Genomic DNA, 115,343 nt, shown 5'->3' on the forward strand with positions numbered 1-115,343 from the left:
CTGGTGTTTTACGCCTTTATAGCACTCTCCGTACTCTTTTACATTCTGCGCCAGTACCAGTTACGTAAGCAGGGTCAGCGAGCCATTCAGGAGTCGGAAGAAAGGCTGAAACTTACCCTGTGGAGCTCTGGTGATGAACTCTGGGACTGGGACGTTTACCGTGGTCAGGTTTACCGTGCCAACACATGGGGCACACTGGATTTCCCTCAGGACAACATCCGCACGTCCAGTGCTTATGATGCCAATATTCATCCCAATGACGTCATGCGTGTTCAGGAAGCCTTAAAAGCCCATCTGGAAGGTAAATCTGAATTTTATGAGCTGGCCTACCGGGCGAAAACGTTTTCTAACTCGTGGATTTGGGTACTCGACCGCGGCAAGGTGGTACAGCGTGATCATAATCAGCAACCCATGCGGATGACGGGTACGCTGAAAAACATTCATCATCTGAAAGAAGCAGAAGAACAGTTAAACCTGTTCAAACGATCTATTGAGAATATCTCCGAAGGGGTATTCATTACCGACACCAATTTCCGTTACATCTCGGTCAATAACGCCTATTGCGGTTATACCGGAGAAAGCCGTGATCAGGCACTGGCTTCGTACATGTACTTTAACCAATATCCGGATGCCTTTACCGAAGAAATTAAGAAAACATTGCGCACTAAAGGTAACTGGTTTGGCGAAGTCGAATCAGCCCGGGTGAACGGTGAGCGCTACGAGATGGAACTGAATATCGATGCCGTACATGATGACGATGGCCGTATCAGTCATTTTGTGGGTGTATTCTCTGACATCACATCCCGTAAAAGCACAGAAAAAGAATTGCTGAAGCTGGCGAATACCGACCCGCTGACAGAGCTCCCCAACCGCTCTTTCTTCCAGGCCAGCCATCAAAACCTGGTCCGTAAAGCAGCGTCTCATACCCTGCTCTGTCTGGACATGGACAACTTTAAGAAGATTAATGATTCCCTTGGCCACCAGACCGGTGACGTGCTGATTAAGCAAATCGCCAAGCGCCTACAGCGTATTACCGGCACTACGGCAACCTGTTACCGTCTTGGCGGTGATGAATTCAGTGTTCTGATGGAAGATCAGGCAGACATCCACACTATTACCCATTATGCACAGGACATTCTGGATAACCTGTCACGGCCTTTCATTATTAATAAGCAGGAATTTGTACTTGGTGCCAGTATCGGTATCGCCTTTTATCCTGATGACGGTAAAACACCTCAGGAAATGCTGAAAAACGCAGATACCGCTATGTACTTTGCGAAAAACAATGGTGGTAATACGTATAAGTTCTTCAGTGGTGAAATGAACCAGAACGCCGTGCGCCAGTTGCAGATAGAAAACCTCATCCGTCAGGGCATTAAAGACGATCTGTTCACGGTTTATTACCAGCCTAAAGTTGATATTGCCTCGGGTAAGCTGGTGAGTATGGAAGCCCTGGTGCGCTTTGAACACCCGCAAAAAGGGATTGTCAGTCCGGGGCAGTTTATTCCGCTGGCAGAACAAACAGGGCAAATTGTTGAAATTGGTGAACAGGTACTGCGTAAGGCCTGTGCAGATACCAAACGCTGGGTCAACGCCGGCTTGTTCTCCGGCCGTGTAGCGGTGAATATTTCTGCCAAGCAGTTTGAGTTGCCAAACCTGGACGACCGGATTGAACAAATCCTGAAGGAAGTAGGATTATCCCCGCTCCATCTGGAGTGTGAAATTACCGAAGGCACGCTGATGGAGAATCCGGATCAGGGTCTGGAAATGATGAAGCGTCTGCGGGACCGGGGCATTCACCTGGCACTGGATGACTTCGGAACAGGCTATTCTTCTTTGGCGTATCTTAAGCGCTTCCCGCTGAATACACTGAAAATCGATAAAGCGTTCATTGACGACATTGCAGAAAGCAGCACAGACCGGCATATGGCTGCCGCTATCATCAATATTGCCCATAATCTGGGGCTAAAAGTGGTCGCTGAAGGTGTGGAACAGGAAAAACAACTGACGATTTTACGTCGCTACGAATGTGAAATGTTACAGGGTTATTTGTACTCAAAACCACTGAATGCTGAACGATTTGAGAAATTACTTCAGGAAAATCAAAAGCTTTACAACCTCATCGGTCAGAATTCTTACTGATCTCCCCTGCGTCAAAAATAAGGCGTAGTACACATCTTAATTTATAGCAAATCTTTTTTCTGCCACCATCAAAATTCAGTTTAAAAATAACACATTTAACTTACTGAAAAATAAGAGTTTTAAAACTTTAATACTACTAAAGGTTTAGATTGGCACGCATATAGCTATATCTCTGGTGCACCGGCGAGAACGGTGTTGTTTGTTCAAATAAAAAATCAGAGGATATTTATAATGTTAAAAGCAGCCGCTGTAGCACTAGCACTTTCCACAACTGCACCTGCAACTGTAGAAGAAGGCGCCAAGCCTGTTGAGAAACAACAGGAAGCCACGACTCAGTTTCAGAAGATGAAGCCTTGCGCTCACCTGAATGCTTGTGATTTAGACTAATTTGGGTCTCAACACAAAAAAAGTCAGAACAATCTGACTTTTTTTATGCCTGAAATTCGCCACGGAAGGCGATACAGAGCCATTTAAGGCTAAGCGGCAAATACTGGTCCACGATACCCTGTAATTTCACGCCACAGTAAGTACCGCTTCATATTAAACAGCGGGAAAAGTGCCGGCCCCAGTAATAAACCACCTACTGCCCAGCGTTTCGCATTCATTCCGGCTTTCATTGCTGCAACGTAATATCCCGCAGCACAACACCCAAACACCATTAAAGCCAGAAAAACCATCATAGGAAAAATAACCTCTTGATTAACTACGCCAAAAAATTGACTACAAAATAACCAAACCGGTTGCAGTGTACTTATTTTGACCACGAAAGCCAGTTAAAACACCGCTTAAAACAAAAAAGTCGGGCAAAGCCCGACTTTTTAACACTATTAAAACATTAGTAAAACGTTTTGTTTTCTTTTGCCATTTCCTGTAAACATTCAGCCGGGGTGAATTTCGGATCAACACTGCCCGCAAGTTGCGTCAGCTTGTTGACTACGGTATCCAGTCCCAATGTGTCCATGTAGCGGAAAGGCCCTCCAAGGAATGGCGGAAAGCCGATACCAAAGATTGCCCCGATATCGCCGTCGCGGGCACTGCGTATCACACCTTCGTCCAGACAACGTGCAGCTTCATTCAGCATCATCAGTACACAGCGTTCCGCGATGGCCCTTTCGCTGAGTTTCTTCGACGGGGTCACACCAAGCACGGCGTAAATGGAATCATCCACTTCCTTACCGGGTTTCTTACCTTCGTACAAATAAAAGCCTTTACCATTCTTTTTCCCTTTACGGTCATCAGCCAGCACTTTGTCAAATGCCGCAGGCGCCTCGAAGCGGCTGCCAAACTGTTCAACCAGAAACGGGATAATCTTGGTCCCGACATCAATGCCGACTTCATCCAGTAACTTAACCGGCCCCACAGGAAAGCCAAATTTCACCAGTGACTTGTCGATATACTCCACCGGCTCACCAGCCAGCAGTAAACAGGCCGCTTCATTCATATAAGGAGCAAGAATACGGTTCACATAGAACCCTGCCCCGTCCTTCACCACTACCGGGGTTTTCCCCTGCTTGCGGGCAAACTCTACGGTGGTTGAAATAGTCTCGTCTGACGTTTTGTCATGAGCGATAACTTCCGCCAGCGGCATTTTGTCTACCGGAGAGAAGTAATGCAGGCCAATAACATTCTCCGGCCGTTGTGCCTTCGCAGCAATGTCGGTGATCGGAATGGAGGATGTATTTGAAGCGAAAATCGTTTCAACTTTGCAGTTGGCTTCAACATCAGCCACCATCTGTTGCTTCAGAGCAAGATCTTCAAATACCGCTTCAATCACAATGTCAGCGTCCTGAAAACCACGGTAGTCAAGACTTCCGGTGAGTAAGGAAAGCTGTTTTTGCATCTCACTTTTCAGCATGAAGCGCTTTTTCACTTTCTTGTTAAGAATGTCGTAGCTGTACTTCATCGCATTGGCGATACCTTCCTCACGAACATCTTTGATCCGTGCAGGGACACCGGCTTTGGTTGCCGTTACATAAGCAATACCACCGCCCATCAGGCCACCGCCGAGTACACCGGTTTTATGCACTTTGGCAGGCTTTACGCCTTCCACACCATGTTCTTTCTTCATCTCTGTGGTGGCAAAGAAAATTTGACGTAACTGGAATGACTCCGGAGTCATCACCAGCTTACCGAAGGCATCAGCTTCTGCATTAAGCCCGGCTTTCATACCGTCATTCAGACCGGTTTCAATGACATCAATGATCATCGCCGGTGCCGGATAGTTGCCTTTTGTTTTCGCAAAAGTTTGCTCTCTGGCTTTCTTAAACAAAAGATTACGGCCGAAACGATTTTGCTCCAGGGCTTTATTCACCAGGCCTTTTTGCGGGGCATCACGGTGTGGCTTTGCTTTAAGCGCAAATTGTTCAGCCACATCAAGCAGCACACTTTGCGGTACCATGTCATCAACAATCCCATACTTCTTCGCTTGCTTAGCACGGGCCGGAGCGCCGGTTAGCATCATTTTCATTGCCTGTTGTACACCAATCAGGCGCGGTAACCGCTGGGTTCCGCCACTGCCGGGCAGCAAGCCTAACTGAACTTCTGGCAAGCCCAACTGTGTTTTTGGTGAATCAGTACAAATACGGTAATGACAAGCCAGCGCCAGCTCCAGACCACCACCCAGCGCAGGGCCATGAATAGCGGCAACGAAGGTGGCTTTCATATTCTCAATGCGATCAAACACAGCCTGACCACCAGCCGCCAGTGCTCTGGCATCAGCCTCGGTTTCACAGGCTGCAAGCATAGTGATGTCAGCACCGGCAACGAAGGAAGAAGGCTTTCCGCTTGTCAGCACAACACCTTTAATGCTGCTGTCGCTCTCGATTTCATCCAGTACCGCAGAAATCTCGTCTCCGAAAGCCGCTTTCAGCGTATTCATTGACTCGCCCGGGACATCCATCGTCAGAATGGCAACACCATTGTCCTGTCTTTTGAGGGTAAATGCTTTGGCAGATGAATCACTCATAACCACGTCCTGATTTTCCTGTTCGCTCATTATTCTGTCTCCACAATCATGGCTGCGCCTAAACCACCGGCAGCACATGCGGTCAGCAATCCGCTTCCGCCGCCACGGCGCTGTAATTCATTCAGCATCTGGGTGATCATCCGGGTGCCGGTAGCAGCAAAGGGGTGACCATAGGCGATAGAGCTGCCCATCACGTTAAATTTGTCCATGTCGATTTCACCGGTAGCTTTATCACGACCCAGTTTTTCTTTTGCAAATTTGTCGCTGGCAAACATTTTCACATTGGCCAGTGTCTGGGCTGCAAATGCCTCGTGCATTTCAATCAGAGTGAGGTCGTTCAGCGTCATACCGGCTCTGTCCAGCGCCATTGGCGTGGCATAAGACGGTCCCATCAGCATGTCCTCCCACACATCTATAGCTGCGAAGGCATAGCTGCGGATGTAGCCTAACGGGGTATAACCCAGTGCTTTAGCTTTGCTTTCCGTCATCATCAGTACTGCAGATGCACCATCAGTCAGCGGCGTTGCGTTAGCGGCCGTCACAGAGCCGTATTTCTTATCAAATACAGGGCGCAGTTTGGCGTAGCCTTCCACCTTTGAGTCAAAACGAACATTGTTATCTTTACCCAGCGCGCCTTTGAACGGCTCTGCATAGGCCGTCATTACCTCATTATCCAGCTTACCTTCATTCCAGCTTGCTGCCGCCAGAGAATGAGAGCGGTGTGCCAGTTCATCCTGAGACTGTCGTGAGATACAGTGAGTCTTGGCCATCTGCTCTGCTGTCTGCCCCATGGACAAGCCTGTGGAATATTCTGCAACTGCAGGCGGCACAGGCATTAAATCTTTTAATCCCAGCTTTTTAACAATCGCCCACTTCTGACCGACTGTCTTTGCCTTTTGCAGATCCACCAGTGCACGGGCAAGTTTTTTCGACACGCCAATTGGTGATACAGATGTTGAATCGGCACCACCGGCAATACCAACTTCTACGGTACCGGCCATCATGCTCTCGGCAATGTTAACCGTGCTTTGAAAGCTGGTAGCGCAGGCGCGCGACACGCTGTAAGCGTCAGTGTGCACACTCATGCCTGTACCCAGAACGATCTCGCGGGCAATGTTGGGCGCTTCCGGCATTTGCACAACTTGTCCATACACCACCTGATCCACCAGCTCCGGTGATACGCCATTACGGATGAGCAGTTCATTGACCACCATCTTGCCCAGATCAACGGCGGGCACACCGTGGAAATACGTTGCCATTTTCGCGAATGGCGTACGTAATCCTGCGACTATCGCGATTCTGTCACCGTTACGGGTTGTGACTGATTGTTTAGCTGTCATGTTGCACCTGAATTAAATGACCCTAAGTGGTCAGACCTGTAAAGAGTTAGATTTTTACAAACAATGAACAAAATAGCAAATTTCCCCTGCAGGCAGTTCATCCTGAAAAATTGCCAGCTTATCCAAGAGCCTGAAACTAATGTAGTTTAAGAACATCACAAAGCCCATTAACGGCTATACAATAAATTTACGCCGGTGGCTTGAAGCGCAGGATTCGGGCCTTATTATGTATAGGTACTCATCCGGCTATGTAAAAGATTGCATTGCGTTGTCTGTCCTGACGGTTCATTTGCAAGGTTGCACAGAACACAGGTACGACTGAGTGCCCAGTTATCCGGTCGACGTAAATGTGCGCTGGTTTCAAAAAATAAAAGTGGATTAAATCACTATGTCTGCAGAGCAGTTTCAACAACTTCATACTTATTTAGACTCCCAGATTATTGGTCAGAGTGAACTGACGAAAAGCCTGTTGATTGCGCTTTTAGCCGATGGACATATGCTGGTTGAAGGCCCGCCGGGGCTGGCAAAAACCCGGGCGATTAATGCACTCGCTCATGGTATTGACGGCGATTTTCACCGTGTTCAGTTTACCCCTGATCTGTTACCGGCAGATTTAACCGGAACAGACATTTATCGTCCTGAGACCGGTGAGTTTGTATTTCAGCAGGGCCCCCTTTTCCATAACCTGGTACTGGCTGACGAAATTAACCGGGCGCCTGCCAAAGTGCAGTCTGCGCTGTTAGAAGCCATGGCTGAACGTCAAATTACAGTGGGAAATAAAACTTATGCGTTACCGCCTCTGTTCCTTGTCATGGCCACGCAAAATCCCCTTGAACAGGAAGGGACGTACCCGTTGCCGGAAGCTCAACTTGACCGCTTCCTGATGCACGTGAGTATTGATTACCCGGGCGCTGACACTGAGCTGTCGATTCTGCGCCTTACCCGCGATGAAGAGCTGAAAAAAGCCACCGTTGCACCACCTTCTCTGAGCCAGCAGGATATATTCACTGCCAGAAATGCTGCCTTGTCTTTGCATATGGCACCGGAACTGGAGCAATACCTGGTTCAGATCGTTATGGCGACCCGGACGCCTGAAGCGTTTGATGCAAAAATGGCGAACTGGATAGAATTTGGTGTAAGCCCGCGGGCCACCATTGCCCTTGACCGCTGTGCCCGTGCCCACGCGTGGCTGGCCGGACGTGATTTCGTCGGGCCGGATGACATTCAGGCTGTGGCACATAATGTGTTACGTCACCGGATTATTTTGTCCTACGAAGCCGAAGCGGAAGGCATTACTGTGGATCAGGTACTGGACAACATTTTAAACCTGGTGGCAGTACCTTAAGCTGATGAACGCCGTACATGATACGCTGGCGGCACTGAAAAGCGACGGAGTAAACCTGTCGCTGAGTGAGTTGATCCGTTACCAGCAACTAACCAAACTGCTAAATCTGAAACCGGCTACACCGCCCAGGGCGCTGATGTCCGGTGGTTACCTGAGCCGGCACAAAGGCAGAGGCATGGAGTTTGATGAAGCCAGGCACTACCAGCCGGGCGACGATATCCGTGCAATCGACTGGCGGGTCACCGCCCGCACAGGCAAAACCCACACGAAAATATACCGTGAAGAGCGGGAACGGCCGGTGTTTATTTTATGCGATTTAACCGCCGGCATGCAGTTTGGTAGTCAGTTGCTGCTGAAATCTGTTCAGGCTGCCCATATCGCCGCCCTGCTGAGCTGGTCTGCCGCCGCAAGGGGCGATAAAGTCGGTGCATTTATTTTTAACGACACCATGCACCGGGAATGTAAGCCGCTTTCCCGTCAGCGTGCTGTGTTATCTCTGTGTCACGAATTGATCCGCGTGCAACAGGGGGCCGCTCAAAAAGACGCACAGACGTCACAGGCATTTTCAGATGCCTGCCTCAGGCTACGCCGTTTAGCCAGACCGGGTAGCCTGGTTTATTTAATTTCCGATTTTGAAAACCTGCAGCAAGGCGCAGAACAGCCCCTCAGTCATCTCGCCAGACATTGCGACGTACATGCTATCCGCGTAGGCGATCCCATGGATTCCCATCTGCCCGACGTAGCGGTATCTCAGCAAGTCAGCGTGACCAATGGCGCAGATGAACAAAGCTGGCTGCTGGGCGATAAGTCCTTGGGTAAGAAATACAGTCAGTGGCGGGGAGAAGTAAGAACGGGTATTGAGAGCTTCTTCCAGTCGAAGATGATCAAATTCAGCCAGGTTTCCGCCGGTTTACCCCTGGAGCAACAGCTTGAAATGCTGGGGAGGCAGCCACGATGACACCTCCTGCCGGACAAAATCCGTTAGATCAGTTAAAAGCTATTCACACACCGGCTGAAGTCAGCGCGTGGCCGCTTGCCTGGGGTTGGTGGGCGCTGATTGCTGTTGTACTTATTATTCTTATCAGTGCCGTCATCATGTGGCGGAAACACCGCAGGTTTACCGGTGCGAAACGGGAAGCTCTCACCCTCCTTGCCAGCACAGATACGCAAGTAAGCACTGCCCCGGCAAATATCAATGCCATCCTGAAGCGGGTCAGCCGTCATTATGATGAAAAGGCAATGGCTTCATCCGGGTCGGGAGAAGAATGGCTAAATTACTTAACGTCAGCCCTGCCCGAAAAAGAACGCGGCTCATTTACCGCAGGATTTTCACCGGCGAACAGTAACATGTACCGTCCGCAAGGCGTCACACCGGAACAGGCAGAAGCGATGAAATCCGCTGCCCTGTTATGGGTGCGAAAAGCGCGTATTTATACCTTTTCTTTACGCAGTTCTGTAAAGGAGTCAGCCCGCAATGTTTGAATTTGCATGGTGGTGGGCATGGTTCGCCCTTCCGTTACCTTTATTATTTATGTTGCTTCCGGCACAGCCACGCTCTCAGGGCGCGGCACTTAAGGTGCCCGCATTAATTCCGGGTAGCGAAAGCGCTGTGAATAAACCCGGCCGCTCCCGGTGGCTGACGCTTATTGCCATCATAAGCTGGACTTTACTGGTCTGCGCCGCTGCCCGCCCCCAATGGCTCGGCGAACCGGTGAGTATCCCGAATGAAGGCAGGGAATTAATGCTCGCGGTGGACTTGTCCGGCAGTATGAAAATTGATGATATGGAAGTTAACGGCCGTCAGGTGAACCGCCTGGTCATGATAAAATCTGTCCTCCACGATTTTATTGAACGCCGTGTCGGCGACCGTCTCGGTTTAATTCTGTTTGCAGACACCGCTTACCTTCAGGCACCGCTTACCTACGACCGTCAGACCGTTGCTACCCTGCTGGATGAATCTGTCATTGGTCTGGTCGGGGAGCAAACGGCTATCGGCGATGCTATTGGCCTTGCTGTAAAACGTTTTAAAAAACGTGAAGACTCCAACAAAGTGGTTATTCTGCTGACCGATGGTCAGAATACGGCAGGAAATATCACACCGGAGCAGGCTAAAGAACTGGCAATTGAAAGTGGCGCGACAGTGTATACCATTGGCGTAGGGGCAGATAAAATGCTCATCCGCAGCTTTTTTGGTAGCCGTCAGGTCAACCCTTCTCAGGAACTGGATGAAGATATGCTCACTGATCTTGCGGAATCTACCGGTGGTCAGTATTTCCGTGCCCGCAATGTACAGGAACTGAACAGTATTTATGAGACGCTGGACAAACTTGAGCCCGTCGAAGGGGAAGCAAGAAAACTCCGTCCACGCACTGCCCTGTTCTTTTATCCCTTATCACTGGCCTTACTGTTAACAGTATTACCGGCGCTGCTATATTGCTTTAAAAATATCTGGTACCGGATAAGCGGCCGTACACGCGCAGGAGGACAAGCATGAATTTTCCTGTTCACGATTTTCATTTTCTCCGCCCGGAATGGTTTGCCGCCCTGCTCCCCCTGTGTCTGCTGATAATGCTTATCAGGCAATATCGCCGCAGTCAGTCAGGCTGGCAAAGTGTTATTCCATCTCACCTGTACAAGCATCTGATTGCCGGCAAAGCCGTTGCAGGAAAGCAGGCTCCGCTCAGTCTTCTTGCTTTGTGCTGGTTTATCTGTGTGGTTGCCCTTGCAGGACCGGTTTGGGAGCGTTTGCCCCAGCCTGTTTTTCAGGTGCAGGAAGGCCATGTGGTGGTCATTGATATGTCGCTGTCGATGCGCGCAACCGATGTGTCGCCGGACAGATTAACCCGTGCCAAATATAAAGCGATTGATCTGATAAACAGCATTGATGAAGGCGAAACGGGACTGGTCGCCTACGCCGGTGATGCATTCACTATCAGTCCGCTGACTGCGGATGCCGGCAACCTGGTTGCCCTGTTACCCGGTTTAAGCCCTGAGATTATGCCTGTCGCCGGCAGTGATCCTTACCGGGGCATTCAGGAAGCGGCAGACTTGCTGCAAAACGCCGGCTATCAGCAAGGGAATATTTACTGGCTGACCGACGGTATTACCTTGCCACAGGCTCAGGATCTGCGCTCTCTTATCAGTGAACTGCCTTATACGGTCAATATTTTAGGCGTAGGCACGGAAGAAGGTGCGCCAATCCGTCAGCTTGACGGGCAGTTATTAAAAGATCAGCGCGGTCAGATTGTTATCCCCAAACTACGGGGTCAGCAACTGCAAAATCTCGCCAGTGCATCAGGCGGTGCGTACAGCAAGCTGTCTGCAGGCGACGGTGATATTAAACGTCTTACAGGCCGGAATTTACTGCACAACAACGCAGAAGAAACCGGAGAACAAACGTCTCAGGATGGCGATCAGTGGGCAGAGCTGGGCCCCTGGCTGTTGTTGATGATTTTACCCGTTGCCGCTTACGCTTTCCGTCGCGGAGTTGTACTCACCCTATTACTGGTTCCATTGCTTGCAGCCACGCCGCAACCGGTCTTTGCACAGGCCAGCGGGCCGGCCACAGACGGGGAACCGGAAGCAGAAACTCCTGTAATCACCTGGTATGAAACGCCGTTTCTGAATGCCGACCAGCAGGGAGAAAAGGAATACGACGCTGGCAATTTTAGTACCGCTGCTGATACCTTCAAATCTGCGGAATGGCAAGGTGCAGCAGCTTATGAGTCCGGTAATTATGAGCAGGCACTGGATGCATTTTCCCGCTCAGACAGTACAGATGCCGTGTACAACCAGGGCAATGCGCTGGCGCAACTGGGGAAGCTGGATGACGCCATTGCCCGTTACGATGAAGTATTAAAGCGGGATCCGGAGCATGCTGATGCGAAAGCCAATAAAGCCCTGCTTGAGCAAATGAAACAGGAGCAGGAAAAGCAACAGCAGGAGCAGCAAAACCAGCAACAAAATCAGGACCAGCAGGATCAGAACGGGGATAACCAGCAGCCTCAGGACGGCCAGCAGGGTCAGAATGATGAGAATAACGGCAGCGACGAACAGCAACAGAACGATCAGTCACAATCTTCCGGTGACCAGCAACAGCAAGGCGGTGAAGGAGAAGATCAACAGAGCGAAAATCGCGATGAAGAGTCTCAGTCGCCCGGCCAGGAACAGCAGAATGAACAAGCTGACGGTCAGGAAGAGGAAAGCAAAGAAAGTGAGTCACAGTCTCCTGCACAGGCAGAAGAAGGTGAACAGCAGCAAAATCAGTCAGCGCAGGCTCAGACCGGCGAACTGACAGACGAAGAAAAAGAAAAAATGCAACGTTTGGATAATTTGATGAAGAAAATCCCTGATGATCCTGCATTTCTGCTTAAACGCAAAATGCAACTTGAAGCACAACAACGACGTCGTCAGGGACCGCCATCAAACCGGAGCGAGTGGTAATGAAACAATCTCTCTTTTCAATCTTTCTCTTTCTGTGCCTGGCACATCCGGCCCTGGCTGACGTCACCCGGGTTGAAGCAACCATTGATAAAAACCCGGTGATGGTGGACGAAGCGATACAATTAACTGTCACCGCTCAGGGCGATCCTGCCAGAGAAGCATTCGACAGCTCCCCCTTACTGAAAGACTTTGTGGTTGGCCGCACATCGGTGAGTACACAAACACGTATTATCAATTTTGATAAAGAAGAAACCGTTACCTGGACGACTACTCTGTTTCCCCGTGGTGAAGGTAACTTTACGATTCCTGCGCTGACTGTAGAAGGAAAACAAACAAAACCTTTGACGGTAAACGTGATTCCGGTACAAGCCGGTCAGGATGAACCCGCCAGAGATTATTATCTGACGACGGATGTGGACACCAGTGAGGTCTATCTTCACCAGCAGTTACTTTACACTGCCAAATTATATCTGGCGTCCAATATTGAACGTGGCAGCCTGCAGGCACCGGAACTTAAAGATGCGCAAATTCAGCAATTAGGTGACGACAAGCAATATTCTGATATTGTGAACGGTAAGCGGTATCAGGTTATTGAGCGTACGTTTGCAATTGTGCCGCAAAGCTCAGGCGAATTTACTATTAAGGGACCGGTATTCGCCGGTGAAGTTCTGGCTCAGGATCCGAATACCCGCTTTGGTTTCTTCAACCGCACAAAGCAAATCAACCGCCTCGGTCCGGATATTACTATTCACGTTAAGCCCGTGCCTGCTGATATTGATTACCACTGGTTACCCAGCGAATATGTGTCACTGAACGAAGAGTGGCCGCAACAATCGTCTTTTACTGTAGGTGAACCGGTTACCCGCACTATCACCCTGACAGCAATGGGTGTAGTGGAAGAGCAGTTACCTGAACTACCTCAGATGTATCCGCCCGGATTCAAGCTCTACCCTGACCAGGCCAGTACGGCTACCGTAAACAAAAACAATACGCTCATCGCCCAGCGGGTCGAGACACTGGCGATGATCCCCACTCAGGCCGGCGACTTCATTCTACCTGAGGTAACTGTGCCCTGGTTTAATGTGCTGACCGGTAAAACGGAAACTGCCCGGTTACCGGCGAAGAAAATTACCGTAGCGCCGGCTTCAGCAACGGCAACGCCAGTTCAGTCTGCACCGCTTACTCAGGCGCAATCTGATAATACAGCCCTGCCCGCCCCCGCTACACAGCCGGATATACCGCAAGGTGCTCAAGGAACGGTGCCGCAATCTGCACCGGCAGAAAGTAACGATACCCTGCTGTGGATTGTCTGTGCATTATGGATAGTGACGCTTGCCGGCTGGATTTTTACTGTTATTTACTTCAGACGTCGTCCGGTGATGCAAGGTGAAAAGCCATCAGATGGGCGCGGCTCTGCAGGCAATGACGAAAAGCAGGCGTTTAATACGCTGCAAAAAGTCATTCAGTCCGGTGCACCGGGAGAGGTACAAAAAGCGCTCAGACAGTGGGCATTTCTGGCTGGCAAACAACATAGTCCCGCCGTGCCGGCAGACATTTATCTCAGAAAATCCGGTCTTCAACCGCAAATTGATGCCATGTTATCGAGTCAATATAGCGATAAACCACAACAATGGGATAGAAAGGCACTGTTACAGAGTATTCAGGCCATCAGGCAACAGAACACGAAGCAGAGCAATTCAGCGCTGCCACCTCTGTATCCGGAAGGCCAGTCATCCTGATCTCTGCGTCTTCCGTACAAGCACAATATTTACCGGGAGACTCAGTTTGAAAACACTTTCATCATTTAAATTTACGCCGCTGGCGCTGATTGTTGCAGCGTTGACGGCCTGTTCACCGGCACCGGAAACTGCTGCACCAGCACAACCGGAGCCACCAGCCGGCACCCTGGCCAATCAAAGCGAATCTGAGCGTTTAAACGCGTTTTTTGAACGGACGTTTGAAGAAGATTTGAAGCGCTCACCGGAATTTCAAAGCCGGCTCGGGAAAAAATGGAATTACGGCGAATGGAATGATCTAAGCGAAGAGCATAAAGAGCAGACCATCGCCATTAAGAAAAATCGTCTTGAAGAACTGGACAGCTTTAACCCTGAAACACTCACTGAGCAGGAAAAGCTCAGTTTACGTCTTTACCGTACGGGCATAGAGCGTGAACTCGCTAACGATGAATTCAGACACCATACTTATGTTGTTCATCAGTTCCGTGCGGCGCACACCAGCGTACCAAGTTTTTTGATCAATATTCATCGCGTCAGTGATGTGTCTGACGCTAAAGCCTACATTTCCCGTCTGGATAAGGTAGATGAATATTTCGATCAGGTTATAGAGCAAATGGCACTGCGGGAAAAAGCCGGCGTGTATCCACCGAAATGGGCCTACGACCAGATGATTGCCGCCGCGCAAAACGTCATTACCGGCGCGCCTTTCGATACTTCAGAGACACCTTCGACCATTTGGGAAGATTTTCAGAACAAGGTAAACGCGCTGCCCATTGATGATGTTGAAAAACAGACCCTGCTGGGCGAAGCCAAAGCTGCTCTGGTTACCTCTGTTAAGCCGGCTTATGAAGCGATTATGGCCGCTTTCGCTCACCAGAAAACCCTTTCACCGGAAGGTGACGGCGTGTGGCGCCTGCCCGACGGTGACAAATGGTATGCAAACCGCCTCGCCTGGTTCACGACGACAGATCTTAACGCTGAAGAAATACATCAGATCGGGCTGGATAATGTAGAACGAATCCACAAAGCTATGGAAGCCATTAAAGACAAGGTCGGTTTCGACGGGTCGTTACAGGAATTTTTCGAATTCATGCGCACCGATCCTCAGTTTTATTACCCGGATACGGATGAGGGCCGTGAAGAATACTTGCAGGCAGCAACGCAGGCAGTTGAAGAAATGCGAAAAGCGCTGCCGGATTATTTCGGCTTAATTCCGAAAGCAGACATGATAGTAAAACGTGTTGAACCCTTCCGCGAGCAATCTGCCGGTAAGGCGTTCTATCAAAGTCCTTCTCAGGATGGCAGCCGCCCCGGTACCTATTACGCCAACCTTTACACCATGGACGCCATGCCCACCTATCAGCTTGAAGCACTGGCCTACCATGAAGGGATCCCGGGTCACCACATGCAGCGGGCTATTGCTCAGGAGCTTGATGGTATTCCTGAATTTCAAAAGTATCTGAGTGCCACAGCCTATACCGAGGGCTGGGGCCTTTATACGGAAGAGCTGGCGAAAGATATGGGCTTTTATGAAGATCCCTATTCAGATTTCGGCCGCCTTGCTATGGAGCTCTGGCGCGCATGCCGTCTGGTGGTAGACACGGGCATGCATGCTAAACAGTGGTCACGGGAAGAAGCGATTCAGTACTTACTGGAAAACACCCCCAACCCTGAACCTGACGTGGTTAAAGCAATTGAGAGATACATCGCCATGCCGGGCCAGGCCACAGCCTATATGATTGGCAAACTGAAAATCATGGAACTGCGTAGTAAGGCGCAAGAGGCGCTGGGTGATAAATTCACTTATGCGGGCTTCCACGATGAAGTGTTAAAAGACGGTCCGGTGCCCTTGTCAGTACTGGAAGAAAAGATTAACCGCTGGATTGAACAGCAACAATCTTTGTAAAAGGCCACCACCTCAGACAGGCAACCATTTAGGGTTGCCTGCTTCTCTCTATCCTGCCAGGCTAAAAATATTCTCTCATACTGAAAGTTTTCTGACATGCGGCAGGTCTTAACTGTCATGAAAGAAAAACAACAACGTTACGAAGCACTGGTTCATGCATTTCATGGCGATATTTATCGCTATGCGTACTGGCTCACCCGCGACCCGGCGGTGGCTGAAGATATTGTTCAGGAAACTTTTCTGCGGGCATGGCGCTCACTGGACAGTTTAAAGGATGAGAAGTCAGCTAAATCCTGGCTTATCACCATTGTCAGGCGGGAGAATGCCAGACGATTTGAACGTAAACAGCTCGAGACGGTGGACATTGATGATGTGCCGGTGGCTGACGAAGCATTTCATGCCGGAAACGGGGATGACACAGAAGAACTCCGGATACTCATCGCCAGATTACCGGCAGATTACCGGGAGCCATTGATCCTGCAGCTTATCTTCGGCTATTCCGGTGAGGAAATAGCAGAACAACTGTCGCTGAATAAAAATACCGTGATGACGCGGTTATTCCGCGCCCGTAATCAACTCAGAGACATGCTGGATAGTGATTCAGCAAACCAGAGAGGTCGCCATAATGGATGATTTAGAATTCCGCCGTCGTATTTATGCCGATCCCAATACGACAGACAAAGACATGCTGGATGCCATTAAAGGCGACAGCGACAAAGCCGCTTTGAAATCGTCACTTCAGCAACTTGACGGTAAATTGCTGCAGGCAGCCAAAGTGCCTGTACCCGACGATCTGGCGCATAAGCTCATATGGCAACAGGCTACCGGCGAATTCAACCGTCATAAGCGCCGCAGCCGGTGGTTTATTGCCATGGCCGCTTCCGTGGCATTTATGGCCGGTGTTACCGGCACCATGGTATTCAATCAGGCCCCAGCAGATATCGGCACAGAAGCTCTGGCACACATGCGCTACGCTGAAATTGAAACACCCCATTCCGGCATTGAGGTTGGCATGCAGCAGGTCAATGCGAAACTGGCCGGTTTCGGCGGTACATTTTTACAGTCTATCGGTGATGTGGCTGTGGCCAACTACTGCCATCTTAACCGCCAGCAAACCTTGCATCTGATTTTAAACACAGAGCAGGGGAAAATGTCGGTGTTTGTTATGCCCCATAATGACAGCAATCCGGTGCCGCCTGCCTTCGCCGATGAAAAGTATCACGGCGAAAGCTGGTCCCTGCAAAACGCCAGCATTATGGTGGTAGGCGATAAAGGTGCTGATCTGAATCCGCTGGTGAAAAAAGTAAAAAGCAGCATCAGCTTTTCTGCATAATCTGCCGGCTTGTGTGAATTTCATGCAAACCGGTCAGGTGCAAAGTTAAATGCCCGATTGAAAAGACAGATAAACCAGACTGCCATAGAGACTGTATCTACTTCCTGTTAGCATAAGAGAAAAAACAGGAAGGAATAATATGGAAACAGGTACGCTGATCTCTCTGGGCATTTATTTTGCGGCCATGCTCGGCATCGGACTTTTCTCTTACCGCCAGACTAATAGTGACGTGGAAGGTTACATGCTGGGCGGAAGACAATTGGGCCCGGCGGTAACCGCACTGTCTGCCGGTGCGTCTGATATGAGCGGATGGATGCTGATGGGCCTGCCGGGTGCCATGTATGTTTCCGGGATCTCCGCAGGCTGGATTGCACTTGGTCTCACCATTGGTGCTTTCGCAAACTATATACTTGTTGCCCCGCGCCTGCGCTTATACACAGAAATTGCTAACAACGCTGTTACCCTCCCCGACTATTTCGAAAACCGTTTCGCAGACAACTCCCGGTTGCTGCGTGTTATTGCCTCGGTGGTGATTGTCATATTCTTTACCCTTTATACGTCATCCGGCGTGGTTGCAGGGGGTAAACTGTTCGAATCATCCTTTGGTCTGAGCTATGAAACCGGACTGTATGTCACCACCGGTGTGGTTGTGGCTTATACCCTGTTCGGCGGCTTTATGGCAGTGAGTATCACTGACTTCGTCCAGGGCTGTATTATGTTTGTGTCTCTGGTGATGGTACCGGTAGTCGTCGTGATGCAGTTAGGCGGTCCGGGCGAAGCGGTAGATGCAGTTAAATCCATCGACCCGGCGTTATTTGACGCCTTTACCGACGCCAAAAGTGGTGAAGCACTTTCACTGATAGGTATTCTGTCACTGATGGCATGGGGTGTTGGTTACTTCGGACAGCCTCACATCATTGTGCGTTTCATGGCTATCCGTTCAGTCAAAGATGTGCCCACTGCCCGTAACATTGGTATGAGCTGGATGATCGTTTCTATTATCGGTGCGTTAATGACTGGCCTGTTCGGACTGGCTTACGTGACGCAAAACGGTAATAGCATCGATCCTGAAACCATATTCATCTATTTATCTCAGTTACTGTTCCATCCACTTGTGGGTGGTTTCCTGCTGGCAGCTATTCTTGCCGCCATCATGAGTACCATCTCATCACAGTTACTGGTGACATCCAGTTCCCTCACCAGCGATTTTTACAAAGCGTTCCTGAGACGTGATGCGTCAGATAAAGAGCTGGTACTTGCCGGGCGGATTTCCGTTGTTATTGTCGCATTAGTGGCTATTTACCTGGCCTACGACCGTGACAGCACGATTCTCTCGCTGGTCAGTAATGCCTGGGCAGGTTTCGGCGCAGCATTCGGCCCGCTGGTACTGTTCAGCCTGTTTAAGCGTGATATGACCCGCCGTGCAGCACTGGGCGGAATGATTGTGGGCGCCGTAACTGTATTGCTCTGGATTTACCTGCCTTTCACCATTGACGGACAAAGTTTAAGCAGTTGGATGTATGAAATCGTACCGGGCTTTATTTTATCCAGCTTAACAATCATTGTGCTCAGTAAAAGCGGTTCCCCCCGGGAAGGTGTTACTGAGGTTTTCGACAGCTTTAATGAAAAGCTTCAGGCCTCAAAGCACGTCTAGCTTAAGCACGAATTACACCGTTAATACGCAACCAGAAAGCCGCTTTTTATAAGCGGCTTTTTGTTATGACAAATTCGTTTCAAGGTAATAAAACGGCTATTTCGTATAGCAAATCGGAATTACTACTTTGTGATCTAAATATGTTAGGGTTCTATATATATAATCGTTTAGCATATAACCTTAACTATCGGACTCGAAAATGACACTTGATATACCGTCTATTACCCATTTGAAACAACTCGAAGCCGAGAGCATCCACATTTTCCGCGAAGTTGCTGCGGAATTTGATAATCCGGTCATGTTATATTCTGTCGGAAAGGATTCCTCAGTGCTGTTACACCTTGCCCGCAAAGCCTTTGCGCCAGGTAAAATCCCCTTCCCTTTGCTACACGTTGATACCACGTGGAAATTCCACGAAATGATAGAGTTCCGTGACCAGCAAGCAGAAAAACATGGCTTTGATCTGTTAGTGCATATCAACCAGGAAGGTGTTGATGCCGGTGTTGGTCCGTTCAGCCACGGTAGTGCAAAGCACACAGACATCATGAAAACCGCTTCTTTGAAGCAGGCACTGAACAAGTATAAGTTTGATGCTGCATTCGGTGGTGCCCGCCGTGATGAAGAAAAATCCCGTGCGAAAGAGCGTGTGTACTCATTCCGTGACAGCAACCACCGCTGGGATCCGAAAAACCAGCGTCCTGAGCTGTGGAACATCTACAACTCATCAGTAAACAAAGGCGAAAGCATCCGTGTATTCCCTATGTCTAACTGGACTGAGCTGGATATCTGGCAGTACATCTACCTGGAAAACATCGACATTCCTTCACTGTACCTGGCGAAACCTCGTCCGGTTGTTGAGCGCGATGGCGTACTTATCATGGTTGATGACGACCGTATGCCGCTGGAAGAAGGTGAAACACCTGAAATGCGTTCCGTACGCTTCCGTACGCTGGGCTGTTACCCACTGACCGGTGCGGTTGAGTCTGAGGCGGCGACCCTGCCTGAAGTTATCCAGGAAATGCTGCTGACCAAGACCTCAGAGCGTCAGGGCCGCGTTATCGACCACGATAGCTCTGGTTCTATGGAGAAGAAGAAAATGGAAGGATACTTCTGATGTCGACGGATATCGTATGGCACAAGTACGAGGTCAATAAAAAGACCCGTGCGGAAAGCCTTGGTCAGACGCCACGTGTACTGTGGCTGACAGGCTTCAGCGGTTCCGGTAAATCCACCATTTCGAACCTGCTGGAACAAAAATTCCAGGAACAGGGCAAACACACTTATCTGCTCGACGGCGATAACGTTCGTCACGGTTTATGTGGCGACCTGGGCTTCAGCGATGAAGACCGCGTTGAAAATATTCGTCGCGTAAGTGAAGTGGCCAAATTGTTTGTCGATTCTGGTGTGATTGTACTGACTGCATTTATCTCTCCGTTTCAGGCTGACCGCGATTACTGCCGCAATCTGCTTGAAGAAGGTGAGTTTGTGGAAGTGTTCATTGATACCCCGCTGGACGTGTGTGAATCCCGCGATCCCAAAGGGCTTTATAAGAAAGCCCGCGCAGGTGAAATCAAGCATTTCACCGGTATCTCCTCCACTTATGAAGCCCCGGTTAACCCGGAGATCCATCTGGAGTACAAAGACGAGCCTGCAGAACAAACTGCAGAACGTCTGTACGCCATGCTTGAAGAAAAAGGACTTGTGTAATGGCATTACCTGATCCATTAGCAGAAAAGATTCTTGCCATCAGCAAAGAAGCTGGTGACAGAATTATGGAAATCTACGAGAAAGATTTCGCCATTTACGAAAAAGAAGATACCAGCCCACTGACGGAAGCTGACCTTGCCGCACACAACGTTATTGTTGCCGGTTTGGAAGCGGTATCTCACCTGCCTATCCTGTCTGAAGAATCTGCAGATATCCCCTGGGACGAACGTCGTGGCTGGGATAAATACTGGCTGGTCGATCCGCTGGATGGCACCAAGGAATTCATCAAGAAGAATGGTGAATTTACCGTCAATATCGCCCTTATCGAAAACGGTAAGCCTGTGATGGGTGTGGTTTACGCCCCGGCCCTGAAACGTTCTTACATTGGTATCGACGGGCAAGGCGCGTGGATTGAAGACGAAGGCGGTTTTGCTCCGATTTCTGCGAAGAAACACACAGACGGTGAAGTCTGGAAAGTGGTAGGCAGTCGCTCTCATCAGAGCCCTGAAATCCAGAAGTTACTGGAAGATTTGGGCGGTGAAGCGGAACTGGTTGCTATGGGCAGTTCGTTAAAACTGTGTCTGGTCGCTTCTGGCGAAGCCCACCTCTATCCCCGGTTAGGTCCGACATCTGAATGGGATACCGGCGCAGCCCACGCGGTTGCCACTGCAGCGGGAGCAAAAGTCACCGTGCTGGATGGCTCAAATCCGCTGGCAAAAGACGCCCCTGACCTGACTTATAACCAGAAAGAATCTGTGTTGAACCCCTATTTCTTAGTGAGCGCATAAGCAATGAATGTAGATAACGAATTATTGAAAGAAGACGTCCTGGGCTACCTTGAACAGCACGAACAGAAAGACCTGCTGCGCTTTCTTACCTGCGGTAGCGTAGACGACGGTAAAAGTACCCTGATCGGCCGCCTGCTGCATGACTCAAAAATGATTTATGAAGATCAGCTGGCAGCAATTACTAAAGACAGTAAGAAAAGCGGTACCACCGGTGACAAGGTTGACCTGGCACTGCTGGTAGACGGTCTGCAGTCTGAGCGTGAGCAAGGTATCACCATCGACGTAGCCTACCGCTACTTCTCCACCGACAAGCGTAAGTTCATCATCGCGGATACGCCGGGACACGAACAGTACACCCGTAACATGGTTACCGGTGCGTCTACCTGTGATCTGGCCATCCTGATGGTTGACGCCCGCGCCGGGGTAAAAACTCAGACCCGTCGTCACTCGTTCCTGGCCAGCCTGTTAGGTATCAAGCACGTTATCGTTGCTGTGAACAAAATGGACCTGATGGACTTCAGTGAAAAAGTATTTGAAGACATCAAAGCTGACTTCCTGAAGTTCTCGGAAAATCTGAATATCCCTGACATCCAGTTTATTCCGCTGTCAGCCCTTGAGGGTGACAACGTGGTAAACCGCAGCGAACAGTCGCCCTGGTATACTGGCAAACCTCTCATGGAAATGCTGGAAACCATTGAAATCGGTAACGATGACAACAAAGACGACTTCCGCTTCCCGGTTCAGTATGTAAACCGTCCTAACCTGGACTTTCGTGGCTTCGCGGGTACCGTGGTATCTGGTCAGGTTGCGCCTGGCGATGAAATCACTGCACTGCCTTCAATGAAAACGTCTAAGGTTAAGTCAGTAGTGACTTTCGAGGGCGATCAGGAACGTGCTTACGTACCGCAGGCGGTTACCCTGACACTGGAAGATGAGATCGATATCTCACGCGGCGATATGATTGTTAAGTCTGACAACCTGCCACTGCTGTCGAGCCAGTTTAAATCTCACCTGGTATGGATGGCTGAAGAGCCGATGATGCCGCATAAGCAGTATCTGTTTAAGTTTGCGACCAAGTCGACTTCAGGTTCTGTGTCAGAAGTAGAATACCAGATTGATGTAAACACCATGGAACACAAGCCTGGTGCCCATCTCAACCTGAACGAAATTGGCGTTGTTGATCTGAAATTCACTCAGCCAGTGGCCTGTGACAATTACGATCGCAACCGTGCAACCGGTGCATTTATCGTTATTGACCGGCTGACCAATGGCACCGTGGGTGCAGGTATGATCATCGACCAGTTGGCCGAAGACAAGCAACACAAAGCGCCTGAGTTCTCAGCATTCGAGCTGGAATTCAACGAATTGGTTCGCAAGCACTTCCCACACTGGAACGCGATCGACATCAGTAAACTGTAACGAGCCGGAACGGTTTATATGGATGTCAACCAATTGATGGTGCTGGGGGTTTTCTTCAGCACCATTTTTGCACTAGTTGCGTCGAATATGCGTCCTTCCACCATTTTCGCGGTGGCGATGCTTATTTTACTTGTATCCCAACAAATCACCTTCGATGAGATCCTCAATAACTTAACCAATAAAGGCCTGATCACACTGGTCCTTTTACTGCTGGTCAGCAGTGCTATTGATAAAACAGCATTGATTAAGCAAATAGGACGTAAGCTCATCACGCCCAGTTTTACTGTTTCCTACTGGCGGTTGTTCGGTCTGTCGTTTTTCTCGTCAGCCCTGCTTAACAACACCGCGATCGTGGCCAGCCTGATCGGGCCGGTAAAACAAAACCAGTATCACCCGGCATCGCGCCTGCTAATTCCGTTGTCTTACTCGGCCATTTTAGGTGGCACAGTCACGCTGATTGGTACGTCAACGAACCTGATCGTAGACTCATTTTTGCAGGAACACGGCCATCCGGGTTTCGCATTCTGGGATTTTACACTCTATGGTCTGGCTGCCGGATTAAGCTGTGGCTTCCTGATGTTTGTGTTGTCGACCTTATTGCCGGACATTGCCAATAAGAAAACCGACTACCGCGCTTACATTGTGGAAGCAGAAGTGGAGCCGGGCTCTGAGTTGATTGGCAAAACCGTCGAGGAAAACCATCTGCGGAACCTGCCTGAGCTTTTTCTGGTGGAAATTGTGCGGGACGGACAACTTATCAGCCCTGTTTCACCGGAACTTATTATCCATCAGGGTGATAAGCTGATTTTTTCCGGCAATGTACAGAAGCTGGACAGCTTAAGCCATATTAAAGGCTTAACCATGTTCGCTGAAGCTGACGGCATACTGCGGGAAAACCTCACGGAAGTGATCATCTCTAACCGTGCGCAGATTATCGGACAAACGATTAAAGCACTGGGTTTCAGGGCCTTGTTTGATGCCGCCGTTGTGGCTATTCGCCGTGATGGTGAGCAGCTTTCCGGTAAACTGGGGGAAATTAAGCTGCAAGCCGGTGATTTCCTGTTACTGGCAACCGGTCCGGATTTCCAGACCAGACAGAACCTGTCGAAGAATTTCTTCATACTGTCTGAGCAGAAAATCTCCAGACCACTGACCAACTGGCAGGAATGGATCACTATGGGTGGTTTCTTACTGGTGGTGGCCTTGTCAGCAACGGATACGTTAAACCTTGGCATCGGATTGCTGTTCTTTGCGGCCATACTGGTAGGTGCGAAAGTCACCAGTAACGGAGAGATAAAACGTAATCTGCCACTGAATCTGATTGTGGTCATTGTCGGTGCCCTCAGTCTGGCCAGTGCGTTGGAAAATGCCGGGGTTATCAGTTTGAGTACTGATTTTCTGATGCCGTATCTTTCTGATACAAACTGGTTCGTCGCCCTGTGTACAGTTTATCTGGCTACCCTGGTGTTAACAGAGTTTGTGACCAACAATGCTGCGGCAGCCCTGATGTTCCCCTTCGCCTATGGCGTTGCCGGACTTATCGGTGCCCCGTTGATGCCATTCGCCCTTGCTGTTGCATTTGCTGCCAGTGCGAGCTTTATTTCGCCCTACGGTTACCAGACTAACCTGCTGGTATTTAATGCGGCGAATTATCGTTTCTCACATTTCATCAAAATCGGACTACCCATTTCCATCACATACAGCACCATTGTGCTGGTGTTATTGAACATGACGTATTTCTGATAACGGTTGAATAGCAAAAAGCCCCGTTCACCATGGTAAACGGGGCTTTTTAATGCCGGTAACAATTTACCTGATTATCTGAACAACACTTTTTCTTTGTTGAACCAGTAAACACAAAAACCGATAAGCGCCGCTGCAATGAGTGCGGTGGAACCGAAAATGGCTATCAGCTGCACATAATCCATTGTGCCTTTAATAAGCTCTTTTATCGCCAGCGCCACATTCGTTAGCGGAACCCATGCCCAGCCACCTTTCAACTCGACACCGGGTAACATTGCCATGATCACCGGCACGATGGTAAACATCACCAGCGGTGTCATATAGCCCTGCGCTTCTTTGAAGCTTCTGGCATAAATAGACAAACTTAAAAGAATGGATGAGAAAATTGCCACCACCGGTATGAGCATGAAGAAAATCAGTAAAAAATCTGTGCCGCTGATGGCCCCCATAAATTCAGCCACCAGTTGTATGGCCATGCCCTGACTCAGCACAATGCCCCATACAGCCATACTTGCTACCGTGACCATGGCTGAGGTCACCCCGGCAAGGGCAATGGCAAAAAATTTCCCCATCACCAGATGATGGCGGGGTACAGGCGATATGAGCAGTGTTTCCAGGGTACCTCTTTCTTTTTCCCCGGCGCCTAAATCTGTTGCCGGTATCATGGCGCCTTGCAGGCACAACATAAAAATAATATAGGGAATAAAACCACCAATCTTCTCACCCCAGTTTTCCCGCTGGTCAGCCACATCTACTTTTTCAATGACCATGGGCTCAATGAGCGCTGTCTGCTGACTTTCGATGAGACCCAGTTGCGCAAAAGCAGCCTGCTGATTGCGTTCTGAAATTTCGTTTACGATAGCCTGCAGGCGTGAGAGGACTAAATTGAGACCTGCATCATTTAAGTAAACCTTAAGGGTAATCTGTCCGCCGGAGAGAATATCGTCATTATAGTTTTCCGGGATCACAAGCACGAAATCAGCCTGTTCATTCTTAACCCAGCTTTCTATGTTTTCGTTTTCCGGTAACGCTACCAGATTATAGTCTTTTGACTCCGCAATTTTTGATACCAGTTCGGGCGCGTATTCTGCACCACTGATGGCATAGTCAAGCACTTCAGACTGAGCATCTGATATAGCCTTTGAAGAAACAAATGTTACCACCCCGAAAATAGCAGGAAACACCAGCAGAGGCAGAGCAATCATGAAAAACAGTGTTTTTCTGTCCCGTACTAACTCTTTAATTTCTTTTAAAAATACCAACCACATATTACGCCTCCGTCCCTAAAGCTGATAAGAATGCACTGCTCATTGAACCCGGCGACAGCGCTCTGAAAGTGGCAATATCATCGTTAAATACCGTGCGTCCATGATTGATGATGGTCACCCGGTCGCACAATTCAGAGACTTCCTCTAAGTGATGAGTGGAGAAAATCACCGGGATCCCCTGCTCTTTCAAACCGCGGATAAAATTCAGCACTGTCTGCGCGGCCATGATATCCAGTCCCGTGGTGGGTTCATCCAGAATGACCACTTCCGGACTGTGGATCACCGCCCGGGCAATTGCCGTTTTTTGTTTCATACCGGTAGAAAAATTCTCACACCGTCTGTCCAGGAAACTGTGCAAATCCAGCAAATCGGCCAGCGACTGAATTCTTTCTTCAATACGGGTTTTCGACATATTGTGAAGCTGGCCGAAATAGGCAATATTCTCTCTGCCGGTAAGACGACCATACAGGCCGGTTGAGCCGGATAAAAAACCGATTTTCTGGCGTGCCAGCACCGGCTTTTTAAGTACATCAACACCATTAATGGTGATGCTTCCTGTATCGGGCTTCAGCGCTGTCGATAGCATACGTAATGTGGTGGTTTTTCCGGCACCGTTAGGCCCGAGTAGCCCGAGTACTTCACCGGAAGCACAATTTAGCGAAACATCCTGCACAGAATGGAAAAATTTCCCTTTCAGCCGGGGATCCTTTTTCTCCTGTTCACTCAATTTTTTCGGGTTTTCGATGGTGAATTTTTTCGCCAGCTGACTGATTTCAATCATCGCGTTTCCTTTGTTGATATTATTAATTCCGTTATCTGTTTACCGGAAGAGAAGTAAACCTAGTCTACTTTGAATCAACTTTATTACACTCTTCAAGTAAAAAAATGCGACAGAATATTTCTGTACAGGGTCAGTATACAAAGGCAGCATTTTTCTCTATGGTTACAAAGAAAGTTCCCTGTGCCAGCATTGTTAATTAAGGAAAAAGTGGCATCTGTAAGCAAATAAAGGAGTAATTATGCAGGAAATATCTAATCCCTTTCAGGCCATCAGCGAGACCTTCTTTCGCCCGAACGGCGTTTTCAGAAAGCTGGCTACCACAGACAACTGGTCATGGGTTCCGTTTTTTATCTTAATGAGTATGAGCCTTGTTCCGGTTTATCTGTATTTCCAGACCATTGATTTCGACTGGTACAGAAACTTTATTGCAGACATTCAACTGGGTGACGTGAGTCCGGCAGAAAAAGAGGCATTTACAGAACGGATGACTCAGGGATTCGTGATGTGGAGCACGATTGTCAGCGTATTTCTTGGCGTCATAATCCTGAATGCCATCTATGCCGGATACCTCACATTTATGGCCCGCAATGATGAAAAATCAGTACAGGGTTTTACTGACTGGTACGGAATGACATGGTGGACCGCACTTCCCTCTCTGCTTACCAGTTTTGCGGCACTGCTGGTACTGGTGATGGCCAGCACCCACGAAATAGACCCGGCCAGTCTCAGCCCGCTTACCTTTACATGGATATTTGGACTGACACCGGACTCAGCGTTTTACAATATCGGTCAGTTCCGGCTCGATATGCTATGGTCAATTTATCTCACCGCGGTGGCAATTGGTCAGTGGACAAGTTTCAGCAACAAAAAAGCCTGGATGGTTGCAGCCGCCCCTGTCACCATCATTTACGGTATCTGGCTGGTTTTCGTATTGCTGTAACCTTGTACTGGCGGGTTGAAAGCACATCAGTAAGTTTTTTAACCCGCCGGACAGTACTAAATCAGTGGCATCTGCAGCTGCTTTTTAGACGATACAGCCCGAAAATAGTCCGTGTTAGCGTAGAACTGCCGGTCCTGCACAGGATGCCAGCCGGGCACGCCCAGTAACGGTAAAGGATGAAGCATGCCTTTATTCTGAAAGACATCACAGGAAGCGATTTTCTGCTCCATTGCGCAATCCGTCTCCCTGCATTGTTGTTCGGATGACATAGAAGCAAATCCCGGGGGCACTGTGACCGCCATCCATTTACCCGTCAGGCCGGTAAACGGGTTCAATAACATTTCAAGATTGGCATGGCCGAATATCAACGGAAACAATAACTGACCCCATTTGTCTCTGTGTTCAACCAGAACCTGTTGCCAGTTATGCATCGCCAGTGCATTGAGTAAAGGTTCTGCCTGAGCCTTCATATCTTCCGGTACAGCAATCACAACACCACATTCATCAAAATGGGTAATACGATTTCTTGCCGGTGTACGGGGGCTTACGCCAAAACGACTGATATCCTGCATATGCAGATTATTCAGACATCGCTTCGTACGTGGAAACTGCAACCAGATCAATGCATTGAATAAGTCATGCCAGCTGTTTTCCCTGGTGGGCACAACATTATCTTCAAAGATGATCTGTTCATAATAGCGTTGTTCAGAAAGCACAAAAGAAGACTGCCCTTTAAATTCAGGACCCGGCCAGTTCACAGGGTGATGCCGGCGGACAACGTCATTCAAAACAGCCGCTGACGGAAATTCTGTTTCACCGTCGAGGCCGGTGCGGGTTAACAGCTCACGGACAGAAAAAGCAAGATTGGAACGATTTATGGCAGATGACCAACTCTCTGCGGTGGAATTCATAAGCGATGTATTGGTTCGGTGTGATTGATTCTCTATACTGGGAGGTTATTGTAGAGCAAACAGAGACTAACAATGAAAAAAATTCTTTTGCCATTTATGGTGCCGGCGCTGATCGGACTCTCTGCAGCAGGACTTTCTGCCTGCAGCAGCGATCAACCCGCACCGGCGGATACCGCGCAGGCTGGCAGCACAGCCAATTTTGACAGCGTATACGCAGGGATCACTGCTGAAGACATCAGCGGACCGTTGCAAACACTGGCTTCTGATGAGTTTGAAGGCCGCCTTCCCACCACATCGGGTGAACAGAAAACACTGGACTTTCTGGTTTCAGAATTCAAAGCCGCCGGGCTAGCACCGGGTAACGGTGACAGCTATTTGCAACCTGTGGATTTAATGGAAATCACTGCCGATCCCGACATGACGATGACCATTGGTGATAACACGTTCCGTTATAAAGAAGACATGGTTGCCGGTTCTAAACGGGAACAATCAGTTATCGATCTGAAAGACTCCGATCTCGTCTTCGTCGGCTATGGTGTCAATGCACCGGAATATGACTGGAATGACTATGAAGGTCTGGATGTAGAAGGCAAAACTGTGGTGATTCTGGTGAATGACCCGGGTTTTGAAAATCCTCAGTCCGGTAAGTTCCAGGGCACGACCATGACCTACTACGGCCGCTGGAGTTACAAATATGAAGAAGCCAGCCGTCAGGGTGCTGCCGGTGCGATTATTGTGCATGAAACAGCACCAGCTTCTTACGGCTGGTCAGTTGTTGCCAATAGCTGGAGTGGCCCTCAATACGGCCTGGTATCTCAGGATGGCGGCGCCAGCCGGGTTGCTGTAGAAGGCTGGCTCACACTGGATGCGGCAAAGAAAGTCTTTGCCGACGCAGGCCTGGATTTCGATGCTGAGAAAAAGGCAGCATTGCAGGGGCCCTATCACAAAGACATGGGCTTAACCGCCTCTGTGACAGTGAAGAACACCTTTCAAAAATCTGTCAGCCATAACGTGATTGCCACCCTTCCGGGTGCAAAAAAGCCTGATGAACACGTCATTTACACTGCTCACTGGGATCACCTGGGTAAAGATGAAAGCCTGAAAGGTGATCAGATTTACAATGGTGCCCATGACAATGCCACCGGTTCAGCAGCCGCCATTGTGATGGCAAAAGCATTCGGTGAACTGACGCCCCGCCCTGCCCGCTCAGTAACGTTTCTGATCGTGACGGCTGAAGAGCAAGGACTGCTGGGTTCAAAATACTATGCTGATCATCCTGTTATCCCGCTGGAGAAAACCGTTGCAAACATCAACATGGACGCCATGAACGTGTTGGGTAAAACGAAAAATGTCAGTGTTGTCGGTATGGGTAAATCAGAAATGGAAACCTATCTGGAAAAAGCAGCAACCCGTCAGGGCCGTTATCTGACACAGGAAGACCGTCCGGAAGCCGGCTCTTACTACCGTTCTGATCACTTCAGCTTCGCCAAGAAAGGCGTACCGGCTCTGTACGCAGAAGGCGGAGACGAACCTTGGGATGCTGAAACGGCTACCTACCGCAAACGCATGAATGTCATCGTAACCGGTTGTTATCACCAGGTTTGTGATGAATTCCGCAAGGAGTGGGATTTATCAGGCATCGCCCAGGATACGCAAATGCTGTTTGAAGTGGGTACAGATGTGGCCAATGCTGACAGCTGGCCGAAATGGAATGCTGCCAGCGAATTCCAGCGCTAAGCACTTACGCAAACAGGCTGCCTCCGGGCAGCCTGTTGCTTTTTTAGTCATCCGTTTTGCAACATCTCTTTCAATATTCCGCGAAAACCGCCACTACCCGCCCTGAATAACGGATAATTTGAGTTTCCGGCAAGTTATTCCTTGCTTTTTTCTCTCATACTGGCACATTCAACAGACGCGGAGTTTGCACCCTTCAAAAACAATAAAGTCTCACCCGCGGCCGCGTTAAGCGACCCGACAGAATAAACAATCCTTTTTTTCAACAAGTGACAAGAGAGAACCCGTTTTATGTGTGGTATTTTCGGTATCCTTGATATCAAAACCGATGTGTCTGAACTCAGAACCCAAGCGCTGGATTATACAAAGTTGCTGCGTCACCGCGGCCCTGACTGGTCGGGTATCTGGAATAATGACAATACCATCCTGTGCCATGAACGGTTGGCCATCGTCGATGTAGACACTGGTGCACAGCCGCTCATCAGCCAGGATAATAATAAGATCCTGGCCGTTAACGGTGAGATCTATAACCACAAGCAACTAGCCAAAGATCTGGCAACGCCTTATGATTTCAAAACCCGCTCGGACTGCGAAGTAATCCTTCCTTTGTACGAGCAGAAAGGCATTGAGTTTATCGATGAGCTTGAAGGCATGTTTGCTTTTATCCTGTACGACGAGTCTCAGGATGCGTATCTGATTGCCCGTGACCACATCGGCATTATCCCGCTGTATACCGGTTACGACGAACATGGCAACTTCTATGTTGCGTCAGAAATGAAAGCGCTGGCGCCTATCTGTAAAACCATCAGTGAATTCCCTCCGGGTCATTACTTGTGGAGCAAAACCGGCGAGCTGACTAAGTACTACAAGCGCGACTGGATGAGCTACGATGCAGTAAAAGATAACGAAACGAATCTGGACGACCTGAAAGTGGCTTTTGAAAAAGCCGTTAAGTCGCACATGATGTCTGACGTACCTTACGCAGTGCTGCTGTCCGGTGGTCTGGATTCATCGCTGGTTTCTGCCGTTGCAGCCCAGTATGTTGCCAAGCGTGTTGAAGACGAAGACAAGTCTGACGCCTGGTGGCCACGCCTGCACAGCTTCGCCGTTGGCCTTGAAGGTGCACCGGACTTAAAAGCAGCTAAACAGGTTGCTGATATGATTGGGACTGTTCACCACGAAATCCACTTCACGATTCAGGAAGGTCTGGATGCGATTCGTGACGTTATCTATCATCTTGAAACCTACGATACCACCACCATCCGTGCGGCAACGCCGATGTACCTGATGACCCGTAAGATCAAAGCCATGGGTATCAAAATGGTATTGTCCGGTGAAGGCTCTGACGAAATTTTCGGTGGTTACCTGTACTTCCATAAAGCGCCGAACGCAAAAGAACTGCACGAAGAAACGGTACGTAAACTGGATCGTCTGCACATGTTCGATTGTGCCCGCGCCAACAAAGCGACCAGCGCCTGGGGTGTTGAAGCCCGTGTACCGTTCCTCGACAAGAACTTCATGGACGTAGCAATGCGCCTGAACCCGCAGGACAAAATGTGTGTTGATGGCCGTATGGAGAAATGGATCCTGCGTAAAGCTTTCGACGACGGTAAAACACTGCCACCAGAAGTACTGTGGCGTCAGAAAGAACAGTTCGGTGACGGTGTAGGTTACTCCTGGATAGACTCTATCCGTGACTTCGTAGAAACAGAAGTGTCTGATCAGCAACTGGCGACAGCAGAATTTCGCTTCCCGGTGAACACACCTGATACCAAAGAAGGTTATTACTACCGCACTATCTTTGAAGGCTACTTCCCGCAGGAAAGCGCTGCACGCTGTGTTCCGGGTGGTAAGTCCATCGCCTGTAGTACCGTAGAGGCACTTGAGTGGGATGCAAGCTTCAAGAATAATGCTGACCCTTCAGGTCGTTCGATGAAAGACGTGCACTCAGGCAAAAGCCACTGATTCATGAGTTAAAAAGACAAAAGCCCGGTGAATCCGGGCTTTTTTGTATCAGCTTGATAACAGACTCTGTTTAAAGCCGGCGCGTTGACCGCCAGCTTCACCAGATTTCAGGGGTTCTCTTCCGTAGCATCGATGGTGGCGTCAATACTGGCGGGCTTATACCACAGGGCATCGTTTTGCACAGGTGTCAGAGGTGGTAAAAGCGGATTATCCAGCTCTATCGTGGTGCGCTTTTCGAGCTCCAGTGCGTTCAACGTATCTTCATAGGTAGACAAAAACAAAGCGTCGAAAGAACCATCTTCAATAGCCATCTGCAGACCCGTCTCGATAAGCCGTGCCAGTGTGGTATTGCCTTTATTCACGAAAAAATACAACGCCGTGGGATAGTAAATCGCCGTATTGTTTTCCAGTACGATGTCTGAAGACAAATTCCCCTTCTCAAGCTCATTCAGCGCTTCCATTACCGACCGGGGGAAGAAGTCAGCCTTGTTCGTTTCCAGTACTTCCGCTGCATCACCATATGCCGGCACAGTGAACACGTTAAACCCGTTCGCCTGCAAAATTTTGGTATCCGGCCACTCTTCACCGGAAATAGGCACCAGTTTCAGCAAGGCAGATTTGCTCAGCGCTTGTGGAAAGCGGCTGCGGTTCATTTCATTTATCAGAAATACGCGCCAGCCAATCAGCCCTTTCGCCAGCGGGATGCGCACTGGCAAAAGATCTTTTTCACGCTGGGCATCTGTCATACTCCAGACGACGTTCACTTCGCGGTTTTCCCGCAGCTGACGCAGTGCTTTCCCTTGCAACATGATCCGGTCTGACGGCAGTAAACTGTATTTTACGCCTGTCTTTTCCAGCGCCAGGGTAAGTAAAGCCAGCGGATATTCAGTGCGCAAATCGCGCTCATCTATAGGCCGCGGATAGGTTATCGACCATAGTGCAGCATGCACATTCGCACTTAAGAGCAGAAGAACCGGAAACAACCATTTTCCCATCGTTAAAATCCTTAGTGTCGTGCCTGAACAGACAGCATAAATCTATTCAATGCCGATATATTTATGTGTTTGTAACGATAAGCGCCAGTTTCGCGCAATACAGGTGGCGATAGCAAGATCCGTCGCACGTTGCTGCTGACTGATAGGTTGCAGACAAATATGCGCCGGTAATTTTCCGTCCAGCCGTGCCAGCAGACTATCCAGCTCATCAATATGCTTTTGCATAGCCACAGGATGCTTAATTTCATCCGCCCGCTCAAGCGCCTGAGTCAGCACCGGCATTCCGCCTTTCATGTCGACTTTAGGCGATACCGTAACCCAGGTATCTTCATGACACAGTACCTCAAAGGTACCACTGGTTTCTATTTGCGTGGTGTACCCCCGCGCATGCAGCAATGAGGTGAGCGGACGCAAATCATACATACACGGCTCACCGCCGGTGATCACGATGTGTTTGGCCTGATATCCGTTTTCTTTAAATAAGGTCAGTAACGCTTCATCTTCAATACTGAACCACGCTTCACTCTCCTGAGTTTTCGACAGGACTTCATCTGATGTTGTCAAAAACGCCTCGTCCAGCGTCCATGTATGTTTGGTATCACACCAGGGACAACCCACCGGACACCCTTGTAAACGCACAAACACTGACGGAACGCCGGTTTTTACGCCTTCGCCCTGAATCGTTTCGAACATTTCATTAATTTTAAGACGGGTGTGATGCAATGTGGTGTACCTGTTGTTGATTCGGCTTGGGATTTTACCAAGAATCACATAAAATTCTGGCATCTTTTCGCGAAAAAAACGAACTTATGTCTGAAAAAGTCATTGTTATCTATTCCGGCGGTATGGATTCTTTCACCGTACTGCATAAAGCCATTGCTGACGGGAAAAAACCTTATGCCCTGTCTTTTAACTACGGTCAGCGGCATAAAAAAGAACTCGATTACGCCGCAGCCGTGTGTAATGAGCTGAATGTGCCTCATAAAGTGGTGGATATTTCTGCCATCAATTCACTGGTCGGCGGCTCGGCACTGACTGACGACATTGATGTGCCGGAAGGACATTATGAAGAGCCGTCAATGAAAACCACCGTGGTGCCGAACAGAAATATGATCCTGTTGTCACTGGCAGTAGGTTATGCGGTCAGCGAGAATGCCACCAAAGTTTATTACGGTGCTCACTCCGGTGATCACGCTATTTATCCGGACTGCCGCCCTGAATTCGTTGAGAAAATGAATGACGTGTGTGCCATTGCGAATTATGAAGCGGTTGAAATTGTCACCCCTTATCTCAAAGTGAGCAAAACGGCCATACTCACCGATGGTCTTAAAATGGGACTGGATTACGGTAAAACGTGGACCTGCTACAACGGCAGAGAGCATGCCTGCGGTGGTTGCGGTGCTTGCCAGGAGCGTCTGGAAGCGTTTCGTGATAACGGTGCTGTCGACCCTCTCACCTACGAGTAATGTTGTCCTTAGAATGAAAGAAGAAGGCCCCGCAATATTGCGGGGCCTTTTCAATTCAATCTGACCGGCATGATGCCTGTTACTTCTGGCTCTCTGAAATAAAGTAAGTCAGTTCTTTGATACAGTGACGCAGTACCGGATTCAGGCGGGTATTTTTACCGTTCATCACAAACAGCTCGTGATCAAAGTTAAACAGACTGCCTTTGGCAATAGGCACCAGTCCTAAACTTGCGCCCTGCTCTTTAGCAATATAGTCAGGTAGCAGACCAATGTATTCACCGGTCATAATGGCAGAAAGCGCCGCCTCGAAGGAATCGGAGAACGTCTGAATAGCCAGACGCTGATCATCTTCAATATAATTGGCAGATGACAGACCGGAAATCCCGATAGCCGGATACTCACCAATTTTTACGTCTTCCGGCAGTGACACATCGCGGAATTTTGCCAGTGGATGCGTCGGTGAACAGTACAGGCGGCCTTTGCAGGAAATACCAATCGGATGGAACGTTACAGATTCGGGTTTCACCATGTCGTAAGTAGAAATCACCAGGTGACACTCACCGGATAACGCAACGTGCTCTACTTCGTTGTAAAGACGGGTCTGAATATTGACATGGATATCATCAAATTTCTTCATGGTGCTCTTAACAGCCTTACTGACTGCAAGATGCATGGAAAGCGGCAGGCCTGCCATCATTACCAGGGTAATGTGACCGGAGTAATCGTCGTGAAGCGATTTCAAGTTAAAAACAAAGTTATCGAATGCATTGAAGATTCGTTTGGTTTCCTGGAAAACCACTTCACCTTCTTTTGTCATTTGAAAACCGCCACGGCCCCGGTGACATAGCACCAGATCCAGACGTTCTTCTAACTTTTTAATCGCAGCACTGATATTCGGGCGTTGCATACGTAACACCGGCTCAGCGGCAGTAAATCCATTACAACTCGCAACCGCATAAAACACCCGTAACAGCTTAATATCTGATTCTTGTAAACGATTCAACATGGCGCAATCCGTGAAATTATAGGTATAGTTATAAATACTTTAGAATCATAATAGGTAACTGTTTGCCCGATTACAACGGCAAATTGTAAGTTTATTCACCGGAATTAACGATTTAATTAAACTGAAACAAAAAAAAGCGCCCCGAAGGACGCTTCTATATATCTGACAAACCCCTTAAGACACGGCGACGACCTGCTTTCGTAATGTTTCGATGTCATCACGCACTGACGCGGCTTTTTCAAATTCAAGCTCACGGGCGAACTCAAACATTTTCTTCTCAAGATCAGCAATTTGCGCCATAAGTTCCGTGGCACTGGCAGCCTGCATTTCTTTTTTCTTCTCGGCAACTTTACGCAGTTTCACTTTGCCGGAAGCAGGATGGGCACTGTCACCTAAGTCCATAATGTCCGTAATGGGTTTGTTTAACCGTTGAGGCACTACACCGTTGGCCTTATTGTGGGCTTCCTGTTTCTCCCTGCGCCGGTTAGTTTCATCAATGGCCTTTTTCATTGACTTGGTGATCACATCTGCGTACATGATGGCGCGGCCATTAACGTGACGGGCTGCACGGCCAATGGTCTGGATCAGTGAACGCTCAGCGCGGAGAAATCCCTCTTTATCCGCATCAAGAATCGCAACCAGCGACACTTCTGGCATATCCAGACCTTCCCTGAGCAGGTTAATGCCCACCAGCACATCGAACTTACCCAGACGAAGATCGCGGATAATTTCAATACGTTCAACGGTATCAATATCGGAATGCAAATAACGCACTTTCACGCCATGTTCATTCAGATATTCGCTTAAATCTTCGGCCATGCGCTTGGTCAGCGTAGTAATTAACACCCGCTCGTCTACCGCAACCCTTTTCTGAATTTCAGAGAGTACATCATCGACTTGCGTCGCCACCGGACGCACTTCAATTTCAGGGTCGAGCAAGCCGGTGGGACGTACCACCTGCTCCACAATTTCGCCGTCAGATTTTTTCAGCTCATATTCACCCGGCGTCGCGGAAACATAAATCGTCTGTGGAGAGATCTGCTCGAACTCCTCAAACTTCAGAGGCCTGTTATCCAGGGCAGATGGTAACCGGAAACCGTATTCCACCAGAGTTTCTTTCCGCGACCGGTCGCCTTTGTACATCGCCCCGATTTGCGACACAGTGACGTGGGATTCATCTATAAACATCAGGCCGTCAGCAGGAAAGTAATCCAGCAGTGTCGGGGGCGGCTCACCCGGCGCTCTGCCGGAGAGATAACGTGAGTAGTTCTCAATGCCCGAGCAATAGCCCAACTCCAGCATCATTTCGATATCAAACTGGGTGCGCTGGGAAATCCGTTGGTCTTCGAGTAGCTTGTTACTCTCCTGTAACTGCGCCTTGCGATCTTTCAGTTCAACTTTAATCTCTTCAATGGCAGCCAGAATTTTTTCTCTGGGTGTGACATAGTGAGTTTTAGGAAACACCGTGGCACGGATCACCGATTTATCCACCGCACCGGTCAACGGGTCAAACAGGCTGATTTTATCAATCTCACTGTCGAACAATTCTACCCGCACGGCCTGCTTCTCTGAATCCGCAGGGAAAATATCAATCACGTCTCCCCGTACACGGAATGTGCCCCGCTCGAAGGCCAGGTCATTACGCTTATATTGCAGTTCGGCAAGACGGCGCAGAATATCCCGCTGATCCATAGTATCGCCCTGGCGCAAATGCAACAGCATTTTCATGTAGGACTCAGGATCACCCAGACCATAGATGGCAGACACACTGGCCACGATAACAACATCGCGCCGCTCCATCAGTGCCTTTGTCGCTGACAACCGCATTTGTTCAATGTGGTCGTTGATTGACGCATCTTTCTCAATAAAAGTATCGGTACTGGGAACGTACGCTTCCGGCTGATAATAGTCGTAGTAGGAAACGAAATATTCCACCGCATTGTTCGGAAAGAACTCTTTCATTTCACCATAAAGCTGGGCCGCCAGAGTTTTATTGTGCGCCATGATCAGTGTCGGACGCTGCACCTGCTTAATAATGTTTGCCATGGTGAAGGTCTTACCGGAGCCGGTAACCCCCAGCAATGTCTGACTGGCAAGACCGCTTTCCAGCCCGTCAACCAAAGCTTCTATGGCTTTTGGCTGATCCCCTGCCGGTTGATATTTGGATTCCAGTTCGAAGCCTTTACTCATTGTGCTACTTCTTCTCCCGGTTGCCGGCGATGCTCAGACAGCGCCCGATTAAAATAAACATAAGAGATGGTCGCCATACACAAATTGGCAATGACGACGCCCCAGAACAAGCCTTTCAAACCAAAGAACAAACTTGCCACATAGGATACAGGTACGTAAAAAACGAACAGCCGGATGACACTCAGGATCAACGCTGCCATTGGCTTGTGCATGGCATTCAATGACGAATTCGTTAAAATCACAATACCCTGCATCCCGTAGCCCAGCGGGACTATCATCAGGAACAGATGAATGAGCCAGGCCACTTCAGCTTCCTCAGCAAACATTTGGGCTATCCAGCCGGAAAGCAACCACATGAGAGCGAACACGACAAGTTGCCAGCCAATCACAAATTTCACAGTTAACCGGTAAGCTTCTTCAACCCGTTGATACAAACCGGCCCCCACATTTTGCGAAATGATGGGTGGCAGGGTCATGGACAATGCCAGAATAACGATAGACGCAATGGACTCAAGCCGGTTCCCTACTCCCCATGCAGCAACGGCCTCTGCACCATAATTTGCCACTACTGCGGTCATCACACCACCGGCAACAGGTGTGAGCATATTCGCCCCTGCAGCCGGCAGACCGATTTTCAGGATGGGCGCACAGCTTCTGCGCAATTCCGCAATGGTCAATAAACGGGGGACCATCAGGTTTCGTTTCACTGCCAGCAACCAGATGATATAACTGGCTCCCGCCACCCAGGCGAGGAACGTCGCCAGTGCCGCTCCCTGAATCCCCATCGCCGGTACCGGTCCCCAGCCAAAAATAAAAATAGGATCAAGGGCTGCATTCAATGCGCCGCCAACCGCCATAATAATACTGGGAGTGCGGGTATCACCGCATGCCCGCAGCACACTGTTCCCCACCATGGGAAGCGCCAGAAACACACTTGATAAATACCACAACGTCATATAGTCATGAATGTAGGGCATCAAGGTTTCACTGGCGTTCAGTGCTTTGAATATCGGGTCAATCAAAAAATAACCTGCAACGGCAAGCAAACCCACCATCACGAAAGACAAAGTTATCGAGCTGGTTGCATACTCCCGGGACTCAGAATAACTCCCGCTACCCTGCAACTTACCGATAATGGCTGACGTACCAATCCCGAGGCCGATATTTAAACTGATAACCGTAAAGGTAACCGGAAACGTAAAACTGATAGCTGCCAGAGGTTCAGTGCCCAGTAAACTGACGAAGAACGTATCAACAAGGCCAAAGCTCATCATCATAACCATACCCATGATCATCGGTACGGTCATTCGCTTTAATATAGTAGCTACATTACCTTGCGTTAAACTGGAAGCGCGCGTGTTATTTTTTGATTCGGTCACGTCGGTCTCTTAACTGATTCGCCATGAAGTGACGATGGGAAATAAAACAGGCTTAGTCTACTTGAGTGACTGCCCGGTTGCACGACTATCCGCCACGGCTAACCCCCGTATTATCCTTTATTCTTTTTTAAGAAATATTTTTATTTTTTTATTTGACAGATTTTGGTTTATCGCCTTGTCAGTCACTAAGCCGTCAAAAGTTTGTCTTTTATAAATGAAAAACACCCATGATTTTCCACAATTTTAAATGACAGTGGGATGACAGCTATTTGACAGCTTGTGTCATATAACCGGCGTGGGAAAACCCTTTTAATCCCTGTGCGGATCCGGCGAACTATGTTAATTATCCGTTAACACTAAAAAAGATCGTCAAAATCCTGTTGTCTTATTAACCGCTGTTAGCGAATTAACACACAAGTGTGTTAATGTGTGACCAATGCAGATCATATTATCCACTGGGCACGATCAAACAATATAAACAGTTGAATTTAATAAACAAACCAAACAAACTCACTCCGTCACATCAACGAATCAAACTGATTTATTGCTGCAAATTCCAACGATCCCCCCACCTATCAACATAGTTATCCACAGATTTAGTGGATAAGTGCGTAAAGGCCAGTATTCACGTGTATTTTCCAGGATCCCGTCGATTTTTTTGTAAGTGAAGACTAACCTTATGATTGGCTGATGCACGTTACCGTTACATTAATAACTGTACTTTAATACAGTAGTCAAAGCCTTTTTAATACCCTTTAAGTTACTCTTCTAACTTTTTAGTTATAAGCTTTGTTTGTGTTTATTCGATTTCAGGCATAGTCAAAAATCTGACTTATTTTTCAACAACCTGTCTGTACCTGGTGTAAACAAGTGTATTTTTTAAGCGCTTTGAGCAATTTTTGTCTCGGAAATCAGAAAAAAGCTATTTTTTGAGCGAACGGAATAAAAACCTTAAAACGTTTGTTGACAGTGACAACATACGTCATTAATATTCGCCTCCGTTGAAAGCCGGTCCCCCTTAGCTCAGTTGGTTAGAGCGACGGACTGTTAATCCGCAGGTCCCCCGTTCGAGTCGGGGAGGGGGAGCCAACTTTCGACAAATCCGGTTCCCCCTTAGCTCAGTTGGTTAGAGCGACGGACTGTTAATCCGCAGGTCCCCCGTTCGAGTCGGGGAGGGGGAGCCACTCTTATTTCCCCTCTTTGTTTCATCGCAGAAATTCATTTCTTTAAATTATTCTCATTTGTATTAAGTTGTTAATCGCGCGACAAAAAGCGATAATACGCAACGTGACAGACACTGCTGTTTTTTTAAATTTTTAATGTCCAATATGCGTTCACTGCTTTTACTATGACAGATTTTTTGTTACTCCTTGTGGGTACAGTACTCGTTAACAATTTCGTGCTGGTTAAGTTTCTGGGTTTATGCCCCTTTATGGGCGTGTCCGGCAAACTTGAAACGGCCATTGGCATGGCCATGGCGACATCCTTTGTTTTAACACTGGCATCTGTCACCAGTTATCTGGTCGAAACCTGGCTGCTTGTGCCCCTGGGCATCGGTTATCTGCGAACACTGGCATTCATCCTGGTTATTGCCGTCGTGGTTCAGTTCACTGAAATGGTCGTGCACAAGACCAGCCCGACCTTATACCGGCTACTCGGAATATTTCTGCCTCTTATCACTACCAACTGCGCGGTATTGGGTGTTGCCCTGCTAAACCTGACAGAGCAACATAATCTCATTGAGAGCCTGATTTACGGCTTCGGTGCTTCTGTTGGTTTTTCTCTTGTGCTTATTTTATTCGCTGCAATGCGTGAACGTCTGGCCGCGGCAGATGTTCCGGTGGCTTTTAAAGGCGCTTCTATTGCCATGGTTACCGCCGGCCTTATGTCGCTGGCATTTATGGGTTTCAGCGGTCTGGTGAAATTATAATGACGATATCAGTAGCACTTATCGCCATCGGCGTGCTTGCGGTCGCATTCGGCCTGCTTTTAGGCTATGCCAGCATCCGCTTTAAAGTTGAAGCCGATCCACTGGTTGAGCAAATCGATGAAATCTTACCGCAAACACAATGTGGTCAGTGTGGCTATCCGGGTTGCCGCCCCTATGCAGAAGCGATTGCAAACGGTGATGACATTAATAAATGTCCGCCGGGCGGCGAGTCCACGATTAAAAAACTTGCCGACCTGACCGGCAAAGAAGCCAAACCCCTCGATTCAGCCCACGGTGAAGAGGATGTGAAAAAAGTCGCCTTCATCCGCGAAGATGAATGTATCGGCTGTACCAAATGTATTCAGGCATGTCCGGTAGATGCCATTCTGGGCGCTGCAAAACATATGCATACGGTGCTGACTCAGGAATGTACGGGCTGTGATCTCTGCGTGGACCCCTGCCCTGTTGACTGTATCGACATGGTGCCCGTTGAAACCACAACGGCGTCATGGAAATGGGATTTTGATAAAACGCCCAAAGGCGATATTCCAATTAAGATGGTGTCGTAATCGTGATGTTTCCTGTTTATGAAGACGTTCTGGCCCGGCTGGATAAGGGTCAGCTCAGCAGCTTTCCCGGCGGCGTACATCCTGAAGGTCATAAAGGGCTTTCGAACCAGACACAAATAGTGGATCTGCCGCTGGCAAAGGAATACGTTGTGCCGGTACGGCAGCATATTGGTACAGAAGGCACCTTACTGGTGCGCCCGGGCGATAAGGTTCTCAAAGGTCAGCCACTGACCCAGTCCACCCAGCCTTTTTCTGTGCCTGTCCATGCGCCAACTTCCGGTACCATAGCCGGCATCGCGCAGCATGTTACCGCTCATCCCAGTGGTCTGGATGAACTTTGCGTTACGCTGAAAGCCGATGGCCATGATACCTGGTATCCTCTTTCTCCCTGCCCCGACTATGCAAAAGAAGAAAAGGTATCACTGACTGAAAAGTTATGTGATGCAGGAATTTCAGGTATGGGGGGCGCCGGCTTTCCCAGCCACATTAAGGTGAATACCAACAAGCCTGTTGAGTTTCTGATCATCAACGGCGTGGAATGCGAGCCTTACATCACGTCTGACGACAGGCTGATGCGTGAGCACGCTGACGGCATCATGGCCGGTATTGAAATTCTTGTACACCTGCTGTCACCCAAATGCGTGGTGATCGCCATTGAAGACAACAAACCAGAAGCCATCAGGGTTTTATCAAAACAGATTGAAACCCTGCCCCACATCCGTGTGGCAACAGTAGAGACAAAGTATCCTGCTGGCGGTGAAAAACAACTTATTCAGGTCGTAACCGGCCGTGAAGTGCCCCGCAAAGGATTACCTCTTGATGTGGGTGTGACCATGTTCAATGTGGGTACCTGCTTTGCAGTTGCACAAGCCATTATTGAAGGTAAACCCCTGATCGAAAGGATCGTCACTGTCACAGGTCAGGCAGTTAAACGCCCCGGAAACTATCGTGTTCGCCTTGGGACACCAGTGAATCACGTGTTGTCTCAGGCGGGTTACCTCGGTGAAAAACAGACAACGCCACAGGTCATAATGGGCGGCCCGATGATGGGCTTTACCTTAAATGACGCCGCGGTACCGGTGGTAAAAACCACCAACTGTCTGTTGGTACCGGCTACAGGTGAACTCACCAACGGTGACGACGAACGCGCCTGTATCCGTTGCAGTGCCTGTGCTGATGCCTGTCCGGCAACATTGCTTCCGCAGCAGTTGTACTGGCACAGTAAAGCGAAAGAATACGATAAGGCACAGGAATATAATCTGTTTGATTGTATCGAATGCGGTGCCTGCGCTTATGTATGCCCCAGTGAAATACCGCTGGTTCATTATTACCGTAAAGCCAAAGCTGACATTCGCCTGGAGCTTGACGAAAAAGCTAAAGCAGACAAAGCCAAAGAACGTTTCGAAGCCCGCAAAGCCCGCCTTGAACGGGAAAAAGAAGAGCGGGAAGCGAAGCATCGTAAAGCCAAAGAAGCAAGGCTGGCAGCTGCCGCACAACCGGCAACTGACGCTCCGGCCTCTCAAAGCAGCGATGCAGCCACCAAAGATAAAGTAGCGGCCGCTCTGGCACGTGCCAAAGCCCGCAAAGCGGCAGCACAAAAAGCAGAAACACAACCGGAAACGGCGCCGGCTTCACAGGAAGAAGCTCCTGCTGCAAATGATAAAAAGGCTGCAGTGGCAGCAGCCATCGCCCGGGCGAAAGCTAAGAAAGCAGCTCAAAATGCAACGCCTCCTGCTGATTCCGCTGACGCCGCTCCTGCACCGGAAGGCGAAACTGACAATAAGAAAGCCGCAGTGGCAGCAGCCATAGCCAGAGCGAAAGCCAAAAAGGCGGCCAGAGAAGCGCAACAGTCTGCAGACGACAACAGCGAAAAACCGCCGGTACAAACAGAACCGGCTCAGCCAGAACCGGCTCAGCCAGAACCGGCACAAAAAGAACCTGAAGCAACCCAATCCTCCCCGGCAGCACCGTCTGCTGAAGAAGCCAGAAAAGCGCGTATTGCAGCCGCTGTTGCCAAAGCAAAAGCAAAAAAGGCGGCAAAAGACAATGATGGCGCACCGGAACAGGATGCAAAAACCGGAACAGGGGCTCAGGAAACGACTGATAAACCCGACGCTGGCAAGCAAACAGATGCACAGGCTGATTCAGACACAACACAAAAAAAAGCAGACCCCGCGGATGAAAAGAAAGCCCGTATTGCTGCTGCGGTTGCAAAAGCAAAAGCGAAAAAAGCCGCCAGAGACAACGGGAATAATGACTAAATGAAACTAAATCTTGCCAGTTCCCCTCACTTACGCACAAAGCGTGATACCAGTCAGGTAATGCGCCTGGTGCTATACGCCATGTTGCCGGGCATTGCTTGTCAGGTTGTATTCTTTGGCTGGGGCGTCGTCATTCAGGCGTTCCTTGCTGTTGCGACAGCACTGGCAACGGAAGCCGCGATTTTGTCTCTGCGCAATAAACAGGTTAAGCGCAATCTGTCTGATTACAGTGCGGTACTCACAGCCTGCCTGCTGGCAGTCAGTATCCCCCCTACTCTGCCCTGGTGGATGACCGTCACCGGCACTTTTTTCGCCATAGCAATCGTGAAACAGCTTTACGGCGGTTTGGGCTACAACCTGTTTAATCCGGCGATGGTGGCTTATGTCGTGCTGCTGGTGTCTTTCCCTGCGGCAATGACTCAGTGGCTGCCACCGGAAGGCGTAAGAGCGGCAGCATTATCCTTTACAGATACATTGAGCCTGATTTTTACCAGTTATACGCAAACCGGACTGGATGTCACTCAAATCAGGGATGTGGCTGACGGCATGACATCCGCGACGCCATTGGATCAGGTGAAAACTGGCCTGACCCGTTCTTCAACCTATTCTGAGTTACTGGCATCGCCAATTTACAATGGCGGCCTTTTTGCCAGCGGTGCCGCTGGCTGGTCATGGGTAAGCACAGCCTGGGCCCTTGGCGGGCTGGCGTTGTGGCGTCTGAAGGTTATCAGCTGGCACATTCCGGGCAGCATGATCGCCAGCGTCGCCCTGTGCGCCTTATTTCTTCATCTGCTCAATCAGGATATCTACGCGTCACCGGTCTTTCACCTTATCAACGGCAGCGTGTTATTCGGTGCGTTTTTCATTGCCACTGATCCTGTTTCTGCCTCCACCACAGCACGAGGACGGATAGTATTTGGCGCGCTCATCGGATTCTGGATTGTGATTATCCGTACGTTTGGCGGGTATCCTGATGCGGTCGCCTTTGCGGTCATTATTATGAACATGGCTGTGCCGCTAATCGATTATTACACCCGTCCGCGCACCTACGGCCATCCGCGGGGTAAAGCATGATGAACAGTATTGTGAAAAATGGCGTCATGCTGGGCGCTTTTGCCATTGTGACCACTGGTTTAATTGCCACTACCTTTTTCGGCACTGAGTCACGCATTGCAGAGCAGGAACAGCAAAAATTGATGTCTTTGCTGAACGAAGTGGTACCCCAATCGCTTTATGATAATGAACTGTATGCAGATTGCACCGCCGTCTCTGATCCGCTGCTTGGTAAGCCGGGCACTTTACGCCACGTTTACCGTGCACGGTTAAACGGAGAGTCCGCCGCCCTTGCTATTGAAGCTGTGGCACCGGACGGTTACAGTGGGGATATTGCCATTGTTATCGGTGTCACTAACGACATGACGGTAACCGGCGTGCGGACTGTGAGACACCAGGAAACTCCCGGACTGGGTGACAAAATCGAATTGTCAGTCAGTGACTGGATAACGTCTTTCAGCGGTGAGTCCTTTGATAATTCGGCGCTGAACAAATGGCAGGTAAAAAAAGACGGTGGCAAATTTGACCAGTTTACCGGCGCAACGATTACTCCCCGTGCCGTTACAGGTGCAGTAAAACGGGCCCTGTTGTATGTGGAAGCAAACCGTGAGTCTTTATTTGCCCTGCCAGTTAATTGCATGGCTAAGCAACCCGGAGGTTCAGAATGAGTGAGTGGAAAAATCTGACCATCGAAGGTTTATGGAAAAATAATCCTGCACTGGTTCAGCTTCTGGGTTTGTGCCCCCTTCTTGCGGTCACCGCAACAGTTATTAACGGGCTTGGCCTGGGGCTGGCAACCACACTGGTGCTGGTTGGTTCAAATATTACCGTGAGTCTGGTACGTAATATTGTCAGGAACGAAATCCGGATCCCGGTGTTCGTGATGGTGATTGCAGGTTTTGTAACCGTTGTTCAGCTACTGATGAACGCCTTTACTTACGAACTCTATTTAACACTGGGCATTTTTATTCCGTTAATTGTGACAAATTGCGCCATCATTGGCCGGGCTGAAGCCTTTGCCTCGAAGAATCCGGTCCTGCCGGCAGCCCTTGACGGCCTGATGATGGGTGCAGGGTTTACTGCTGTGCTGATGTTACTAGGCGCCATGCGCGAAGCCTTAGGTTCCGGTACCCTGCTAAGCGGAGCTGATCGTCTTTTTGGCAGCATAGCGACCAACTGGACCATTACTTTATTTGATACAGACCAGCCTTTCCTGCTCGCTATTTTGCCGCCGGGCGCGTTCATTGGCATGGGTCTGCTCATTGCTCTTAAAAATGTTATCGACGCGCGGATGGCTGCCAAAAAGGTTCCGGAAGCCAAAACCGTCACCCGAATCAGGGTAACTGCTGAAAGTTAAGTGTTGCTATGAATAATACGAAAAGAAAGGAAATTCTGACCCGGCTGAGAGATGCTAATCCTCATCCCACTACTGAATTGAACTTCACTACACCCTTTGAATTGCTGGTCGCAGTGACCTTATCAGCACAGGCCACCGATGTGGGTGTGAATAAGGCGACGGCCAAACTGTTTCCCGTGGCCAATACGCCGCAGGCTATCGCAGATTTGGGCGTAGATGGCTTAAAGGAATACATCAAGACTATTGGTCTTTACAATGCCAAAGCCGAAAACGTGCACAAACTCAGTAAGATCATTGTTGAAAAGCACAATGGCGAGGTACCGGAAAGCCGGGAGGCGCTGGAAGCTTTGCCGGGCGTTGGCCGTAAAACGGCGAATGTAGTACTGAATACAGCATTCGGCTGGCCCACGATTGCGGTAGACACTCACATATTTCGGGTATCAAACCGCACTAAGTTTGCCATGGGCAAGAACGTGGACAGAGTGGAAGAAAAGCTGTTAAAAGTCGTGCCTGCTGAATTTAAGGTCGACGTTCACCACTGGCTGATCCTGCACGGCCGTTATACCTGTATCGCCCGCAACCCCCGCTGCGGTTCCTGTATTATTGAAGACTTGTGTGAGTTTAAGGATAAGACCGGGTAGTTTTATCCAAATTGGGTGTAGAAGCTTTCCAAAATTGTCATTAACGCTTTATTCTTCTCTGAATTTGCAGCATCAACGTGAGGCACCGAAAACGTTTTAGAATCGTTATCGAAATACCGGCCGGAGCTTTCTGCAAACTTATCAGAGAGCGATGCTTTAACTAATATTTCAGCACCGATCCCGATATCGTTTCCTGCCAAACCAAAACCTTCTTTAACCATTTTACTAGCCAATAATGAACCGGGGTTAACCGCTAATACAACCTGGTCTGTCTTTAGTTCCCGGGCTAACTCTTGTGACCATATAGTAATGGCCAATTTACTTTGAGCATAAGCCTGAAAGTCGTCTGCAATCGTCAAACTCCCGCGCATAGCTTCGAGGTTGACCGGCGCTTGTGCAGCAGATGACAAATTAATAATCCTCCCATTATCTTTTAGCACTGACAGTAACCCTTTGGTGATGATGAAAGGGCTAATCGTATTAACGACAAACCTTACATCCACCCCGACACCGCTAACAGGCTTATCCGTCTTGAATACGCCTGCATTGTTGATAATAATATCTAGCGATTGATGACATTTTTTTATATTGTCCACTAACTGCCCCACTTGATAAAGGTCCGAGAGGTCAGCCTTATAAGTATCTATTTCAATATTTGGAGCAATCTCTAACAGCAATTTGTGAGTCTTTTTCAGCTTGTCTGCATTTCGTCCGTGAATAACCAGGTTGTGTCCTAAACCAGCCAATATCTGCGCGGTTTCTAAACCAATGCCATCAGTCGCACCTGTGATTAATATGGTTTTCATTTCATCCCTCTTCACACGCTTATCACAACTTTGCCAATGGCTTTTCCACTAGATAATCGTTCATGTGCTTTTCCCGCTTCATTTAGTGAAAATGATTGACTGTCCAGAACAACTTCAAGCTCTCCCGCTTCAACAATTTGGGCTAGCTCCGTAAGTATGTCAGAGTGATCTTCCCGATTTACATTGTGGAGCATGGGTATCAGCATAAATACCACATGCAAAGACAAACCTTTGAAATGAGCTAACGATAAATCTAAGTCAAGCATTGCAACAGTTGTGGCAACGTGTCCGTTTAAAGCAGTCGCCTCAAACGAGTTCAGCATGTTTTCACCACCAACCGAGTCAAATACAACATCAAAGCCAATTCCTTTAGTATATTTTTCTACATATTCGGCCACGTCTTCTGTTTTGTAATTTATAGCAGTGGCACCTAACTTACTGATAAGAGCTAGCTGCGCATCTCCCCCTCCTGTTGAATAAACCTCAGCGCCAAAATATTTTGCAAGTTGAAGCGCTACGTGACCAACACCTCCTGAGCCACCATGCACCAGCACTTTTTGGCCTTGTTTAACACCCGCACGGGTTAGCCCTTCATAAGCAGTAATACCCACTAATGGCAGTGCGGCAGCTTGTTCCATGGATAAATTCCCTGGCTTCTTAGCTATAAGTCGAAAATCCGCAGCGATATATTCTGCTAATGTCCCGGGCAGATCAGCAAGCCCACCAGCACACCCATACACTTCATCTCCTATTTTGAAATCTGTCACGCCATCGCCCACTTCTTCTACTATTCCGGCGAAATCCATTCCCAAAATAGCAGGCGCTGAAGGGGACAAAGGTAACTCGCTGCCCATTTGACGGATCATTGTGTCCACGGTATTCACACTTGTGGCTTTTATATTCACCAAAACATGCATCGGTTTCACTTCTGGTTTGCCGACATGTTTAAGTTCAAATACCTCTGGTCCACCAAATTTGTTAACTACCATTGCTCTCATTTTGACTCTCCGGTTACGCTCAGTTCATGTTTAAGCTAAAACGAGTATAATCTTCAAAGGAGATATTGATAATTACCCAAAATAAATAATCACTTTCAACAAAAAGTTTATAATGAATATTGAGTATCTAAAGCTATTTGTTAGAGTAGCCACTACAAACAACATAAGCTCTGCAGGCGCTGAACTTGGCTTATCTGCCGCTGTGGCGAGTAGCCATATTAGAAAGCTGGAAGAAAGTTTGGGCGTAAGGCTTTTTCATAGAACAACAAGAAAGATATCTTTAACTGAAGATGGCGTCGCATTTCTTCATCATGCTGAAGACGTAATTGCTAGCGTGGAAGCGGCTGAAGCATCGGTGGGAGTTGGGAACTTAAAGCCAAGTGGAACGTTGCGTGTTGCTGCTCCAGCCTCATTTGGTCGCATGCATATATTGCCTGCGATGAAAGGCTTTATGAATGAATACCCTAATCTAAAAATAGATTTAAAACTGTCCGATACCATAGTTGATTTAGTAGAAGGCGGTTTTGATATTGCCATCCGAAATTCGCAATTAAAAGACTCAACACTAATAGCCAAAAAACTAGTAAACGATAGACGGATTTTATGTGCGTCCCCTGAGTACATATCTAAATATGGTTCTCCTGCCTCACCCATGGAACTGAGAGAGCATAACTGTATAACCCTCTTAAATTTAGATCATTGGGCATTTAAGGGTGGCAATGAAACGCTAAATATTAAAGTCACCGGCAACTTTAGTACCGACAACGGGGAAGCAATACGTGACGCTTGCTCATATGGCATAGGTATAACTGTCAATTCAACCTGGAGTGCCTATCAACAATTAATTAATGGTGAGTTAGTAGAAGTATTATCCGAATACCCATTGATTTCTGAAACCGCTATTTGGGCGGTTTACCCAAGCTCCAGACAATTAGCACCTAAAGTCAGAGCGTTTATTGATTACTTTTCGAGTTACTTTAATAGTGAACCGTATTGGGATGAAAAGCTTAAACAGCACCCCCAGCCACACTCTGTTTAATCAATACCTACTTTAATTATCCTTTAGCTGGCCCACTATCGCTGTAGACACACACATATTTCGGGTATCAAACCGCACTAAATATGCCATGGGCAAGAACGTGGACAGAGTGGAAGAAAAGCTGTTAAAAGTCGTACCTGCTGAATTTAAGGTCGACGTTCACCACTGCACGGCCGATATACCTGCATCGCCCACAAACCACGTTGCGGTTCCTGTATTATTGAAGATCTGTGTGATTTTAAGGAAAAAACAGAAGTCTGATTTACTAGCGGCAACCGGAAAGGGTGACAGACTCAGCCGTGATGGTCATCGGTGCCGCTTTGAGCAGTGTGTTGATACCCAGAATATTGTTTCCTCCCGGCATCACGGCAACTTCTACCGGACCCAGTTCGCAAGCCTGCCCGATACGGATTGAACTGAGCTGATACTGCGACACAGTGAGAATTTTACCGTTCGCCAGTCTGGCTGCCGATTTACCCGATTTTTTCAGCTTCCGGCCTTTGGTTAACGCCTCAAAAGTTGCTTTATTTAAGGTCAGCAAGCCGGAGCCGGTGTCGAGAAGAAATGAAGCTGTGACTGCCGATTCAAGCGTCGCTTCAAGGTACAGGGTACCGCCTGCACTCTGGTCAAGTGGCACCGCCTGTTCACTGGCAACTACGGCAGTTGAAAGCAGCATTCCTGCTACCCATAAAATGATGCTCTTCATAACTGTTCCGGCCCTGCTGACGATACCTGTACAGTTACAGCAACTTAAACGCCATTCCGGTAAGTTACTGATATTTCATTACCCTGTTCCTCTCAGTGCCCATCCAACAAACCAAATAAGTGCACAACCAGCCAAATTGCACCACCAAAAAGCATGAAAAGAAAAAAAGTAGTGAAATCGTCCACATTTGATAGCTAAGCATTCTCTAAACCCTACAGCTGATAGATTAAAACTATCTCCAGATAGTATTGTTTCATTTTTATTCAGCCATACAATGGAATAAAGCACCATTTTGATGCAAACAAAAGGACACTGTTATGAAAAGAACCCTCTCTCTGCTGAGCTTATGTGTTTTACCGGCCCTGTTTACCGGAGCGGCTGCCGGCGAAACACGAAATAATGAAATGGTTGATATCCAGGTTGTGGATTATGCCGGTAAACCACCGTTTAAACGCAAAATAGTCAGCCTGCCGGTACATGACGTGGCTCAACTTGAGTTGGCAGGTGGCGAACCTAAAGAGTATGTGGAAGTGAAAGAGGTCATCATGCGGGGTAAACCTCCCTACCGCCGCATCACAACAACGATGCCTGTATACGATGTCGCTCAGTTTGAACTGCTGGAAACGGAACAACAAAGCGGAAAACAGGGCACTCGTCCCCCGTTTAAGCGCTTCTGAACATAATGTCAGGGCGGCGTAGAATTGACTAGGCCGTCCTGTTCCCTTTCCTCGTTGACCATTTTTTCAGTACCTTCCGCTTTTACAGATCTACGTCACACGAATGTCTTCTTTCCCCGCCAGAATAGAGGTTTTGGTTCCGGCAAAAACATCCTGTATGCTTTTCTTTTGCTGTCGTTACCTGTGTCGTTCACCAATAAAGGATCTGTTTGTGTTAAAAAACACTTTGCTCTCTTTCACCTTTTCTACACTGTGTTTGAGTACCAGTGCTGCTGCATTCGATATCATTGCTCACAGAGGTGCATCCGGCTATCTTCCCGAGCATACACTGGAAGCTGCAACACTGGCGTTTGCCCAGCAACCGGATTACATCGAACAGGATGTGGTAGCCACTAAAGATGGTGAACTGGTTGTACTTCATGATATTCATCTGGATACAGTAACCAATGTGGCCGCGAAGTTTCCTGACCGCGCCCGTGACGATGGCCGTTGGTATGCGCTGGATTTCACGTTAGCGGAATTGCGCACTCTTCAAGTAAAAGAGCGGGCGGATACCGCTGGAAAACAAGTGTTTGCCAAGCGCTATCATGGCAATAAAGCGCTGTTTACCATTGCTACGTTAGATGAACATATAGAACTCATCAGTGAATTAAACCGCGAATTTAACAGCAACATTGGCTTTTATACTGAAATCAAGTCGCCAGCCTGGCATAAAAAAGAAGGCACAGATATCAGCCAACTTCTGCTTGATACACTGGCGCGCTATGACCTCAATGGCGGGAATGCCAATATTTATGTGCAGTGTTTTGATTTTGCTGAAGTTAAGCGTCTGCGCGACGAGCTGGGTTTTAAAGGCAAGATAGTTTTGTTGCTGGCTGACAACAGCTGGGGTGAGTCTCCCACTGATTACCAGGCACTTCTGACTGAACAGGGCATGCATGATATTGCAAAATATGCTGATGGCATTGGTCCCTGGTTACCACAGTTACTGGACATGAAGGCAATACAGCAAGGTAAGGTTGTCCCTGCTTCCTGGCTGGCAACGGCGAAAAAAGAAGGGCTGATTATTCACCCTTATACATTCAGAATTGATGCACTGCCAACAGGTATGACAGCAGAACAGATCCTCGGACTGCTAACCGGACCGTTGGCGGTTGATGGTGTTTTTACCGATCAGGTCCCGCCGGTAAAAAGCTTTTTACAACACAGCGGAAAATAACCAGACGTCTACCCCCTGGATAACCGCACTACAACGCGGCGGTTGAGCGCACGGGCGTCACTGTTGTCATTTGGCGAGATGTGACGCTTCTCGCCGTGGCCAGTGACTTCGATACGGGAGGCATCCACACCCATGGCTGTAAAATACTCTTTCACCTGATTAGCACGGCGGACAGATAACTGCTCGTTGCTCCAGCGTCCGCCATAGCTGTCGGTATAACCGTCCAGTAACACCAATTCCAGTCCGCTGTCTTCTTTCAGATATTCCCCAATCATGTTCAGACGCTTTTCTGAGTATTTGGTTAAATCCACACTGTTTTTCTCGTAAGACAGCACGGTGTAGGCAATATCATCAAAACTGTAGGGCAACAGTTGTGACACGCACTTCACGAAGTTGCGGTATACCGGTGTGAAGTTGCTGGCATTCAAGGCAACAGCCACTTTGTCGTATTCGTTGTACCAGTCCTGATAGTAGATAGTCGGCCAGTAGCCCTTTTCCAGTTCACTGAGCATTGTCCAGGCAGCTTGCTCAGGCAGGTCGCCGTTGTACTGGGTTCGCAGGGTCATATCAGCAATGTTTTTAGGTGCTGCGCCGGGCATCCATGAAGGAGGGACTGAATAAACGGCGGCCACGCCAAATTTCTTCGGCAGCAGTTGCATGTCCAGCTCGAATTCCATATTCAGTTGCTTCGACGCTACGCTGGAGAACTCGGCATCGCCGTAACCGGGTACCGCATGAGATAAAGTGCACTGCAGACGGCTTTCATCTTTCAATTGCCAGTCAGAGGATTCCACAGTCGCAGAATACTGGCGCATTGCGCCGTAACCCGGTGCACTTATCAGCAAAAAACACAATAAAGCCTGTCGAAACATAATATGCCCTGAAACTAAGAGAAAAGAGGTGGCTCTTTCTTTATCGCCGCCCTGCGCAAAAAGTTTAGCACAATGGTCAGTATAATCCCCTTCCCTCACAGGTAACAAAGGTAGATACATACGGCGTATCTTGCGATAATCCATTTTTGCTCTGCCCATGCACTTGTTTATTCAGAGGCTTCTTCGATCTATGTCTGAAAACGCGAATTTGTTAAAGCACCGTTTCCGTGGTTATTTTCCTGTCATTATTGATGTGGAAACTGCCGGTTTTAATGCTACAACTGATGCACTGCTGGAAATCGCTGCTGTCACTTTGCGTATGGATGAACAAGGTGATTTGCACCCCGACAAAACCGTGCATCACCATGTCAATCCCTTCGAGGGCGCGAACCTGGAGCCGGCTGCACTGGAGTTTAATGGCATTGATCCTCATTGTCCGCTAAGGGGCGCACTGGATGAAGCCGATGTCATGAAAGACGTATGTAAGCAAATCCGCAAACTGCAGAAAGATGCAGACTGTCAACGCTCAGTGATTGTGGCCCATAATGCCACCTTTGATCAGAGCTTTGTAAATGCCGCGATTGCCCGCAGTAACATTAAGCGCACTCCGTTTCACCCGTTTGTGTCTTTCGACACAACGACACTGGCAGGGTTAGCCGTCGGTCAGACAGTACTGGTAAAGGCATGCCGTGAAGCCGGGATTGCGTTTGATCAGAGTGAAGCACACAGTGCCCTTTACGATGCAGAGCGGACAGCAGAACTGTTTTGCTACATTGTGAACCGCTACAAACATTTAGGTGGCTGGCCAGTCGCGCCAGCGGAATGACCGGTCACAGGAACAACTATCCGGTTTCTATTTGACGTCGCCTCTTTCTTGTTAACAAATTGTAACGTACACTGAGAATAACTGAATCGTTTAAGTCGTGTACGTTATGAAACACCCCGTTGTCCTCTGGACCCTGACCGTCGCCTTCGCCGGTTTTCTTTTCGGATTTGATACCGCTGTTATTTCCGGCGCTGATCAGCTTATTCAGGCTTTATGGCAAACCTCAGATCTGACTCACGGATTGCTGGTCATGTCTTCTGCCCTGTGGGGTACCGTTGCCGGCGCCCTTACCGCCAATATTCCCTGCGATAAATTTGGACGCAAACCAGTACTTGTTGGCATTGGTATTTTGTATGTGGTGTCAGCCATTGGCTCCGCACTGGCAACCGATCCTGTGTTTTTCAGCATTATGCGCTTTATTGGCGGGTTTGGGGTCGGCGTGTCTTCCATTGCGGTGCCCGCCTACATTGCTGAAATTGCACCGGCGCAGAAACGGGGCCGTATGGTAGCCACCTATCAGTTCCAGATTGTGTTTGGTATTCTCATCGCCTTTCTTTCAAATTTTATACTCTCCGCCTGGTTCAGCCTTGACTGGCGATGGATGCTGGGTATAGAAGCCATTCCGGCAATGATTTATCTGTTACTAGTACTTAATGTACCGGAAAGCCCGCGCTGGCTGCTCCTGCACCGGAATGATGAAAAACAGAGCAGGGATATTTTGCTCCGCGCCGGTGAAACTGACCCGGATGCTGTGCTGGCTGCGGTAAAGCGGGATGTTCAGAATCATCGCAGCCCGTCACTGTTCAATGCTGCCTACCGTTTACCGGTGTTGCTGGCTTTTCTGGTAGCGATGTTTAATCAGTTGTCAGGCATTAATTTTGTTATCTACTTTGCACCCAGAATATTCTCACTGGCCGGCCTGGATGCTTCTTCGGCTTTGTTATCCAGCGCCGGTATAGGTCTTGTTAATCTCATATTTACCCTCGCCGGACTGGCACTGATCGATAAAATGGGCAGACGACAATTGCTTTTTGCCGGCTCACTGGGCTATCTGGTGTCTCTGAGTCTGCTCACCTGCGCGTTCTGGTTGCAATGGCAGGGAATACTCGTGGTGGGTCTGATATTTTTATTCATTGCTTCTCATGCCATGGGCCAGGGTGCTGTGATTTGGGTGTTTATTTCGGAGATCTTTCCTAACAGTGTCCGCGCCAAAGGTCAGGCCCTGGGCAGCAGCACTCACTGGGTGTTTGCAGCGTTGATTGCCCTGCTGATGCCCTGGTTGCTGAGCCAGTTTTCAGCATCCGCTCTGTTTGCGTTCTTTACCGTTATGATGGCCTGCCAGCTTATTTGTGTGATTACCTTTTTCCCCGAAACACGGGGAAAGACGCTGGAAGATTTGGGAGATGCGCTTTCCCGCTCACAGCGTTAAATCATAACGCCACTACAGAAATAAAAAAACGCCGCAGGAGCAGTGCTCCGTGCGGCGTTTTCCGGTATTTCAGGCTTTGCTTACAGCTTGTCTGCTTCTTCAGACAGGTATTTAGCAACACCGGCAGGAGATGCATCCATACCCGCTTTACCTTCAGTCCAGCCAGCAGGACATACTTCACCGTGCTCTTCATTGAACGTCAGCGCGTCAACCATACGCAGCATCTCATCGATGTTACGGCCCAGAGGCAGATCGTTAACGACCTGGTGACGTACGTTACCTTCAGCATCAATCAGGAATGAACCACGGAAAGCAACACCCGCTTCAGGATGTTCCACATCGTAGGCCTGACAAATTTCGTGCTTAACGTCAGCAACCAGAGTGTACTTAACCGGACCAATACCGCCCTGATTTACCGGTGTGTTTCTCCACGCATTGTGTGAGAACTGAGAATCGATAGAAACACCGATCACTTCCACGCCGCGCTTCTGGAATTCTTCATAACGCTTATCAAATGCGATCAGCTCAGAAGGACACACGAAAGTGAAGTCCAGAGGGTAAAAGAACACAACGGCTTTCTTACCTTTGATAGCTTCACTTAACGTGAAAGAATCTACAATTTCACCACTTCCTAAAACAGCTGCTGCAGTAAAGTCAGGGGCCGGACGGCCTACCAGTACGCTCATTGTTCGCTCCATTAATCTTTTAAATATTATCTGTTTGCCCGCAGGCATAACCAATATAGGTGCAGTTATCTGAAAGCCAAGGTTTTTCAGGCCTAAATCAAAAATAAATCCCTTTGTTTTCTTAATGTAGACTAAAGATTAATCGAAAGATTGTTGCAGAAGTATTGCTAATTATACAAATAACAACTATTATCATTCACGTTGAAGTTAATAAGGTTTGTTGTATGTTCGTTTGTATGTGTTACGGCGTGACGGATAAAGACATCATGAATGCAGTGGAACAGGACGGTGTGGGTAACATCCGTGAACTGCGTCAGCATTTGGAACTGGGAAACCAGTGTGGAAAATGCATTCAGATGGCCCAGCAAATTATCGATTCGACTATAGTCGATGAATCTCTTTTCAAAGAAGTGTGTTGATCCTCATAGTCACACTTCTCTGACGTTTATTCTTCCCTTTCTTTCTTAAAAGTCGTATCGCGACTGCAGATAATAAAAACCACCATTGATGCCGGACGGCGCTGTAGGCGGATACAACGCGCCGACGACCTCACTGTATGGATTCCGGTCCGGATACGTATTAAACAGATTAGATGCGCCTAACGCGAAGGTCAGATTTTCTGAATAATGCCAGCTCAGTTCTGTATCCAGCGTAATCATACTGCCACTGTTAATGTCCATGTCTGCTGCGGCGTCTACATGATCCTCATAAAAACCACCATAATATTTCAGGCGCCACAACAGTGACCAGGCCTGCCAGTGCTGTTTTAACGTGCTGGTTACCCGGACAGCTGGCAGGTTATCTTCCAGCATTCTGACCCGCTGCGGGGTAAGACTGGGTACCAGCACCACTTCACCGTCACGGTTTCGTTGCGGGAATGCCGATAACCGCTTCACTTTGGTGTCAGTCCAGTTCATCGAGGTAGTAAGCGCATGGGTAATACCGGCGACGTCAAAACGATAATTCACTACTACATCTATACCCTGTGTTTCGGTATCGAAATCATTGGCAAAAAACTTTATCGCATTAAAATTATCCGCTTCACGGTTGCCCTGACTTAACAGCAGGTCGATATCACTGTCAGTGAGAGGGATGGCAGATGTTGTGCTAATTCTGTCCTGCAGGCGGATATTGAAATAGTCCATCGTGAGGTAAAAATCTTCATCCCAAAAAGCAACAAAGCCCACACTGCCGTTCACAGACTCTTCCGGCGTCAGTGGTTCTGCTCCCAGTTGCACGGAAACAGGATGGGTAGGCGGCAGGGTTGCCTGATCTTCCAGACCGGAAGAGGCATAGGCAGTGGTAATATTAATGACGTTGCTCTGCCCTACCGTAGGCGCTTTAAAACCGGTACTCAGCGAGCTGCGAAAAGAAATCACATCGTTGAGGACATACCGGAGGTTAATCTTGCCATCCAGTGTTGAGCCGAAATCTGAAAAATGTTCTCCGCGCAGCGCCGTTGCTACCTGCAAATCTTCAGTCAGGTGTAACTCCAGATCGGCATACATGGCCCAGTTATGACGACTCCAGTGGCCCGCAGACATAGGCTGATAGCCGGGAAAGCCATTGGAACCCACACTGAAGCCGGCGGAATCGTTGCGGGAAGCGTCGTTGGCAAAGGGCCCTTCCACCCACGATGCTTCATCGCCGGCGATTTGTCCGTAGGTTTCCCGACGCCATTCGAACCCGACAGCCACGCTGGCCGGTTTGGATGTCCAGCCATCATAGAAGCGGGAAAAATCAAGATTTACCGTCCGCTCGACCTGGCTTACTGCGCCGGGGGAAAAGGATAAAGGAGACGCATCGCCCAGGGACGGGTTAACGGTGTTTTCCAGACGAAAACGCACATTGGAGTATCCGACACTGCCAGTGAGATCAAATAGCCAGTGCTTGTTCAGTTCGCCCCGAATCCCTGCGAATAAAGAGCCGTCTTTGATCACACCGCCGAAGCGGGGAGTAAAACCACCGGGGAACCACTCATTGAATGCAAAACAGTTTGCCCCTGTAGGTGTAGTGTTATCTGCAATCAGCTGATAAGCAGGATTGTCCAGCACATTTGCGCCGGAAATGAAGATATCCGGACAGGCTATTCCCTGTCCTATGCCGTCTTTATCGGCAATTAACAGTTTATCCTCTGACGACTCCGGATCACTGAACACACCCAGCCGGGTATGCGGATGACGGTAATAAAAGCCACCATCTACCGCACGCCGTGCCGCGGTGCCGAAAAAATACAATTCTGTGTGATCATCCAAAGGCAAACCGGCATTAAAAGCCAGTTTCATATCACTGCCTACATCCAGCGCGCCCCAGATTTGCGAGGGGTCAGTAACATAGGGATTACCGGCTTCGGTCAGTGCCAGTGCATCAGAGCGCTGCACAGACCGGCTGGTCGCATTCTGTTGCTGATATTCTGCCGTAATATTAAAAAAACCGTCACCCAGTGCCAGACCGGTATTCGCCTGCAACTGCACGCTTTCTCCGTCACCTTCGTAATACTGCCCGGTTTTGCCGGCGATATACCCGCCCTCACGGCGGTTATCCAGTACAAAGTTGATAACACCGGCGATCGCATCAGAGCCATATTGCGCAGCAGCGCCGTCGCGCAGTACTTCCACCTGACGCATGGCGCCTGCCGGCAGCACTGAAATATCCGGTCCCTGAGCGCCGTCTGACAGTCCGCCACCTAAAAATGTGATCACTGCAGAACGGTGTCTGCGTTTGCCATTCAACAATACCAGCGTGTGATCAGCCGCCATTCCCCGCAGGTTTGCCGGGCGAACCAGACTGGCGGCATCGTTAATGGGCTGGTCGTTAACATTCAGCGACGGCACCACGCCGGCCAGCATGGTTAATACATCTGTGCTGCCCTGCGCCTGAAGTGCATCTCCGGCAATAATGTCTAAAGGTACCGGTGACTCCACGACTGAACGGGGTGCGCTGCGAGTGCCCACAATAGCAATCCGTTCAATAGAAAAACCAATATCGTCATTGACTCTGGGGCGTGGCGGACGCGGTGGCGGTGTTTTCAGCTCGTTGACCGCTTTCACCGTTAACATGCCGGTTGCGTCAATCTGTACGGCAAGCGCAGTGCCGCGAAGCAGCTGCAATAACCCTTCCTGCAAAGTAAACGAGCCGGTAAGACCATTGGCGCGGACTTTCTCTGCCAGTTCGTAGGGAAAAAGTAATGTGGTATTTGCCTGTTTGGCAAATTCAGTGAGAGCAGCGTCAGCACTTTGAGGAGGAATATCGAAGTCGATTTTTTGCTGCGCAAACACAGGCGCGGTATAACTGGCTGCGCAAAAGCTTGCAGCAGTCAACACGCGGATTAGCGATAAGCGAAGAAGTGTTTTGCGCATGAAAATCTGACAGTCGACAATATCTGTGTTGTAAAAAGAAAACCGTCACCCATATCGGGAAGTCCGTTTTCAGCCCGTTTTATTGTTATTTTTGTGAGTAAACAGGACGTTTAGCAACACAACTACTTTTCTTTTATTCGTTAATAATAGTAAAACCAGAACCCTGTACAATAATAACCGCGAAAACATCAAACCGCTCAGTTAAATATTTTCCCGCCTTACCGGATCACTTCCTTTATACGCAACGCTACAGAATTCTGTGCTTTTACACAATATGGAAACAGCAGGAAAAGTGGGAATAAAGAGTATAAAGCGGAAATATAGGGTTAAACGGCGGACCCGGTATTATTTCTCCGGAATATTCATATGACAGTCAAAGCGTTTACTACAACACTGCCCGTCTTAGCGGGCAGTATACATTGTGTTATCCCTGTTGTTCAGACAACTGAATGGTCATCGCGTCAACACGTTTATGTTCAATGTGGAAGCTGTTCTTTAACGCCGACAACAAGCCACTGATGTCGCCCACTTTAAAATATCCGGCAACCCGTTTCTGCTTCAGCGCTTCACCTTCAATGGTAAAATCAACAGCGGTGTAGCGTTCAATTTCACGTAAAGCATCTTCCAGCGCCTCGCCTTTAAACACGATCATACCCTGTTGCCAGGCCAGGTCCTGTTCCATTGCATCGGTATCCAGATTTTTAAGGTCGCTAAGTCCGCCGTCGACGTTCGCTTTTTCGCCGGCAGTAAGCAGTTTCAGATTGCCAAATGCATTGCCTTTCTGAATCATTTCAGCAATTTCTTCCCGGCTCACAGAATTTTGTTTGTCCTGCACCAGCACTTTACCTTCTGTCACCACCAGCTCAAATGCTTCGTTGTTTGTGTACTGCATATTAAAAGCGGTACCAATGGCTGTGACCGTATTTATGCCGGCTGTTACGGTAAATGGTCTGGAAGCGTCGTGAGCCACCGTGAAGTGTGCTTCGCCCTTAATTAAATCAATAAGGCGGCGCTCGCCGTCAAAGTTAATCTGAATGGCCGAATTAGTGTTCATGTGCACCACTGAGCCATCATTTAAGGTCAGTGTTTTCTGTTCGCCAATGGCCGTTCCGATGCGTTGCGCCAGATGATAGCCGGTGTCATTCTGACCCAGCCAGTAAGAATCAACCATCATGGCAGCTGCTGCTGCCATAAGCAGAAAACCGGCCGCTACGCTCCAGCGTGCCTGGCGAAGTACTTTTCTGGCTTTGCCCGTTTCCCCTTTAATCTGCGGTCGCAGGGGGAACATGCCTTTTAATTCATTCAGTACACTTAAATCATCCCAGACACGCGCCACGTCAAATAAAATACGGCGGTGGCTCTGACTGGCATTCAGCCAGTCCCTGAGCGTGTCTGTTTCTTCGCTGGTTAAGCCACGATCGATACGGCTTACCCAAAGGCAAGCTTCCTCGTGTATGTCATCCTTACTGGTGAATTTGCTCACATTACTCATGGCTTAACTACTTGTTTGTCCTGATCTTGTCTGCCCTGTTGTACCTTTACCACCGGTACCGGCACTGGCTGCCAGAAAACGTGAACATTGCAACAGCCCTTTGGCTACATGTTTTTCGACGGTACTTTCACTCAGGCCCGTCAGATCTGCAATATCCCGCTGGCTCATGCCATAGACTTTCTTTAATAAAAACACCCGCTTCACTTCAGGCGACAAGGACTCTGTTGCTCTGCAAAAATGAATAAAGCGCTCTTTACTTTCGACATGCTTCTCAAGGCTGTAACCCACTAAATCGTGAGGAAGCATATCCATATCATCTACCGGCTGGTTTAACTGGCTCGCCGCACTGTTCACGTGATTAAGCGCGAGATTTCTGGCCGTTTTCAGCATGTAGGTCCGCTCATAGCGGATTTCCTGTTTTAATTCAGCCTCATAACTTTTAATAAAGGCTTCCTGCACGATGTCTTCAATATCATCCGAACTGACAATAGCACTCACCGCCTGCATCATCTTTGTGCGGTATTTTATAAAAGTGGCGGCGATAGTCGATTTGTTGGACATAATCTCTTTACAGGCAGTGTAGCTAAACCGTTACAAGTCGCTCTATGATGCCAGTTTTTTGCTCATGAAGTCATGCATTATTTTTTATACTTAAGTTGGGTACAAAGGGGGCAGCTGCCCCCTTTTTGTAACCCTTTGCTACGCTTAGAAGGTATAAATACCGCGAACGTAGTAGAAGCCACCGTTGATACCCAGCGGAGAGGTAACCGGATAAGCTGCACCGGCAATCTCATTGTCATACTGCGTATTGCGGTCCGGATATTCATCCAGCGCATTCTTCGCACCGACAACCAGTTGCAGGTTTTCGCTTACGCTGTAACCCACTTCAACATCCAGAGACAGCTCAGAACCGATGTTATCGATTGGTAAGCCTGAATCCAGGTGATCTTCAAAGATGCTGCCGTAGTAGTTCACACGACCCAGTACGCGCCAGTCACCATTGGTGTGGTTAGCAGTGAAGCTCCAGCGGGTTGCCGGCAGGTTGTCTTCAAGCATACGCACACGCTCTGGTGTGATGTTCTCAGACGCCTGGTCTACAGTAGTTGAAGTCCAGTTGTATGCCAGAGAGTACTTAGTTTCGCCGCCGAACATGTCCTGGCTGTAGTTAGCAACAACGTCAAGACCTTCAGTAGTGGTATCGAAGTCGTTGGTGAAGAACTTAACCGCGGAGAAGCTTGATGCGTCAGAAACACCTTGCGCCAACAGCGCAGCAATGTCTTCTTCTGTCAGTGCGATAGCAGATGTTGTACTGATACGGTCAGTCACTTCAATGTTGTAGTAGTCAGCAGTCAGGAACAGACCGTTATCAAACTCAGCAACCACACCGAAGCTCATAGATACAGACTCTTCAGGCGTCAGCGGCGTACCGCCTTTCTGAACAGAGATAGGATCGGTAGGAGGCAATGTAGCCTGATCTTCCAGCTGGCCGCTTGAACCGAATGCTGTGGTTACGTTACGTACTGTGCTCTGCCCAATCGTTGGTGCTTTAAAGCCTGTTGAGTACGCACCACGGAATGCAATGCTGTCAGTCACCTGATAACGGGCAGACAGTTTACCTTTCGTGGTATTACCGAAGTCAGAGAAGTCTTCGTAACGCACTGCCGCTGCAACCAGGAAGTCGTCAGTCAGATATAATTCCGCATCCAGGTAGAATGCGATGTTGTTACGTGACGCTTCACCCTGACTCTTGTTAGACAGACCCGGGAAACCGTTTGAACCGATACCGAAGCCCTGAGAAGCCAGCGGGCCGATAGTGTAAGACGCAATGTCACCGGCTTTCGCTTCGTAGCTTTCATGACGGTACTGGAAACCACCGGCAAGGTACAGCGGATCATTCAGACCCACTTCGATTGGCTTAGTCAGGTCAATATCCAGAGTCTGTTCAGACTGTACATAGGTACCCGGCTTAAATGAAGTTGGTGTTTCCGGACCCATAGACGGGTTAATGGTATTTGAAATGGCAAAATCAATTTCATTCTGACCCAGGTTTAAGCTGACGTCATAACCGATTTCGTTAGCCAGTTCACCACGGGTACCGAATACCAGTGACATATCCTGAACGGTACCACCGAAGCGCGGCGTGAAACCGCCCGGGAACATTTCGTTGAACGCAAAACAATCAGGATTGTTTGCGACTTCTTCAATGTAACGCGGGTTCTGTAATACATTGTCACCCACCAGAATGTCTGTCGGGCAGTTACCGGACATATCGCCGGTCAGATCACCAACCAGCAGTAACTGGTTGCCGTCAGCATCTGTACCACCGTCGTTAACACCACCACGGTTATGCGGATTACGGTAGTAGAAACCACCTTCTACTTCACGTTCTGCGTAGTTACCGAACATATAGGCTTCGGCATTGTCGCTCAGTTCCAGACCTAAGTTTGCGAAAACTTTGATGTCGTCTTTGATTTCAGGGCTACCCCAGATTTGAGCAGGGTCAGCAACAAAGGTGTTACCGGCAGCAATCAGTGCAGCCGCATCGTCACGCTGTACACTGCGTGACGTTGGATCAGATGTACGGTATTCAGCAGACAGGTTAATAAAACCCTTCTCGCTTAATGGTAAACCGATATTACCGGAAACCTGCATCATGTCACCGTCACCTTCATAGTATGAACCGTAACGGGCTTCAAACATGCCACCTTCATCAGCGTCTTTGAGTACGAAGTTAACAACACCGGCAATCGCATCAGAACCGTACTGTGCTGCAGCACCGTCACGCAGAACTTCTACCTGTTTCAGAGCAGATGAAGGAATAACAGAAATGTCAGGACCCTGTGCACCGTCAGACAAACCACCACCCAGGAAGGTGATAACTGCAGAGCGGTGTCGACGCTTGCCGTTTACCAGCACCAGAGTGTGGTCTGAAGCCATACCACGCAGGTTAGCCGGACGAACCAGTGTTGACGCATCGTTGATAGGCTGGTCATTTACGTTGAAAGAAGGTACGACGGTTTGCATCATCGATACCATGTCCGTTGCGCCCTGATTCTGGAACTCATCACTGGAGATGATATCTACCGGAACAGGAGAGTCGCCGACTGAACGGGGAGCGGCACGGGTACCGACAACAGCGATTTTTTCAACATCTTTCGCTGCAGCTTCTTCACTTTCCTGCGCATAAGCATTCACAGAGGCCAGCATACTTACAGCAGCAGAAGCTGCCAGTGCAGTACGCACATTTTTTGTCAGTTTTGACATTGACGTTTTCATAGTGGTTTCCTGGATTTTGCGATTTTTCCCCCGGCTGAATCAGCACTGAAAATGACGTGTCAATTTAGCCGGAATTTTTATATTTTTAATAATACACACACTAACTTTTACCGCGTTAGTTGGGGAACTTATAGACCGCAAACCCATAGAAAACAAACCTTTTTAGCCAAATTAAAAATATTTTTTAAAGTGATGGAGGATTTTGTTTTCTGACCTGTCTATTACAATATTGGCGGGGTTTAAGCGCAGTGAAAACCAGCCCGATCCGGATAATTTATATACAATTTTTGGTTATCTCCCTTTCGACCGTATTGTGTTTTTCTGACACAAAAAACCCGGCAAATGCCGGGTATTTTTTTAACTTTTTTCAGACTCTGAAAACCGGATTATTCTTCTTCAGTTTTATACTTTGCAGCAGTGTCTTTGATCAAAGGTTGCAATTCATTTTGCTGGAACATTTCGATAATGATGTCACAACCGCCAACCAGTTCGCCATCTACCCATAATTGTGGGAAAGTTGGCCAGTTAGCGTATTTAGGTAATTCCGCACGGATATCCGGATTTTGCAGAATATCCACATATGCAAATGGTTCACCACATGACATCAGCGCCTGTACGGCTTGTGCAGAAAAACCACAACTAGGCAGTTTAGGAGAACCCTTCATGTATAAAAGAATTGGGTTTTCGCCAATTTGCTGCTTAATTCTGTCTACGGTTGATTCGGTACTGTTTTCCATCCGATCCTCTCTGGTGGTGGGAGATACGTTCAGTGCATTATGGGTATCTTAACGCCGGATTCAAGGGCTGAAAGCGGTTTTTCTGTCATAGCATGACTATCTTTTCATTAATGTGATCTGAAATGGCCTGTTAACCTTAACAGTGAGTATCACTATTTTTGGCAAATCAGATGATGATTTTTTTGCATTGCACCACTAAAAATGCATAAATTTGTCATTGAGTTATCAAAATCTGCCCTTATATCTGTATACAGCTTTGACCGTTGTCGTTTTCCCGCGCCCATGTTGTGAACAAAGTGGGAATATCGACGTTAATACATTGAAAAGAATGGAGAATTCAAATGGCGTTTGAACTACCACCACTGCCGTACGAAAAAAATGCACTTGAACCGCACATTTCAGCAGAGACGCTGGAATACCACTACGGTAAGCACCACGCCACCTACGTAACTAAACTGAACGGTTTAGTGGAAGGCACAGACCTGGAAAGCAAAGATTTAGAAGAAATCATCAAAACTTCAGAAGGCGGTGTTTTCAACAACGCAGCTCAAATCTGGAACCACACGTTCTACTGGCACTGCCTGAGCCCAAATGGTGGCGGTGAAGCCACTGGTTCTGTTGCTGAAGCGATTAAAGCAAAATGGGGCTCATTTGAAGACTTCCAGGCTGCATTCGACGATAAAGCAGTAAATAACTTCGGTTCGAGCTGGACCTGGTTAGTGAAAGCTGCTGATGGCTCTCTGGACATCGTAAACACCAGCAACGCAGGTACGCCTATCACTGAAGAAGGTGTAACGCCTCTACTGACAGTTGACCTGTGGGAACACGCTTACTACATCGACTACCGCAATGCCCGCCCTAAGTATCTGGAAAACTTCTGGAAACTGGTTAACTGGGAATTCGCGAACGAAAACTTCGCGAAGTAATTGCTGAGCGAAAGCTGAATCCAAATAAAAAAACCCGCAATCGCTTGCGGGTTTTTTGTTACACAAATTTAACGTCAACTGACTGGCATTAAAGACAAAATCTATTCGAAAAGGTTCATTCTTTTATTAGACTAATTATTGAGCGTTTATTACCAAATATCCTGAAAATTTCCTTTTAAAGTTGCCAAAGAGGACTAAGCTGTAAAGACGGGAATCCGTTTTTTGGGGAAATCTATGGGTATTTTCGAGCATTACCAGCAACGTTACGAAGAGCGCCAACAAGAAGAATTCACCATCCAGGAATTTCTGGATATCTGTAAAAGCGACCCGACAGCCTATGCGAACTCCGCAGAAAGGTTGTTACAGGCAATAGGCGAGCCTGAAATGGTCGACACCTCTACTGACCCGGCACTCAGCCGCATATTTTCGAACAGGGTCATTGCACGCTATCCGGCCTTCCATGAGTTTTACGGTATGGAAGAAGCGATAGAGCAAATTGTCTCTTATCTGAAGCATGCTGCTCAGGGCCTGGAAGAAAAGAAACAAATCTTATATCTGCTTGGCCCCGTCGGTGGCGGTAAATCCTCTCTTGCAGAACGGCTCAAAGAGCTGATGCAAAAAGTACCGATTTACATGCTCAAAGGATCACCGACCAACGACCATCCATTTTCACTGTTCGACCTTGCCGAAGATGGCAATATTCTCGAAAAAGAATACGGCATTCCAAAACGCTATCTCAAAACCATTATGTCACCCTGGGCCCGTAAGCGACTGCATGAATTCGGTGGCGATATATCTAAATTCAAAGTAGTACGGGTTTATCCGTCTGTGCTCGACCAGGTGGGTATTGCTAAAACAGAACCCGGTGACGAAAACAATCAGGATATCTCATCTCTGGTAGGCAAAGTGGATATCCGCCGTCTGGAACAATTCGCACAGAACGACCCGGATGCTTACAGCTATTCCGGTTCACTGTGTAAAGCCAATCAGGGCCTGATGGAATTCGTGGAAATGTTCAAAGCGCCAATTAAGGTGCTGCACCCGCTACTGACGGCCACACAAGAAGGCAACTATAACCCGACTGAAGGGTTTTCTGCCCTGCCCTTTGACGGCCTGATTCTGGCTCACTCCAACGAGTCGGAGTGGCAGTCCTTCCGGAACAACAAAAACAACGAGGCGTTTCTCGACCGCGTTTATATTGTAAAAGTGCCCTACTGTTTACGGGTATCAGAAGAGATGCGGATATACCGCAAGCTGCTCGATAGCAGTGAGCTCAGCGGTGCGCCCTGTGCTCCGGACACGCTGGAGTGTCTGGCACAGTTCACAGTATTGTCCCGTCTTAAAGAGCCTGAAAACTCCAGTGTCTACTCTAAAATGCGGGTTTACGATGGTGAAAGCCTCAAAGACACCGATCCGAAAGCCAAGTCTTATCAGGAATACCGTGATTACGCCGGCGTTGATGAAGGTATGGAAGGGCTTTCCACCCGTTTCGCCTTTAAGATTTTGTCACGGGTGTTCAATTTCGACCATCAGGAAGTGGCGGCAAACCCGGTACACCTTTTCTATGTGCTTGAGCGGCAAATTGAGCGTGAGCAGTTCCCTCAGGATACGGCGGACAGATACCGCGAATATCTGAAGGGCTATCTGATTCCCCGCTATGTGGAATTCATCGGCAAAGAAATTCAGACAGCCTATCTGGAGTCTTATTCTGAATACGGCCAGAACCTGTTTGACCGATATGTCACTTATGCTGACTTCTGGATTCAGGATCAGGAATACCGCGATCCGGAAACCGGTCAACTGTTTGACCGCAGCTCACTGAATGCCGAACTGGAGAAAACAGAAAAGCCGGCGGGTATCAGTAACCCTAAGGATTTCCGCAACGAAATCGTGAACTTTGTGTTGCGGGCCCGTGCTAATAACGGGGGCAAAAATCCTGCATGGACGAGCTATGAAAAACTACGCACTGTGATTGAGAAGAAAATGTTCTCCAACACAGAAGACTTATTGCCAGTGATTTCTTTTAACACTAAAGGCTCCACTGAAGATAAGAAAAAACATGATGACTTCGTTAACCGTATGGTGGAGAAAGGTTATACCTCCAAACAAGTCAGATTGCTGTGCGAATGGTATCTGCGGGTACGCAAAGCGTCCTGATTTGTCGCTTCAGGCAAACCAGACTCACGCATTGTTGTTGCAACCAAATAGTAGGTATCTATGGCGCATTTTATCGACCGAAGGTTAAACAGTAAGGGAAAGAGCACGGTAAACCGTCAACGCTTTTTACGCCGCTACAAGCAGCAAATAAAGCGGGCGGTATCCGATGCGGTCGGCCAGCGTTCAGTCACCGATTTGGAGACCGGCGAGCAGATCAGTATTCCCGCACGTGACATCAAAGAGCCGGTATTTCATACCGGCCAGGGCGGCCAGCGCACCATCGTTCACCCCGGCAACGATCAGTTCACGGCCGGGGACAAAATTGAACGTCCTCCCGGCGGGGGCGGCGGACAAGGACAGGGCGAAGGTGATGCCAGTGACAGTGGCGAAGGCCAGGACGAATTTGTATTCTCAATTTCCAAAGATGAATACCTTGATTTGTTATTTGACGATCTCGCCCTTCCCAACCTCAAAAAGAATCAGTTTGATAAGGTGGTACAGTACGAAACCTACCGTGCCGGCTATCAGACTGATGGCGTTCCCAGTAACCTCGACATTGTCCGTTCGCTGAAAGGGTCAGTTGCAAGACGAATCGCGCTGACCGGCAGTGACCGGAAAAAACTCCGCGAGAAGGAAGCACAACTTGAGGCCCTGAAAGCTGACAAGCATGATAATGCGCTGGCTATCATGGAGCTTGAAAAAGAAATAACAGCGTTGAAACAAAAAATTGCCAGAGTGCCATTTATTGATACGTTTGATTTACGCTTCAAAAACTATGACCGCCGCCCGGTGCCCACCAGCAAGGCGGTAATGTTTTGCCTGATGGATGTGTCCGGCTCAATGGATCAGGCAACCAAGGACATGGCAAAACGGTTTTACATTTTGCTGTACCTGTTTCTTACCCGCACCTATGAGAACGTTGAAGTGGTGTACATCCGTCATCACACTCAGGCCAAAGAAGTCGACGAACAGGAGTTTTTCTACTCACAGGAAACCGGCGGTACCATTGTGTCCAGCGCGCTGAAGCTTATGGATGAAATCATCAAAGAGCGGTATACAGAGAGCGACTGGAATATCTATGCTGCACAGGCATCGGATGGTGATAACTGGGCCGATGATTCGCCGCAATGCAAACAAATACTCATGAAGGAGTTGCTACCGGCAACCCGCTATTTTGCTTATATCGAAATAACAGAACGGCAACATCAGAGCCTGTGGCGGGAATACCAGCAGGTCGAGAACAGTTGCGATAACTTTGTCTGCAAACACATTCAGAGTGTCAGCGATATTTTCCCTGTATTCCGCGAACTCTTTAAAAAGTCGGAACAGGAAGCAGCCCCGGGAGGATAGTATGGCAAAAACGACGAAGCGGGCTAAGACCCCTTTGAGTGACGGTCCGGACTGGACTTTCGATATGCTTGAGCAGTACGAAAGCCATATCGATCGTATCGCCAAAAATTTCAAACTGGATACTTACCCGAATCAAATTGAGGTCATTACTGCTGAGCAAATGATGGATGCCTATGCCAGCATTGGTATGCCCATTAATTATGCGCACTGGTCTTTTGGCAAAAAATTCATTCAAACCGAGCAAAATTATCGTCGCGGCCAGATGGGACTGGCCTATGAAATTGTTATCAATTCCGACCCTTGCATTGCGTATTTGATGGAAGAAAATACCATCACCATGCAGGCACTGGTCATGGCCCATGCCTGTTACGGTCATAATTCCTTTTTTAAAGGCAACTATCTGTTCCAGACGTGGACGGATGCCAGTTCTATTATCGATTATCTGGTGTTTGCCAAAAACTACATCGCCAAATGCGAGCAACGCTATGGCACCGATGAAGTAGAGAGTATTCTGGACTCCTGCCACGCCCTGATGAATTACGGTGTAGACAGGTACAAACGCCCGCAAAAAATATCCATGCAGGAAGAACAGGCCAGACAGGAGCAGCGGGAGAAATATCTGCAATCTCAGGTAAATGAACTGTGGCGTACCCTGCCCGACGCCCACGCCAGTGAAAAACCGAAACAACAGCGTTTTCCGTCAGAACCTCAGGAAAACCTGCTTTATTTTATAGAGAAAAATGCCCCCCTGCTTGAGCCCTGGCAGCGGGAACTGGTGAGAATTGTGCGTAAAGTCTCCCAGTATTTTTATCCGCAAAAACAAACTCAGGTAATGAACGAAGGCTGGGCTTGCTTCTGGCACTATCATATTCTGAATCAGATGTACGATGAAGGACTGGTCACTGACCGCTTTATGATGGAATTTCTGCACAGCCACAGCGGCGTGGTAATGCAGCCTGAATATAACAGCCCTTACTATTCCGGTATTAACCCTTATGCCCTGGGTTTCAATATGTTCATGGACATCAAACGAGTGTGCCAGAACCCCACGGCGGAGGATAAATACTACTTACCGGATGTTGCCGGAAAAGACTGGCTTGAAACGGTGCATTTTGCCATGCATAACTTCAAAGATGAGAGTTTCATCAGTCAGTTTTTATCTCCCAAGCTCATACGGGACTTTAAGCTGTTCGCCATTGAAGATGATGCACGTGATAATTTTGTCAGTGTCAGCGCCATTCACGATGAGCAGGGATATTTAAAGATCCGTGAAAAATTGTCCGCCCAGTACAACCTGAGTAACCTGGAACCCAATATTCAGGTATACAACGTAGATGTCCGGGGCGACCGCTCCCTGACGCTGCGGTACATTCCGCAACGGGGTATTCCGCTGGCAGAATCGAAAGAGGAAGTCATGCGGCACCTATTCCGTCTGTGGAAATTTGATGTTTTTTTAGAACAGGACGGACCGGAAGGCGCTGAGGTGATTGCCAGCTGCACCCGCCCCGCTAACGCCGCCTGATATGCGCCTGCAGCAGGCTGATGAAAGTCTGCCTGCTGCGCTTAATCTGCAGATACCCGGCGAACCTTACTCTCTGACGAATGGATATTTCCCGCCGCCCTGCAATAAGTCAAAGGCGGGCCTCTCATTTTCTTTACCGGATGATTTGAACATCATCACAATACCGGCAGGCTCAAACTGAAACTCCGTTGGTGAAAACGCTGTCAGCGGAAAGGCATTCTGGCCTGTGGCTTGCGCCATTAATATCCCGTCTTTAACCGTCAGCGTGATTTTAAGAGGAATAGCATCCGAGCTGTATGTGCCCTCGTAAGTGAACAGTTGCGATTCACTTAGGGTCACAGGTTCTTTTGAAAAATCCGGTAACTCATATGGGAGTCCGAAGTAAATACTCAGCACCGCAACACTGATCTCATTCAGGGTGTAATTCACGCCGTTTGCAGTTAAGGCAAACGCTACGTTCCCCATCTCAAAATAGCCGGACTGAGAGGCAAAGCCGTCAATGCTGCCATTGTGGCCCCACAAGGTTCTTTCAAAGAAAGGAAACGGAAACAAGCCGTGGCCCACCCCTTTCTGCACCCTCTTCATCATAGCCAGTGATGACGATGATACTAATTTGCCTTCAAACAATGCCGTCAGGAACGTCGCTACGTCTGTGGGCGTGGAAATAACTGCACCGGCTCCATGGGGCACACTCATGTTTGTTTCGGTAGCCGGCTGCCAGCCACCGTCATAATAATACGAATTAGCCTGATCCTGCTCAACGTCAATGGCGCCACCGAAGGCCGTCCGCTTTAGTCCCGCCTTTTTGACAATACGGCTTTGCAGCTGGCTGGCATAACTGTCGCTCCCGAGCTCTTCTATGATGTATCCCAGCAAAACATAACCAGTATTAGAATAACGGGTGTCTGTACCCGGCGGGAAATCAACGTCCAGCGCTTCAAATACAGACAACATATCTGCCTTACTTCGGGGAGATGTCATGTATGTGCGGTATGCCGGTAAATTTGTGAAATTGTGCAGGCCGCTGCGATGACTCAGCAACATGCCGATAGTGATAGCACCGGCATTTTTAATATCAGGAAAGAACGTGGAGAGGGGTGTATCAAGGCTCAGTTTTTCTTCTTCAATTAATTGAAAAATCATCACTGCGGTAAACACTTTGGTGATCGAGCCCACGCGATACTGCGTGTCACTTCCGGCTTTACGGCCAGAGGCGACATCAGCAAAACCAATGGCGCGTTGATAAACGGGCTCACCGCCATCAACAATCGCCACATTCAACATCGCCTTGTCTTCTTTTTCCAGTAACGCGAAGTATTTGTCCAGTTTTGCACTGTCAAAATCCTGTGCACAAACGCCCCACGCAGCGAAAGCCAGCAGTAAAACAAAAAACCTTTTCATATGCACTCCCTTGCCAGAAAATACGGCGATGATAAAAGTCAGAATGACACAGAATTCACCGCCAAGTGCAATCTACACTGACGGATTTGCAGACGTATTTCAACGTGTATGGCTATTTTAAATGCAACAAATTGTCATCCACGGGGAAAGTAGCAAAAAAGCACAGGGACGCTAGGATGCGCCCTGTGTATTAATTGTCGGACGATGGCAGAACAGCAGACAAACAGCGCCCAGGAATGCCGCACCGGCAGCAAAGGCAAAGGTTTGATAAGCATTAACTCCCTGGTCCCACAGCTGACCGGCCACATAGTTGCCCAGCGCTCCGCCCATACCGAAAGCAATACTGACGTACAGGGCCTGACCGCGACTCTGGAAACGTGATGGGAAAAAATGCGTGATGAAGTGCATAGCAGTAACATGCGCCAGGCCAAAGCTGAGCGCATGAATAAGCTGACTGATCACCACAACCACGCCGTGCTCTGCCCACGCCGCCAGCGCGTACCATCTGCCTGCTGTTAACACCATACACCACAATAACAATTGCCACACACCCACTCTGGCAATCAGTCTGCGGGCGATCAGGAAAATACCGATTTCAGCCACAACGCCAATGGCGATGAGCATACCGGTTTGCTGACCGCTGTAATCGAGATCACGCATGTACAGAGCGAAGAATCCGTAATAAGCCCCAAAACTTACCTGCAATAAAGCGGCGGAGGCCAGAAATAACAAAAAGGTTCTGTTGCGGGCAATTTGCCACAGCGTACCGGTTTCTTCATCCTTAGACGGCACTTTGTCCGGCTGACGAATAAACAGAGAAGTCAGAAACAACCCGGTCAGCACAAATAAACTGGCATACACCGGCGCCTCTGAGGAAAAGATATCCAGCGCTTTTCCTGTGGACACAGTAAGTACTATAAAACCGATACTGCCCCACAGACGAACCTGGCCATAACTTATCCGGGTGGGTTTTACTGACTGAATGGTGATCACCTCAAGTTGAGGCAACACCGCCGTCCAGAACATCATCATTAACCCGAAAGCCAGCGTGAGTCCCCAGAAACTGCTAAACCAGAATACAGATGTAAAACACACCACAGACAACAGGCAGCCGAGGCGGACAACATTTACCGCTTTACCGGTTTTGTCCGCCACACTGGCCCACAGAGACGGACCGACAATACGGGATAAGGTAATCACTGCCCACAATTCACCGATGTCTGACGAGGTAAACCCGCGGCCATCAAGAAAAATGCCTAAATAAGGCGTGAGTACACCAAGCTGACCAAAATACAACCAGTAGGTAACCGCAAGCAGAATGATATTGGTGCGCGAATGAGCATTCATAACACGCACCACAGATTAGAATTGTTCAAAGAGAGGCGCTTATTTCGCAGAGTTGCCCGGAATGACAGGGGTGCCGGACGTGATACCGGCATTCTGTGCGCGGTGGCGCAGCACGTGATCCATTAACACAATCGCCAGCATTGCTTCAGCAATAGGTACAGCACGGATACCTACGCACGGGTCATGACGACCTTTCGTCACGATATCGATTTCGTTGCCGTCCACATCAATGGTTTTACCGGGCACTGAAATACTGGACGTTGGCTTAAGCGCCATGTGCACAACCAGATCCTGGCCACTGGAAATGCCACCCAGCACACCACCGGCGTGGTTGCTGCTGAAGCCATCCGGTGTCAGTGTATCGCGGTGCTCACTGCCCTTTTGTTCTATCACACCGAAACCATCGCCAATCTCAACGCCTTTCACCGCGTTGATGCCCATCATGGCACTGGCAATGTCAGCATCGAGACGGTCGAAAACCGGCTCGCCTAACCCTACAGGCATTCCCGTCGCCACTACCGAGACTTTCGCACCGATAGAGTCGCCTGATTTTTTCAGGTCACGCATGTACTGGTCTAATTCGTCCAGCTTACTTTCGTCAGGACAGAAAAACGGATTGGTGTTTGTCACGCTGTGATCAACGGTCTCCACTTTTACCGGTCCAAGCTGGGAAAGATAGCCATGAATTTCGATGCCGCAGCTCTCTTTCAGGAATTTCTTGGCAATACCGCCTGCCGCAACACGAATAGCTGTTTCACGGGCAGAAGAGCGGCCACCACCACGGTAGTCCCGCGTGCCGTATTTTTGATGATAGGTGTAATCCGCATGACCGGGACGGAAACGGTCTTTGATATTGGAATAGTCACCACTGCGCTGATCGGTATTCTGGATCAACAGGCCAATGCTGGTACCGGTGGTTTTACCTTCAAACACACCCGATAAAATTTGTACCTCATCACCTTCCCGGCGGGCGGTGGTGTAACGGGAAGTGCCGGGTTTTCTGCGATCTAAATCAATCTGCAGATCGGCTTCTGAGATTTCCAGTCCCGGAGGACAGCCATCAACCACGCCACCTATTGCAATCCCGTGGCTTTCACCGAATGTGGTGACAGTGAATAATTTTCCAAAGCTATTACCAGACATCTGTATTAACTTTCCTTCCCGTTAAGATATGAAACCAAAGACGCACGGGAGACGGCAAAAATACCGTGTCCGCCGTGTTGAAGTGCTACCCATTCCACGTTTAACCCGGCAAGACGTTCAGCCATATGCACCTGACTGTTGCCGACTTCCACCAGCATCCAGCCATTTTCTTTTAAATACACCGGTGCCTGCTTCAGCATCTGCTCAACCAGATCCAGACCATCTTCTCCTGCCGCAAGGGCTAATTCAGGCTCATGCTGATATTCGTCCGGCAAATCATTCATGTCTTCTTCATCGACATAAGGCGGGTTCGACACGATTAAGTCGTACCGCTGCCCTTCCAGACTGGTAAATAAGTCTGAATGAATGGGGAAAACACGGTCGCCCAACTGATGTTCCTGAATATTGAAATCTGCCACTTCCAGGGCGTCGTGGGAAATATCCACAGCATCCACCTGAGCTTCAGGAAATGTATGGGCCAGCGCAATAGCAATACACCCCCCACCTGTACACATGTCCAGAATACTGGCCGGCTCAGATGACAGATAAGCGGAAAAGCGGTCTTTGATCAATTCGGCAAACGGTGAACGGGGGATCAACACTCTTTCGTCAACGTAAAAAGGCATGTCGCAGAACCATGCCTCACCGGTAATATACGGCAACGGCATGCGTGTTTGTACCCGCTTTAAGACTAAATCTGCAACTTTCTCTTTTTCTGAAGTGGTAAGACGGGCTGAAAATAAGCCGTCACCGGTTTGCGATGTAATATCCTGTGGCAAATGCAGAGCATGCATTACCAGGCAAACAGCTTCATCCCAGCTGTTATCAGTGCCATGCCCGTAGTACAGGTGTGCATCGTTAAAACGGCTCACAGACCATCTCACCATGTCCAGCATGGTGTGCAGTTCACGGATGGCTTCGTCTAAATAAATCTTATCGGTCATGGAGTGTGGTACATCGCCAGAAATAAAGCTGGTATCATACCGAAACTCGCAATGACACCCAACACAAATTGCGCGATAACAGACGTGCAGATGAACACAGGTTAAAACAGACAGGAGAAAATGGTTGGCTGATCAGTGGAAACCGGAAGACGACGACAATGACATGTCATTATTCCGGGAAGCGGTAAGTGGTATAAAGCCGCTGTCACAGGACAAAATTGTGCATAAACGCCGTCATGTGCCGGCGAAGCGCCTGCATTCCGCCACCCGCCCGGACAGCCGTCAGCAAAAGCTGCTGGATGCCAGTTTTGCCTTTTCAGATGTCTATCAGGCCAGCCTGCCCCATCAGGGCCCCATGCGGTATTGCCGCGAAAATGAACCGACACACAGTTTGAAGCGATTACGGCGGGGGGATTTCTATCCTGAGCTGGTACTGGATTTACACGGTCTGAACCGCGAAAACGTGAAGCTGGAATTATCCGCACTCATTTACACCGCGCGCAAGGAGCTTATTGACTGTGTTGCCATTGTGCATGGCATCGGTTCCGGCGTACTAAAAAACGCCTTGCCTCACTACCTGGTTCAACACCCCCATGTCAAAGCGTTTCACCAGGCTCCCCTGGAGTATGGCGGGCAAGGCGCGTTACTGGTGCTTATCGAAACCGTTGATCCGGGCCTCAGTAAACAATAACAAACTATTTATCCGGTCCCGCGCTGTTGTGCATAAACAGCCACGTGTAATAACACATCATCAAAACAACGATAAAAATACCCAGAAGTGAACCCCATACTACAGGGTCTTTAAGCATGGTTAGCCACATCAGATTACTCCCTAACATTGATAACTTTTTACAGTGCTAGTGTGCATGGCTGCGACAGGTAAATCTGTGATCTGAATCAATGGGAACAGTCGATGCAAATAAGACCCGTGATGCAGATCAAAAAGGTTTTTTTAAAAAAATAGGAATTAATTCACAAAACGATATTGCAAATCATTATCATTTACACTATATTGATCCTGCCTGTTCGACGTTGGGTGATTAACGGTCTTGGCTTAGCGTCGATTGTAGGCAGGTGTGTGGTGCGCCTGCCTACTTCTTTTCTCTCCCGGTAACCTTCGTATTGAGTCCTTCGTATTGAAAAAACTGCCGCGTCCGGTACTTTCACACCAAGAATGCCAGCCCCTTACGCAGTCACATCATCATTATGTGAACAGTTTCCAAAACCAGCTTTTCTGCAAGTCTTCTTCGCAGGTTTTTAACTGGGTAGCATAACGCAATGAGCGTGCTTTAACCGTTCCGGCCACCTTTTTCAGCCAGGGCTTACTGTTGTAGGTACGGCGTTTATACCCGCCCCACCCTTCATGGTAATTCAGGTACTGGGCATAGCCGTCCCACTTTGATACACCATTAATTTTATATGATTTGGAAATAAACCAGCCCATGAAATCCATGGCGTCATCAAAATCATCCCGGTCCGCCCAGCTGTTGCCGGTTTCGTTGACATAGTCAGACCAGGTAACCGTTTTAGCCTGAGAATATCCGTAAGCGGAACTGACCCGCCCCCATGGAATAAGACCAAAAAATACATAATCTTTTGGTGGCAGTGCATCATGCCGGAATGAGCTTTCCTGATACATGATTGCCATAGGAACATGGATTGGCACGCCCCATTTATCGCGGGCATCAGCGGCCGCATCATACCAGTCTTCTTTTTCGTAAAAGATTTCGCAAATGTTACTGGTGTCCTGAGGAGGCGACGTGGCACAACCGGTGATACCACTTAAAAGCAGTACAATTCCGGCACCTGCAAAAAATCGTTGTGAATTGTTGAACTTTCTCACTGCCCGCTGTCTTAATAAGTGTTCTGGTAATAAATGTGTGTGTTTCCCTGGAACATTCTTATGCCTGGCCCCCTTGCCAGGCATTTTTTTATCCCCGGCAAGGTCAATTCAGGCTTCAGCTGTCCCGTGTAGCCATCGGTTCTGCGAAATAACCGGCAATAAAATCTGCAAAAGGTACTTCATCCGTCGCCTCAACAGCGTGCTGCGCAGCCAGTGAATCAGCGGCCATTTTTTCAAATGCTTTCAAATCATAGTGCAGATATTCATAGCCTTTAAAGGCTTCCGCGTACTGCTTAGCCAGATTAAGCCCCAGTACGCCGTTATCCATATCATTTTCAAGCAACGTTGCCAGAATTTTACCGGATGGCGTTTCATCAGCATTAAGTACTTTTTGCCACTCAGCTTTGACAGCATCGCTGTAAGCCGATGTTCCGTTGGCGTTATCAAGCACTTTTGCCGTTTGCTCAAATACAGCAAACAGCCCTTCACACCATTCGCGGAAGGCAACACTGCCGTCTTTGTTTTCCAGCATCAGGTCAGGATTACGTCCTTCCAGAACCACTTTATCCATATTCTCCCTGCAAACGGTGAGCTCCTCTGCCGTCATTTCAGGGCTGTCTGTCAGCAGGCAAGAAAGCATGAAGACATCGAGGAAATCCATCTGGCCTTTGTCAATGCCCACAGGCGAGAAAGGATTCACATCCAGTACCCGCACTTCCACATAGTTAACACCGCGGCGCACAAGGGCATCGGTAGGTTTTTCCATGGAACGCGTGGGCTGCTTGGGACGAATGGGAGAATACAGTTCATTTTCAATCTGCAGAATATTCTTAGATAACTGCTGAAAATGCCCGCCCTCACCGGCGGCAAACTGGCCGAACCGTGAAGACGGCGTGTACATGGCACTACGAAGCTTTTCCACATAGGTATCGATGTGGTTATAGCAAATTTGTAAAGCTGACTGCTCTGAGTTGGTGTAACCCAGATCGCTCATACGCAAAGAGGTCGCATAAGGTAGATAAACCGTACCTTTACCCACTTTTTCAAAATTCAGCGTCGTCGGCTTCCCTTTCAGGAAGGACTGACACAGCGCCGGCGATGCCCCGTACAGATACGGCAATAACCAGCAGAAACGACGGTAATTACGGATCAGCGAGAAATAATCAGCAGAAACCTGATCCTGAGAGTATTCTACACCGTTGAGTTCTGCCCACGCCTGCCAGAATGTATCCGGCAATGAAAAGTTAAAATGCACACCGGAAATCGCCTGCATCATACTGCCATAGCGATTTTTAAGTCCCATACGGTACACGCGCTTCATTTGTGCAACGTTAGATTCACCGTAATAAGCCAGCTGAATTTTATTTTCATCATCAATGAAACACGGCATGCTCATGGGCCACAACATTTCGCCGTTCATATTTTCGCTGGCGAATTTGTGTATATCCCTTAGCTGGGTTTCTGTTACCTGACTGTCTGCCACCGGCGGTGTAATAAATTCCAGCAAGGCTTCAGAAAAGTCGGTAGTGATACACTCGTGGGTCAGTGCCGAACCCAGAGCCTGAGGATGGGCTGTTTCCGCCAGCCGGCCATTGGACTGTATACGGAGGCCTTCACGTTCGACGCCATGTTTAATGTCTTTTAGTGCACTTGAAAACGCAGTCGCGTTCATCGCCGCAAGGCGACGGGAGAAAGTTGGCTCTGATGAGGTCAATGTATTCATCCATAGAGGAGGGTCAGCACCACGATGTGGGGCGTAACCCTCAAATTTCAATAAAAATTAATTCAGTGACAGCGGGACAACGGGCAAATCCAGTGTAGCAAGCTGTGTCGCCAGTGCCTCAGCATCTCCTACCACAATAATTTGCATCTCATCCAAATTCAATTCCCGCTGTGCCACAGCATTCAACCTGTCTGTTGTCATATTCCTGATAAGGCTGGTCTGGGTTTCACGGTAATCATCTGCCAGATCGTAGGCCAGCAGTTGACGCAGAAATGCTACTTTGCTGTTCGGCGTTTCGTATTCCAGCGCATCACTGAGCGTAAAGGCGTTCTGCATGAAGCGGAGTTCTTCTTCCGTCATGCCCTGCTCTCTGTACAGCTTAATTTCTTTCATCATTTCTTTGATGGAGTCAGCGGTATTCGCCGCCGTCACATTTGCATGGGCTTCAAACCAGCCTAAGGTTTTACCGCCAATGAAAGACGTGGACGCGCCGTAGGTGTATCCCTTATCTTCCCGCAAATTAAGGTTAATACGGCTGTTAAATGCTCCGCCCAGCGGGAAATTCATCAATCGTGCTAAAAAGTAATCGCCGGTTGCATCGAAGGTCAGGGCCCGTTTCACCAGATATACCACCGACTGTACGGCCTGAGGATTATCTACAACGAAGATCTGTGTTTTATCATACTCAGGAAAATCGCTGAACACAGGAATGGTGTAGTCCGCAGGCTGCCATGTTGACAGGAAAGATAAAGCAGAAGCCATCTGGATCTGCGTTAAATCACTGACTGCCACAATGGTGGCATGGGACGGCGTGTAGTACTTGCTGTAGAAGTCTTTAATGTCAGCCAGTTCGATATTAGCCAGCGTTTCAAGGGTACCGGAGGCCGGCAGGCTTACCCGGTTTTCTTCTCCGTACAGCACTTTTTCTTTTGCACGGTTTGCCAGGTAATCCGGATTACGCATACTTTGCTGCAGACTCTGCGCCATGCGGGCTTTCAGCCGGTTGAAATCCTCTTCATTGAATGCAGGATGAAACAGCTTTTCCTGCACCAGTGCCATGGTTTCATCCAGATTCTTTGTCAGCGACGATACTGACACCTGGGTGTAACGGCCTGACGCGCTGAAGCTCACCGAACTGCCCAGTTTCGCCAGTTCATTTGATAACGCTTCGTTGGAGTAATTCTCCGTTGATTCATTCATCATCGCAGCCGTGAGATAAGCCAGACCGGCCTTATCCTGCGGGTCGAGCAGCATGCCGCCTTCCAGATTCAGCGTCAGTGTCACCGTTGGCGTTTCTGCGCTGGTTACACCAAGCATATCGATACCCGGCGCAAGCTTGGTTTTCCAGAACTCAGGCACATGCACCGTCGGCGCAGGACCCGCTTCCGGTACCACTGTCCGGTCAAACGAATCTTTAATTTCCGCCGTCACCACGTCACCGGCGGACTCATCAGCTCCGGGAATATCACGGGGCGGAAGCGTGAAGTTTTGCGGGGCAGCCGCCATTTCCGGATGCCCTTTAGGTACCACAGACACGGTCACAGCATGCTTGCCTTTGATGTACTGACGGTAAACCCGCATAACATCTTCTGCTGTCACGTTACGGTAACGGTCAAGATCAGCCTGAACCAGGTCAGGTTGACCGTAAAAGGTTTCCCCGCCGGACAGAGCACTGACTTTGCCCGATACACTTTGCAGACCGAAAATGGTTGATGCTTCAATTCCGGCTTTGGTGCGCTGAAGATCATCTTCATTAACGCCGCGGGTTTCAAACTCTGTCAGTGTTTCATCAACCAGCGTGTTCAGCGTAGCAAGCTTTTCTACCTTCTGCGGGTTCGCCAGTGCCAGTAACTGAAACTCGCAGGCCAGTTCACGACATGGGTGAGAAACACCCGCCTGAACCGCAACGCCTTCTTTCACCAGGTTTTTATAGAACAGCGATGTTTTACCGCCGCCGAGTATGTCAGCGAGTACATCAAGAGGCGCTTCATCAGGGTGTCTGGCGTAAACCGTAGGAAACGTGATTTGCAGTAAAGGCAGATGCACTTTGTCTTCTACCGTCACGTACCGGTCTTCCTTCAGGGTTACCGGCTGTGGCTCAGGATTTGCCACCTCAGGACCACGGGGCACCGGGCCAAAATACTTTTCCACCCACGCTCTGGTCTGCGCGACATCTATGTCGCCACCAATGGTCAGCACGGCATTGTTAGGACCATACCAGCGCTTAAAGAAGGCTTTCAGATCGTTTACATCAACCCGGTCAAGATCTTCCACATAACCGATGGTGGACCAGGAATAAGGATGGCCTGCCGGATACAGGGCTTCACTATTTTTCTCAGACCGCAATCCGTAAGGTTGATTATCCACCCGCTGCGCCCGCTCATTTTTCACGGTATCGCGCTGGTTCTCAAACTTGGTCTGATTTACCGCCGGCAGCAAAAAGCCCATGCGGTCTGCTTCAAGCCACAGTACTTTTTCAAGCTGATTAGCCGGTACACTTTCAAAGTAGTTGGTCCGGTCTGTATTGGTGGTTCCGTTCAGGGTTCCGCCGGCTTCAGTGATGATCCTGAAGTGTTCTTCATCAGCAACATGCTCTGAGCCCTGGAACATCATATGTTCGAAGAAATGGGCAAAGCCGGATTTACCGACATTTTCCCGCGCACTGCCTACGTGATACGTCACATCCACGTGTACCAGTGGATCGGAATGGTCCTCATGCAAAATAACGGTAAGACCGTTATCCAGCGTATATTTTTCGTAAGGGATATGGACTTGCTGCTCCTGCACCGCAACGGTTGTCTGCTCAGCAGGCTTCTGAGACTGACATCCGCTTAATGACACTGCAACGCTCGCACACACTAATACTTTTGTGGCCAGAGATAACGCCATCAGGCTTCCTTTTTTCATTGTAAGTTCGTCACTGTTAAGACAATCCGTCTTAAACAGGTCTGCCCCGTTGTGCCGGAACAGAATACAGATTGTTACTGAGACTACCAGAATTTGGCTCAGAAAGCCCAGGTCTCCTTAACCCCTTTGTATCAATTTATTTATTAATGAAATACACTGGTGTAAACACCTGGAGAGACTGTATGGATTCTGCCGAAAAGATAATCAATCTCGAATTTGGCCTTTCTCAGTTAAGTGGGAATAAAACGCTGTTTCTGCGACTTTTGCAAAAGTTTGCCGACGAATACCAGCACGCCTCAGATAAACTTCAAACTTTACTCGATAACTGTGACTGGCAGGAAGCCAGAGTGTATATTCATACCATCAAAGGGGTGTCGAGCAATCTGGGGATAAACCGACTTCACCTGGCCTGTAAAGAAACAGAGAACGAGCTGAAAGCGCAGGAAACGGTGCCGGCTTCCCTCCCTGCCCTCAAGCAAACAATGGTTGTTACCCTGGACGCTATTGCAACATTACAGGCTAACCCGACTTTGCTTGACGACCTGCAAGCGGCAGAAGCCGCTATGAATGCGCCGGCAGCCGGTCAACAGGACAGTGAGCCAGCTGTAGCCACCACCGGTACCGCTGAATCCCCGGCTTCTGCTCCGCAAACCGGTCAGGCGCCTGCGGCCTTTATTCAGGCGCTGGAACAAAGTGAATTTATTGCGCAGGATCAGCTGGACAGCTGGCTGGCCGCCACCACGCCGGATCCGGCATTACAGCAAACCCTGCGTGATGCCATTGACGAACTTGATTACGATACCGCACTGAACCTGATCCGTGGATAGCCCCGCTACCTCTGTCGGGGTGTGTTTTGAACATCCCGACTTCTATGTCATTCATAAACCTGTCGGCATACCTATGCACGATGACGCGCTGGGCGTGATACATGCTGTCCGGGCACTCACCGGTGAACAGCAGCTTTACTTATGTCACCGTCTCGATACTGTAACTTCGGGCTGTCTGCTGATCGGCCGTAATGCTTCTGCAGCCGCACAGTTAAGCGGACTGTTTGCCGGTCGTGACATACAGAAATATTATCTGGCCATCCTGTCGGGAAAACCGGCGAAGAAACAGGGCACCATAGCCGGTGATATGAAAAACCGGCGCCGTGGACAACATGTGCTGATGAAAACCCGTGACAACCCTGCTGTCACCCAGTTCTTCAGTTATCACCGGGCTGAAACCGGACGCATTGCGCTGGTTAAACCGCTTACCGGGAAAACCCATCAGATACGTGTTGCCATGAAAAGTCTGGGGTCGCCCATTCTGGGTGACACGTTATATGGCGGCAAAGAGGCTGACCGTGTCTATCTGCACGCGTGGCAATTACACTTTTGCTATAACGGCGAGGATTTCAGCATCACCTGTACGCCTGAGGAAGGCTCGAACTTTGTCTCTGAGGCATTTTCCGGCTGGCTTGCGGAACAACCGGACAACCGGTCACTGCCCTGGCCATCTTTCACCCTGCCGGAAATAAAGAGCCGGTAATGTCAGTCAGGCTCTGTGTTATTGGCAGCGGCGCTGTAGGTTCACTCTTTGCTGCAAAGGCACTGGAAGCCGGCTTTGATGTCACCCGTGCAGTGAGACAGCCCCGCTCTGGTGCGCAACAGACCACCGTAAAAACGGTGACATTGCAAAATGACAGCACGGTTTCCTTGCCTGGCGCAATCATTACTCCGCACAGCCAGGTTGATATTCTGTTCGACCTGATTGTTATTCCTGTGAAGGTTTATCAACTGAAAGAAGCGTTGACACAATGGTCTCACCTTTTCACAAATAATACGCCGGCTTTGCTGCTGCAAAACGGTATGGGGGGAGATGAGATCTTTCGTTCCGTTTTGTCTTCTGTGAGACTTTATCAGGCAACCACCAGCCACGGCGCTCTGCGTCAACAAAACGCAGTGCGCCATACCGGTTTTGGTGAAACACTGGCTGGCCCGGCAACGGGGCAAAGCAGGAATGACAGTGCGGATGAAAAAGTGTTTCGTATCCTTGAGCAGGCATTTCCGCCGGTAACACGCTGCGACAATATTGCCCTGGCTCTCTGGCAGAAGCTGTCTGTCAATCTGGTGATTAATCCGCTCACGGCACTGCATAACATCCGCAACGGGCAACTTCTGGAGCCGGCATATGACGCAGTGATTTCATCGTTATGTCGCGAAACCAGCCTGGTCATGCAGGCTTGCGGTTACAAGGAAAGTGCAGATGTTGTGAAAAACCGTGTATTACGGGTTGCCGGGGCCACAGCGGCTAACTACTCCAGTATGCATCAGGACGCGGCTCACGGCCGCCCGCTGGAAACCGGCGCGATCACCGGATACCTGTTACAGAAAGCTGCAGCGCATCACATTCCGGTTCCCGCTCATCAGTCTTTGTTTGGTGCACTGACAGACCGCTTTCCGGCTTAATCGATTTCGTGGGCGACCTGCCCGTGAGCCAGCATGGCAAATAACCCTGTCCCGCCGGCAATATTCCCCAGCAGCGTAGCAAAAATCAGCGAGCAGAGTTGGTACAGTGTGACTTCCCCCTGCATCGCAAGCAGGAACAATTCCGTAGACCCGGCAATCACGTGGGTGAAATTCCCCATAGCAATGAGATAAGTAAACATAACGATGACGAAGAAAGCCGCACTCTGCACCGACGGTTTCATCCAGACAATACCGGCAATAATGAAACCTGAAATGACCCCGTAGGAAAAGGCCTGCCCGAATTCCAGCTCCACATAATGTCTTGAAATAGCGTTCATCCCCTCAATGTATTCCGCCGGCACGGTATGTAACTGATACATTAACGTCGCGGCCAGTAATGTACCCGCCATGTTGGCGGCAAACACGATAGCCCACAACCTTGCGGTGCAGCCAAGCATGGTGAGAGAGCGATGGTTAAGCAGCGGTAAAATGACAGTGAGAGTATTTTCAGTAAACAGTTGCAGCCGGCCCATGATCACAAGGACAAAACCGACGGTATACCCGAAGTTCTCCAGCGCAAACTGGTAGTCCGAACCTTCAAACACCGTATGCAGAATGCCCTCAGCAAGTACTGAGGTTGATATGCCAATGCCGGCAGCCACACCGGACCACCACAGCGACATACCCGGCCGCTCAAGCTCTTCAAGTCCCTCCCGGTGAATTACCGCATACAGAGAAACTGAACTCAGACTCTGGTGATCACGCACATCCTGTTCTTCTTCCTTAGTAAGCGGCGAGTCAACATGACGCTCGTCTTCGTGTTTCTCTTTCCCTGTCATATCCGGTTCCTGTAAAAGTGTTCTTAAATACGCCTTGTTACGAGTGATACGACAGGCCGGAGTAAAGCGATTGAATCAAAGACATAAAAAAACGGTATGGGCTTACGCGCATACCGTTTTTAGCAATCAGCAGAGAGATTTATTCCTGTACTTCCGGCTTCATGTGCGGGAACAGGATAACGTCTTTGATTGTCGGGCTGTCAGTGAACAACATAGCCAGACGGTCGATACCGATCCCCTGACCCGCTGTTGGCGGCAAACCATATTCCAGCGCACGGATATAATCTTCATCGAAGTGCATGGCTTCATCGTCGCCGGCATCTTTTTCTTCAACCTGCTTACGGAAACGGGCTTCCTGATCTTCAGGATCGTTAAGCTCGCTGAAACCGTTCGCCAGTTCACGGCCGCCTACGAAGAACTCGAAGCGGTCAGTGATGAACGGGTTATCGTCGTTACGACGGGCCAGCGGAGACACTTCCCAGGGATACTCAGTGATGAAGGTAGGCTGGATGAGTTTCTCTTCTGCTGTCGCTTCGAAGATTTCACACAGGTACTTACCTGCACCCCAGATCCCGTCGACTTCAGGCTCTTTAATGTGCAGCTGTTTCGCCATGGCTTTCATTTCATCAAGGTGCGCTTCCGGGTCGCGGATAGCGGCCTCGTTGGCTTCTGGCCAATATTTCAGGATAGCCTCGCCCATGCTCAGACGATCGAAAGGCTTACCGAAATCATAGCGGGTTTCAGACGTCACTTCGCCTTCGCTGTCACGGGTAGTATTAACCAGTTCTGTCGTGCCAAGAATGTCCTGAGCCAGCTTGCGCAGCATGTCTTCAGTCAGGTTCATCAGGTCATTGTAATCAGAGTACGCCATGTAGAACTCCAGCATGGTGAACTCAGGATTGTGACGGGTCGACAAACCTTCATTACGGAAGTTACGGTTGATTTCGAATACACGCTCGAAGCCACCCACAACCAGACGCTTCAGGTACAGTTCCGGTGCGATACGCAGGTACATGTCAATGTCCAGCGCATTGTGATGAGTCACGAAAGGCTTGGCCGTTGCACCGCCGGGAATAACCTGCAACATAGGCGTTTCCACTTCCATAAAATCACGCTCGGCCAGGTACTGACGGATGCCGTTAATCAGGGCACTGCGGATTTTGAAGTTGCGGCGGGTATGTTCACTGGTGATCAGATCCACATAACGCTGACGGTATTTGGTTTCCTGATCGCTCAGACCATGGAATTTTTCTGGCAGCGGACGCAGTGATTTGGTCAGCAGTTGCCAGTTTTCCATGTTCACATACAGGTCGCCTTTTCCTGACTTGTGCAGGTCGCCGGCTACACCGATGATGTCACCGATATCCAGACTACCGAATTTCGCTTTAATTTCTTTTTGTGTTTCTTTGTCGGCGTAAGCCTGAATACGACCGGTCATATCCTGCAGCAGCAGAAACGGACCGCGTTTCGCCATAATACGGCCGGCAACGGAAACCTTATTGCCCTGTTCCGCCAGCGCTTCTTTTTCCACTTCACCGAACTGCGCCTGCAGTTCTTCAGCGTAGTTTTCGCGGCGGAAGTCATTAGGGAAACCATTTGCACGGCAGTTTTCCCGAATCGCGCTCAATTTAGCCCGGCGCTCGGCAATGAGTTTATTTTCGTCGAGTTGTTGGTCGGTCATAACCTGTTCACTTTTAAGTGTAATTTACAGGCCAGATTTCAAACTGGCTTGCAGGAATTTATCTAAATCACCGTCGAGGACGGCTTGCGTATTACGGGTTTCTACACCTGTACGTAAATCTTTAATACGGGAATCGTCCAGCACATAAGAGCGGATCTGGCTGCCCCAGCCGATATCAGACTTGTTATCTTCCAACGCCTGCTTCTCAGCATTCTGCTTCTGCAACTCAAACTCATAAAGTTTGGCTTTCAGTTGCTTCATTGCCTGATCTTTATTCTTGTGCTGTGAGCGGTCATTCTGACACTGCACTACGATGCCCGTGGGTTCGTGGGTAATACGAACCGCCGAGTCCGTTCTGTTAACGTGCTGACCACCGGCACCGGAGGCGCGGTAAGTATCAATACGTAAATCAGACGGATCGATATCGATTTCAATATTGTCATCAATTTCAGGATAAACGAACGCAGAAGAGAACGACGTGTGACGGCGGTTCCCGGAGTCAAACGGTGACTTACGTACCAGGCGGTGTACGCCGGTTTCCGTTCTCAGCCAGCCAAACGCATACTCGCCTTCAAAGCGGATTGTGGCACTCTTAATACCCGCCACTTCGCCTTCTGACAGTTCGATAATTTCTGTTTTGAAGCCGTGTGCTTCACCCCAGCGCAAATACATACGCAGAAGCATATTGGCCCAGTCCTGAGCTTCCGTACCACCGGAGCCCGCCTGCAAATCGATATACGCATCGCAGGCATCGTTAGGGCCTGCGAACATACGGCGGAATTCGAGGACTTCCAACACTTCAACAAGGGAATCCAGTTCAGATTTCGCTTCTTCGAAGGTTTCTTCATCTTCCGCTTCGATGGCCAGTTCCAGAAGGCCTTCAACGTCTTCAGCACCCTGTTCGAGCTTCTGAATGGTTTCAACCACCTGCTCCAGGGCTACTTTTTCTTTCCCTAAGGCTTGTGCGCGCTCAGGCTCATTCCAGACGTCCGGGCTTTCAAGCTCACGGTTAACTTCTTCTAAACGTTCAGACTTCGTATCGAAGTCAAAGATACCCCCTAAGTGCTTCAGAGCGCACCCGGATATCTGCTATGGCATTTTTGACAGGATTTACTTCAAACATGATTTCGCCAGGAGATAAATTAAAAAACAAGACGGCGGATAGTACCGAATCTGGCGGGATTTTGATAGTAGGCGCACCGGGAATCAGGCGAATTTCACCAGATTTTCAGTGGTTATGACCGGTTACGGCGAAGGGATGTGTCCGGCAACTGCTATGTAGCCTTTACCGGACGGTATAAAAACAAACAAATCTGATGATTTTACAAAAACATGCCGCCGGAAATTTCCACGCGCTGACCGGTCATCCATGCGCAATCATCACTGAGTATTTTGGCGATTGCCGGGCCGATATCGGAAGCTTCCCCTACTCTGCCCTTAGCCGTTACACTGCTGACAAACTGGTTCACGTCCGGGTTGTCTCTTACCGTACCGCCAGCGAAATCTGTGGCAATGGCACCCGGTGCGATGGTGTTTACGCTGATCCCCCGGCTGCCCAACTCTTTTGCCAGGTACCGCGTCAGTACTTCCACACCACCTTTCATCACTGCATAAGCACTTGAGCCGGGCAAGCTGAACCGGGCCAGACCCGATGAGATATTCAGAATATGTCCGTTATCTTCAATATCACTGAGCAGTGCCTGCGTCAGAAAGTACGGTGCTTTCAAATGCAAATCTGACAGGGCATCGAACTCTTCCATACTGGTTTCGCTGAATGCTTTATGCAGTCCTGTGCCGGCGTTATTTACCAGATACTTCAGCTTGCCGCCCCCGAAGTGTTGCTGCAGGCAAGTACGCACGGTACTGATAAATAAAGAATAATCGCTGAATTTCGTTGCATCAAACTGCAGCGCCACGGCCTTTACGCCCCGCTTTTCTGCTTCAGCAACCACATCCTTTGCAGCGTTCTCGTCGTGAACAAACGTGAAAATGCTGTTCACCCCTTTGTTTGCCAGAGCCAGTACTGTGCTGCGACCAAGGCCACGACTGCCACCGGTGATCAGTGCGGTATCACTCATAGTTATTTCCTTACTGTGTCCGCCTGATTTAAGGCGGAAATTAATGACAGGTTCAGAGTATCGTTCCGCACTATATTGATAAACAGGGCAAATAAAGACACACTGTTCACATAAAATGAACAATGAGAAGTGTGATGGACACTGTAGAATGTATGCGCCGTTTTCTTGCCGTGGCTGAAACCGGTAGTTTTTCTCAGGCAGCCAGCCAGATGGATGTGCCTAAATCCGCGGTGTCATCCTCAGTGACAAAACTGGAAACCCGTTTGCAAACCCGCCTGTTTCACCGCAGTACCCGCCAGGTCACGCTGACAGAATCCGGCAGACAATACCTTCCTGAGTGTCAGCGTATTCTGGCCGATCTCGATGCAGTAGAGAGCCAGTTACAGGACGATGCCGGCCAGCTGACCGGAGACATTGTGGTAGATATGCCGGGCCGGTTATATGCCTCCGTCGTCGCACCGAAACTGGCTGAGTGGTTCCGCCTGCACCCGAAAACCCGCATCCGCCTGCTCGGCGCGGACTATCGCATCGATCCGGTGAAGGAAAGCGTGGATTGTGTGATCAGGGCGGGTACGCTTAAAGACAGCGAACTCATCGCCCGCCCGCTGGGTAATTTTGCGATGGTGAATTGTGTCAGCCCCGCTTACCTGAAAGCATATGGACACCCTGCTTCACCGGCTGATCTGAGCAATCATTTCGTGGTGGGCTACTCACCGGATATGCGCCCCGCTGCAGATTCCTTTGATTATTTTCACAACGGGCATAACTATCAGGTAGCGATGACAAGCCGGGTATCGGTAGCCACTACAGACGCCTACCTGACCTCCTGTCTGGCGGGACTGGGAATCATTCAGGTGCCTCATCACGGGGTTAAGCATTACCTGGCCAGTGGCGAGCTTGTAACAATTCTGGATGATTTTACCTGCCCACCCCTGCCACTTTCCGTGGTTTACACATCAAGACGCCATATGCCTAAACGAATCAGCACTTTCATAAACTGGCTCACAGAGCAATTTGCCTGATCCGGCGTACAAATTTGACCGGAAACAAAAAACCGGCAGACGCCACAAGCGACTGCCGGTTTCTCTGATATCAGTACTGCCTGATAAACTTACATTTTTTCCAGTGTTTCGATACCCAGCAGGCTCAGACCCTGTTCCAGTGTATTGGCCACCAGCGCAGCGAGTTCAAGCCGGCTGTTACGCACCGCTTCATCAATACCGTCTTTCAGGATCGGGCAGGCTTCGTAGAAACTCATGAATGCGCTTGCCACATCGTACAGGTAAGTACACAGCACGTGAGGCGTTGCTTCACGGGATACCAGACCAATCACTTCTTCAAATTGCAGTAACAGCACAGCAAGTGCATGCTCCTGCTTTTCGGTAAAGGTCATTGCACCTTTCAGATCTGCCATCGCAATACCGGATTTACGGAAAATACTCTTAACGCGGGTAAACGCATATTGCAGATAAGGCGCGGTATTACCTTCAAAACTCAGCATGGTGTCCCAGTTAAACACGTAATCCGTGGTACGGTTTTTACTTAAGTCAGCGTACTTAACCGCACCAATACCCACTTTACGGGCCACTTCAGCCAGCTCAGCTTCTGACAGGTCATTGTCCCGCTCGCTGATCAGTTTGCCTGCGCGCTCTACCGCTTCGTCAAGTAACTCAACCAGTTTCACCGTGCCACCGGTACGGGTTTTAAATGGCTTGCCGTCACTGCCAAGCATCATACCGAAAGGACAATGCTCGTAAGTCTGTTCTGCTTTCATGAAACCGGCCTTACGGCCCACAATTTCAGTTTGCTTAAAGTGCAGCGCCTGGCGGGCGTCGGTAAGAATAAGGGTACGGTCAGCGTTCAGTTTGCCGCTGCGGTAGCGCATAGCTGCAAGGTCGGTAGTGGAATACAGGTAGCCGCCACCGGATTTTTGCACAATGTACACCGCCGGATTCCCTTCTTTGTCCGCCAATTCAGGAATAAACACAACCTGCGCGCCCTGATCTTCTACCGCAATGCCTTTTTCTTTCAGGTCACGGATGACATTCGCCAGATCATCATTATAGGCAGACTCACCCATAATATCGTCACGGGTCAGACTGACATTCAGTTTGTCATACACTTCTTCGCTGTGCTGAACGGATACATCAATGAACTGTTTCCACAGCGTAAGGCACTGCTCGTCGCCCCCCTGTAATTTCACCACGTATTCACGGGCACGGTCTGCAAAGCCCTCTTCTTCGTCGAAGCGTACTTTCGCTTCACGGTAAAAGTCTTCCAGATCAGACAGTGCGGTTTCCGCAACCTCACTTTCCAGCTTGTCTGACAGGTGTGCCAGCAACATGCCGAACTGTGTCCCCCAGTCCCCCATGTGGTTCTGGCGGATAACCTTATGACCAAGGAACTCCAGCACTTTTACAACAGCGTCACCGATGATAGTGGTACGCAGGTGGCCCACGTGCATTTCTTTAGCAAGGTTCGGGGAAGAGTAATCCACCACAATGGTCTGCTGGCTGTCTTTTGCCACGCCCATGCGGGGATCATGCAGTGCCAGTTCACACTGATTCGCAAGCCACGAATCGCTGAGATGCACATTAATAAAACCGGGGCCTGCCACTTCCAGCTTGCTGGCAACGTCATCCAGGTTAACAAGCTCAACAATTTTCTCCGCAATATCACGGGGCTTTTGTCTTAACTGCTTCGCCAGTGCCATCGCACCGTTGAACTGATATTCACCAAACTCAGGCCGCGAACTGCGTGCCACAGGCACCGGCGCATTTTCAGCACCTAATTTTTCCAGTGCTTCGCTAAAACGGCTGACTAATAAAGCATGTATGTTCATCGTTTCTTCGTCTTCTGTCTGTTCTTAATGTTCGCGGGTTTCTTTGAATTCGATATCGGGGTAACGCTCTTTAGCCAGTTGCAGATTCACCATAGTGGGTGCAATGTAGGCCAGGTTGTCACCGCCATCCAGCGCCAGGTTTTGTTCAGCTTTACGGCGGAACTCATCCAGCCTTTTCGCATCTTTACTGTATACCCAGCGGGCTGTACTCACACTGATATGTTCGTAGATTGCATCTACGTTATATTCCGCTTTTAAGCGGGCCACAACCACATCAAACTGCAGTACACCTACCGCACCGACGATCAGGTCATTGTTGATCAGAGGACGGAAAACCTGCACAGCCCCTTCTTCAGATAACTGTATCAGTCCCTTAAGCAATTGTTTTTGCTTCAGCGGATCTTTCAGGCGGATACGCTTAAACAGTTCTGGCGCAAAGTTAGGAATACCGGTAAAGCGGAAATTATTGCCGGACGTGAACGTATCACCGATGCGGATAGTCCCGTGATTGTGCAAACCAATAATATCGCCGGCATAGGCTTCTTCCAGAAGTTCCCGGTCACCGGCCAGGAAGGTCAGCGCGTCAGAAATACGGACGTCTTTATTAATACGTGAATGACGCATTTTCATGCCCTTCTCGTATTTTCCGGAAACAATGCGGCAGAAGGCAATACGGTCGCGGTGTTTAGGATCCATATTCGCCTGGATCTTAAACACGAAACCACTGAACTCAGGCGCATCAGCACTGATTTCACCGTCTTCTGTCTGGCGTCCCTGCGGCGCAGGCGCCCACTCAACCAGACCATCCAGCATATGGTCAACACCAAAGTTACCCAGTGCAGTACCAAAAAATACCGGTGTCAGTTCCCCTTCAAGGAACAGTTCCTGATCAAACTCGTTAGACGCCCCCTGAACCAGCTCCAGTTCGTCTTTCAATGTTTCCAGCAAACCGCTGCCAATAGCTGTTTCAAGTTCCGGATTATCCAGACCTTTAATAATGCGTACATCCTGAATCATGTGACCCAGACCGGATTTATACAAAATCACTTCATCACGGTGCAGGTGATAAACACCTTTGAATTCTTTACCGCAGCCTATTGGCCAGGTCACTGGCGCGCACAGGATTTTCAGCTCGTTTTCAACTTCATCAAGCAACTCCAACGGGTCGCGGATATCGCGGTCAAGCTTGTTCATGAAGGTAATAATAGGCGTATCGCGCAGGCGGGTAACTTCCATCAGCTTACGGGTACGATCCTCAACACCTTTTGCGGCATCGATAACCATCAGACAGGAGTCAACGGCAGTCAGTGTGCGGTAGGTATCTTCAGAGAAGTCTTCGTGTCCCGGCGTATCCAGCAGGTTCACCAGATTTTCACGGTAAGGGAACTGCATGACCGAGGTCGTGACCGAGATCCCCCGCTCTTTTTCCATTTCCATCCAGTCAGATTTGGCATGCTGACCGGACTTCTTCCCTTTCACGGTACCGGCTTTTTGCAAAGCTTGTCCGAACAAAAGGACCTTTTCAGTAATGGTGGTTTTACCCGCATCGGGGTGACTGATAATCGCAAACGTACGGCGTTTGCTGATTTCGCTGGTTAGGTTACTCATGGATATTCTGATCTGTCACTGTGTGAGGGTAGACGCGGGTTCAGAGCTTGCGGGCGGCGCCACCTTGAATTTCAAAAATTGGCGCGCATGATACCAGAATTGAGAAAAATTGCCGCCCTTTTCTCTGCGGGGGAAATCCGCCGGCGCATTTGCACCGGCAGGCAGAAAGTTTGTACGCCGGAGGCCTTACTTTTTCTTCTCCGGTGTGGATTTATCGTATTCTACCAGCTCTTCTAACGCGGCCCCTGGATCCTCTTCCCCTGCGACGGAGTCGAATTCTTCTTCATCATGACGAAAATCTTCTTCCGCCAGCGTGATTTCCCGTTCATGTTCACGGGCTTTTTTATTACTGTCAGCCATCATATTCACCTGCTAATTGAACAAAACACACTTTTGTTAATTATACGTGAAGAGAGGATTTTGGATGAGATTTCAGATTATTTTTCTGACCGGGAGATGGTTTACTCTGTAGGATACAACCGCCGGGTATAATCGCTGACGCCCTAAGCAAGCAACATACGCATTATCCGCGCGTCTTCTTTACCGCCATCACAAGGGTAATAATTTTTACGCACTTCAATGTCTTCAAAACCGGCTTTTTCGTACAGTGAAATGGCTTTGTGGTTTCCGGCTCTTACCTCGAGCCACAGTGACTCAGCCTGTTGTTGCCGGCACCATGCAATCACACCGTCTAATAACTGTTTTCCGGCACCCTGCCCCCGGTCAGAAACAGCAACTGCAATGTCCATTAACGTGGCTTCGCCGGCAACCAGTAATATCACTGCGTAACCGGAGAGCTTAAGCTCACTGTTCAGTGCTGCCAAACCCGCATAGGGCGGTGTAAGACAGTCCGCAAAGGTAGATAAGGACCAGGGATTATAAGTGGCCTGCTGATGAATAGCATGGGCGTCATTGATCAGGGCGTCAGAAAGTGGCTGGAGTGTGAACGACGGCATCACTTACTGACCGGCACAAATGATCTGCCACAGACGGCGCTTTTCCGCAGCGTCTGATGGCGCAGTTTTATAAGGTAATGAAAGAATATTATTTTTCAGGGACAACTCTGAACCATATTGCCAGCGAACAGACTTTGCATCGTGAAACAAAGACAACGCCTGCAAGATGTCTTGTCCGGCAGTTCCGAAGCTGCGGGGATCAATGGTTTCAACCACCGGTGATGCCGGTTTTGCTTCATTGTCCTGCACTTTTTCCGGGGCAGATGGTTTTTTATCCGGTTTATTTCCCAGCATGGAACGAAGCTGCGCAATGCGGGCCTGACCATTTGCGGCGGGTTGACCAGAAGACTGAGATGGAACGGCAGCGCCGGAAGGCGTTAGTTCAGCAGTGTGACTGTTACCGGCAGCAGATGTTGCCTGAGTCTGTGATACAGCCTGAGATTGCCATACACAGATACCCATTTCCTGAAGAACAGCAATTTGATATGGATTTAAACCGGACGTCATGAAAATGGATTTACTTTTGAGTGGAAGAAAGTAGGAACACTATAACTTACTCAGAGGAAAAGTGGCAGGGGTGGAGGGACTCGAACCCCCAACCATCGGTTTTGGAGACCGCTGTTCTACCAATTCGAACTACACCCCTAGCGCGCTGTGCATTATACGTATGCGTTAACAAAGGTAAAGCCTTTTTATGGCAAAAAAACAGCAAAACCAGTGCCTTTGCCTGGCATTCGCACAATACGCACAAAAAGCGCACAGTATGGCTGTTACTCCGGTTCACTCCCCTTCTGCCGGTTAGTGGTTTCCAGTGCTGCCTGCCAGAGGGCAGCAGTGACATTTACCACCCGGCGCTGCTGTTCACAGGCAAAGATGACCTTCTCTTCAGCGGCCCCGCTTAAAGCGGCGTAGTGTTTATACAAGCGCAAAGCGGCTTCGTCATTTAACTGATTAATCGCAGCACAGGATGCCACATCAAAATAACGATTGCCGCTGGCAGCATATTCCCAGTCAACGATAACAGGTTTAGCGCCACCGGCTCCGGTTTTCACAATGTGCGGCAAAGACAGATCGTTGTGACAAAGCACCGCCTGTTCAGCAGGCGGTTGCTGTGCATCACCGGAATCAATCACGTTTCGCAATACTTCAGCCAGGGGATGACTGCTCTCAAGATCTGCACTTTCAAAATAGCGCATCAGCCTGGACTCAAGACACAGAGGTGACGCGTCAATAGCTGTGCAGTGAATGGTGTGTAACGCAACGGCGAGCAGAATGATGCTATCTTCACTGTTTGCGTTGTTCGACGGTTCCGCATCCGAGGTCACCCAGCGTTCTGCCCACAGCGTACAGTCAGGACTCAGCCACACAGGTTCAGGCGCAATGCCCTGACGGAACAGGCTGTGCTGAAGCGTAAACTGAGCATGTTTGTTTACACCGGTAAAACTCTCACCGGCAGACCACTTAACAGCGAACTCACGCTCTCCGTCAGTGATATTGAACATGCGATTCACATCCCCGCCCTGCCGTGATTCACAGGTGGCATTACCGCTAAGCTTCAACGGCTCTGCTAACGCTTTAACGATAAGCGCGGGCGTCATGTTCCTGCATCTTCCATTGTTTCAGCCATTGTGCATAACCAAATACGGCAAATCCGACATATCCCAGAAACAGACACGCCGACAACATCAGGCCGCTTTGTGCGTAAAGATAAGCTGAAGCCAGATTGATTACTATCCAGTACAACCAGTTCTGTAAAACCTTATGGGCCACCATCACGGTAGTCACCAAACTGACCACCTGAATGCTTGCATCAAGCAGCAGATGTTCGCTGTTGAACTGCCCCTGTGCCCAGAGGGATAAGCCCCAGGCAATCAGGAGTAGTCCCGGCACCAGCATGGCATGGGTATACCATGGCCAGGAATGCACCCGGTCGTCGCCGGCAGCCTGACGATTCCACTGATAATACCCGTATCCTGCCATCACCATGTAATACAGATTCAGGATGGCCTGAAACGGCAGTGTGACCTGCCAGAAGAGCCAGGTATAAATAGCCGTGCTGATAAATGCACAAAGCCAGCACCAGCGGTTTTGCCTGGCAGCCAGCCAGACATAGGCCAGCGCCAGCACCACAGCAACCCACTCGGCCAGTGATGTCGCGGCTATCTGTTCAAAGAAATGCGGGATGAAATCAGTCATCCTGATCCTTACGTGCCTGCATCACATCGAAGTTCAGAAACTTGGCCACAAAAATGGCCTGCCCGACTTCTTCATGAGTGCGCTGCATTTCTTTCCCCAGTACCGCCATAATGTCGGCATACTCGCCGGTGACCTGTGTACTGGTAGAACAGGTCGTCACATCAAGGGTGTCGTAACTGTTCAGTCTGTCAATGAACGACTTTATGGGTGGAATGTATTCATTCACCAGAGGATACAGAGATAACTCAACCATGACCTGCATAGAAATTCCTTAAAATTGAAAACGGGCTGTGACGCCGAACTGTCTGCCGTCACCTAACTGATAATAAGGTTCAGCAAACTCATAGTAATCACGGGGATCGTTACTGAATCCACCGAAACCGCGGGTGTACCAGGTTTTATCAAACACGTTCTTCACCCACAGTGTGGTGCGCAACATGCCTTTTACCCAGGTGATATCTGTGTTGTACAACGTTGTGGCCGGTGCTGTTTCATCATGGCCATCAGAGAAGCGGTATTCGTCTTTAAAGTCCATATCCGCGCGCCATACCAGAGAATCAGTCAGCCACAACTCACTGAACAGGTTCGCTGTATATTTAGGTGCCTGAGCCTGACGCTGCTTACTGACATATTCACCGTCGGCAGTCTCGTAACCTTCAAAGGTGGCACTGAGGTAACCTGCGCTGGCCTGCACTGTCCAGGATGACGTTGCCTGCCAGGAAAGCTCCAGTTCTGCCCCTTTATTTGTGCCCACATCGGCATTCGCCGTAATATCGATAAAGGCGGCAGAACCGTCTTCACGTTCCTGAACATCAAAATCGCTGATTTGGGTATCTTCCCTTTCCATGAAGAAAACTGCTGCGCGGGCTGTCAATTCAGGAACAAACAATTTGCCTTTGTACCCTGCCTCATAGTTCCAGTTGTATTCCGCATCAAAGAAGCGGCGCTCGCGGCTAACCTGCTCATCATAGTTAATGCCGGCACCTTTGTAGCCTCTGGATACGCTGGCATACAGGTAGTCCCCTCCCATATCCCAGGTCAGTGCCAGTTTGCCGCCGGTCATGGTCGTGTCATCGTCGTACACAACCTGCGCATTATCAGCATAATCATAGGCATAATTTTCAACACGCAGCGCGGACGTCAGCAATAAAGACGGAGTCAGCTGTGTATCAAGCTGACCGTAAACCGCTGTTGTCTGCGGTTCGAAAGTACTGATAAAGTCGCCGTCAGCATAAGTATACTGACGCAGTAAATCCTGTTCACTCTGATTGATGCGGCCGCCGATAACCCAGGTCGTGGTGTCATTGAAGATTTTTTTATCTTCTGCAGAAGTAAAACGCACCTCGGCAGATTGTTGGGAAACATCCCGGTAATATGCATCAAAGGACGTATAGCCCCAGGGGTGGAAACCGGTGTAGGTCCAGTCTTCGTCGTAGCCGTAAGCGATATCATGACCGGCCATAGTCGCAATGATTTCCAGCAAACCTCCGGCAGTTTCATGATTGATATGTGCACTGACCGCTTTAGTTTCCTGCTCATCAAACCCGGGTTCATCCGACAAGGTGTGACGGTTGTTATCCAGTGAGAAAGCATCGTAACCGTTATTGATATCGTACCAGCGGAAATCCACCGCAACGGATGTTTTGTCAGTCACATCCCACAGTGTTCCCAGCCTTACTGCATTCTCATGAATCCCGTTGGTATCGTCGGCACCCAAAAAGTCATTTTCAATAAAACCGTCACTGCTGTTGTGCACAAATGCTGCACGCCAGGCCAGAGAATCAGACGCTTGTCCGCCATGGGCACCTTCAGCGCGGAAGAAAGATGTGTTTCCCACAGACAATTCAAAATGACTGTCACTCTCTTCTGAAGGGGCATTGCTGACAATCTTAACCGCACCAGCCAGGGCACCGGTTCCGAAGACTGTCGCCTGCGGTCCCCGGTAAACTTCTACCTGCTGTGTATCAAAAAGTACACCTGCTGCAGCAAGACCGGAGAAATCAAAATCGTCGACCAGGAAACTGACTGAAGGATTAATCGGTTCAGCAAACTGGCTGCGCTCACCAATCCCCCGGATCTGAATAAAACGTCCGCGGGATGCGCCGGCCGCAAAATTAACATTCGGCGCAATACTTAATACATTGTCGATATAGGTAGCCTGACGGCTGTCCAGGCGGTTGCCTGATAACACAGAAGCGCTGGCACTGAGTTGATCGAGAGTCGCTGTGCGGAAATCACCGCTGACGGTAATACGTTCGATGTCTGCTGTGTCATCAGCAAAAGCAGGCAGTGCAAGTAGTGCGAGAAGGATTGCGTTTTTTTTCATTAGGATCTCTTTAATCATCAAAAAGATCCGGCTTTACGGCAGGTATTGAGGTTTTCAGATTGCTTTTATCACCATCCCTACGCCGGTATTATCCGGATCAGGTTTAAGGGTTCCCATGGAATGGATCTCAGCCGTAAAGACGGCACCCCTTGGCCTAATGCTTATTACGGAGTCCGCAAATTAAGCGAGGGCAGTCTAACAACTTCAGTGACTTAGTCAAGTTGCCGGCAGCCCCGAAAAAGCAATAAAAAAGCCCGCGATGTGACGTGGCGGGCAATGAAGGTCAGGCGACCTTCTGATTCTGGCGTCTTGTGCGCCATCCCATAAACCCTATTCCCAGAAGGATCAGTGACATGGCGGTTGGCTCACTGACTTCTGTAATAGAGGCATTCCGGAAGCGAACCTTCATATCTCCGCAACCACTGGCTGCATCACAATCGTTAATGAATACGATGTCGGTAATAAGTCCTGACATGTAATCATCCAGAGTAATAGAGAAGGTCTCCCAGGCTGGTTCGCTGGTATAAGTAAAGTCATCCAGACCGAAATTCTGTGTGCCACCCAGAGCAAACGTGCGGCTGGCATCGTTATTCTGTTCACCGGCAGAGAAATCTGCCAGCCAGATCCCGCCAATCTCAGAGTAAGGGTTTGCATTAGTATTGTTGTTGCCCGGGGTCATACGAAATTCAAATGACAACAAAATATCTGAAGCAGAATTGTCTAAGTCCAGGCTCTGGATCCCGAAAGCATCATCCAGGTTTAGTGTGAACCAGCTGTTTTCACGCAGGTTCAGTACGCTGCCATTATTTGTCCAGGTTCCGTAGTTAGACGTGCCACTTTGTTGGTGTGCAGTCAAAGTCTGGGCAGCGAAGTCAATATCGTAGCTGCTGATAATGTTGGCGTTAGCCGTGAATGCCGCACAGAAGCCGGTTAGCAGGGCTGCAGTTTTGATGCTAAATTTCATTTATGTTCCTTGAGCAGTGTGTGCCTGAAAATAGTTAAACAACTTCACTGCAACCCGGCTGTCTTATGGCGGTATAAGACCCGTGGCTTTCCGTCCCTGCCTCACGACAGGTTTGGCGAATCTACTCTGTGGAAGTGACGTTTCCACCAATGAGTCGACGGTTGTAATGATAGGGAGAGGCCCGCAAGTAAAACAGGACACTTCTGAACGAAATCCGGTACAAATTTGTACCAACACAAAATTCACCCTTTTTCTGTCAAGGCACAGGTAATTCTTATATCCTTGACTGAAGGGATCCGGTATTAGGAGCAAACGTGCAGTATCACGGTTTTTTCTGGTCGGCAGTCATCCGCGCTTTATTGAGTCTGAGAAGGGATAACGGACTTGATAACGAATATGACACAACGATGCTCGAAAGCGTCACACAAATAGAAAATGAGAAAATGGACGATGACGGACTGGCGTCTATTCTTCACTCTCTTTGTCCTGCCAGTGAATATGAGACAATTGGCCGCTCCCTGATTGGCTATCTTGATTTCAACAAAATGAGTAATCTGGTGGTGTATCTCACGGCCAGTAAGCATATTGATGACGCACTCCATGTACTGGGGAAACACTACCACTATATTCTGGGCAACAGTGCAGCATTGACCGTAAAAACTGACGGAAATGAAACCTGTCTCCGGTTTCAGCCATCATCACATCCTGTTCTTACCGAATTCCGCTGTTATTTCCTCCTCGCTTTGTGCCGTCACCTGGCCGGCAGAAAATTCGACTTCACCACGGTCACCTTACCGCCATCAGGCGAACAACCGGTCAGCTTATTAAGGCCGGTCAGCAGCGGTGATATCAGACATGAGGGAGTCGTTGTAAGCCTGCTTTTTGATAATAAGTGGTGTACACAGGCGTCGTTTTACTATTCTCAGTCGATTAAAAAAATGCTGGCGGGAAACCTCGACACCAGCAATGATTTGCCATTAAAGCAGCAGGTTAAAGAAGCATTTCTCAAAGCCCCGAGCCCGGCAAGGATCCGTTCGGAATGGGTAGCAACGCAACTCGGTCAGACGGAGTCCGCGTTTCGTCGCCAGTTAAGGCAAGAGTCCATTTCCTTCAGCGCATTACTCAAAGAGTACATTCATGACCAGTCATGTCACCGGTTACTCAGTGGCGAAAAAACGGAAGACACCGCCGCCCGCCTTGGCTTCTCTGACCGCCGATCCTTTGAGCGCAGTTTTAAGGAACATGCCGGGATCAGTGCAGGACAGCTACGCCAGCTTGGCAACCGCCTGCGTTTTCAAAAAGGTAACGGTAATCTCATTAATGTGGTGGAGAACCTGCCTCCCCTGCCCAATTCAATTCAGTCTCTGCTGAATATGGACTGCGAAACAATGACGCTGGCAGATGTGGTCTCACTGATTGAAAAAGATCCGATTTTTCAGGCCCACGTTATGAGCAAGGCCAGCAGAGCGGTTTATGGCTCTGTACCCAAAAATCTTGAACAGGCAATCGGCCGGAATCTCGGGCTCGGCAATATCCGGAATCTTGCCGTAATTTTCGCAGCGCAGCAGTTGCTAACCTCTCAATGCCGGTTTGATAAAGTTAACCTGCTCACCGATGCGATGCTGCTGAGCCTGACTATCTTTCAGCGCCTGTTCGGTTTTAACCGCTTAAACGAGGACCAAACTGAGCAGGTCAAACAGCTTTTACTGTTTGGCACGTTATCCCTGTTTCTAATTTTTCACGACGAATGTCTGTTTTCAGACGGCGCAGTCACTCACTGGGATGAAAGCGCTTCATTTGACGTTTTCCTTAACCGTATCAATGATGAATACGGCGTTTGCCTGTATGGTGCCACATCGTTAATGTTACTGAGATGGGGTTTTAACAGTGCAGTGAATCAGCAATTGTGGAAACTGTGCAGCAACGACGAAAATGGAAATTCTGACAGCCTTACGGGCCAGATCACACTGTGTCATACCATCGCATTCAATCTGCTGAATTCACAGGAAACACCTGAATACAGTCAGGATACGCTGACTAAGGTGCAAAGTGAGATGCTGGAAGAGATCGTGACGAGGTGGCGGGTTTCAGCGGCCTGAGATCAATGATCAGTGCCGCTTACCCGCATCAGAACTTGTGAGCAGGTGGCTTTAACCGTTTATTCTGCATTCAGATTCAGGCTGCGGATTTCAGCCTCTGTTTGTGCTTTCAATATCTCCATCGTTTTACCATGGGGCGTCGGAGTACGGGAATCCGGATCGAGAGTTACAAAAACAATATCATCAGCGAGACATATGGTTTTCTTGGTCGCTTTATTTCTCACCAGACATGTTACCGTAATCGACGTACGCCCCACCGATTTAGTTTCCAGACCAAACTCAACGATATCGCCCTGTAACGCCGGGGATTCAAACGTAATTTCACCAATATGCTTAGTGACCAGACAGTTTGTTTCCAGCTGACAAATAGCGAAAATTGCTGCTTCCTCATCAATCCATTCCATCGCCCGGCCACCAAATAAAGCATTGGCGTAATTAAGATCATTGGGCATGACAAGCCGGCGGGATAAAAAGCGCATTCGAATTCCTCGTAAACAATAGATAAAATAGCGGCTGGATTATACGTGAAATGATATCAAATGGCTCAGACAACTGTGACTGACTGGCTTACAGCACCTCTGTTTTGTAATACCAGCGATTATCACCGGCAAAGACTGGTGATCCATGGCGATAAGCATCACCATGCCACCACAGCAGAAGGCATACTCTCATCACTGCCTGAAGGTATTTCTGTTTGCATTGCCGGCGAACTTAACGCCAGGCCTGTTGATACAGCAAAATCCACGATAACGAAGATCACGCCACTCAATTTATACCGGCAGTGTTTAGGCAGTGAGTATGACATTGTTATCATCGACTTCTCGGAGCAATTCAGGCCATCTGTACTGACGGCTCTGGCCGGCACAGTAAAAGTATCCGGAACACTAATACTCCTGACACCGCCATCAGATAGCTGGCACAATCATCCGTCGGTTACCCGCCCCTATTTTTTAAGCTACGGAGAAACACTGAATAGCAGTGTGTATATCGATAAGATTCTGCGCCCTTTAACAGACACTCCGGAGACGGGCGTGATCAGCCGTGACAGCGTGTACTTACCCTCCCCGCAGCCTGTGGAAGTTTCCCGCATTTCAGAGTCTGACAGACTGACAGTTGCCCAGCAGAAGGTGTTTGACGAGATCACGCAGGATGACTACAGCACTTACAAGTGTGTTTGTATTGAGGCAGCCAGAGGCAGAGGAAAGTCTTTTTTATCCGGTAAAATTATCGCCCACTTTCTGAAATTGGGGTTAAATGTAGCTGTGACAGCGTATTCGCAAGTCTCTGTCTCAGGATTACTCGCGTCCTTAGAATGCGAAAGCGGAAACAGAGCGCAGTGGATGGCTACGGACAACCCGCTGTTATCCGAAGATAACATTGATGTTCTCGTCATAGACGAAGCAGCGGCGCTGCCACTGCCGCTGCTACAGCGCTTATTATCAACACCTGCGTTTGTTATCTTAAGCTCTACCACAGACGGTTATGAAGGCAGTGGACAAGGATTCAGAACCAAGTTTCTCGAGCCGCACAATATTCCGGTGAGAAAGCTGTCAGAGCCTGTACGCTGGCGCGGTGGCGACCAACTGGAAGCTCTGGTATCGAAGCTGACATTCAGACAACCGCTGAGCCGTGAAGACCCGCGGGAACTTGTTTCACCGGAGCACCTTGTACTGCCGGCAAGAGACATGGAACCGTCAACACTCCGTCAGGTACTGGAAATGCTTACTGCTGCGCATTACCAGAGTAGTCCCGATGACATGTTAAGACTGACAGACTCTCCTCAAAACAACTTCTACCTTCTTACTGTGAAAGGCAAGATTATTGCTGCCGCAGTAGTAGAGCATGAAGGCAGTATTGCGCCGGTAGCCCTCACTGAGCATATTTCAGAAGGAAAACGTCGTGTAAAAGGCCATCTGACGGCACAGAGTCTGGCTTTGATGAGCACCGATGCTAATTTTGCATCCATGAAAATAAGGCGGATTAACCGCATTGCAGTGAGTCCTGACTGGCAGTCAAAAGGTCTCGGGTCAAAATTACTCAAGCAAATTGTTTTCACCTGCCAGACTGAAGGTGCTGATTTGATCACCTCATCGTTTGGTGCTGATGACCAGTTACTGAGATTCTGGATAACTAATGGTTTTACAATTGTAAAACGGGGCAGTAAACCAGATAAAGCATCAGGATTGATCAGTGCACTGGTCGTCAATCCGGTCTCTCAGAGGGCAGAAGAAGCCATCGATCAGCTTTTGGCACTGGAAGAAAACGATGAGCTCCCCCCGCTTCTGCGTAATCGCCATTTATTAAGGCTCCGCCAGTTCGTTGAAGGCAGCCGGAGTATCGACCATTTATATTCCTCGCTGAATTATTTAACCCAACTGGCTGATAAAGCCCATTCCGGCACTGATATCGAATTAGCTGCAATACTTCGCAGATTATCTGCAGGTGACTCTTTGAAACAGTTAGCGGACCGCACGGGCTTGCAAGGTAAGAAAGAGATGGTTAATGATCTCAGACGCCGGTGTAAACAACTTCTGTCGTCCGTGCAAGACGGAGGTCAGTTTTAAATCAGGTTGTGAGCCGGATATAAAAGATAAAATTAGAAGTACTGAAACAAAAAACCCTGCTGATGCAGGGTTTTTTAATTCTAATTAAGCATTAAATCTTAATCCCGCGGTTTTTAGCCTTATCTTTAATATAAGGTTCCCACGCCATCGCATTTCTGCGTAAAGACTTATCTTTCTTAGCAATCTGAATGTGATCGTAAGCTGCTTTGTAGTTACCGATATAGAAGTTCGCTTCCATTAATGAGAAGTGAATCTTAGCGGGATCTTCAGCACCACGTTCCAGAGCATTGTTAAGAGCTTTGATAGCACCTTTATAATCTTCAGCTACGAGTAACAAAGTACCCTGCTTACGATAATATTCAGGATCGCTATCTGCTTCTGCAGCTTTGCCGTAATAACTGGCCGCATCTTTATAGTCCTTCGCCTGGTGATAAGAGTTAGCGATGTTTGCATACATCTCCGCATCTTTCTTCAGCAGGCCGCTCTTAACATACTTAGACAGTAGTTCAGCAGACTTATGTGGATTACCCGCATTTGCATACAGGGAAGCAAGCTGTTTGATTTGACTGTCTTTCTCAAGATAACCCGCCGTGTAAGCGATATCCAGAGTTTGTACAGCTTTATCAAAACGCTCAACCATCATATAGAAGCTACCCAGTTGAACCCAGTAAGTTGGATTCTCAGGGAACATGTTAACAAGCACTTCAGCAACGCTTACCGTTTCAGGATACTTTTTGTCTTCAAAGAAAGCAGAAAGTTTCAATAGATAAGGGTTCTTGTCTGGCTTGCCAGCTTCAGAATTCAGTTTGATAGCTTTGTCAGCAGTTGCTGCAACCTGGCTAAACTTCTTCTGCTCATACAATGCTTGTGCTTTACGTGTGTAAACCTGTGCATCTTCTTTACAGGTAAAGTCCATCCACTTGTCATAGTACTTAACAGCGTCGTCGAACTTTTGTTCCTGCATGCTTAAGTCACCAAGTAACTTCAGCGTGCCTGCGTGCTCAAGGTCATTCAGTACTTTAGTTTGTACCGCTGACTGAAGGTAACCGAATGCTTCTGCACCCTTACCTTCCTGAGACGCAATCAGGTTACCCAGGAAGCGGTTTACGTATGCCTTATCGAAGTCGTCACTTGGATCCACTTCTTTAAGGATATCGATAGCTTCCTGAACACGGTCTTCATTGTAGGCTTCAAAAGCAGCCTGAACTTTCTTACCGGTACGCTCGCCAACAAGAGTAGTTTTACCCTTGACATAGCCAGGACACAGTACAGGGCCAGAAGGTTTAGCCGCTGCAGGCGCTGTTTGCGCTGCGGCCATTGGCGCTGCAATCGCAGCACCAATACCCATGACCAAAGCAACGGCGGACATTTTAAATGTACGTAGTTTCATGATCATTGCTCCAGTTTAAAGTCCAGTTGAACGAACATGCCTTCTTGCTTAACCGCTTTACCGTCAACAATTTTTGGCTTGTACTTCCACTTGCTCAGCGCGCGACGCGCTTCACGGTCGAAGATACGCTTGGGATCTGCATCGATAACACTGATGTCATCAACACCACCCTGTTCATTAATAGTGAACTGCAGTTTTACCCAACCTTCACGTCCATCACGGGCAGCATCAGGTGGGTACTTAGGATCGATACGTACGATTGGTGTAGCGTCACCATCGCGTTGCATCGCACCAACACCGCCAATATCTACACCAACACCACCGGTATCAACTGACGGAATTGCCAGACTGAAACCATCTGTGTTTGGTTCAGCAGCTTCCGGTTCAACAGGTTGAACTTTAGGTGGCTGCTGAGGTGGCGGCGGAGGCGGAGGTGGCTTACGCGTACGCGTTTGCGTCTCATCATCCGGCTCCTGCATCACGATATCAATAACTGGTGCTTCCGGTACCTCGTCTGCAGGTCTGGCAGAGTTCTCAATGAGCTTTGCCATAACAACAAACAGACCAAAGGCAACTAACGCACCTAATAATATAGAAACGATTATCCTTACCATCTTAACCCCTTGCCGCTACCGATATACGGTCAATGCCTGCGGCTTTAACCTGGTCCATAACCTTGACTACGATACCATGCTTGGCTTTGACGTCAGCCTGGATAAATACATAATCCGTTGGCTGCTCTGTAAGTAATCGCTCTAAATTAGCCCTTACGGTGTCCACAGCGACTTCACGTTTATCTAGCCATACAGTTCCATCTTCAGTTACAGCGATGAAAATGTTGGCATTCTTGTGAAGAAACGCTTGGCTCGCCTCAGGCTTGTTAACTTCAATGCCTGCTTCTTTAACGAAAACAGTAGTAACGATGAAGAAAATAAGCATGATGAACACGATGTCGAGCATCGGCGTCATATCAATTGCTGCATCTTCCTCTTCGGTTCTGACTTTTCGAGCCATAATCGTTCTCTCTAGTGATGTGGCAGGCTATCAACTAAGCCTTCTTTTGCCATCTTCGCTTTAGCTTCGAGACGAGAACTAATGAATAGTCCGGACAATGCCGCAACCATACCCGCCATTGTCGGGATTGTTGCCATTGAGATACCAGATGCCATCAAACGTGCATTACTGGTTCCCTGCGTTGCCATAGTCTCAAATACTGTAATCATACCGGTAACTGTACCCAGCAGACCGATTAGTGGACACATTGCCACTAACGTGCGAATGATTAGCATCCTGGCGTCCAGATCATCTGACGCCTGAGAAATCCATGCGTCACGGATTCTATGCGCATACCAAGAGGTAGTATCACTACGAGCATCCCATTTGGCGATAATGTCTTTCTTCACCTTTGGAAACACTGAAGTCATATACCAGTAGCGCTCAATCATAAGTACCCACATGAGAAAGAGCGCGAGGGCGACGAAATAAAGTACGTCACCACCGGTAGCGATAAAATCCCTGACAGATTCCCATAATCCAATCAGGTAAATCATATTACGCCTTCTCCGACTCTGAGTGAGCAGCGATGATACCCGCTGTTTGCTCGTCCAGGATGTGAACGATAGACTTGCTGCGTGAAGCTACAATGCTGTGAGTAAGGATCAGAGGCAGAGCCGCGATAATACCCTGAGCAGTAGTTACAAGTGCCATCGAGATACTACCTGCCATCATACGAGGGTCACCAGTACCGAACAATGTAATCGTCTGGAACGTCGCGATCATACCAAGTACTGTACCTAACAGACCCAGCAGAGGTGCGATTGCAGCGAAAATCTTGATTACGTTGATACCGCTTTCGATAGTCGGTAATTCTTTCAGAATTGCTTCGTCCAGTTTCAGTTCAAGGCTTTCTGCATCAACAGTTTTGTTTTCTTTATAAACTGTCAGGATACGACCCAGAGGGTTGCTGGTAGAAGGATTGCCAGGGTTTTTCTGTTGCGATTTAATTTTCGCACCAACTGCACCCAGCTGAATCATCTTGAATACGCCGATTAACAGACCGATAACCAACATACCTGTGATTACATAACCTACAACACCACCTGCATGGTAGCGCTCAGACATTGTCGCTTTTTGCTTCAACAGACCAAGGATTGCACCTTGAGAAGGGTCAGCATTGAAAGCTACAAGGCCAGAAGTAGCGTTAACCAGGTCTTTTGCAGACGCTACCAGGTAACCGTCAGGTTGACGACCCAGAGGCTGAACAACTTCGTTTTCTGCATCGTAAGCCAGGTAACCTTGATCACTGATCAGGTTGAATGCACCAACACGAACAACTTCCTGCTCAGAAGAACCACCTTCAAGGCTCACAACTTCAGTGTTGAAACGAACAACTTCGCCAGACTGAGTCATTTCAGTTTGAAGAGCAAACCACAGATCTTCCAGTTCACTGATGTTTGGCAGACCTTTAGATTCTTCTGACATTTCTGCCAGGAAATCGTCACGGCCAGGATACTGTGCACTTACGATAGACGTAGAAATACGTCCGAATGCTTCAGAAGAAGCCTGACGAACAACACCGAACATTTCGCCCAGTGTACCAGTTGCCTGGTCCAGCTCAGCAGCTTTGTCGTTCAACGTAGTTTCGTTGTCAGAGAATTGCTGTGCTAAACGGTCACCACGATTCTGCTCTGCAGTCAGGTCAGATTGGGCTTTTTTCAGCAATGCTTGCTTATCAGCACGTGCAGATTGGAATTCTGCTTCACGTTGCTTGTTAATGCGAGATTCAGAGACACGGTTTTGCTTAACCTGCTCCAGTAGATCCTGCAGGCTCACTGCTTCTTGTGCCTGCGCACCGGAAGCTACCACTGCTAATGTTGCAGCGGCTACAAGAGATTTGAATACTGGTTTCATTAACGCTTACTCCGCTGCTTTGATTGGTAACTTGATCAGATCAGGTGGAATAGTTCCCTGAGCCATTTTTACTGCATTAACAGTAGAGGCCAGGTATTCGTCACCTAATTTTTCCCATGAACGGGCATCGTTGTTCCATACCCAGGCATGTGTCTGGTCAAGAGACAGAGCCAGCAGTGCAGTACGACCCAAGTTGAAGAAATCAACAGTCTGTTCTGCGCCATCAGCTTCAATAGTACCCTGGTAGGAAGACATCTTCGTACCGTACTCAACTTCTACCAGATAGGCTTCAATTACCTGACGGAACTGCTCAGAAACCGTTACGTTAGAGTTAGCCATCAGGTCACGAAGACGTTGAACACGTTCGCGACGCTCTTCCAGGTGGATAGGCGTATCCAGCTCGATGAATTTTTCAAGACTATCGATCATGCGGAACATAAGAGGAACAATGCCCTGCTTAGTTGCTTCAATGCTGTCGATTTGACGTTGCAAAGAATCGATACCACGTTGCTGGTCAGCAACCAGGCTAGCGATGTAGTCATTATAGATCTTCAGGTTTTCTGTTTGATCTACAACTTGACGGTATTCAACAAGTAGTTCTTGAGACTGTTCGAACAGCGTGTTGATTTTTTCTTGAGATTTCGCTGCAGCAGCCTGAATCTTCGCGTCTTCTTTTTGAAGATCGGATAGCTCCACTGCAGAGACAGCTGCACTACCAGTTAGTGCGAAAGCACCGATCACAGTAGAAGCAATAAGAGTTCTCTTGCTCATCTTGGACATAGTTCCCAACCAAATTTCTTATTTGAATCCTCGCGCGATACATAAAATTATGTTCGAGCCAGGGGCGTAAAAACTTTATCAATGTTTTTAAGGAAGGTAGTGATTGTCGTAAAACGCCAACACTACGAACTCTAATACTCACACGGATTAATAGAATGAGTCAAGTAACACAGTCTTAACACCGCATTTTAAAATGACTGAACGATTACTGAATAACCAATTTTGCAATGGTCTTACCAGAATAAGTTATGAAAACCGGCATATTTTGCCCTCCTTTGTAGATAAAAAGGCGTAAAATTGCGATAAATGTTGTCGGATATCGCTTTTTCCTTAATGCAGCCTCCCCGATCAAAATACCCGTGTTTAAAGCGTTTCAGGATTTGACGTTAATAAAACGTTATTCAGTTATTGTAACTTTGCTCTGTTTTCGTACTTTTCTGAAGAAAGAGGCCATTTAGAGCAGTTTTTTTGCTTTAACTCCGGCATTTTTTCTCAAGTGTTACAAATAAGCTACAAGCAAACTTCGGTTATTCATGGCCAATTATCAACCACTCACCGCACATAAATAGCAGGTTTACCAATTCGGATTCCCGTGGAAAAATGTTACCCTGCTCAATGAATTTACCCGCATTCGCTGAGAGTGCGATTCAGCAAAAGAGAACCCGATGAATATAGCTGTACTTGTTTCCAGTTTCCGTCAATTGCTTGATAAGCAACAATTTGATGAAGCAAGGCGTATGGTAGATGAGGAGCACTCTCTGACAGAACGTGAAAGGGTTTCCTTTTATTTTGAACTGGCAAAAGCACAACCGGGATCCGTTTTTTCAATACGTTTCTATGAACAACAATCAGAGCGCGAAAGTGACAATCCTCTGTGGAGTGAAAAACTGGCTGAAACCTATGCTTTCAATAACGAGGTTTTTAAGGCAGTTGAAGTACTGGAAACTTTTAATCAACGCCATCCCGATAACCATAATATTTTGTTTAATATTGCCTGGTATGCAGAAGGCTGCGGGGATTACGGGAAAGCAATTCGCTTCTACAAACTGTGTCTCGAAAAACATATTGAACAACCGGAAGAAGTGCATCTTAAGCTCGCGGTTATCTATACAGACCATTACCTTGATAAACTAACAGCGCTTAAACATTACCGTGAGGCGCTATCTTTGTCCCCCGGTTACAAAGCGGGGTTGTTTGACTACGGCGGATTTTTACAGAAAACCGGAGACTATCCTGCGGCAAAACGCACGTTTGAGTCGTTGCTTTCATCTCAGGAATATAAAAAGCGTGCCCTTGCCAGATTAGTTGAATTTCCGGGCGATCATCAGTCTGCGGATATTGCCCGGCTCGCAAGTCAGGTATCTTCGCATTTTGTGTCTCCGGGCGCATTTAAAGATAACGATGACGTTGATCTTGTTTATGCAGTTGCCCGCTGGTTTGACAGCAGAAATGATTACGACACAGCCTCCCGGTTAATAGTACAGGCTAACAATGTCGACCTGGCTCTGTTTCATTCACATATTCAGTCGATAAAAGAATGTCACCGGAAACGGTTGTCCGGCATACAGGCATGGCACAAAACCTATTGCAGGATTCCGCAGAACCCTGTCTCAGAATCAGATGATGTGTCGCCTGTGTTTATTTGCGGCCCTTTCAGGAGTGGCTCAACGCTTCTTGAAAAACAACTGTCAGCTCACCCTCTTCTCTGTTCAGGTGGAGAGATTGATCATTTCTTCAAATTCGCTCCCCTAATATGCGGAGGATTTCCACCTGCTGCTGAAATAACATCTGAATCTATTGACCGGATCAGACGAACCTACCTTATGCGGCTCGATGCTTTACGAACAACCGGTGATACCATGGTGCTTGATAAACGACCGGACAATATTGAAAAAATCGGATTTATTAAAACCCTCTTTCCCCGTGCGCGGTTTATATGTACCGGCCGCAATCATAAAGACATTGCGACATCTTTATTGTTTAACCGTTTTGGCCCGGCAATGTCTTATTCATTGACGACAGAAACTGCGCTGGACTACCTCGACCGTCAACAGTCATTACTGTCTTACTGGCAAACACACTATGAAGAGGACATATTGACTGTGTCTTACGAAGACCTGGTTGCAAATCAAGCGGACACCGTTAATACCGTGCTCAAATGGCTTGGTCTTGATCCCGCTGCCCGCAACAGCGGGTCAGATGATAACGGGATTATTACCACAGCTTCTATGGAACAGGTCCGTCAGCCCCTTCATAACCGGTCCGTCGGACGCTGGAACCATTACAGCGAACTATTCGGCAACTAACCGTAAACCGGCTCTATATCAAAAATCACGGTTAACCGTGAAGCCCCCTGCTCTGCTTCCTCCACCTTAAACGGATTAGTGCCGTGCCAGAAATACGCCGGAAACAACATCAGATTGCCCGGCACCGGCGGGTACGAGGCATCAGGCGCAACATCCGGCACAATGTCTGAGACACCGAATTTTATCCAGCCCGCTTTTTGTTCCATAGCATGGCTATTTAATAATGACGATGGCACATCGACATACAGGCAACCTGAAAGCCAGCCTACCGGATGGACATGGTTGGTATGAAAGCCTTCACCCCGTAATCTTACTGACCAGCTTCCCGAACAACAAAAGCCGGAGCCTTTTCGTTTTAAAAACGGATGGTTGGGATCATTTGGCAAGTTTTTGAGATACTGCTCAACAGCTCTTTCGAGCACCTGTTTGAGATTGAAGATGAGGGGATCGGTTAACGAGAACAAATTGCCGGTTGTTTGTGAACCGCCATTAACACTCTGATCCAGAGGGTCATACTGATTGCTGTGTAACTGTTTGAGAAACCCGGTGAGTTGATGCCAGGCATCCTCTGATTGTACAAGCTGTTCGAAATCGTCTTTAACCTGTATGCACTTCACGAACTCATGCTGATTAACCAGCCAGTTGCGGTGTTGTGCTTTATTCTGCTGCCAGCAAACACTGAGATACCCCAATACTTCCTGATCGAATGGCGCAATATTGGCTGCCTTCATCAAAAACGACTCTGCAGCGGGAAAATCCCCTCTTCGCATGAGATAAAAAGACTTATCAATAAAGAGTCGCTTGTCAGGGCCGCTGCCATTGATACAAATATCCAGTAATTGTTCAGCCTCAGCATATTTTTCCAGCCGGCAAGCAACCACAGATTTCAAATATGTCAGCCTGAGTTGCGAGGGATAGCGCTGGCTCAGAGAGGCCAGATATTTACCGGCTTCACTGAATGATTTAATGGTAATGAGTATTTCTGCTTTAAGAAACGCCAGCGGTAGTACCTGCGCACTACTCTGATTAAGACGGGCAATGTGCGCATCCAGTACCTCAAAAATATTCCCGTCAGGGTCTATGGTGCGTAATGTCTCTGCCAGCATCTTGTGCAGGGCAATACTTTGAGGATGAACTTTCAATCCCTGATGCAAAACCTCTGTTGCTTTTGCGTTCTGTTGTTGATGGAGGTGACCGTGTGCGAGTTCCAGAAAGTAATGTTCTGAAGTCCCTGATTTTGCTTCTAACGCTTCAAAAGAAGGAGACGGGTGATTAGCCAGGCGATGATAGAAAGCACTGGTAATCAAAAACTGTTCATCATGTTGAAATTTAGCTGAAGCACTTCTCAGATGATTCAACAGAAGCTCTGCCATGCCTGCTTCATGCAGCAACTGGCAATACAGTAATGCCATATTCAGAGTCACATCCGAGAGATTATACTGCTGGTACTGATTGATAGCTGTGTGTATTTTTTTTAGCTTTTTCAGAACAAAAAGAAAGTTATAGATCTCATTACATTTAATGAGCGCCGGGACCCCGATTGTAAGGTAGCTTTTCTCTGCGTCAGCATACCTGTGGGTGTATAAACATATTCTGGCGCGAAACAATGTTGTATCAGTTGATGGCCCGAATGCCCGCTCGAGTTCATTTATAGCATGAAGCGCTTTGTCGTAGTGCTGCTGTTGCATCAGCAGCTGAATTTCCTTCAGACCGTGATTGAGTGTTTCCACGTAACTACCTGCTTATATTTATTATTTTATTTTCCGGATTCTTCAACCTCTCTATTTTTGTAACAGCGGGACACACAAATCAAGTACTTTAAGCAAGTCAATTGCGACCAGTAACACTTTTTTAACGATATAAAAACAAAAAAGCCCCGACTAAGTCGGGGCTTTTACAAAGTTAAATTTTATCTTAGTAGCGAACAGTTACGCTAGCGTGCAGGAAACGACCCAGTGTGTCGTAGAAACCAGCAACTGCGTTACCGTTAGAAGACAAGCTACCACCAACCAGAGGCGGCTCTTTATCCAGAACGTTGTTCACACCAATCAGTACGCCAACGTGGTCATTCACATCAAAAGTACCTTTCAGATCAAGGTAGCTTTGTGCAGAAATGCCGTCTGCAAGCAGAGTATCCGTTGCGCCGTCATAGTTAACTTCGCCGTAGTAACGCCATTTAGCCTGTAAAGACCAGAAGTCACCGGTGGTGTAGCTAACTGTCAGAGTGTGACGCCATTCAGGCTGAGCAAAACAGTCTGTGCTGATTTCACCGGAACAGTCATATGCTTCAGTAACGCCAGGAATTGTATCGTATTCCTTAGTCATGAAGTAAGTACCTACCATACGGGCAGTGATTGTACCTTCACCCACTTCCAGCTCATAGTTCGCGTCTAAGTCGATACCTTCCCAGGTACGGCCGGCAAGGTTGATGTTAGTAGCAGCAACATAACCTTCAGTACCTAACCACAGAGAACCTGAACCAGAACGAACAACGTTATCACAGAAAGTAGCGCTGCCAGTCAGGGCACACTGACGAACTGTCAGTTCAGAGCCAACTGTACCGATAACGTCTTCCATTTCGATTAACCAGTAATCAACAGAGAAGTTCAGGTTTTCGATTGGGTTTGCAACCACACCTAAACCGTAAGTATCAGCAACTTCAGGGTCAAGGTTAGGGTTACCACCAGTGTAGTTGTTGTACTGGCTTGCAGGGCTGGCAACAACGTTACCGTACTGCGCAGCTGTAACACCAGTCAGAGCACATTGTGCTTCACTGTATTCAGGCGTTGCACCGGCACATGGATCAACACCAGACCACAGACCCAGCTCCTGAGGAGTAAACAGGTTTGCAACGTTAGGTGCACGAACCGCACGGTTATAGTTAGCACGGATCATCCAGTCGTCACTAACCTGGAATTCACCGGCGATTTTGTACGTATCCGTACCGCCTGAAGTGCTGTAATCAGAGTAACGGTAACCCAAGTCTAAAGTCAGTGACTCAA

99 protein-coding genes, 3 tRNA genes, 2 pseudogenes and 2 riboswitches (2 of these 106 cut by a window edge) are annotated in these 115,343 nt (G+C 48.7%); of the genes and pseudogenes, 50 read left to right on the forward strand and 54 right to left on the reverse strand.

Annotated elements, in window-relative coordinates:
• Together ACXAH4_RS15345 and ACXAH4_RS15350 are read left to right on the forward strand one after the other, a co-directional pair.
• Positions 1 to 2,142, forward strand: partial view of an EAL domain-containing protein gene (locus tag ACXAH4_RS15345; protein WP_474882518.1) — the 3' end only. 2,370 nt of this gene lie to the left of the window's left edge; only the last 2,142 of its 4,512 coding nucleotides appear in the window; its start codon lies beyond the left edge, outside the window; its stop codon occupies positions 2,140 to 2,142.
• A gap of 231 nt (positions 2,143 to 2,373) precedes the next feature.
• Positions 2,374 to 2,529, forward strand: coding sequence for a hypothetical protein (locus ACXAH4_RS15350; protein WP_474882520.1), 156 nt, complete (start codon positions 2,374 to 2,376; stop codon positions 2,527 to 2,529).
• An 89-nt stretch (positions 2,530 to 2,618) separates the two neighbouring features.
• Here ACXAH4_RS15350 and ACXAH4_RS15355 read toward each other — a convergent pair whose 3' ends face one another.
• From ACXAH4_RS15355 to fadI, 3 genes are all read right to left on the reverse strand, one after another.
• Complete coding sequence (locus ACXAH4_RS15355) at positions 2,619 to 2,822, reverse strand: hypothetical protein (protein ID WP_474882522.1); 204 nt, start codon at positions 2,820 to 2,822, stop codon at positions 2,619 to 2,621.
• A 155-nt stretch (positions 2,823 to 2,977) separates the two neighbouring features.
• Complete coding sequence (gene fadJ, locus ACXAH4_RS15360; RefSeq protein WP_474882524.1) at positions 2,978 to 5,137, reverse strand: fatty acid oxidation complex subunit alpha FadJ; 2,160 nt, start codon at positions 5,135 to 5,137, stop codon at positions 2,978 to 2,980.
• Positions 5,137 to 6,447 (reverse strand): acetyl-CoA C-acyltransferase FadI, encoded by a 1,311-nt coding sequence (gene fadI, locus ACXAH4_RS15365; protein ID WP_474882526.1) that lies wholly within the window; start codon positions 6,445 to 6,447, stop codon positions 5,137 to 5,139. The genes fadJ and fadI overlap by 1 nt, the downstream gene beginning before the upstream one ends.
• Before the next feature lie 388 nt (positions 6,448 to 6,835).
• On the opposite strand from fadI, the gene ACXAH4_RS15370 reads away from it, so the two are divergent.
• The 15 genes from ACXAH4_RS15370 (at position 6,836) to ACXAH4_RS15440 (ending at position 24,521) form a co-directional block, all read left to right on the forward strand.
• Positions 6,836 to 7,792: an AAA family ATPase gene (locus ACXAH4_RS15370; RefSeq protein ID WP_303575015.1), complete on the forward strand. Its 957-nt coding sequence runs from the start codon at positions 6,836 to 6,838 to the stop codon at positions 7,790 to 7,792.
• A gap of 4 nt (positions 7,793 to 7,796) precedes the next feature.
• Positions 7,797 to 8,750, forward strand: a complete 954-nt coding sequence (locus tag ACXAH4_RS15375) for a DUF58 domain-containing protein (protein ID WP_474882528.1) — start codon at positions 7,797 to 7,799, stop codon at positions 8,748 to 8,750.
• Positions 8,747 to 9,274 carry a DUF4381 domain-containing protein gene (locus tag ACXAH4_RS15380; protein ID WP_474882530.1) on the forward strand — a complete coding sequence of 176 codons (528 nt, stop codon included), beginning with the start codon at positions 8,747 to 8,749 and terminating at the stop codon, positions 9,272 to 9,274. Before ACXAH4_RS15375 ends, ACXAH4_RS15380 begins: the two co-directional genes overlap by 4 nt.
• Positions 9,267 to 10,286: a vWA domain-containing protein gene (locus ACXAH4_RS15385; protein ID WP_474882532.1), complete on the forward strand. Its 1,020-nt coding sequence runs from the start codon at positions 9,267 to 9,269 to the stop codon at positions 10,284 to 10,286. Before ACXAH4_RS15380 ends, ACXAH4_RS15385 begins: the two co-directional genes overlap by 8 nt.
• A complete protein-coding gene (locus ACXAH4_RS15390; protein WP_474844764.1) occupies positions 10,283 to 12,235 on the forward strand; it encodes a vWA domain-containing protein in 1,953 nt (650 codons plus the stop codon). The genes ACXAH4_RS15385 and ACXAH4_RS15390 overlap by 4 nt, the downstream gene beginning before the upstream one ends.
• Positions 12,235 to 13,974 carry a BatD family protein gene (locus ACXAH4_RS15395; RefSeq protein ID WP_474844763.1) on the forward strand — a complete coding sequence of 580 codons (1,740 nt, stop codon included), beginning with the start codon at positions 12,235 to 12,237 and terminating at the stop codon, positions 13,972 to 13,974. Before ACXAH4_RS15390 ends, ACXAH4_RS15395 begins: the two co-directional genes overlap by 1 nt.
• A gap of 46 nt (positions 13,975 to 14,020) precedes the next feature.
• The gene (locus tag ACXAH4_RS15400) at positions 14,021 to 15,877 is read left to right on the forward strand and encodes a DUF885 domain-containing protein (RefSeq protein WP_474882534.1); all 1,857 of its coding nucleotides are present in this window, start codon (positions 14,021 to 14,023) and stop codon (positions 15,875 to 15,877) included.
• 117 nt (positions 15,878 to 15,994) lie between these two features.
• A complete protein-coding gene (locus ACXAH4_RS15405) occupies positions 15,995 to 16,510 on the forward strand; it encodes a sigma-70 family RNA polymerase sigma factor (RefSeq protein WP_474882535.1) in 516 nt (171 codons plus the stop codon).
• Positions 16,503 to 17,210, forward strand: coding sequence for a DUF3379 family protein (locus ACXAH4_RS15410; RefSeq protein ID WP_474882537.1), 708 nt, complete (start codon positions 16,503 to 16,505; stop codon positions 17,208 to 17,210). The genes ACXAH4_RS15405 and ACXAH4_RS15410 overlap by 8 nt, the downstream gene beginning before the upstream one ends.
• A gap of 139 nt (positions 17,211 to 17,349) precedes the next feature.
• Entirely contained in the window at positions 17,350 to 18,864 is a 1,515-nt protein-coding gene (gene putP, locus ACXAH4_RS15415) for a sodium/proline symporter PutP (protein WP_474866148.1), read from the forward strand.
• A gap of 199 nt (positions 18,865 to 19,063) precedes the next feature.
• Positions 19,064 to 19,978: a sulfate adenylyltransferase subunit CysD gene (gene cysD / locus ACXAH4_RS15420; RefSeq protein WP_070123678.1), complete on the forward strand. Its 915-nt coding sequence runs from the start codon at positions 19,064 to 19,066 to the stop codon at positions 19,976 to 19,978.
• Entirely contained in the window at positions 19,978 to 20,571 is a 594-nt protein-coding gene (cysC, locus tag ACXAH4_RS15425; protein WP_474817979.1) for an adenylyl-sulfate kinase, read from the forward strand. Before cysD ends, cysC begins: the two co-directional genes overlap by 1 nt.
• The gene (gene cysQ, locus ACXAH4_RS15430) at positions 20,571 to 21,359 is read left to right on the forward strand and encodes a 3'(2'),5'-bisphosphate nucleotidase CysQ (protein ID WP_474882539.1); all 789 of its coding nucleotides are present in this window, start codon (positions 20,571 to 20,573) and stop codon (positions 21,357 to 21,359) included. Before cysC ends, cysQ begins: the two co-directional genes overlap by 1 nt.
• 3 nt (positions 21,360 to 21,362) lie before the next feature.
• The gene (cysN, locus tag ACXAH4_RS15435; protein ID WP_474817977.1) at positions 21,363 to 22,778 is read left to right on the forward strand and encodes a sulfate adenylyltransferase subunit CysN; all 1,416 of its coding nucleotides are present in this window, start codon (positions 21,363 to 21,365) and stop codon (positions 22,776 to 22,778) included.
• An 18-nt stretch (positions 22,779 to 22,796) separates the two neighbouring features.
• Positions 22,797 to 24,521, forward strand: coding sequence for an SLC13 family permease (locus ACXAH4_RS15440; RefSeq protein WP_349585380.1), 1,725 nt, complete (start codon positions 22,797 to 22,799; stop codon positions 24,519 to 24,521).
• Between the two features lie 74 nt (positions 24,522 to 24,595).
• Here the strand turns inward: ACXAH4_RS15440 and ACXAH4_RS15445 are convergent, their stop codons facing one another.
• Both ACXAH4_RS15445 and ACXAH4_RS15450 read right to left on the reverse strand, forming a co-directional pair.
• Positions 24,596 to 25,789 (reverse strand): ABC transporter permease, encoded by a 1,194-nt coding sequence (locus ACXAH4_RS15445; RefSeq protein ID WP_474882541.1) that lies wholly within the window; start codon positions 25,787 to 25,789, stop codon positions 24,596 to 24,598.
• A gap of 1 nt (position 25,790) precedes the next feature.
• Positions 25,791 to 26,570, reverse strand: coding sequence for an ABC transporter ATP-binding protein (locus ACXAH4_RS15450; RefSeq protein WP_474882542.1), 780 nt, complete (start codon positions 26,568 to 26,570; stop codon positions 25,791 to 25,793).
• 238 nt (positions 26,571 to 26,808) lie between these two features.
• Here ACXAH4_RS15450 and ACXAH4_RS15455 point away from each other — a divergent pair, with 238 nt between their 5' ends.
• The gene (locus tag ACXAH4_RS15455) at positions 26,809 to 27,510 is read left to right on the forward strand and encodes a YIP1 family protein (RefSeq protein WP_474882544.1); all 702 of its coding nucleotides are present in this window, start codon (positions 26,809 to 26,811) and stop codon (positions 27,508 to 27,510) included.
• Positions 27,511 to 27,566: 56 nt separating this feature from the next.
• On the opposite strand, the gene ACXAH4_RS15460 is transcribed toward ACXAH4_RS15455, so the two are convergent.
• Entirely contained in the window at positions 27,567 to 28,421 is an 855-nt protein-coding gene (locus tag ACXAH4_RS15460; protein ID WP_474882547.1) for a DUF3025 domain-containing protein, read from the reverse strand.
• A 72-nt stretch (positions 28,422 to 28,493) separates the two neighbouring features.
• Here ACXAH4_RS15460 and ACXAH4_RS15465 point away from each other — a divergent pair, with 72 nt between their 5' ends.
• Positions 28,494 to 30,158 (forward strand): M28 family metallopeptidase, encoded by a 1,665-nt coding sequence (locus ACXAH4_RS15465; protein ID WP_474882549.1) that lies wholly within the window; start codon positions 28,494 to 28,496, stop codon positions 30,156 to 30,158.
• 288 nt (positions 30,159 to 30,446) lie between these two features.
• Positions 30,447 to 32,120 (forward strand): asparagine synthase B, encoded by a 1,674-nt coding sequence (gene asnB / locus ACXAH4_RS15470; protein ID WP_119500748.1) that lies wholly within the window; start codon positions 30,447 to 30,449, stop codon positions 32,118 to 32,120.
• A gap of 107 nt (positions 32,121 to 32,227) precedes the next feature.
• Here the strand turns inward: asnB and ACXAH4_RS15475 are convergent, their stop codons facing one another.
• Positions 32,228 to 33,115: a type 2 periplasmic-binding domain-containing protein gene (locus tag ACXAH4_RS15475; RefSeq protein ID WP_474851105.1), complete on the reverse strand. Its 888-nt coding sequence runs from the start codon at positions 33,113 to 33,115 to the stop codon at positions 32,228 to 32,230.
• A gap of 42 nt (positions 33,116 to 33,157) precedes the next feature.
• On the reverse strand, positions 33,158 to 33,808 hold the full coding sequence (gene queE, locus ACXAH4_RS15480) for a 7-carboxy-7-deazaguanine synthase QueE (RefSeq protein ID WP_474844850.1): 651 nt from the start codon (positions 33,806 to 33,808) through the stop codon (positions 33,158 to 33,160).
• A 116-nt stretch (positions 33,809 to 33,924) separates the two neighbouring features.
• On the opposite strand from queE, the gene queC reads away from it, so the two are divergent.
• Positions 33,925 to 34,581: a 7-cyano-7-deazaguanine synthase QueC gene (gene queC, locus ACXAH4_RS15485; protein WP_474844750.1), complete on the forward strand. Its 657-nt coding sequence runs from the start codon at positions 33,925 to 33,927 to the stop codon at positions 34,579 to 34,581.
• Between the two features lie 79 nt (positions 34,582 to 34,660).
• Here queC and ACXAH4_RS15490 read toward each other — a convergent pair whose 3' ends face one another.
• The 3 genes from ACXAH4_RS15490 to ACXAH4_RS15500 all read right to left on the reverse strand — a co-directional run bounded on the left by ACXAH4_RS15490 (position 34,661) and on the right by ACXAH4_RS15500 (position 39,156).
• On the reverse strand, positions 34,661 to 35,587 hold the full coding sequence (locus ACXAH4_RS15490; RefSeq protein ID WP_474882551.1) for a LysR family transcriptional regulator: 927 nt from the start codon (positions 35,585 to 35,587) through the stop codon (positions 34,661 to 34,663).
• 174 nt (positions 35,588 to 35,761) lie between these two features.
• Positions 35,762 to 37,777: an excinuclease ABC subunit UvrB gene (uvrB, locus tag ACXAH4_RS15495; protein ID WP_119500743.1), complete on the reverse strand. Its 2,016-nt coding sequence runs from the start codon at positions 37,775 to 37,777 to the stop codon at positions 35,762 to 35,764.
• Positions 37,774 to 39,156, reverse strand: coding sequence for an MATE family efflux transporter (locus tag ACXAH4_RS15500; RefSeq protein ID WP_474844747.1), 1,383 nt, complete (start codon positions 39,154 to 39,156; stop codon positions 37,774 to 37,776). Before ACXAH4_RS15500 ends, uvrB begins: the two co-directional genes overlap by 4 nt.
• A gap of 1,012 nt (positions 39,157 to 40,168) precedes the next feature.
• Here ACXAH4_RS15500 and ACXAH4_RS15505 point away from each other — a divergent pair.
• The 9 genes from ACXAH4_RS15505 (at position 40,169) to nth (ending at position 46,967) form a co-directional block, all read left to right on the forward strand.
• Positions 40,169 to 40,245, forward strand: a tRNA-Asn gene (locus ACXAH4_RS15505).
• A gap of 18 nt (positions 40,246 to 40,263) precedes the next feature.
• A tRNA-Asn gene (locus ACXAH4_RS15510) sits at positions 40,264 to 40,340 on the forward strand.
• Between the two features lie 164 nt (positions 40,341 to 40,504).
• The gene (rsxA, locus tag ACXAH4_RS15515) at positions 40,505 to 41,086 is read left to right on the forward strand and encodes an electron transport complex subunit RsxA (RefSeq protein WP_119500689.1); all 582 of its coding nucleotides are present in this window, start codon (positions 40,505 to 40,507) and stop codon (positions 41,084 to 41,086) included.
• Complete coding sequence (gene rsxB / locus ACXAH4_RS15520) at positions 41,086 to 41,655, forward strand: electron transport complex subunit RsxB (RefSeq protein WP_119500688.1); 570 nt, start codon at positions 41,086 to 41,088, stop codon at positions 41,653 to 41,655. The genes rsxA and rsxB overlap by 1 nt, the downstream gene beginning before the upstream one ends.
• A gap of 5 nt (positions 41,656 to 41,660) precedes the next feature.
• Positions 41,661 to 43,916, forward strand: coding sequence for an electron transport complex subunit RsxC (gene rsxC, locus ACXAH4_RS15525; RefSeq protein ID WP_474882599.1), 2,256 nt, complete (start codon positions 41,661 to 41,663; stop codon positions 43,914 to 43,916).
• Positions 43,917 to 44,990, forward strand: a complete 1,074-nt coding sequence (gene rsxD / locus ACXAH4_RS15530) for an electron transport complex subunit RsxD (RefSeq protein WP_474851103.1) — start codon at positions 43,917 to 43,919, stop codon at positions 44,988 to 44,990.
• Positions 44,987 to 45,637 (forward strand): electron transport complex subunit RsxG, encoded by a 651-nt coding sequence (gene rsxG, locus ACXAH4_RS15535; RefSeq protein WP_474882553.1) that lies wholly within the window; start codon positions 44,987 to 44,989, stop codon positions 45,635 to 45,637. Before rsxD ends, rsxG begins: the two co-directional genes overlap by 4 nt.
• Positions 45,634 to 46,326: an electron transport complex subunit E gene (locus ACXAH4_RS15540; protein ID WP_119500684.1), complete on the forward strand. Its 693-nt coding sequence runs from the start codon at positions 45,634 to 45,636 to the stop codon at positions 46,324 to 46,326. The genes rsxG and ACXAH4_RS15540 overlap by 4 nt, the downstream gene beginning before the upstream one ends.
• A gap of 8 nt (positions 46,327 to 46,334) precedes the next feature.
• Positions 46,335 to 46,967: an endonuclease III gene (gene nth, locus ACXAH4_RS15545; RefSeq protein WP_474882554.1), complete on the forward strand. Its 633-nt coding sequence runs from the start codon at positions 46,335 to 46,337 to the stop codon at positions 46,965 to 46,967.
• 2 nt (positions 46,968 to 46,969) lie between these two features.
• On the opposite strand, the gene ACXAH4_RS15550 is transcribed toward nth, so the two are convergent.
• Complete coding sequence (locus ACXAH4_RS15550) at positions 46,970 to 47,773, reverse strand: SDR family NAD(P)-dependent oxidoreductase (RefSeq protein WP_474851101.1); 804 nt, start codon at positions 47,771 to 47,773, stop codon at positions 46,970 to 46,972.
• Between the two features lie 11 nt (positions 47,774 to 47,784).
• Entirely contained in the window at positions 47,785 to 48,771 is a 987-nt protein-coding gene (locus ACXAH4_RS15555) for a zinc-dependent alcohol dehydrogenase family protein (protein WP_474851100.1), read from the reverse strand.
• 112 nt (positions 48,772 to 48,883) lie between these two features.
• On the opposite strand from ACXAH4_RS15555, the gene ACXAH4_RS15560 reads away from it, so the two are divergent.
• Positions 48,884 to 49,810, forward strand: a complete 927-nt coding sequence (locus ACXAH4_RS15560) for a LysR family transcriptional regulator (RefSeq protein ID WP_474844741.1) — start codon at positions 48,884 to 48,886, stop codon at positions 49,808 to 49,810.
• A 19-nt stretch (positions 49,811 to 49,829) separates the two neighbouring features.
• Positions 49,830 to 50,071, forward strand: a pseudogene (locus ACXAH4_RS15565) (endonuclease III); the annotation flags it as partial.
• Between the two features lie 4 nt (positions 50,072 to 50,075).
• On the opposite strand, the gene ACXAH4_RS15570 reads toward ACXAH4_RS15565, so the two are convergent.
• Positions 50,076 to 50,516, reverse strand: a complete 441-nt coding sequence (locus ACXAH4_RS15570) for an aspartyl protease family protein (protein ID WP_474851098.1) — start codon at positions 50,514 to 50,516, stop codon at positions 50,076 to 50,078.
• Between the two features lie 317 nt (positions 50,517 to 50,833).
• On the opposite strand from ACXAH4_RS15570, the gene ACXAH4_RS15575 reads away from it, so the two are divergent.
• Both ACXAH4_RS15575 and glpQ read left to right on the forward strand, forming a co-directional pair.
• Complete coding sequence (locus ACXAH4_RS15575; RefSeq protein WP_474844739.1) at positions 50,834 to 51,193, forward strand: hypothetical protein; 360 nt, start codon at positions 50,834 to 50,836, stop codon at positions 51,191 to 51,193.
• A 205-nt stretch (positions 51,194 to 51,398) separates the two neighbouring features.
• On the forward strand, positions 51,399 to 52,412 hold the full coding sequence (gene glpQ, locus ACXAH4_RS15580) for a glycerophosphodiester phosphodiesterase (RefSeq protein WP_474844848.1): 1,014 nt from the start codon (positions 51,399 to 51,401) through the stop codon (positions 52,410 to 52,412).
• 8 nt (positions 52,413 to 52,420) lie between these two features.
• Here glpQ and ACXAH4_RS15585 read toward each other — a convergent pair whose 3' ends face one another.
• On the reverse strand, positions 52,421 to 53,284 hold the full coding sequence (locus ACXAH4_RS15585) for a flagellar protein MotY (RefSeq protein ID WP_119503346.1): 864 nt from the start codon (positions 53,282 to 53,284) through the stop codon (positions 52,421 to 52,423).
• Between the two features lie 190 nt (positions 53,285 to 53,474).
• Between ACXAH4_RS15585 and rnt the strand changes: the two genes are divergently transcribed.
• Together rnt and ACXAH4_RS15595 are read left to right on the forward strand one after the other, a co-directional pair.
• Positions 53,475 to 54,110, forward strand: coding sequence for a ribonuclease T (rnt, locus tag ACXAH4_RS15590; protein ID WP_119500679.1), 636 nt, complete (start codon positions 53,475 to 53,477; stop codon positions 54,108 to 54,110).
• A gap of 106 nt (positions 54,111 to 54,216) precedes the next feature.
• Positions 54,217 to 55,539, forward strand: a complete 1,323-nt coding sequence (locus ACXAH4_RS15595) for a sugar porter family MFS transporter (protein WP_474844737.1) — start codon at positions 54,217 to 54,219, stop codon at positions 55,537 to 55,539.
• Positions 55,540 to 55,619: 80 nt separating this feature from the next.
• Here ACXAH4_RS15595 and ACXAH4_RS15600 read toward each other — a convergent pair whose 3' ends face one another.
• A complete protein-coding gene (locus tag ACXAH4_RS15600; RefSeq protein WP_119500677.1) occupies positions 55,620 to 56,225 on the reverse strand; it encodes a peroxiredoxin in 606 nt (201 codons plus the stop codon).
• A gap of 224 nt (positions 56,226 to 56,449) precedes the next feature.
• On the opposite strand from ACXAH4_RS15600, the gene ACXAH4_RS15605 reads away from it, so the two are divergent.
• Positions 56,450 to 56,644, forward strand: coding sequence for a (2Fe-2S)-binding protein (locus tag ACXAH4_RS15605; RefSeq protein ID WP_119500676.1), 195 nt, complete (start codon positions 56,450 to 56,452; stop codon positions 56,642 to 56,644).
• Between the two features lie 45 nt (positions 56,645 to 56,689).
• Here the strand turns inward: ACXAH4_RS15605 and ACXAH4_RS15610 are convergent, their stop codons facing one another.
• From ACXAH4_RS15610 to ACXAH4_RS15630, 5 genes are all read right to left on the reverse strand, one after another.
• Complete coding sequence (locus tag ACXAH4_RS15610) at positions 56,690 to 59,584, reverse strand: TonB-dependent receptor plug domain-containing protein (RefSeq protein WP_474882556.1); 2,895 nt, start codon at positions 59,582 to 59,584, stop codon at positions 56,690 to 56,692.
• Positions 59,585 to 60,008: 424 nt separating this feature from the next.
• Positions 60,009 to 61,076: a FecR family protein gene (locus ACXAH4_RS15615; protein WP_474882557.1), complete on the reverse strand. Its 1,068-nt coding sequence runs from the start codon at positions 61,074 to 61,076 to the stop codon at positions 60,009 to 60,011.
• Between the two features lie 3 nt (positions 61,077 to 61,079).
• Complete coding sequence (locus tag ACXAH4_RS15620; protein WP_474882559.1) at positions 61,080 to 61,637, reverse strand: RNA polymerase sigma factor; 558 nt, start codon at positions 61,635 to 61,637, stop codon at positions 61,080 to 61,082.
• Between the two features lie 144 nt (positions 61,638 to 61,781).
• Positions 61,782 to 64,352 (reverse strand): TonB-dependent receptor plug domain-containing protein, encoded by a 2,571-nt coding sequence (locus ACXAH4_RS15625; protein ID WP_474851094.1) that lies wholly within the window; start codon positions 64,350 to 64,352, stop codon positions 61,782 to 61,784.
• Positions 64,353 to 64,738: 386 nt separating this feature from the next.
• On the reverse strand, positions 64,739 to 65,089 hold the full coding sequence (locus ACXAH4_RS15630) for a Grx4 family monothiol glutaredoxin (RefSeq protein WP_119500672.1): 351 nt from the start codon (positions 65,087 to 65,089) through the stop codon (positions 64,739 to 64,741).
• A gap of 341 nt (positions 65,090 to 65,430) precedes the next feature.
• On the opposite strand from ACXAH4_RS15630, the gene sodB reads away from it, so the two are divergent.
• The 4 genes from sodB (at position 65,431) to ACXAH4_RS15650 (ending at position 71,044) form a co-directional block, all read left to right on the forward strand.
• The gene (gene sodB / locus ACXAH4_RS15635; protein WP_474882561.1) at positions 65,431 to 66,015 is read left to right on the forward strand and encodes a superoxide dismutase [Fe]; all 585 of its coding nucleotides are present in this window, start codon (positions 65,431 to 65,433) and stop codon (positions 66,013 to 66,015) included.
• Positions 66,016 to 66,249: 234 nt separating this feature from the next.
• A complete protein-coding gene (locus ACXAH4_RS15640) occupies positions 66,250 to 68,172 on the forward strand; it encodes a PrkA family serine protein kinase (RefSeq protein WP_119500670.1) in 1,923 nt (640 codons plus the stop codon).
• A gap of 60 nt (positions 68,173 to 68,232) precedes the next feature.
• Entirely contained in the window at positions 68,233 to 69,522 is a 1,290-nt protein-coding gene (locus ACXAH4_RS15645; RefSeq protein WP_474882563.1) for a YeaH/YhbH family protein, read from the forward strand.
• A 1-nt stretch (position 69,523) separates the two neighbouring features.
• The gene (locus ACXAH4_RS15650; protein ID WP_303575295.1) at positions 69,524 to 71,044 is read left to right on the forward strand and encodes a SpoVR family protein; all 1,521 of its coding nucleotides are present in this window, start codon (positions 69,524 to 69,526) and stop codon (positions 71,042 to 71,044) included.
• Between the two features lie 66 nt (positions 71,045 to 71,110).
• Here ACXAH4_RS15650 and ACXAH4_RS15655 read toward each other — a convergent pair whose 3' ends face one another.
• The 4 genes from ACXAH4_RS15655 to prmB all read right to left on the reverse strand — a co-directional run bounded on the left by ACXAH4_RS15655 (position 71,111) and on the right by prmB (position 75,879).
• Positions 71,111 to 72,445: a serine hydrolase domain-containing protein gene (locus ACXAH4_RS15655; protein ID WP_474851092.1), complete on the reverse strand. Its 1,335-nt coding sequence runs from the start codon at positions 72,443 to 72,445 to the stop codon at positions 71,111 to 71,113.
• A 171-nt stretch (positions 72,446 to 72,616) separates the two neighbouring features.
• Positions 72,617 to 73,792 carry an MFS transporter gene (locus ACXAH4_RS15660; protein ID WP_474851091.1) on the reverse strand — a complete coding sequence of 392 codons (1,176 nt, stop codon included), beginning with the start codon at positions 73,790 to 73,792 and terminating at the stop codon, positions 72,617 to 72,619.
• A 39-nt stretch (positions 73,793 to 73,831) separates the two neighbouring features.
• Positions 73,832 to 74,935 (reverse strand): chorismate synthase, encoded by a 1,104-nt coding sequence (gene aroC, locus ACXAH4_RS15665; protein WP_474851090.1) that lies wholly within the window; start codon positions 74,933 to 74,935, stop codon positions 73,832 to 73,834.
• A 5-nt stretch (positions 74,936 to 74,940) separates the two neighbouring features.
• The gene (gene prmB / locus ACXAH4_RS15670; RefSeq protein ID WP_474882565.1) at positions 74,941 to 75,879 is read right to left on the reverse strand and encodes a 50S ribosomal protein L3 N(5)-glutamine methyltransferase; all 939 of its coding nucleotides are present in this window, start codon (positions 75,877 to 75,879) and stop codon (positions 74,941 to 74,943) included.
• 124 nt (positions 75,880 to 76,003) lie between these two features.
• Here prmB and smrB point away from each other — a divergent pair, with 124 nt between their 5' ends.
• The gene (smrB, locus tag ACXAH4_RS15675; RefSeq protein WP_474851088.1) at positions 76,004 to 76,570 is read left to right on the forward strand and encodes an endonuclease SmrB; all 567 of its coding nucleotides are present in this window, start codon (positions 76,004 to 76,006) and stop codon (positions 76,568 to 76,570) included.
• 4 nt (positions 76,571 to 76,574) lie between these two features.
• Here smrB and ACXAH4_RS15680 read toward each other — a convergent pair whose 3' ends face one another.
• From ACXAH4_RS15680 to ACXAH4_RS15695, 4 genes are all read right to left on the reverse strand, one after another.
• Positions 76,575 to 76,718 carry a DUF3149 domain-containing protein gene (locus ACXAH4_RS15680; protein ID WP_474882566.1) on the reverse strand — a complete coding sequence of 48 codons (144 nt, stop codon included), beginning with the start codon at positions 76,716 to 76,718 and terminating at the stop codon, positions 76,575 to 76,577.
• Between the two features lie 365 nt (positions 76,719 to 77,083).
• Positions 77,084 to 77,677, reverse strand: coding sequence for a transglycosylase SLT domain-containing protein (locus ACXAH4_RS15685; RefSeq protein WP_181013666.1), 594 nt, complete (start codon positions 77,675 to 77,677; stop codon positions 77,084 to 77,086).
• Between the two features lie 160 nt (positions 77,678 to 77,837).
• A complete protein-coding gene (gene gshA / locus ACXAH4_RS15690; protein ID WP_474844847.1) occupies positions 77,838 to 79,436 on the reverse strand; it encodes a glutamate--cysteine ligase in 1,599 nt (532 codons plus the stop codon).
• Positions 79,437 to 79,502: 66 nt separating this feature from the next.
• Complete coding sequence (locus tag ACXAH4_RS15695) at positions 79,503 to 82,334, reverse strand: M16 family metallopeptidase (RefSeq protein ID WP_474882601.1); 2,832 nt, start codon at positions 82,332 to 82,334, stop codon at positions 79,503 to 79,505.
• 200 nt (positions 82,335 to 82,534) lie between these two features.
• Here ACXAH4_RS15695 and ACXAH4_RS15700 point away from each other — a divergent pair, with 200 nt between their 5' ends.
• From ACXAH4_RS15700 to ACXAH4_RS15710, 3 genes are read left to right on the forward strand one after another with little or no spacing between them, the layout of a single operon-like run.
• The gene (locus ACXAH4_RS15700; RefSeq protein WP_474882568.1) at positions 82,535 to 83,179 is read left to right on the forward strand and encodes an Hpt domain-containing protein; all 645 of its coding nucleotides are present in this window, start codon (positions 82,535 to 82,537) and stop codon (positions 83,177 to 83,179) included.
• On the forward strand, positions 83,172 to 83,882 hold the full coding sequence (locus ACXAH4_RS15705; protein ID WP_474882570.1) for a TIGR01621 family pseudouridine synthase: 711 nt from the start codon (positions 83,172 to 83,174) through the stop codon (positions 83,880 to 83,882). Before ACXAH4_RS15700 ends, ACXAH4_RS15705 begins: the two co-directional genes overlap by 8 nt.
• Complete coding sequence (locus ACXAH4_RS15710; protein WP_474882572.1) at positions 83,882 to 84,802, forward strand: ketopantoate reductase family protein; 921 nt, start codon at positions 83,882 to 83,884, stop codon at positions 84,800 to 84,802. Before ACXAH4_RS15705 ends, ACXAH4_RS15710 begins: the two co-directional genes overlap by 1 nt.
• On the opposite strand, the gene ACXAH4_RS15715 is transcribed toward ACXAH4_RS15710, so the two are convergent.
• The 3 genes from ACXAH4_RS15715 to prfB form a co-directional block, all read right to left on the reverse strand.
• Positions 84,799 to 85,641, reverse strand: coding sequence for a formate/nitrite transporter family protein (locus ACXAH4_RS15715; RefSeq protein WP_474882573.1), 843 nt, complete (start codon positions 85,639 to 85,641; stop codon positions 84,799 to 84,801). The two genes, ACXAH4_RS15710 and ACXAH4_RS15715, sit on opposite strands and share 4 nt — an antisense overlap.
• Positions 85,642 to 85,780: 139 nt before the next feature.
• Positions 85,781 to 87,322 carry a lysine--tRNA ligase gene (gene lysS / locus ACXAH4_RS15720; RefSeq protein ID WP_474882575.1) on the reverse strand — a complete coding sequence of 514 codons (1,542 nt, stop codon included), beginning with the start codon at positions 87,320 to 87,322 and terminating at the stop codon, positions 85,781 to 85,783.
• Positions 87,323 to 87,346: 24 nt separating this feature from the next.
• Positions 87,347 to 88,445 (reverse strand): peptide chain release factor 2 gene (gene prfB, locus ACXAH4_RS15725; RefSeq protein ID WP_303575307.1). Its coding sequence is split into 2 segments (ribosomal slippage): positions 87,347 to 88,369 and positions 88,371 to 88,445, totalling 1,098 coding nucleotides; the frame shifts between segments, so codons are not numbered across the junction.
• Between prfB and ACXAH4_RS15730 the strand changes: the two genes are divergently transcribed.
• Entirely contained in the window at positions 88,414 to 88,563 is a 150-nt protein-coding gene (locus ACXAH4_RS15730; protein WP_474882605.1) for a hypothetical protein, read from the forward strand. The two genes, prfB and ACXAH4_RS15730, sit on opposite strands and share 32 nt — an antisense overlap.
• A gap of 81 nt (positions 88,564 to 88,644) precedes the next feature.
• Here the strand turns inward: ACXAH4_RS15730 and ACXAH4_RS15735 are convergent, their stop codons facing one another.
• Entirely contained in the window at positions 88,645 to 89,400 is a 756-nt protein-coding gene (locus tag ACXAH4_RS15735; RefSeq protein ID WP_474851082.1) for an SDR family NAD(P)-dependent oxidoreductase, read from the reverse strand.
• Between the two features lie 134 nt (positions 89,401 to 89,534).
• Between ACXAH4_RS15735 and ACXAH4_RS15740 the strand changes: the two genes are divergently transcribed.
• Positions 89,535 to 90,422 (forward strand): LysR family transcriptional regulator, encoded by an 888-nt coding sequence (locus tag ACXAH4_RS15740; protein ID WP_474844720.1) that lies wholly within the window; start codon positions 89,535 to 89,537, stop codon positions 90,420 to 90,422.
• A gap of 89 nt (positions 90,423 to 90,511) precedes the next feature.
• Here ACXAH4_RS15740 and argS read toward each other — a convergent pair whose 3' ends face one another.
• The 11 genes from argS to ACXAH4_RS15795 all read right to left on the reverse strand — a co-directional run bounded on the left by argS (position 90,512) and on the right by ACXAH4_RS15795 (position 100,292).
• Positions 90,512 to 92,242 carry an arginine--tRNA ligase gene (argS, locus tag ACXAH4_RS15745; RefSeq protein WP_474882576.1) on the reverse strand — a complete coding sequence of 577 codons (1,731 nt, stop codon included), beginning with the start codon at positions 92,240 to 92,242 and terminating at the stop codon, positions 90,512 to 90,514.
• Between the two features lie 24 nt (positions 92,243 to 92,266).
• Entirely contained in the window at positions 92,267 to 93,850 is a 1,584-nt protein-coding gene (prfC, locus tag ACXAH4_RS15750; protein WP_474882578.1) for a peptide chain release factor 3, read from the reverse strand.
• A 186-nt stretch (positions 93,851 to 94,036) separates the two neighbouring features.
• Entirely contained in the window at positions 94,037 to 94,213 is a 177-nt protein-coding gene (locus ACXAH4_RS15755; protein ID WP_474844717.1) for a hypothetical protein, read from the reverse strand.
• A gap of 140 nt (positions 94,214 to 94,353) precedes the next feature.
• Positions 94,354 to 94,806 carry a ribosomal protein S18-alanine N-acetyltransferase gene (rimI, locus tag ACXAH4_RS15760; protein ID WP_474851168.1) on the reverse strand — a complete coding sequence of 151 codons (453 nt, stop codon included), beginning with the start codon at positions 94,804 to 94,806 and terminating at the stop codon, positions 94,354 to 94,356.
• A gap of 3 nt (positions 94,807 to 94,809) precedes the next feature.
• The gene (locus ACXAH4_RS15765; protein WP_474851079.1) at positions 94,810 to 95,313 is read right to left on the reverse strand and encodes a hypothetical protein; all 504 of its coding nucleotides are present in this window, start codon (positions 95,311 to 95,313) and stop codon (positions 94,810 to 94,812) included.
• Between the two features lie 62 nt (positions 95,314 to 95,375).
• A tRNA-Trp gene (locus ACXAH4_RS15770) sits at positions 95,376 to 95,452 on the reverse strand.
• 124 nt (positions 95,453 to 95,576) lie between these two features.
• Positions 95,577 to 96,404: a phosphotransferase gene (locus ACXAH4_RS15775; protein WP_474882580.1), complete on the reverse strand. Its 828-nt coding sequence runs from the start codon at positions 96,402 to 96,404 to the stop codon at positions 95,577 to 95,579.
• On the reverse strand, positions 96,382 to 97,002 hold the full coding sequence (gene pnuC / locus ACXAH4_RS15780) for a nicotinamide riboside transporter PnuC (RefSeq protein ID WP_474882582.1): 621 nt from the start codon (positions 97,000 to 97,002) through the stop codon (positions 96,382 to 96,384). Before pnuC ends, ACXAH4_RS15775 begins: the two co-directional genes overlap by 23 nt.
• Positions 96,995 to 97,264 (reverse strand): hypothetical protein, encoded by a 270-nt coding sequence (locus ACXAH4_RS15785; protein ID WP_474882584.1) that lies wholly within the window; start codon positions 97,262 to 97,264, stop codon positions 96,995 to 96,997. Before ACXAH4_RS15785 ends, pnuC begins: the two co-directional genes overlap by 8 nt.
• Before the next feature lie 9 nt (positions 97,265 to 97,273).
• Positions 97,274 to 99,328 (reverse strand): TonB-dependent receptor, encoded by a 2,055-nt coding sequence (locus ACXAH4_RS15790; protein WP_474882586.1) that lies wholly within the window; start codon positions 99,326 to 99,328, stop codon positions 97,274 to 97,276.
• A gap of 57 nt (positions 99,329 to 99,385) precedes the next feature.
• A riboswitch (TPP riboswitch) is annotated at positions 99,386 to 99,488 on the reverse strand.
• Positions 99,489 to 99,611: 123 nt separating this feature from the next.
• Positions 99,612 to 100,292, reverse strand: coding sequence for a hypothetical protein (locus tag ACXAH4_RS15795; protein ID WP_474844712.1), 681 nt, complete (start codon positions 100,290 to 100,292; stop codon positions 99,612 to 99,614).
• A gap of 45 nt (positions 100,293 to 100,337) precedes the next feature.
• Positions 100,338 to 100,419, reverse strand: a riboswitch (cyclic di-GMP riboswitch).
• 187 nt (positions 100,420 to 100,606) lie between these two features.
• Here ACXAH4_RS15795 and ACXAH4_RS15800 point away from each other — a divergent pair.
• Positions 100,607 to 102,391, forward strand: a complete 1,785-nt coding sequence (locus tag ACXAH4_RS15800; RefSeq protein WP_474882588.1) for a helix-turn-helix domain-containing protein — start codon at positions 100,607 to 100,609, stop codon at positions 102,389 to 102,391.
• Positions 102,392 to 102,450: 59 nt separating this feature from the next.
• Here the strand turns inward: ACXAH4_RS15800 and ACXAH4_RS15805 are convergent, their stop codons facing one another.
• The gene (locus ACXAH4_RS15805) at positions 102,451 to 102,870 is read right to left on the reverse strand and encodes an acyl-CoA thioesterase (protein ID WP_119500645.1); all 420 of its coding nucleotides are present in this window, start codon (positions 102,868 to 102,870) and stop codon (positions 102,451 to 102,453) included.
• Positions 102,871 to 102,930: 60 nt separating this feature from the next.
• Between ACXAH4_RS15805 and ACXAH4_RS15810 the strand changes: the two genes are divergently transcribed.
• Positions 102,931 to 104,955 (forward strand): GNAT family N-acetyltransferase, encoded by a 2,025-nt coding sequence (locus ACXAH4_RS15810; RefSeq protein ID WP_474882589.1) that lies wholly within the window; start codon positions 102,931 to 102,933, stop codon positions 104,953 to 104,955.
• 91 nt (positions 104,956 to 105,046) lie between these two features.
• On the opposite strand, the gene ACXAH4_RS15815 is transcribed toward ACXAH4_RS15810, so the two are convergent.
• Genes ACXAH4_RS15815 through ACXAH4_RS15840 form a run of 6 tightly spaced genes read right to left on the reverse strand, consistent with a single transcriptional unit; the run spans position 105,047 to position 110,026 of the window.
• Positions 105,047 to 106,345 carry a tetratricopeptide repeat protein gene (locus ACXAH4_RS15815; protein WP_474844709.1) on the reverse strand — a complete coding sequence of 433 codons (1,299 nt, stop codon included), beginning with the start codon at positions 106,343 to 106,345 and terminating at the stop codon, positions 105,047 to 105,049.
• A 2-nt stretch (positions 106,346 to 106,347) separates the two neighbouring features.
• Positions 106,348 to 106,959, reverse strand: a complete 612-nt coding sequence (locus ACXAH4_RS15820; protein WP_119500643.1) for an energy transducer TonB — start codon at positions 106,957 to 106,959, stop codon at positions 106,348 to 106,350.
• 1 nt (position 106,960) lies between these two features.
• Positions 106,961 to 107,359, reverse strand: a complete 399-nt coding sequence (locus tag ACXAH4_RS15825; RefSeq protein ID WP_119500642.1) for an ExbD/TolR family protein — start codon at positions 107,357 to 107,359, stop codon at positions 106,961 to 106,963.
• Positions 107,360 to 107,370: 11 nt separating this feature from the next.
• Complete coding sequence (locus ACXAH4_RS15830; RefSeq protein WP_119500641.1) at positions 107,371 to 107,895, reverse strand: MotA/TolQ/ExbB proton channel family protein; 525 nt, start codon at positions 107,893 to 107,895, stop codon at positions 107,371 to 107,373.
• A gap of 1 nt (position 107,896) precedes the next feature.
• Complete coding sequence (locus ACXAH4_RS15835) at positions 107,897 to 109,255, reverse strand: MotA/TolQ/ExbB proton channel family protein (RefSeq protein ID WP_474844708.1); 1,359 nt, start codon at positions 109,253 to 109,255, stop codon at positions 107,897 to 107,899.
• Positions 109,256 to 109,261: 6 nt separating this feature from the next.
• Positions 109,262 to 110,026 carry a DUF3450 domain-containing protein gene (locus ACXAH4_RS15840; protein ID WP_119503338.1) on the reverse strand — a complete coding sequence of 255 codons (765 nt, stop codon included), beginning with the start codon at positions 110,024 to 110,026 and terminating at the stop codon, positions 109,262 to 109,264.
• A 674-nt stretch (positions 110,027 to 110,700) separates the two neighbouring features.
• Between ACXAH4_RS15840 and ACXAH4_RS15845 the strand changes: the two genes are divergently transcribed.
• Positions 110,701 to 112,341 carry a tetratricopeptide repeat-containing sulfotransferase family protein gene (locus ACXAH4_RS15845; RefSeq protein WP_474882590.1) on the forward strand — a complete coding sequence of 547 codons (1,641 nt, stop codon included), beginning with the start codon at positions 110,701 to 110,703 and terminating at the stop codon, positions 112,339 to 112,341.
• On the opposite strand, the gene ACXAH4_RS15850 is transcribed toward ACXAH4_RS15845, so the two are convergent.
• The 3 genes and pseudogenes from ACXAH4_RS15850 to ACXAH4_RS15860 form a co-directional block, all read right to left on the reverse strand.
• Positions 112,338 to 113,753, reverse strand: a complete 1,416-nt coding sequence (locus tag ACXAH4_RS15850; RefSeq protein WP_474882603.1) for a 2OG-Fe(II) oxygenase family protein — start codon at positions 113,751 to 113,753, stop codon at positions 112,338 to 112,340. The two genes, ACXAH4_RS15845 and ACXAH4_RS15850, sit on opposite strands and share 4 nt — an antisense overlap.
• A 147-nt stretch (positions 113,754 to 113,900) precedes the next feature.
• Positions 113,901 to 114,071: pseudogene (locus ACXAH4_RS15855) on the reverse strand (hypothetical protein); the annotation flags it as partial.
• A 184-nt stretch (positions 114,072 to 114,255) separates the two neighbouring features.
• Positions 114,256 to 115,343, reverse strand: the final stretch of a protein-coding gene (locus tag ACXAH4_RS15860; protein ID WP_474844705.1) for a TonB-dependent receptor domain-containing protein. 1,747 nt of this gene lie beyond the right edge of the window; 1,088 of the gene's 2,835 nt are visible here — the last part of the coding sequence; its start codon lies beyond the right edge, outside the window — the gene reads right to left on this strand; the stop codon is at positions 114,256 to 114,258.

The organism is Alteromonas sp. ABV2_168 (genome assembly GCF_056161165.1).

Coding starts and splice junctions, on each gene's coding strand:
- ACXAH4_RS15350 (WP_474882520.1), top strand. CDS start 2,374: ATGTTAAAAGCAGCCGCTGTAGCACTAGCACTTTCCACAACTGCACCT.
- ACXAH4_RS15355 (WP_474882522.1), bottom strand. CDS start 2,822: ATGATGGTTTTTCTGGCTTTAATGGTGTTTGGGTGTTGTGCTGCGGGA.
- fadJ (WP_474882524.1), bottom strand. CDS start 5,137: ATGAGCGAACAGGAAAATCAGGACGTGGTTATGAGTGATTCATCTGCC.
- fadI (WP_474882526.1), bottom strand. CDS start 6,447: ATGACAGCTAAACAATCAGTCACAACCCGTAACGGTGACAGAATCGCG.
- ACXAH4_RS15370 (WP_303575015.1), top strand. CDS start 6,836: ATGTCTGCAGAGCAGTTTCAACAACTTCATACTTATTTAGACTCCCAG.
- ACXAH4_RS15375 (WP_474882528.1), top strand. CDS start 7,797: ATGAACGCCGTACATGATACGCTGGCGGCACTGAAAAGCGACGGAGTA.
- ACXAH4_RS15380 (WP_474882530.1), top strand. CDS start 8,747: ATGACACCTCCTGCCGGACAAAATCCGTTAGATCAGTTAAAAGCTATT.
- ACXAH4_RS15385 (WP_474882532.1), top strand. CDS start 9,267: ATGTTTGAATTTGCATGGTGGTGGGCATGGTTCGCCCTTCCGTTACCT.
- ACXAH4_RS15390 (WP_474844764.1), top strand. CDS start 10,283: ATGAATTTTCCTGTTCACGATTTTCATTTTCTCCGCCCGGAATGGTTT.
- ACXAH4_RS15395 (WP_474844763.1), top strand. CDS start 12,235: ATGAAACAATCTCTCTTTTCAATCTTTCTCTTTCTGTGCCTGGCACAT.
- ACXAH4_RS15405 (WP_474882535.1), top strand. CDS start 15,995: ATGAAAGAAAAACAACAACGTTACGAAGCACTGGTTCATGCATTTCAT.
- ACXAH4_RS15410 (WP_474882537.1), top strand. CDS start 16,503: ATGGATGATTTAGAATTCCGCCGTCGTATTTATGCCGATCCCAATACG.
- putP (WP_474866148.1), top strand. CDS start 17,350: ATGGAAACAGGTACGCTGATCTCTCTGGGCATTTATTTTGCGGCCATG.
- cysD (WP_070123678.1), top strand. CDS start 19,064: ATGACACTTGATATACCGTCTATTACCCATTTGAAACAACTCGAAGCC.
- cysC (WP_474817979.1), top strand. CDS start 19,978: ATGTCGACGGATATCGTATGGCACAAGTACGAGGTCAATAAAAAGACC.
- cysQ (WP_474882539.1), top strand. CDS start 20,571: ATGGCATTACCTGATCCATTAGCAGAAAAGATTCTTGCCATCAGCAAA.
- cysN (WP_474817977.1), top strand. CDS start 21,363: ATGAATGTAGATAACGAATTATTGAAAGAAGACGTCCTGGGCTACCTT.
- ACXAH4_RS15440 (WP_349585380.1), top strand. CDS start 22,797: ATGGATGTCAACCAATTGATGGTGCTGGGGGTTTTCTTCAGCACCATT.
- ACXAH4_RS15445 (WP_474882541.1), bottom strand. CDS start 25,789: ATGTGGTTGGTATTTTTAAAAGAAATTAAAGAGTTAGTACGGGACAGA.
- ACXAH4_RS15450 (WP_474882542.1), bottom strand. CDS start 26,570: ATGATTGAAATCAGTCAGCTGGCGAAAAAATTCACCATCGAAAACCCG.
- ACXAH4_RS15455 (WP_474882544.1), top strand. CDS start 26,809: ATGCAGGAAATATCTAATCCCTTTCAGGCCATCAGCGAGACCTTCTTT.
- ACXAH4_RS15460 (WP_474882547.1), bottom strand. CDS start 28,421: ATGAATTCCACCGCAGAGAGTTGGTCATCTGCCATAAATCGTTCCAAT.
- ACXAH4_RS15465 (WP_474882549.1), top strand. CDS start 28,494: ATGAAAAAAATTCTTTTGCCATTTATGGTGCCGGCGCTGATCGGACTC.
- asnB (WP_119500748.1), top strand. CDS start 30,447: ATGTGTGGTATTTTCGGTATCCTTGATATCAAAACCGATGTGTCTGAA.
- ACXAH4_RS15475 (WP_474851105.1), bottom strand. CDS start 33,115: ATGGGAAAATGGTTGTTTCCGGTTCTTCTGCTCTTAAGTGCGAATGTG.
- queE (WP_474844850.1), bottom strand. CDS start 33,808: ATGTTCGAAACGATTCAGGGCGAAGGCGTAAAAACCGGCGTTCCGTCA.
- queC (WP_474844750.1), top strand. CDS start 33,925: ATGTCTGAAAAAGTCATTGTTATCTATTCCGGCGGTATGGATTCTTTC.
- ACXAH4_RS15490 (WP_474882551.1), bottom strand. CDS start 35,587: ATGTTGAATCGTTTACAAGAATCAGATATTAAGCTGTTACGGGTGTTT.
- uvrB (WP_119500743.1), bottom strand. CDS start 37,777: ATGAGTAAAGGCTTCGAACTGGAATCCAAATATCAACCGGCAGGGGAT.
- rsxA (WP_119500689.1), top strand. CDS start 40,505: ATGACAGATTTTTTGTTACTCCTTGTGGGTACAGTACTCGTTAACAAT.
- rsxB (WP_119500688.1), top strand. CDS start 41,086: ATGACGATATCAGTAGCACTTATCGCCATCGGCGTGCTTGCGGTCGCA.
- rsxC (WP_474882599.1), top strand. CDS start 41,661: ATGTTTCCTGTTTATGAAGACGTTCTGGCCCGGCTGGATAAGGGTCAG.
- rsxD (WP_474851103.1), top strand. CDS start 43,917: ATGAAACTAAATCTTGCCAGTTCCCCTCACTTACGCACAAAGCGTGAT.
- rsxG (WP_474882553.1), top strand. CDS start 44,987: ATGATGAACAGTATTGTGAAAAATGGCGTCATGCTGGGCGCTTTTGCC.
- ACXAH4_RS15540 (WP_119500684.1), top strand. CDS start 45,634: ATGAGTGAGTGGAAAAATCTGACCATCGAAGGTTTATGGAAAAATAAT.
- nth (WP_474882554.1), top strand. CDS start 46,335: ATGAATAATACGAAAAGAAAGGAAATTCTGACCCGGCTGAGAGATGCT.
- ACXAH4_RS15550 (WP_474851101.1), bottom strand. CDS start 47,773: ATGAAAACCATATTAATCACAGGTGCGACTGATGGCATTGGTTTAGAA.
- ACXAH4_RS15555 (WP_474851100.1), bottom strand. CDS start 48,771: ATGAGAGCAATGGTAGTTAACAAATTTGGTGGACCAGAGGTATTTGAA.
- ACXAH4_RS15560 (WP_474844741.1), top strand. CDS start 48,884: ATGAATATTGAGTATCTAAAGCTATTTGTTAGAGTAGCCACTACAAAC.
- ACXAH4_RS15570 (WP_474851098.1), bottom strand. CDS start 50,516: ATGAAGAGCATCATTTTATGGGTAGCAGGAATGCTGCTTTCAACTGCC.
- ACXAH4_RS15575 (WP_474844739.1), top strand. CDS start 50,834: ATGAAAAGAACCCTCTCTCTGCTGAGCTTATGTGTTTTACCGGCCCTG.
- ACXAH4_RS15585 (WP_119503346.1), bottom strand. CDS start 53,284: ATGTTTCGACAGGCTTTATTGTGTTTTTTGCTGATAAGTGCACCGGGT.
- rnt (WP_119500679.1), top strand. CDS start 53,475: ATGTCTGAAAACGCGAATTTGTTAAAGCACCGTTTCCGTGGTTATTTT.
- ACXAH4_RS15595 (WP_474844737.1), top strand. CDS start 54,217: ATGAAACACCCCGTTGTCCTCTGGACCCTGACCGTCGCCTTCGCCGGT.
- ACXAH4_RS15600 (WP_119500677.1), bottom strand. CDS start 56,225: ATGAGCGTACTGGTAGGCCGTCCGGCCCCTGACTTTACTGCAGCAGCT.
- ACXAH4_RS15605 (WP_119500676.1), top strand. CDS start 56,450: ATGTTCGTTTGTATGTGTTACGGCGTGACGGATAAAGACATCATGAAT.
- ACXAH4_RS15610 (WP_474882556.1), bottom strand. CDS start 59,584: ATGCGCAAAACACTTCTTCGCTTATCGCTAATCCGCGTGTTGACTGCT.
- ACXAH4_RS15615 (WP_474882557.1), bottom strand. CDS start 61,076: ATGAGTAATGTGAGCAAATTCACCAGTAAGGATGACATACACGAGGAA.
- ACXAH4_RS15620 (WP_474882559.1), bottom strand. CDS start 61,637: ATGTCCAACAAATCGACTATCGCCGCCACTTTTATAAAATACCGCACA.
- ACXAH4_RS15625 (WP_474851094.1), bottom strand. CDS start 64,352: ATGAAAACGTCAATGTCAAAACTGACAAAAAATGTGCGTACTGCACTG.
- ACXAH4_RS15630 (WP_119500672.1), bottom strand. CDS start 65,089: ATGGAAAACAGTACCGAATCAACCGTAGACAGAATTAAGCAGCAAATT.
- sodB (WP_474882561.1), top strand. CDS start 65,431: ATGGCGTTTGAACTACCACCACTGCCGTACGAAAAAAATGCACTTGAA.
- ACXAH4_RS15640 (WP_119500670.1), top strand. CDS start 66,250: ATGGGTATTTTCGAGCATTACCAGCAACGTTACGAAGAGCGCCAACAA.
- ACXAH4_RS15645 (WP_474882563.1), top strand. CDS start 68,233: ATGGCGCATTTTATCGACCGAAGGTTAAACAGTAAGGGAAAGAGCACG.
- ACXAH4_RS15650 (WP_303575295.1), top strand. CDS start 69,524: ATGGCAAAAACGACGAAGCGGGCTAAGACCCCTTTGAGTGACGGTCCG.
- ACXAH4_RS15655 (WP_474851092.1), bottom strand. CDS start 72,445: ATGAAAAGGTTTTTTGTTTTACTGCTGGCTTTCGCTGCGTGGGGCGTT.
- ACXAH4_RS15660 (WP_474851091.1), bottom strand. CDS start 73,792: ATGAATGCTCATTCGCGCACCAATATCATTCTGCTTGCGGTTACCTAC.
- aroC (WP_474851090.1), bottom strand. CDS start 74,935: ATGTCTGGTAATAGCTTTGGAAAATTATTCACTGTCACCACATTCGGT.
- prmB (WP_474882565.1), bottom strand. CDS start 75,879: ATGACCGATAAGATTTATTTAGACGAAGCCATCCGTGAACTGCACACC.
- ACXAH4_RS15680 (WP_474882566.1), bottom strand. CDS start 76,718: ATGTTAGGGAGTAATCTGATGTGGCTAACCATGCTTAAAGACCCTGTA.
- ACXAH4_RS15695 (WP_474882601.1), bottom strand. CDS start 82,334: ATGGCGTTATCTCTGGCCACAAAAGTATTAGTGTGTGCGAGCGTTGCA.
- ACXAH4_RS15700 (WP_474882568.1), top strand. CDS start 82,535: ATGGATTCTGCCGAAAAGATAATCAATCTCGAATTTGGCCTTTCTCAG.
- ACXAH4_RS15710 (WP_474882572.1), top strand. CDS start 83,882: ATGTCAGTCAGGCTCTGTGTTATTGGCAGCGGCGCTGTAGGTTCACTC.
- ACXAH4_RS15715 (WP_474882573.1), bottom strand. CDS start 85,641: ATGACAGGGAAAGAGAAACACGAAGACGAGCGTCATGTTGACTCGCCG.
- lysS (WP_474882575.1), bottom strand. CDS start 87,322: ATGACCGACCAACAACTCGACGAAAATAAACTCATTGCCGAGCGCCGG.
- ACXAH4_RS15730 (WP_474882605.1), top strand. CDS start 88,414: ATGGCATTTTTGACAGGATTTACTTCAAACATGATTTCGCCAGGAGAT.
- ACXAH4_RS15735 (WP_474851082.1), bottom strand. CDS start 89,400: ATGAGTGATACCGCACTGATCACCGGTGGCAGTCGTGGCCTTGGTCGC.
- ACXAH4_RS15740 (WP_474844720.1), top strand. CDS start 89,535: ATGGACACTGTAGAATGTATGCGCCGTTTTCTTGCCGTGGCTGAAACC.
- argS (WP_474882576.1), bottom strand. CDS start 92,242: ATGAACATACATGCTTTATTAGTCAGCCGTTTTAGCGAAGCACTGGAA.
- prfC (WP_474882578.1), bottom strand. CDS start 93,850: ATGAGTAACCTAACCAGCGAAATCAGCAAACGCCGTACGTTTGCGATT.
- ACXAH4_RS15755 (WP_474844717.1), bottom strand. CDS start 94,213: ATGATGGCTGACAGTAATAAAAAAGCCCGTGAACATGAACGGGAAATC.
- rimI (WP_474851168.1), bottom strand. CDS start 94,806: ATGCCGTCGTTCACACTCCAGCCACTTTCTGACGCCCTGATCAATGAC.
- ACXAH4_RS15765 (WP_474851079.1), bottom strand. CDS start 95,313: ATGACGTCCGGTTTAAATCCATATCAAATTGCTGTTCTTCAGGAAATG.
- ACXAH4_RS15775 (WP_474882580.1), bottom strand. CDS start 96,404: ATGACGCCCGCGCTTATCGTTAAAGCGTTAGCAGAGCCGTTGAAGCTT.
- pnuC (WP_474882582.1), bottom strand. CDS start 97,002: ATGACTGATTTCATCCCGCATTTCTTTGAACAGATAGCCGCGACATCA.
- ACXAH4_RS15785 (WP_474882584.1), bottom strand. CDS start 97,264: ATGCAGGTCATGGTTGAGTTATCTCTGTATCCTCTGGTGAATGAATAC.
- ACXAH4_RS15790 (WP_474882586.1), bottom strand. CDS start 99,328: ATGAAAAAAAACGCAATCCTTCTCGCACTACTTGCACTGCCTGCTTTT.
- ACXAH4_RS15795 (WP_474844712.1), bottom strand. CDS start 100,292: ATGAAATTTAGCATCAAAACTGCAGCCCTGCTAACCGGCTTCTGTGCG.
- ACXAH4_RS15805 (WP_119500645.1), bottom strand. CDS start 102,870: ATGCGCTTTTTATCCCGCCGGCTTGTCATGCCCAATGATCTTAATTAC.
- ACXAH4_RS15810 (WP_474882589.1), top strand. CDS start 102,931: ATGGCTCAGACAACTGTGACTGACTGGCTTACAGCACCTCTGTTTTGT.
- ACXAH4_RS15815 (WP_474844709.1), bottom strand. CDS start 106,345: ATGAAACTACGTACATTTAAAATGTCCGCCGTTGCTTTGGTCATGGGT.
- ACXAH4_RS15820 (WP_119500643.1), bottom strand. CDS start 106,959: ATGGTAAGGATAATCGTTTCTATATTATTAGGTGCGTTAGTTGCCTTT.
- ACXAH4_RS15825 (WP_119500642.1), bottom strand. CDS start 107,359: ATGGCTCGAAAAGTCAGAACCGAAGAGGAAGATGCAGCAATTGATATG.
- ACXAH4_RS15830 (WP_119500641.1), bottom strand. CDS start 107,895: ATGATTTACCTGATTGGATTATGGGAATCTGTCAGGGATTTTATCGCT.
- ACXAH4_RS15835 (WP_474844708.1), bottom strand. CDS start 109,255: ATGAAACCAGTATTCAAATCTCTTGTAGCCGCTGCAACATTAGCAGTG.
- ACXAH4_RS15840 (WP_119503338.1), bottom strand. CDS start 110,026: ATGAGCAAGAGAACTCTTATTGCTTCTACTGTGATCGGTGCTTTCGCA.
- ACXAH4_RS15845 (WP_474882590.1), top strand. CDS start 110,701: ATGAATATAGCTGTACTTGTTTCCAGTTTCCGTCAATTGCTTGATAAG.
- ACXAH4_RS15850 (WP_474882603.1), bottom strand. CDS start 113,753: ATGGCATTACTGTATTGCCAGTTGCTGCATGAAGCAGGCATGGCAGAG.